General features: G+C 35.6%; 69 protein-coding genes (1 of these 69 running past the window's edge). 26 read left to right on the top strand and 43 right to left on the bottom strand.

Going from position 1 to position 115,343, the window contains the following annotated elements; translation table 11 throughout:
- On the top strand, positions 1-435 hold the 3' portion of the coding sequence (locus tag B2Z27_RS14990; protein ID WP_286814248.1) for a hypothetical protein. Its footprint begins 1,284 nt before the window's first position; the window shows 435 of its 1,719 coding nt (coding positions 1,285-1,719); its start codon lies beyond the left edge, outside the window; the stop codon is at positions 433-435.
- A gap of 72 nt (positions 436-507) precedes the next feature.
- Here the strand turns inward: B2Z27_RS14990 and acs are convergent, their stop codons facing one another.
- From acs to nagB, 9 genes are all read right to left on the bottom strand, one after another.
- Entirely contained in the window at positions 508-2,415 is a 1,908-nt protein-coding gene (acs, locus tag B2Z27_RS14985) for an acetate--CoA ligase (protein WP_071341778.1), read from the bottom strand.
- Between the two features lie 72 nt (positions 2,416-2,487).
- Complete coding sequence (locus B2Z27_RS14980; RefSeq protein WP_286814247.1) at positions 2,488-4,182, bottom strand: sodium:solute symporter family protein; 1,695 nt, start codon at positions 4,180-4,182, stop codon at positions 2,488-2,490.
- Positions 4,183-4,205: 23 nt separating this feature from the next.
- Entirely contained in the window at positions 4,206-4,466 is a 261-nt protein-coding gene (locus tag B2Z27_RS14975) for a DUF4212 domain-containing protein (protein ID WP_071341780.1), read from the bottom strand.
- Between the two features lie 132 nt (positions 4,467-4,598).
- On the bottom strand, positions 4,599-5,675 hold the full coding sequence (locus tag B2Z27_RS14970; RefSeq protein ID WP_286814246.1) for an anhydro-N-acetylmuramic acid kinase: 1,077 nt from the start codon (positions 5,673-5,675) through the stop codon (positions 4,599-4,601).
- The gene (locus B2Z27_RS14965; protein ID WP_286814244.1) at positions 5,662-6,513 is read right to left on the bottom strand and encodes a CPBP family intramembrane glutamic endopeptidase; all 852 of its coding nucleotides are present in this window, start codon (positions 6,511-6,513) and stop codon (positions 5,662-5,664) included. Before B2Z27_RS14965 ends, B2Z27_RS14970 begins: the two co-directional genes overlap by 14 nt.
- Before the next feature lie 6 nt (positions 6,514-6,519).
- A complete protein-coding gene (locus B2Z27_RS14960; RefSeq protein ID WP_286814243.1) occupies positions 6,520-8,076 on the bottom strand; it encodes a glycoside hydrolase family 3 protein in 1,557 nt (518 codons plus the stop codon).
- Positions 8,069-9,343, bottom strand: a complete 1,275-nt coding sequence (locus B2Z27_RS14955) for an MFS transporter (protein WP_286814242.1) — start codon at positions 9,341-9,343, stop codon at positions 8,069-8,071. Before B2Z27_RS14955 ends, B2Z27_RS14960 begins: the two co-directional genes overlap by 8 nt.
- A gap of 1 nt (position 9,344) precedes the next feature.
- Positions 9,345-10,862, bottom strand: a complete 1,518-nt coding sequence (locus B2Z27_RS14950; RefSeq protein WP_286814241.1) for a glycoside hydrolase family 10 protein — start codon at positions 10,860-10,862, stop codon at positions 9,345-9,347.
- An 82-nt stretch (positions 10,863-10,944) separates the two neighbouring features.
- The gene (gene nagB, locus B2Z27_RS14945) at positions 10,945-12,873 is read right to left on the bottom strand and encodes a glucosamine-6-phosphate deaminase (protein ID WP_286814240.1); all 1,929 of its coding nucleotides are present in this window, start codon (positions 12,871-12,873) and stop codon (positions 10,945-10,947) included.
- A 200-nt stretch (positions 12,874-13,073) separates the two neighbouring features.
- On the opposite strand from nagB, the gene B2Z27_RS14940 reads away from it, so the two are divergent.
- Both B2Z27_RS14940 and murQ read left to right on the top strand, forming a co-directional pair.
- A complete protein-coding gene (locus B2Z27_RS14940; protein WP_058103306.1) occupies positions 13,074-13,823 on the top strand; it encodes a DeoR/GlpR family DNA-binding transcription regulator in 750 nt (249 codons plus the stop codon).
- Positions 13,824-13,827: 4 nt separating this feature from the next.
- Complete coding sequence (gene murQ / locus B2Z27_RS14935) at positions 13,828-14,640, top strand: N-acetylmuramic acid 6-phosphate etherase (protein WP_286814239.1); 813 nt, start codon at positions 13,828-13,830, stop codon at positions 14,638-14,640.
- Between the two features lie 70 nt (positions 14,641-14,710).
- On the opposite strand, the gene B2Z27_RS14930 is transcribed toward murQ, so the two are convergent.
- Positions 14,711-15,832, bottom strand: coding sequence for a PQQ-dependent sugar dehydrogenase (locus tag B2Z27_RS14930; protein WP_286814238.1), 1,122 nt, complete (start codon positions 15,830-15,832; stop codon positions 14,711-14,713).
- A 126-nt stretch (positions 15,833-15,958) separates the two neighbouring features.
- On the opposite strand from B2Z27_RS14930, the gene B2Z27_RS14925 reads away from it, so the two are divergent.
- From B2Z27_RS14925 to B2Z27_RS14915, 3 genes are all read left to right on the top strand, one after another.
- A complete protein-coding gene (locus B2Z27_RS14925) occupies positions 15,959-24,544 on the top strand; it encodes a T9SS type B sorting domain-containing protein (RefSeq protein WP_286814237.1) in 8,586 nt (2,861 codons plus the stop codon).
- Positions 24,545-24,723: 179 nt separating this feature from the next.
- A complete protein-coding gene (locus B2Z27_RS14920) occupies positions 24,724-25,440 on the top strand; it encodes a prolyl oligopeptidase family serine peptidase (protein ID WP_058103302.1) in 717 nt (238 codons plus the stop codon).
- 15 nt (positions 25,441-25,455) lie between these two features.
- Positions 25,456-26,658, top strand: coding sequence for a multiheme c-type cytochrome (locus B2Z27_RS14915; RefSeq protein ID WP_286814236.1), 1,203 nt, complete (start codon positions 25,456-25,458; stop codon positions 26,656-26,658).
- A 92-nt stretch (positions 26,659-26,750) separates the two neighbouring features.
- On the opposite strand, the gene B2Z27_RS14910 is transcribed toward B2Z27_RS14915, so the two are convergent.
- The 8 genes from B2Z27_RS14910 to B2Z27_RS14875 all read right to left on the bottom strand — a co-directional run bounded on the left by B2Z27_RS14910 (position 26,751) and on the right by B2Z27_RS14875 (position 44,057).
- Positions 26,751-28,508, bottom strand: coding sequence for a RagB/SusD family nutrient uptake outer membrane protein (locus B2Z27_RS14910; protein ID WP_236973371.1), 1,758 nt, complete (start codon positions 28,506-28,508; stop codon positions 26,751-26,753).
- A 52-nt stretch (positions 28,509-28,560) separates the two neighbouring features.
- Complete coding sequence (locus B2Z27_RS14905; protein WP_286814235.1) at positions 28,561-31,851, bottom strand: SusC/RagA family TonB-linked outer membrane protein; 3,291 nt, start codon at positions 31,849-31,851, stop codon at positions 28,561-28,563.
- 378 nt (positions 31,852-32,229) lie between these two features.
- Positions 32,230-35,562 carry a VCBS repeat-containing protein gene (locus tag B2Z27_RS14900; protein WP_286814234.1) on the bottom strand — a complete coding sequence of 1,111 codons (3,333 nt, stop codon included), beginning with the start codon at positions 35,560-35,562 and terminating at the stop codon, positions 32,230-32,232.
- A gap of 294 nt (positions 35,563-35,856) precedes the next feature.
- The gene (locus B2Z27_RS14895) at positions 35,857-37,551 is read right to left on the bottom strand and encodes a RagB/SusD family nutrient uptake outer membrane protein (RefSeq protein ID WP_286814233.1); all 1,695 of its coding nucleotides are present in this window, start codon (positions 37,549-37,551) and stop codon (positions 35,857-35,859) included.
- Positions 37,552-37,555: 4 nt separating this feature from the next.
- The gene (locus B2Z27_RS14890; protein ID WP_286814232.1) at positions 37,556-40,726 is read right to left on the bottom strand and encodes a SusC/RagA family TonB-linked outer membrane protein; all 3,171 of its coding nucleotides are present in this window, start codon (positions 40,724-40,726) and stop codon (positions 37,556-37,558) included.
- 394 nt (positions 40,727-41,120) lie between these two features.
- Entirely contained in the window at positions 41,121-42,299 is a 1,179-nt protein-coding gene (locus B2Z27_RS14885; RefSeq protein WP_286814231.1) for a THUMP-like domain-containing protein, read from the bottom strand.
- Between the two features lie 6 nt (positions 42,300-42,305).
- Positions 42,306-43,403 (bottom strand): AI-2E family transporter, encoded by a 1,098-nt coding sequence (locus B2Z27_RS14880; protein WP_071341796.1) that lies wholly within the window; start codon positions 43,401-43,403, stop codon positions 42,306-42,308.
- Between the two features lie 3 nt (positions 43,404-43,406).
- Entirely contained in the window at positions 43,407-44,057 is a 651-nt protein-coding gene (locus B2Z27_RS14875; RefSeq protein WP_058103295.1) for a DUF4159 domain-containing protein, read from the bottom strand.
- A 34-nt stretch (positions 44,058-44,091) separates the two neighbouring features.
- On the opposite strand from B2Z27_RS14875, the gene B2Z27_RS14870 reads away from it, so the two are divergent.
- Positions 44,092-44,886, top strand: a complete 795-nt coding sequence (locus B2Z27_RS14870; RefSeq protein ID WP_286814230.1) for a DUF1223 domain-containing protein — start codon at positions 44,092-44,094, stop codon at positions 44,884-44,886.
- Here the strand turns inward: B2Z27_RS14870 and B2Z27_RS14865 are convergent.
- Positions 44,883-45,590 carry a 16S rRNA (uracil(1498)-N(3))-methyltransferase gene (locus B2Z27_RS14865; RefSeq protein WP_286814229.1) on the bottom strand — a complete coding sequence of 236 codons (708 nt, stop codon included), beginning with the start codon at positions 45,588-45,590 and terminating at the stop codon, positions 44,883-44,885. The genes B2Z27_RS14870 and B2Z27_RS14865 overlap by 4 nt on opposite strands.
- 17 nt (positions 45,591-45,607) lie before the next feature.
- Positions 45,608-46,636 carry a tRNA (adenosine(37)-N6)-threonylcarbamoyltransferase complex transferase subunit TsaD gene (tsaD, locus tag B2Z27_RS14860; protein WP_286814228.1) on the bottom strand — a complete coding sequence of 343 codons (1,029 nt, stop codon included), beginning with the start codon at positions 46,634-46,636 and terminating at the stop codon, positions 45,608-45,610.
- Between the two features lie 86 nt (positions 46,637-46,722).
- Here tsaD and B2Z27_RS14855 point away from each other — a divergent pair, with 86 nt between their 5' ends.
- The 4 genes from B2Z27_RS14855 (at position 46,723) to B2Z27_RS14840 (ending at position 54,263) form a co-directional block, all read left to right on the top strand.
- The gene (locus tag B2Z27_RS14855; RefSeq protein ID WP_414673606.1) at positions 46,723-51,153 is read left to right on the top strand and encodes a translocation/assembly module TamB domain-containing protein; all 4,431 of its coding nucleotides are present in this window, start codon (positions 46,723-46,725) and stop codon (positions 51,151-51,153) included.
- A gap of 158 nt (positions 51,154-51,311) precedes the next feature.
- Positions 51,312-52,298 (top strand): 6-phosphofructokinase, encoded by a 987-nt coding sequence (gene pfkA / locus B2Z27_RS14850; RefSeq protein WP_058103291.1) that lies wholly within the window; start codon positions 51,312-51,314, stop codon positions 52,296-52,298.
- 23 nt (positions 52,299-52,321) lie between these two features.
- Positions 52,322-53,323 carry a type I glyceraldehyde-3-phosphate dehydrogenase gene (gene gap, locus B2Z27_RS14845; RefSeq protein ID WP_058103290.1) on the top strand — a complete coding sequence of 334 codons (1,002 nt, stop codon included), beginning with the start codon at positions 52,322-52,324 and terminating at the stop codon, positions 53,321-53,323.
- Between the two features lie 88 nt (positions 53,324-53,411).
- Positions 53,412-54,263, top strand: coding sequence for an N-acetylglucosamine kinase (locus B2Z27_RS14840; RefSeq protein ID WP_058103289.1), 852 nt, complete (start codon positions 53,412-53,414; stop codon positions 54,261-54,263).
- Between the two features lie 4 nt (positions 54,264-54,267).
- On the opposite strand, the gene B2Z27_RS14835 is transcribed toward B2Z27_RS14840, so the two are convergent.
- Entirely contained in the window at positions 54,268-54,648 is a 381-nt protein-coding gene (locus B2Z27_RS14835; protein ID WP_286814227.1) for a RidA family protein, read from the bottom strand.
- A 19-nt stretch (positions 54,649-54,667) separates the two neighbouring features.
- A complete protein-coding gene (locus tag B2Z27_RS14830) occupies positions 54,668-57,355 on the bottom strand; it encodes a putative LPS assembly protein LptD (protein WP_286814226.1) in 2,688 nt (895 codons plus the stop codon).
- Positions 57,356-57,534: 179 nt separating this feature from the next.
- Here B2Z27_RS14830 and B2Z27_RS14825 point away from each other — a divergent pair, with 179 nt between their 5' ends.
- From B2Z27_RS14825 to B2Z27_RS14785, 9 genes are all read left to right on the top strand, one after another.
- A complete protein-coding gene (locus B2Z27_RS14825) occupies positions 57,535-58,863 on the top strand; it encodes an N-acetylmuramoyl-L-alanine amidase family protein (protein ID WP_286814225.1) in 1,329 nt (442 codons plus the stop codon).
- A gap of 47 nt (positions 58,864-58,910) precedes the next feature.
- Entirely contained in the window at positions 58,911-59,876 is a 966-nt protein-coding gene (locus B2Z27_RS14820) for an MlaD family protein (protein ID WP_058103285.1), read from the top strand.
- 15 nt (positions 59,877-59,891) lie between these two features.
- Entirely contained in the window at positions 59,892-61,217 is a 1,326-nt protein-coding gene (locus B2Z27_RS14815; RefSeq protein ID WP_286814224.1) for a (Fe-S)-binding protein, read from the top strand.
- An 8-nt stretch (positions 61,218-61,225) separates the two neighbouring features.
- The gene (locus tag B2Z27_RS14810; protein ID WP_058103283.1) at positions 61,226-62,017 is read left to right on the top strand and encodes a (Fe-S)-binding protein; all 792 of its coding nucleotides are present in this window, start codon (positions 61,226-61,228) and stop codon (positions 62,015-62,017) included.
- 17 nt (positions 62,018-62,034) lie between these two features.
- Entirely contained in the window at positions 62,035-62,517 is a 483-nt protein-coding gene (locus B2Z27_RS14805) for an ABC transporter ATPase (protein ID WP_071341805.1), read from the top strand.
- 94 nt (positions 62,518-62,611) lie between these two features.
- The gene (locus B2Z27_RS14800; protein WP_286814223.1) at positions 62,612-65,521 is read left to right on the top strand and encodes a glycoside hydrolase family 3 N-terminal domain-containing protein; all 2,910 of its coding nucleotides are present in this window, start codon (positions 62,612-62,614) and stop codon (positions 65,519-65,521) included.
- Between the two features lie 19 nt (positions 65,522-65,540).
- Complete coding sequence (gene bshA / locus B2Z27_RS14795; protein ID WP_058103280.1) at positions 65,541-66,680, top strand: N-acetyl-alpha-D-glucosaminyl L-malate synthase BshA; 1,140 nt, start codon at positions 65,541-65,543, stop codon at positions 66,678-66,680.
- Positions 66,673-67,119 carry a hypothetical protein gene (locus B2Z27_RS14790; RefSeq protein WP_286814222.1) on the top strand — a complete coding sequence of 149 codons (447 nt, stop codon included), beginning with the start codon at positions 66,673-66,675 and terminating at the stop codon, positions 67,117-67,119. The genes bshA and B2Z27_RS14790 overlap by 8 nt, the downstream gene beginning before the upstream one ends.
- Before the next feature lie 119 nt (positions 67,120-67,238).
- Positions 67,239-68,420 carry an OmpA family protein gene (locus B2Z27_RS14785; RefSeq protein ID WP_286814220.1) on the top strand — a complete coding sequence of 394 codons (1,182 nt, stop codon included), beginning with the start codon at positions 67,239-67,241 and terminating at the stop codon, positions 68,418-68,420.
- A gap of 93 nt (positions 68,421-68,513) precedes the next feature.
- Here B2Z27_RS14785 and B2Z27_RS14780 read toward each other — a convergent pair whose 3' ends face one another.
- The 16 genes from B2Z27_RS14780 to B2Z27_RS14705 form a co-directional block, all read right to left on the bottom strand.
- Entirely contained in the window at positions 68,514-69,191 is a 678-nt protein-coding gene (locus tag B2Z27_RS14780) for a hypothetical protein (protein WP_286814219.1), read from the bottom strand.
- Entirely contained in the window at positions 69,188-72,562 is a 3,375-nt protein-coding gene (locus tag B2Z27_RS14775; RefSeq protein ID WP_286814218.1) for a PQQ-dependent sugar dehydrogenase, read from the bottom strand. Before B2Z27_RS14775 ends, B2Z27_RS14780 begins: the two co-directional genes overlap by 4 nt.
- Positions 72,563-72,759: 197 nt before the next feature.
- Positions 72,760-73,737: a UDP-GlcNAc--UDP-phosphate GlcNAc-1-phosphate transferase gene (locus B2Z27_RS14770; protein ID WP_286814217.1), complete on the bottom strand. Its 978-nt coding sequence runs from the start codon at positions 73,735-73,737 to the stop codon at positions 72,760-72,762.
- Between the two features lie 22 nt (positions 73,738-73,759).
- Complete coding sequence (locus B2Z27_RS14765) at positions 73,760-75,475, bottom strand: carbamoyltransferase family protein (protein WP_286814216.1); 1,716 nt, start codon at positions 75,473-75,475, stop codon at positions 73,760-73,762.
- Between the two features lie 26 nt (positions 75,476-75,501).
- Positions 75,502-76,413 carry an NAD-dependent epimerase/dehydratase family protein gene (locus tag B2Z27_RS14760; protein WP_286814215.1) on the bottom strand — a complete coding sequence of 304 codons (912 nt, stop codon included), beginning with the start codon at positions 76,411-76,413 and terminating at the stop codon, positions 75,502-75,504.
- A complete protein-coding gene (locus B2Z27_RS14755) occupies positions 76,410-77,183 on the bottom strand; it encodes a glycosyltransferase family 2 protein (protein WP_286814214.1) in 774 nt (257 codons plus the stop codon). The genes B2Z27_RS14760 and B2Z27_RS14755 overlap by 4 nt, the downstream gene beginning before the upstream one ends.
- A gap of 16 nt (positions 77,184-77,199) precedes the next feature.
- The gene (locus B2Z27_RS14750) at positions 77,200-78,279 is read right to left on the bottom strand and encodes a glycosyltransferase family 4 protein (protein WP_286814213.1); all 1,080 of its coding nucleotides are present in this window, start codon (positions 78,277-78,279) and stop codon (positions 77,200-77,202) included.
- Positions 78,280-78,358: 79 nt separating this feature from the next.
- Complete coding sequence (locus B2Z27_RS14745; protein ID WP_286814212.1) at positions 78,359-79,582, bottom strand: glycosyltransferase; 1,224 nt, start codon at positions 79,580-79,582, stop codon at positions 78,359-78,361.
- 5 nt (positions 79,583-79,587) lie between these two features.
- Entirely contained in the window at positions 79,588-80,619 is a 1,032-nt protein-coding gene (locus B2Z27_RS14740) for a hypothetical protein (protein ID WP_286814211.1), read from the bottom strand.
- Positions 80,620-80,818: 199 nt separating this feature from the next.
- On the bottom strand, positions 80,819-81,688 hold the full coding sequence (locus B2Z27_RS14735) for a glycosyltransferase family 2 protein (protein WP_286814210.1): 870 nt from the start codon (positions 81,686-81,688) through the stop codon (positions 80,819-80,821).
- Between the two features lie 40 nt (positions 81,689-81,728).
- Positions 81,729-82,919: an O-antigen ligase family protein gene (locus B2Z27_RS14730; RefSeq protein ID WP_286814209.1), complete on the bottom strand. Its 1,191-nt coding sequence runs from the start codon at positions 82,917-82,919 to the stop codon at positions 81,729-81,731.
- 21 nt (positions 82,920-82,940) lie between these two features.
- Positions 82,941-83,648: a CatB-related O-acetyltransferase gene (locus tag B2Z27_RS14725; protein ID WP_286814208.1), complete on the bottom strand. Its 708-nt coding sequence runs from the start codon at positions 83,646-83,648 to the stop codon at positions 82,941-82,943.
- Between the two features lie 2 nt (positions 83,649-83,650).
- Positions 83,651-84,778 carry a glycosyltransferase gene (locus tag B2Z27_RS14720; protein ID WP_286814207.1) on the bottom strand — a complete coding sequence of 376 codons (1,128 nt, stop codon included), beginning with the start codon at positions 84,776-84,778 and terminating at the stop codon, positions 83,651-83,653.
- Positions 84,766-86,217 carry a lipopolysaccharide biosynthesis protein gene (locus B2Z27_RS14715; RefSeq protein WP_286814206.1) on the bottom strand — a complete coding sequence of 484 codons (1,452 nt, stop codon included), beginning with the start codon at positions 86,215-86,217 and terminating at the stop codon, positions 84,766-84,768. The genes B2Z27_RS14720 and B2Z27_RS14715 overlap by 13 nt, the downstream gene beginning before the upstream one ends.
- 222 nt (positions 86,218-86,439) lie before the next feature.
- A complete protein-coding gene (gene gmd, locus B2Z27_RS14710; protein ID WP_286814205.1) occupies positions 86,440-87,555 on the bottom strand; it encodes a GDP-mannose 4,6-dehydratase in 1,116 nt (371 codons plus the stop codon).
- Between the two features lie 175 nt (positions 87,556-87,730).
- Entirely contained in the window at positions 87,731-89,605 is a 1,875-nt protein-coding gene (locus B2Z27_RS14705; RefSeq protein ID WP_286814204.1) for an Ig-like domain-containing protein, read from the bottom strand.
- A gap of 298 nt (positions 89,606-89,903) precedes the next feature.
- On the opposite strand from B2Z27_RS14705, the gene B2Z27_RS14700 reads away from it, so the two are divergent.
- Both B2Z27_RS14700 and B2Z27_RS14695 read left to right on the top strand, forming a co-directional pair.
- Positions 89,904-90,797: a polysaccharide deacetylase family protein gene (locus B2Z27_RS14700; RefSeq protein WP_286814203.1), complete on the top strand. Its 894-nt coding sequence runs from the start codon at positions 89,904-89,906 to the stop codon at positions 90,795-90,797.
- A gap of 7 nt (positions 90,798-90,804) precedes the next feature.
- Entirely contained in the window at positions 90,805-91,743 is a 939-nt protein-coding gene (locus B2Z27_RS14695; protein WP_286814202.1) for a nucleotide-diphospho-sugar transferase, read from the top strand.
- 77 nt (positions 91,744-91,820) lie between these two features.
- Here B2Z27_RS14695 and B2Z27_RS14690 read toward each other — a convergent pair whose 3' ends face one another.
- From B2Z27_RS14690 to B2Z27_RS14670, 5 genes are all read right to left on the bottom strand, one after another.
- Positions 91,821-97,451, bottom strand: a complete 5,631-nt coding sequence (locus tag B2Z27_RS14690) for a T9SS type B sorting domain-containing protein (protein ID WP_286814201.1) — start codon at positions 97,449-97,451, stop codon at positions 91,821-91,823.
- Between the two features lie 215 nt (positions 97,452-97,666).
- Complete coding sequence (locus B2Z27_RS14685) at positions 97,667-98,992, bottom strand: UDP-glucose dehydrogenase family protein (protein ID WP_286814200.1); 1,326 nt, start codon at positions 98,990-98,992, stop codon at positions 97,667-97,669.
- 20 nt (positions 98,993-99,012) lie between these two features.
- On the bottom strand, positions 99,013-100,290 hold the full coding sequence (locus tag B2Z27_RS14680) for a nucleotide sugar dehydrogenase (protein WP_286814199.1): 1,278 nt from the start codon (positions 100,288-100,290) through the stop codon (positions 99,013-99,015).
- Between the two features lie 99 nt (positions 100,291-100,389).
- Complete coding sequence (locus tag B2Z27_RS14675; RefSeq protein ID WP_286814198.1) at positions 100,390-101,409, bottom strand: NAD-dependent epimerase/dehydratase family protein; 1,020 nt, start codon at positions 101,407-101,409, stop codon at positions 100,390-100,392.
- Between the two features lie 90 nt (positions 101,410-101,499).
- The gene (locus B2Z27_RS14670; RefSeq protein ID WP_286814197.1) at positions 101,500-106,851 is read right to left on the bottom strand and encodes a PKD domain-containing protein; all 5,352 of its coding nucleotides are present in this window, start codon (positions 106,849-106,851) and stop codon (positions 101,500-101,502) included.
- Between the two features lie 394 nt (positions 106,852-107,245).
- Here B2Z27_RS14670 and B2Z27_RS14665 point away from each other — a divergent pair, with 394 nt between their 5' ends.
- The 4 genes from B2Z27_RS14665 to B2Z27_RS14650 form a co-directional block, all read left to right on the top strand.
- Complete coding sequence (locus B2Z27_RS14665; protein ID WP_286814196.1) at positions 107,246-109,186, top strand: polysaccharide biosynthesis protein; 1,941 nt, start codon at positions 107,246-107,248, stop codon at positions 109,184-109,186.
- 37 nt (positions 109,187-109,223) lie between these two features.
- Positions 109,224-109,997, top strand: coding sequence for a polysaccharide biosynthesis/export family protein (locus B2Z27_RS14660; protein ID WP_286814195.1), 774 nt, complete (start codon positions 109,224-109,226; stop codon positions 109,995-109,997).
- Between the two features lie 18 nt (positions 109,998-110,015).
- Positions 110,016-112,394: a GumC family protein gene (locus B2Z27_RS14655; protein ID WP_286814194.1), complete on the top strand. Its 2,379-nt coding sequence runs from the start codon at positions 110,016-110,018 to the stop codon at positions 112,392-112,394.
- Positions 112,395-112,577: 183 nt separating this feature from the next.
- The coding region (locus B2Z27_RS14650; protein ID WP_286814193.1) for a galactose oxidase-like domain-containing protein at positions 112,578-115,343 on the top strand (2,766 nt) is incomplete at its 3' end.

Raw genomic sequence — 115,343 nt, 5'->3', positions numbered from 1 at the left:
TTTGCGAAAGATGAAAGTTTAAAAGAAATAACCATTTGGGATATTAATACCGTTTCGGTATTGGTTCAAATTGCCAGAAATGTTTTAAAAGCTGAGATTTTGGCAAAGGAATTTAAATATTCTGAAAGTATATCATTGTTACGCGAAGCGATTGAAGTAGAAGATGGATTAAATTATAATGAACCGCCAGATTGGTTTTTTTCAGTAAGACATCACCTTGGAGCAATTCAAATAGAAGCTGGGTTGTACAATGATGCAGTAAGTACGTACAAAGAAGATTTGCTGAGGCTACCTAAAAACGGATGGGCGCTACACGGTTTAAAACTGGCTTACGAAAACTTAAACAATCAGGATATGGTGAAAGAGGTTGAACTGCTAAGAAAGCAAAGTTGGGAAAATGCCGATATTGTTTTGACCACCTCTCGTGTAAAATAAAATTCGCCAAACCCATTTTTTCAATGAGCTTGACGAACTTGGTTTAAATAAAGTATGTGTTGTAATTGTAAACTATAGTGCATTGTCCATAATTTCTTGAACAACTTCTGGGTTTAAAAGTGTACTGGTATCTCCTAAATTACTAGTGTCGTTGCTGGCGATTTTGCGTAAAATTCTTCGCATAATTTTACCACTTCGAGTTTTTGGCAGACCAGATACAAATTGAATTTTATCCAATTTGGCAATAGGACCTACATGTTCTGTAATTTGCTGGTTGATCTCTTTTCTTAAATTTTCACGATCTCTACTTTCACCAGTTTCCTTAAGAATAACATAGCCATAAAGTGCATTTCCTTTAACATCATGTGGGAAACCTACAATAGCGGATTCCGCAACAGCAGGATGTTCGTTAATAGAATCCTCAATAGGAGCGGTACCCAAATTGTGACCAGAGACAATGATTACATCATCTACACGACCTGTAATTCTGTAATACCCAACGGCATCTCTCAACGCGCCATCACCTGTGAAATACATGTTTTCAAAGGCAGAAAAATAGGTGTCCCTGTAACGGTCATGATTGCCCCATACCGTTCTTGCAATAGACGGCCATGGGAATTTAATGCACAGTCTACCATCAACTTGATTGCCTTTTATTTCTTTACCATTTTCATCCATTAGTGCCGGTTGAATGCCAATAAAAGGTAAAGTCGCGTATGTAGGCGTAGTTGGAGTTACGTACGGTATTGGTGTAATCATTATTCCGCCTGTCTCCGTTTGCCACCAAGTATCCACTATAGGGCTATTTTTTTTGCCAACATTGTTGTTGTACCAATGCCATGCTTCCTCATTTATGGGTTCACCTACTGAGCCTAACACTTTAAGGCTAGATAAGTCATGTTTTTCAACGAAATCTAAATTTTCTTTTGCCAAAGCTCTAATGGCCGTTGGCGCGGTATAAAACTGATTAACTTTATGTTTTTCTACAACCTCCCAAAAACGTCCGTAATCTGGGTAGGAAGGAACTCCCTCAAACATTAAAGTAGTGGCTCCGTTGGCAAGTGGACCGTACACTATATACGAGTGCCCGGTTATCCAGCCTATATCAGCAGTACACCAGTAGACATCATTTTCTCTGTATTGAAATACGTTTTTAAATGTATAGGCGGTATATACCATATAACCTGCCGTGGTATGTACCATTCCTTTGGGGGTACCGGTTGATCCGGAGGTGTACAGTATGAATAATGGATCTTCGGCATCCATGATTTCTGCAACACAATCTGCATAAGCTTCGTCCAATAAGGGTTGTAGCCATTTGTCCCTACCATCTAGCATGTCTATTTTGGTTCCTGTGCGTTTGGTCACTAAAACATTGGCTACACCAGGGCATCCTTCCAATGCTTTGTCGACAATTCCTTTTAGGTCGATAGATTTACTACCTCGAAAAGAACCATCCGCAGTTATGACAACCTTACAATCAGAATCATTGATCCGTGTTGCTAGGGCATTTGAAGAAAATCCTGCAAATACTACGGAATGTATGGCGCCAATACGTGCACATGCCAATAATGCGACAGATAGCTCAGGAATCATTGGAAGATATATACAGACACGGTCTCCTTTTTTTACGCCATGGTCCAATAATACATTTGCCATGCGGCAAACTCTCTCGTGCAATTGCCTGTAGGTGATATGAAGAGCTTCTTCTTTAGGATTGTTAGGTTCAAATATGATGGCGGTTTTGTCACCTCTTGTGGGTAAATGCCTGTCTAAACAATTTTCAGTGATGTTAAGTTTTGCACCTTCAAACCATTTTATTTCGGGCTTTTTAAAATCCCAGCTCAATACATTGTCCCAGCGCTTGCGCCAGACAAAATGCTCCTCTGCAATCTCTTCCCAAAATGCTTCGGGATTTCTGATCGATTTTCTATAGACTTGATAGTATTCCTCAAGATGTTTAATGTGGTAATTACTCATGGTATGCGTTAATTAATATGCAAAGGTTGTTGAGGCCTTTGGTCGTTGTTGTTTCTAATTGATTTATGTTGTTTAATGTCCCGTAGCTTCACCTGCACCACTGGGTATTCTAATATTTTCTACAATTTCTTGAACATCTTCTGGAGGTTCAGGAGTAAATTGCAGTATAATGATGGCTACTATAAAATTAGCGATCATTGCAATGCTACCAAAACCTTCTGGTGAAATTCCAAACCACCAATCGTTTGATGTTCCGCCCCCAAACCAACCGAATTTAAATTTGGTCATATAGAAGAGCATAAGTAAGATGCCGACGACCATGCCGCCAATGGCGCCTTCTTTGTTCATTTTTTTGTAAAATATACCAAGTACGATTGCCGGAAAAAAAGATGCGGCAGCAAGACCAAATGCCAGGGCGACAACTGCAGCTACAAAACCTGGCGGATTTATACCAAAGTACCCTGCAATTATTACGGCAATGGTGGCCGATCCCCTTGCGACCCATAATTCTGCCTTATCCGAGATGTTAGGTTTAAAGACTTTTTTGACCAAATCATGTGATACCGAGGCAGATATAACAAGCAATAGCCCTGCTGCCGTTGATAGGGCAGCCGCCAGACCGCCAGCGGCAACCAAAGCAATCACCCAAGCCGGTAGATCCGCAATTTCGGGGTTTGCCAATACCATAATATCATTGTCAATAGTCAATTCATTCTTTGACATATCAGCTACATATTGAATTTTGCCATCTTCATTTTTATCATCAAAAGATAATAGTCCGGTTTCTTCCCAATTTTTGAACCAAACAGGCATGTTTGAATATTCTTCATTACTGACCGTGTTGATGAGATTAGTTTTTGCAAATACGGAAACAGCTGGGGCCGTGGTGTATAAAATAGCGATTAGTAATAAGGCGAGTCCAGCAGATTTACGAGCATCTTTTACTTTTTTCACCGTAAAGAAGCGAACAATGACATGAGGTAAGCCTGCAGTGCCTACCATGAGAGCGAAGGTTATGGCAAAAATATCGGTGATAGATTTAGATCCATCGGTATATTCGTTGAAACCTAGTTCTGTAGATAATCCGTCTAGTTTATCCAATAAAAAAGTTCCAGACCCATCATTTAAGGTGGAGCCCATTCCTAATTGAGGTATAGGATTTCCTGTCATTTGTATGGATATGAAAATTGCGGGAACCATAAAGGCGAAAATCAGTACACAGTATTGTGCTACTTGGGTATAGGTAATACCTTTCATTCCACCTAACACGGCATAGAATAATACGATGATCATTCCTATAATCACCCCCGTATTGATATCTACTTGAAGAAATCTTGAGAATACTACACCTACACCGCGCATTTGTCCTGCCACATAAGTAAACGATACGATCAGTGCACAGATCACAGCTACAATTCTAGCCGTTTTTGAGTAGTAGCGGTCACCAATAAAATCCGAAACGGTAAATTTTCCGAACTTTCTAAGATAAGGGGCAAGTAATAGGGCTAAAAGCACATATCCGCCTGTCCATCCCATTAAATATACAGAACCATCATAGCCAGCAAAAGAGATGATGCCTGCCATAGAGATAAATGAAGCTGCCGACATCCAATCTGCTGCGGTGGCCATACCATTGGCTAATGGAGAAACACCGCCACCCGCAACATAAAAATCTTTTGTAGAACCTGCGCGAGACCATATAGCTATACCTATGTATAGAGCAAAGGTGAGTCCTACTAAAATATATGTCCAGGTCTGTACACTCATTTTGTTAGTTTTGGTTGGTGTGATTAATCGTTGTATCCGTATTTTTTATCCAATTTGTTCATGAGTCTTACATAAACAAAAATTAGGATGACAAAGATGTAAATAGACCCTTGTTGCGCAAACCAGAAACCTAATTTGAATCCGCCGATCTTAATAGTGTCCAATGCTTCCTTAAATAAAATGCCAGCTCCAAATGATACAGCAAACCAAATGGCCAGCAAGATGAATAAATAACGTACATTTTCTTTCCAATAAGCGGTAGCTTTCTTTTGTTTTTCAGACATGTTATATGCTATTTTAATGAGTGAATACGCTTAGAGTGCACTAAAGCCGTATTCGTTTAAAACTTGTACCATGACAGGGCAAAGGTTCTATTATTTTAAATCTCGATTATCAAGTAAATTAGGCATAAAAGTTTAATTAGGTATGAACAATACTCCACTTGATGAATCTTTTTTTGCTCCAGTTACAGAGGAAAGTACATTTGTTAGTTGCTCAACTCTTAAAACGCCCATTAAAGCAAATACCAAAGCTTCTTTAAACTCTATAATTATTTTTTCGGGCACCACTACATTTGTGGTTTCGCCCAATTTAGCTTGTAATGTTTCGGTTAGAAAGGAATTTAAAGCTCCGCCACCGGTTACCAATAATTCTTGGTTGTTGTGTTTAAAATTCAATTGAATCTGTTGTGCCACTTTATCGCAGATATGATGAACGCTGGTGTGTAACAAGTTCTCTAAGGTATCTTTGGTATCTTCAACAATGGGCACTACCTCGGCTAAAAACCACTCATACCCAATAGATTTTGGGTGTGGTAATAAATAGTACTCTAGACCATTTAACCTTTCTAACATGGTTTTGTTTATTTTGCCCTTGCGGGCTAGTTTACCGTCTTCGTCGTATTCTAGATCCACCTTTCTGGTAATATGGTTGAGAATCATATTTGCTAAACCAATATCATAAGCTATTCGCTTTCCTTTTACATCAAAAGATATATTACTGATGCCACCTAAATTTAAACAGAAATCATATTGACTAAAGAAAATACTATCTCCAATAGGTACTAAAGGAGCTCCTTGACCACCTAATGCCAAATCATTTGTTCTAAAATCACAGATGACTTTTATGCCGCAAGCATTTGCCACATGCTGTCCTGAGCCAACTTGAAAAGTAAGCCCCATCTCTGGTCTATGGTGAGTGGTATGACCATGACTGGCAATATAATCTACTACCAACGAATAGTCGTTAACAAAGGTCAAAACCTGTTCTCCTAGCCAAGTGCCATAGGTGTTATGTAATTCTATAAGTTTTTCTGCAGATAAATCAATGGCATTTTTTAAGGTGTTCAACATTTCAGTTGAATATTTAATGCTCTTGGTTTCTTTGATTTCAAATTGCCAAGTTCCTTTTTTCTCCCAAATGTGACAGTAGGCTAAATCAAGGCCATCTAATGATGTGCCTGACATGAGACCGATAATTCTATATGTTTTCATTTCTGATGGTTTGCCGTTTTTTTACTTGATAATAATAAATGATTAGTGCTACCAGTGTTAGTTCTGTTATTAATGAAAAAATAGAGCCTTCAAAACCGAATTGCCCTCCGTTCATCATATTATTTTCTGGAACAGTGAACTCTATGATACTATAGATATCTTGTCCGCTTACATTAAAGCCGAACAAGGATTGAAATAGATTCCAACTAAAATGGAAGGCTATAGGGTACCATAAATTTTTTGTGTAGATGTATGAGACCCCCAGTGCAATTCCTGCTAAAAAAAGCCCTGTTAAACTGAAAAGACTAATATTTGGATTTGCACCATGAGCTATAGCGAACACTATAGAAGAAATTATAAGTGCGATATATTTGTTAAAGGATAGCATAAGGTTCTTTAGAATATACCCTCTAAAAAGAACTTCTTCTAAAATGGCTACAAGTAAGAACAGTAATGTGGTATAAATTAACTCTAATACATCAAAGTTAAATTCACTATAGATAATTTCTTCGGCAGCCCATAAACTAACATAGGCCAATCCCATTATGACCAACCCAAATAGAGTACCTATTATAATATCGTTTTTTCTGTTTTTAATCTGAAGCCCAACGTCCATAAAATTTTGCTTGTCCATATATTTCATGAAAATCCAGACTAAAATTAGCGTTCCTAAAAACGAGAAAAATGTCATGATCAGTTGTTGAAGAGAGGTTTCTTGAAAATCGTTATCACCAAATGGAATACCGGCAACGAAAGCACCGGCAAGTTGAAATAGACCAACTATTATAAAATATGGAAATATCAATGCAATTACTCTAGCCCACCCACTATGATTCATAAGACTTTAATTTAGTTTTACAGGTAATTTTCCTTTTGCCTCTAATGTACCCATAAAATGTGCTGTGGCAACGTCTTGAAACTCTTTGAAATTCTGATATGCAATTACGGTAGCCATTGTTTTATCCGTTTTAAAAGATTGTAGAGCATATGGGTTTCCAAAATGATACAGGACCACTTTTTTGGTAGTGATTAAATCATTTAAAAAATCTATTTCCTCTTGAAGAAAACCAAAATTATTGGTTGGTTTTATTTGAGGAGGAGTTAGCAGCAAAAGAATCTCGGTTTCATTTTCAACTTCTTTTCGCATTGCCATAACATTTTTAACAATATCTTGGTTCGTTTGATCTGTGGTAAACCTTTTAAGTGTCAATGTGCAGAAATTGGTTGTTCTAAAATGTTCAATACCTTGCGCAGTGCCATTATGTAGGGTGATTGATCGCTCTGCTATTTGTTTGTTCAGAGCACTTGGGTCTGTTAATTCTAGAGTGGAATCAACTTCTGATATTGCCTTTGCTTTCAGTTTCCAAATACGTTCTATACTCTTGTTAATTTGTGCTTCCGATGCATTTTTTAAAATACATTGAATGCCTTCTTCTATATGCTCGGCAAAACATAAAACGTCATTACCTGCATTAAAGGCCAACCATTCCAATTCTCCTTTGGTTGGGTAGTTTTTAGATACTGCATGCATGTTCAAGGCATCTGAAATGACTACTCCGTCAAAGCCCATTTCATGCCTTAATACACCGGTTATTATATCTTTATTAATGCTAGATGGTAATTCTGGGCTAGTGGTTAGTGCAGGCACGGATAAATGACCTACCATCACAGAATCTACACCTTCATCAATTAATTTTTGAAAAGGGTAGAGCTCAGTCTCCAATAACTCGGCTTTTGTTTTCTCTATAACAGGAAGCCCCAAATGTGAATCTGTAGCCGTGTCTCCATGTCCGGGAAAATGCTTAATGCTTGTAAGTACACCTTCGGACTGGGTTCCTTTTACAAATGTTTTTGCCAATGTAATTACTTGTTCTTTGTCATCACCAAAGGATCTATACCCAATTACAGGGTTGTTAGGGTTTACGTTGACATCTACTACAGGAGAAAGATTCCAATGTATTCCTGCGGCTTTACAATCTTTGGCAATGTTCTGGCCTATTTTAAATACTAAGTCTTTATTGTCCTTATTAGCTCCTAAGGTAATGGCGTACGGATATTGGGGGGTGTTTTCTATGCGCATGGCCAAGCCCCATTCCGCATCAATGGAAATCAATAGGGGGTAAGTAGCCGCTTTTTGATATCTTTTGATGAGGTATTTTAAAGTTTCAAAACTATTTTCATTGACAACAATTTTCTTTTTGCCTTCAAAGTTAGTTGCCGCACTTGCCCGAGAATGAAAAAAACAAAGCCCGCCAACATGGTGTTCAGAAATTAATTTTTCTAGCTGCTGTATTTCTTCTTCGGTATCATTTATAAAAGCTGCGGGCATAAATAATTGACCAACTTTTTCTGAAAGTGAAAGTTGCTTTAAGGCTTTATCCGTAGGTAGTAATCTATTCATTGGTAACCGTTGTTTTTTTGCCGAAATCTGCTGGGTAGGTAATAAATTTTAGAAGTAAGAGTGCTGGTAGGGCCGCAATGACTACCCATACAAAAAAGCCGTCATACCCCAGCCATTGCTGCATGTAACCGCTGATCATACCGGGTAGCATCATCCCTAAGGCCATAAAACCGGTGGCAATGGCGTAGTGAGATGTTTTAGATTTGCCCTCGGCAATGTAAATGAGGTACATTAAAAAGGCAGCAAAACCGAAACCATATCCAAATTTTTCAAAAACCACTGTTGCCGTAACGGCATAGATACTTGTAGTATTGGTCATGGCCAAAACGGCATAAAGAATATTAGGCAGGTTCAATGAAAGTACCATGGGTAACATCCATTTTTTTAAACCATCTCGTGAAATTAAGATACCACCCAATATACCGCCAACGGAAAGAAAAATAACTCCTACGGTACCGAAAATAGTTCCTAATTGTTCCGTAGAATATCCTAATCCGCCTTTATCAGGTGAGTCCAATAAAAAAGGGGACGCCATTTTTACCAATTGTGATTCACCTAAACGGTACGTAAGAATAAAAGCTAACGCAATACCTATGCCCGGTTTTTTAAAAAATGATGCAAATACCTCTAAAAAGCCTGCTGGTTTTTCTTTATCCTCTGTATTTTCAGATTCATATTTTGGTGTAACAAAGAAGTTGGCAACAGTCATGATCAACATTAAAAAAGCGGCAGCTGACATGGTTATGCTCCAAGCTTTGGTGTTGTCGCCATATTTGTTTTCTAAGAAACCGGCAAGTACAACTATTAAACCTTCGCCCGTTACCATGGCAAGTCTATAGAAAGTACTTCTCATGCCAACAAAGAACGATTGTTTTTTTTCTGTTAAGCCAAGCATGTAATATCCATCTGAAGCAATGTCATTGGTGGCAGAGGCAAATGCAGCCATCCAGAAACAAGCCAAAGATGAAATGAAAAACATATTGGTTGGTAGGGTAAGTCCAACGCCTAGTAGCGCAATGGCGATTAAAAGCTGCATGCTCAAAAACCATTTACGCTTGGTGCTTTTTAAATCAACGAACGGACTCCATAATGGTTTAAGTACCCATGGTAAATAGAGAATGCTGGTGTATAGGCCTATGTCTTCATTGCTGACCCCTAATTTTTTGTACATGATTACGGAAACCGTAACTACCAATACATAGGGCAAACCTTGTGTGAAATAAAGCACAGGTACCCATGCCCAAGCTCCTTTGTCTTTTTGTACCATACTACTTATTCACTTGTTTTAAATTAATAATTATTGGAGTGGTCTCTTTACCGTAAACATCTATGAAACTAATGGCGTTGTACTTTTTCTTCAACTGGTCAAGTGGTATGTTTAGGCTTGTGTTATTGTTCTCAACATAAATTTTCGATCTTAATTTCTTTATGTCATAGGTGTCTTTTACCCTTATGCCAGATGAGTAGACTAAAGCAAATCTTATATTTTTCAAGTCATTGAACTCTAGTGATAATTCAGTATCGTTTTTACTTGCACTTACCAATTTTGGTGTTTTTACCGTGTGGTTTTTGGCTAAGCCAGAAATAGGATTCAATGCTGGTCTCTTATAGTATTTTTTGTGAATATATTCTACCACATCATCCTTGTCAGTCATTAATGATTTGGCACTGAACATGATATTGCCTTGTATTTGTGGCGTGTTACGCGCCAACTCTAATTGCATGGGCAATTCTTTTTTTTCTTCCCAAGCTTTATCGCTGTTATTTCTAATCTTATAAGGTCCGTTACCAACATATAGATTAGTGTTATTGTTGTTCTTTGCCCACCAATCAACAATTTTTCTGTGCGATGCTACAGGTAGATCCATGCTCCAGTATACTTGGGGTGCTAAATAATCTATCCAACCTTTTTCTATCCAAAGTAATGGGTCGGCATACAAATCTTCATAAGTAGTTTGTCCTGCTTTGGTGTCAGAACCTTTTGGATCTGTACTATTATTTTTCCAAACCCCAAACGGACTTATACCAAACTGAACCCAAGGTTTAATTGATTTTATGGTTTCGTGAGACTGTCTTACTAAAGAGTCAATATTACTACGTCTCCAATCATCTAATTTTTGATGCTCTTGTGCGTACATTTTAAAGGCGACCGAGTCATCAAAAACTTCATTTAAAACCTTGTAAGGATAAAAATAATCATCAAAATGGATGGCATCTACATCATAATTAGTCACCAACTCCGTTATAATATTTGAAAAATGGTTGCGAACTTCTGGCAAACCTGGGTTGTAATAATTTTTCTTGCCGTAATGTACGATCCATTCCGGATGGGTACAGTAGTCGTGGGTTTCTGATAATACTTCGAAATTTTCATCGAAAGTTGCCCTGTACGGATTTAACCACGCATGGAACTCCATGCCTCTTTCGTGGGTTTCGTTGATCATCCATTCTAGGACGTCTGTATTCCATTTAGGGGCTGTACCTTCTTCTCCTGTTAAAAATCGTGAATATGGCACATAATCAGATTGGTAAAAAGCATCGCCGGCTGCACGTACTTGAACTATAACGGCATTATAATTCTCTCTTTCATAAAAATCTAAAATCTTTAAAAAATCGGTTTTTTGTTTTTCTGCTGAATCATTGCCATTCTTTGGCCAATCTATATTGACCACAGTAGCTACCCAAACCCCTCTAAATTCTCTTTTAGGGTATTTTTCATATGACTTAAAAATGCCACATGAATTAAGAATAAGTAGTAAAGCAAATAGTGTTAGCTGTTTTATCATAAAGTAGAAGCCGATTAGATGACTTTTAACAAAAAAGGCCCATTTTAATTTTAAAAATAGGCCTTTTAATTCAATTCAGTTGTTAGTTGAATTTATGTCTTACAAAGGCTTCCATTGCTGCATATGATGATAAGCCCATTGCTTTGTATTTATTAGCGGTATCTCGATTTCTTTCTTCGGCGCGCATCCAGAATTCTCTTGAATCATCTCCTTGGAACATGACACCATCTTTTTGGGATTGGTGACAGAAAATAGCATTACGCTTTTTCAAAACCTGACCCGGACTCATTGGTACTGCCATTTCAATTTCATTGATGTCCCACTCATGCCAAGCACCTCTATAAAGCCATAACCAACAATCTTTCATAAAGTCTTCGGTCTTTAGTTTTTCGCAGGCTGCAAACACTGCATCTAAACAAACTTTGTGCGTGCCGTGTGGATCGGCAAGATCACCAGCTGCATATATTTGATGGGGTTTTATATCACTTATAATATTGGCGACAATGGTAATGTCTTCATCAGAGAGATTTTTCTTTTTTATGGTGCCCGTTTCATAGAATGGCAGATCTAAAAAATGCACATTTTCATCTTGTAACCCCATGTATCTTGTTGCTGCATAAGATTCTCCTCTTCTTATCTTGCCCTTTAAATTTCGAACTTCTGGCGAGTCTATACGGGTTTCATTCTTTTCCGAAAGAGATTTGATGATTTTATTAGCTTCGTCTGACGGACTGATATGTAAAGCTATTTCTGCATATTTCCTGGCGTCTGTATCAGAAACCGCTATGTTACCAGAGGTTTGATATACAATGTGCACCTCATGACCTTGTTCTACAAGCCTGTCAAACGTACCGCCCATTGATATGACATCATCATCTGGGTGCGGACTAAATATTATCACTCTCTTTTTTGCAGGAGTGGCACGTTCTGGGCGGTGAGTGTCATCTGCGTTAGGTTTTCCGCCGGGCCAACCTGTTATGGTATGTTGCAGTTTGTTGAACATTTCAATGTTCAGGTTATAAGCATCATTTAGAGCCAGTAAGTCTGCCATACCGTTATCGTTGTAATCTTTATCGGTTAAACTTAAAATCGTTTTTCCGGTAGTCTCACAAAGCCAAACGATAGCTTTAGCTTTCAATTCTTCTGTCCACTCACAGGCATCTACCAGCCAAGGAGTTTTGTTTTTTGTCAACTCGCTTCCGGCACCCGTATCAAGAACAAAGGTGCAATTGTCATGCTCTTGCAAATATGTGGCCGGTACGTGTGAAGATATTTCCCCTTCAATTGTTTTCTTAATAATGTTCGCCTTGTTTTGCCCCCAACCTAATAAAACAATACGTTTAGCTTTTCTTACCGTTGAAATACCCATGGTAATGGCTTTTCTAGGTACATTGTCTATGCCTAAAAAAGAAGGTGCGGCATCTACACGTGTAATATGATCTAATGTAATTACCCGAGTGCCGGAATTAAAGTGAGATCCAGGTTCGTTAAAACCAATATGCCCTGTTCTACCAATACCTAAAAGTTGAAAATCCAGCCCTCCATGTTCTTTAATTTTACGCTCATAGCTTAAGCAGTAAGCCGTAGTTTCTTCATTGCTTACCGTGCCATCTGGAATGTGAATATTCTTTTCAGGTATATCTACATGATTAAATAGATGTTCGTGCATGAAGTAGAAATAACTTTGAATATTATTTGGCTCCATGGGTAAATATTCGTCTAAGTTAAAAGTGATTACATTTTTAAAACTTAGACCTTCTTCCTTATGCATGCGAACCAACTCTTCATAGACCCTGATCGGTGACGATCCTGTGGCTAAACCCAAAACGCAATTTCTTTTTTGCCCTTGTCTCTTTTTTATTAAAGCTGCAATTTCATGAGCAATTTGAATAGAAGCTTCGTTTGAATCTTGAAAGATTACATTATGAATTTTTTCAAACCTGGTTTCTTCGAATTGTCCAATGGGTTTATGACTAATGTCAATTTTGGAATCTATTACGGCGTTTTTCATTTGATATTGATGGGTTTTTGGATTTTTAAATCATGCAAATATATGCGTTATTTTTATTAACTGCAGTTTTTTGCAATAAATTTTGCGACTTTTTGCGGTTAATTTATCCTTAACTACACTTTACAATATATTAACGTCATAAAACGGCATCTGATAAAATTCGCTATATTTGCCATGTTTATTAGAAAATTGCCGTTAATATGTTAAAAGAGGAACGCCAACAGACCATTTTAAATGAGGTGGATCTGCACAATAGAATTCTTATTACAGATATTGCCGAGGCGTTAGATGTATCTATTGATACCATTAGGCGAGATGTAAAAGAGCTTGATGCGGAAAATAAGCTCAGAAAAGTACATGGTGGTGCCATTTCTATGGGGTATATGACCAATAGTGCAAGAAATACTAATATTTATAAATTAGAGGATAAGGTTACTATTGCCACCAAGGCAGTTGCCATGTTGCGAGATGGTGCGGTTATTTTTTTGGACGGAGGAACCACATGTATGGAATTGGCGCGAATAATACCTGAAAACTTAAATCTTACCTGTTTTACCATAAGTCTGCCCGTGGCCATGGAACTTTCTCATAAAGCCAATATTAATGTGATTTCTATTGGTGGTCAAATTTCAAAAGAAGCACAGATCGCTATTGGTGCAAATGCCATTCACCATATTTCTGAAATTAGGTTCGATTATAGTTTTATAGGAACGGGATATGTAGATGCTACCTTTGGCTTAACAGAATTTGATTGGGATATCGTGCAAATAAAAAAAGCGATTATAAAAGCCTCTAAAAAAACTGTATTATTGTCTATTTCAGAAAAATTAAATTCTCAACATCGATATAAAACTTGTGATATTAGTTCTATTAATACTATGATTACTGAATTGAACCCCAGTGATCTGTTATTGAAAGCCTTTAAAAATCACGATATAAAAATTATATAATTAAATGGATTATAAAAAAATCACCGAAACTCCTTCTAATCATAATAATTTGGAGTTAATGGATACCCAGACCATTCTTCAGAAAATAAACGAAGAGGATAAGAAAGTGGCATTGGCGGTAGAGAAAACTATTCCACAGGTTACTAAGCTTGTAGATGCTTTGGCAGAACGTTTTGCAAAAGGAGGTAGGCTATTTTATATTGGGGCAGGAACCAGTGGGCGTTTAGGTATTCTTGACGCTTCTGAAATACCCCCAACTTTTGGTATGCCACATGAACGCGTAGTTGGTTTGATCGCAGGCGGAGATACGGCTATAAGAAAAGCTGTAGAAAATGCTGAAGACGCCACACAGCAGGCATGGGTAGATTTAATGATGCATGATATCAATGATACCGATGTTGTAGTCGGTATAGCGGCATCTGGTAGTACTCCTTATGTGATTGGAGGATTGGAAGATGCAAAGAAAAATGGAATTTTAACGGCTGCAATTACCAACAATCCTGGCGCTCCTATTGCAAAAATTGCGGATATTCCCATTGAAATTAATGTGGGACCTGAATTTCTGACCGGGAGCACTAGAATGAAAAGCGGTACATCTCAAAAATTAGTATTAAATATGATATCCACTGCCTTAATGATTAAAATAGGTAGGGTGAAGGGGAACAAGATGGTAAACATGCAATTGAGCAATGATAAGCTTGTTGATCGTGGTACTCGTTATATTATGGAAGGTCTTGATATTGATTATACCGAAGCTGCTGCCTTATTGAAAAAGCATGGGTCTGTTAAACTGGCTATAGATGCTGGTAAACAATAAAGGCGATGCTTACTTCTAGCTAAACAGAAAGCCTGAATATTTAAATTTCTATTCAGGCTTTTTTTATGCTTTAGCTTTTCGGTATCAATTTATAGATTCCTTTTCCTTCAATAGCTACATAAATTAATCCGTCCGGACCTTCATGTACGGCACGAACTCTTCCCATACCGTCCATTAATTTTTCCCTAGCAATTACTTTGTTACCATCCAAAATCAATCGTTCTAAATATTGGAAGGCCAAAGATCCTACTAATATACTCCCTTTCCAGTTTTTGTAGGTATCACTGGTAACATAAGTCATGCCGCTAGGTGCAATAGAGGGTACCCAATAATGAATAGGTTGTTCCATACCTTTCATTTCGGTTTTATCTGTAATAGGTGTTCCGCCGTAATTAATGCCATAAGTAACTAATGGCCAACCATAATTTGCACCTTTTTTAATGATATTGATTTCATCGCCACCTCGCGGTCCGTGTTCATGGACCCAAATTTCTCCTGTTACGGGGTGCATGATCAAGCCTTGGGGATTTCGGTGTCCATAACTATAAATAGCTGTTTTGGCACCTTTGACATCCTGAAAGGGATTGTCTGCTGGTATACGTCCATCATCGTGCAAACGGTAAATTTTGCCCCCATCTCTTTTTATGTCTTGCGGGTTGGTATCCCTGTCGCCACGTTCACCTATAGAAAAGTATAGAAAACCGTTTTTGTCAAAGGCAATTCTAGATCCAAAATGTTGTCCTTTGGTAGTGTTAGGTGTTGCTTTGTACAATACTTGCTGTTCAGTCAATGAGTTGTCCTTTAATTTTGCTCTCATTAGGGCAGTGTGCCCTCCTTTTTCCTTTCCTTCTACAGAAGCATAGGTTAAATAGATCCAACCATTTTCTTTGTATTTTGGGTGCAATGCAATATCTAAAAGTCCGCCCTGACCTCTATTATAAACTTCAGGAACATTACCGATTATCGATTTTTTGCCCTTGTTAAAATGTATCAATTTCCCTTCTTTTTCAGTGATTAATAAACTATTGTCGGGAAGGAATGTAAAGCCCCATGGAATCTGTAGCTCATCGACGAACAGCTCAGGGGTAAAAAACATCTCTTTTGGGGTATTTACTTTATTTTCAGGGTTTTGTGCGCAAGAAAAATTAAGCGTTACAACGAATAAAAGCGGGATGATAATACTATTTTTCATATTGAGGCGTTAGAAATATATTAAAGAACACGTGATTAAATTAAAGACAAAATATAAGTAAAAAATTACACCAAAGAACTATAAAGATCCCAAATCGAAATTGTTCTTAAAAACGAAACTTAACCTATGCTCCCAAAACAACAGCGGTATACGCTGTATGTACTGTTTCTGATTGTTATTTCAGTAATTGGTACTACGGCTCTGGCCAACTCCAAAGTAAGTACTTTGTATGCAGAGGTGGCCCATGTAATCGAAAAGGCTGTTTCGATTTCTACCACAAATCAACCCATAAAAGAAAATAAAGAAGCGCTTACGCAAAAAGCTAGCTTGGCAGCTCCTGCAATGTTCAATACAGTTATTGTAGGTGCAGATGCTACCGAAACGTGTAACGATAACGGATTTACAATTGCCCGCTTTAACTTATGTGGTGATTATGATGATCGTATTATTAGTTTATCAGGTGGTCCATATAGTAGTGTCATATGGCAAGAATTGGGAGGTTCTTGTTCACCTGATGTTAATACTGAATGTCCTAATACCACCGCTTCTTGTTATTCAAATGTTGCAACTGGTCAACAAACCTTTACTCTTGATGCGAGCTCTGTACCCTCTACTTCTGGAGCTGAGTATAGGGTTTTAGTAGACGGACAACCTTATTACTTTAAGGTTAAAAAAAGTACCATTACCCAAACTTATGTAAAACAAGACTATATATGTGGGGTTGATGGTAGAATTCAAATAACAAATCTTTCTAGTGCCTATGAATTTGCTATTGATAGTGGTAGCGGATTTGGAGCTTGGCAAGGAGCTATTTTCTCAAATTTGGCACCTGGTACATATAATGTAAAAGCTAGATTGAGAAATACGGCAAATACTTGCGAATACCCATATGAGCCTATAGTTATAGAAGAAAAGGAAATTGAGATTTCGGCAACGTTTACAGATGCCCTTTGTAGTGGTGATACCGGTAGTATTACCGTAACCGCCTCAAACGTTCCTGGTCCATATAAATATACCTTGCTTAATTCTAGTGGCGTTGCCCAAGAGTTTACCGCTTTTGTTTCTACAAATCCCTACACTTTTTCTGCTGTAGGTTTTGGAACTTATACGGTACAGGTAGAAACACAGCAATGTACCGGTGATCCGTTAAATGGAATTGATCCACCTAGGCAAAGTGTTGATGTCAATGGTAATCCATTAACTATTGGTGCCGGTGCTTCTGCTTTAGATGCATCTACAGAGGTAAACAGTAGTTTTGGGTGTTCTGATATCTCAAGTGTAGATATTACCTTAAATACTTCTGGTGGTTCCGCTCCCTATACGTTTACGGTTAACGGTGGTCCTGTGCAACCTTCATTTGGAAATGCTGCTACCGATTCTGGTACTACAACTTATACGGTAACTGCAGCAGGAACTTATGATTTTGTAATTACTGATAGCAACGGCTGTATTATAAATGCATCATCTGATGTAGAAGATCTGTTACCACCAGATGTAACTGTAGCAGGTATAGATGGTACATGTAGCAACGGTGGTGCAAAATTGGAGTTCACCATTAATAATGGTAGAGGTTATAATATTTCATATAGGGAAAGTGCAGCTGATCCTTGGGTAAGTACGCCACAGATTTCTGTTGCGGCAGGTACCTATAATGATATAGAGGTAAGATACCAACAAGGAGGTTTTGAGTGTACTTTAGATTTGCCATCTGTAACCGTAGATACTGTGGGTTCATTGACCGGAAGCGCTACTAAAGTGGCAGATGTAACCTGTTCTGGAGCTGGAACGGTAGGTGGTCAAATTGATTTTGTTGGTCCATTTTCAGGAGGCTCGGGTAGTGGTTATGAGTTTAGTATTGATGGTGTAAACTTCTCAACTGTTACTTCGTACACAGATTTGGCGGCAGGAACTTATACACCGATCATTCGTGATGCTGGCGGTTGTAGATTAGAACTTACTGCTATTGATATTTTAGATGTTGATCCACCTACGGATTTAGATTTTGCACAAAGTAATACAAGTTGTGCAGCAGGTACTACAGATGTTCAGTTGACACCTACTAGTAATGCAGCAATAAATAGATATGAAATAATTAGTCCGGCGTATGTGGACAATGGTACTAATGATACGTTTACGGGTTTAATGACCTCACAAGCGTATATCTTTCAAATAACCGACGTTAACGGATGTTCATATACTGAAGGTTTTAGACCGGTTGAAATTAGTTCTATCAGGGTACGAGTAAAATCTGGTGGCGACTTAAGGGTATGTAACGGTGCAACCGATGGTACGGGATCCTTTGTTGTAGATGGTTTTGCTAACAATTATACCTATGACATTAATGGTGGATTATTCACTGGAGGACCTCAAAATAATAATGAAGCAGCACTTCCTTTATCAGGTGCAGGTACCTATACCATTACAGTAACCGATGCCGATACCGGTTGTACGGATACTACCTCTTTTGATATTGAAGAGGCTCCTGTTTTAGATTTATCTACGAGTACGGTTACGGCAATGAGCTGTGCCAATGGTAATTTAGGAAGTGTAAGAGCAAATGCAACCGGTGGTTGGGGAACATATAGATATACCTTGACTCCTCCGGTAGGACCACAAATAGGTCCAAGATCTGGAAGAACCTTTAGTAATCTTTCTGCAGCGGGAACATACACATTATCTGTAGAAGATGCTGAAGGTTGTACAGATACCTTCACTTTTGACTTAACCCCAATTGATGCGCCAACTATTGCATTAGATGGACCGTCTTCAGATTTTTGTTTTGTAGCCGGTGTAGGAGCTACGGTTGCCGTAACCTCCACTGCTGGTACTGCAGTAGTAGGTACGCACCAATATAGAATTAATGGTGGTACTTTACAGGCGAGCGCTTCTTTCTCTGGCCTATCTCCTGGTAACTATACTATTGAGGTGGTAGATGGTAATGACTGCTCGGATAGCTTACCTATAACCATTGAGCCCCAATTAAGGGTAAACACCAGTATTGAAACTGAAATACCTTGTGGAGGAGCTCCTGGTCAAATTAGAGTTCAGGTGAACGGTGGCTATACTGCAGGCCCTGGGGCTAAACAATATGAAGTTAGTTCTGATAACGGGGTAACTTTTGGTGCGGCAATACCATTGACTTCCAACAACTTTTTATACGATACTGCTACCCCAGGCGATTATGTCTTTAGAATTACGGATAACAATACTACAAGTAGTGGTTGTGTTGCCGAATCGGTTGCAATAACGTTGAACCCGCCGCAAAATATTGCGGCAGCCCATATTACCACTAGACTGGTTAGCTGTAGCTCAACTAATAATGGAGCAGTAACAATAACACCCGATGCAACAAGTGGGGTGCCACCATATGAAGTTAATTTTAACGGAAATGGTTGGGGTTCAGAAACTGTATTTTCAAATTTGACCGTTGGAACGTATTCTTATTTGGTTAGAGATGCTAGAGGTTGTGAAACCGTTGCAGATACTTTTGATATTACTTTAGACAGTACGCCACCACCTGCAACTACGGTTTCAGAAGTTCAGGCAGTTTGTAGTGGTAGTGGTCCAGTTAGTGGAGGTATAAGTATTGATGCAGTTACAGATGGTACGCCTAGTTTTGATTTTATTATAGAGGATAATACAGGTGTAGAAATTACTCGTGTAGAGGATCAAAGTACTTTTCCTATCCAAATTTTAGATCCATCATTGGTAACTGGAGATTATACTATTATTACGATCGATGCCAATGGTTGTACCGATATTGATACGGTTACCATTACATCAAATGAAGTGGTAATTACACCAATTCCGCAACCAGCACCTGCTGATTGTGATGATACTGCTTTCACCTATGCTGTTAATGTTAGTGGAGGTTCAGGGTCTTATCAGATAAGATTGTTGGATCAGCCATCATTCTATAATCTAAATAATACACCAGGGGTCAATGACCATACTTTTAGCAACGCTACAGACGGTATTCAATATGGTGTAGCGTATACTGTTGTAGTATTGGATGTGGGTACTGGTTGTACCTATGAGCAAGAAATACCACCAGTTGAGGGTCCGTCTTCTTTGGATGTTACGGCATCTTCCACACCTGGTGCCTGTGATATCAATAGAAATGGTGAAATAGCCTATGAAATTACTGGTTATACTATTGGTGATCAGTTAAGAATAGTATTGATCAATAACGAAGATGGATCAGAAACGGAGTTAGAAGCTGCTTTGACAACTACAGGTTTACCTTATAACGGTACCTACGCGGAATTGCCTGGTGATTATCAAATTTTGGTTGAAAATTTAACTGATACTTGTACAGATGCTGCATCCGTGACTATTGATCAGAATTTACCGGATATTGATATTTTACAGGAAGTTCCTGCAAATTGTAATGCCTTTGGTCAAGTTACCGTTCAAGGAAGAGGTGGTTCTGGCGGACCATATGAATTCGCCTTTATGAACAATGGTGATGTGCCTACTGGTACTGATTGGACAACAGATACCACATTTACAGCTCCTGATGGTGATTATGACGTATATGTTAGAGATGCTAGCGGATGTACATCTTTTGATATTGCTACCATTATTTCTTTAGATCCAGATTTACCGGCTCCTACTTTTACCGTTGTTAATCAATGTGATCCTACCTCAACGGCATTTGATATTACAGTTACCGTACCAAATTCTTTGAATACACCGAGATTTACTCTGGGTGGTGATGAACAATTACCTACGGATGATGGTACAAATTGGACTTACACTTACACGGTAAGTAGTCCAGGTGATTATGTAGTAGATGTAGTTGATGCCAATGGATGTACAAGTCAAGGTACTGCCACGGTGTATGATTTCTTGTCTGCAACAGGTGACTTTACTACTGATAGTACTTGTAATGATGCTGATGGAGAAATTACAATAACTACCAATGGCGGAAGTGGAGATTTCGATTATGAATTAACAGGTATAGATTATAATTCAAATGCGGTAGCACCGGTCTTACAAACCAATGATGCAGTATTCACAGGCTTAGAACCTGGTAATTACCAAGTTGTAATCACTGACCGTGTTGTAAATGATGGAACTGGTTTTTGTGAAACTACGGTATCTAACATTATTCTTAATCAGGCTGCTCAACCAGTAATTGTTGCTCAAGATGCTGATGATATTAGCTGTAGAGATGAGAACGATGGTTTTATAGAAGTAATAGTTGGTCCTGCAAATGCAATGGTTCCTTTTACTTCGCAAGATACTCCGTTAACCTATATCCTAAATGATGTTACATCTGGTACAACGGAAGTTACAAGGAATAATACGGGAGCCTTTTCAGGTTTGCCTGCGGGAGATTACCAAGTGCAAGTAGTTACTGCACGTAACTGTGAGGTGTTGTCTTCGGTACATACCATAAATAACCCCGATGATTTTAGTATTACTGCCAGCGCAGCGGATTTTTCCTGTGAACCAGGTGCTAATAGATATAGTTCTACCATTATTACCGTGAACGTTGTTGATGCCGGTACTATAGGTTCTGGTTATCAATATAGTATTACCGGGTTCGAGAACTATCAAACAGGTAATACATTTGAAATCATTGATAATGGTTCTGCTCAGAATATTACGGTTTATGCTATAGATGGCAATGGTTGTCAAACTACATTTGATGTGCCTACGATCAATCCGCCAACAGATGTTGTACCCACAATCATAGATATTGATATTTTAAATTGTAGAGATGATGAACGTGTACGTATAGAAGTTGCGGGTACAACTGACTTTACTGTAAATACAGTTTCGGTTACAGCAGTTGCTCCAGTAACAAATTCAACCGGAAATAATTATGTAGACGTATTTTTACCGGATGTTGGTGATTATTTATTTGAAATTGTTGATAATACAGTAGGTTGTACCTATCCAATGCCTGTGCACACGGTTAACACGCCAATTGCACCAACAGTATTAATAAGTGAGGCTAAACCGGTTAGCTGTGCGGTACCTGGTAACGATGGAGCATTGTTCATTACCGTAGGTGATTATAATGGTGTATATGATTATATCGTTTATGAGGCTACTGATGATGCTAGAACAACTCCTTTGGCTTCAGGAACTTTTGATACCAATAATTTCCCTGATGTTAATGGTGATGAAGCCCGTATAGATAATTTACCTGGTGGTAATTTAATTGTAGATGTGGTTTCTGTGGGTAATCCATATTGTGCAGGTATCAGTAATGTTGCCAATATTAGAACACCTAACGGTCCGCTACAAGTTACGGCAGAGTCTATAGGAAATGTTAGCTGTACCAATGACACAGGTGAAATTGTTGCAACAGGTACTGGTGGTTGGGACACTACTCCTTATGAGTATAGATTATTAATGAGCACGGATAATGGTGCTACTTATACCACTGAAATTGCTGCATTTTCCAATGATAATGAATTTACCGGCTTGTCATTCGGTTTCTATGAGATAGAAATTAGGGATGTAGAAGGGTGTACAAATACAGTGGAGATAGAATTAGAAGAAGTACCGCAAATAGTTGCCGGTATTAGAGAACCACAGAGTTTAGATTGTCCCAATGGTAATAATGCGGTTTTAGAAGCTTATGATATTACGTCTGGTGATGCTATTACTGCAACAGCAGGAGCAAGTGGTGGTTTTCCTGGTGCGGGTTACAATTATACATTATTATATTTAAGTGGTGATGATAATACGGCTGTAGTATCTGAAAGTGGTTTGCAGAATACACCAACCTTTATTGGAGATAGTGGAGGGTATATTAGTGCTGGATGGTACGCAATAGAAGTTTCGTCTAGTTTTGGATGTTCTTTTGTTACCGAAGCTTATTATGTAGATCCACCACCACCAATTCAGCCGGTATTGGTACAGACAAGAGTGCCTGGTTGTGGAGGGGATGGCGAAATGAGAATGACCGTTGAAAACCCTGATCCTTTGTTTACTTATGAATATTTAAGGGTAGAAAACGGTGTTACCATTGGTACCTATCAACCAATGACAGGGAATTCTGTTACCATATCTGGAGTACAGGGTATTACTTATCAATTTGATGTGAGAAAGGTAAATGCCGCAGGTGCTTGCCCCGCAATTAGATCAAATGGTATTACCATGACCGATGCTACGGGAATAACGTTATTGCCTAACTTACCAGATGATATTTCTTGTGCATCTGAATTGGATGGTAGAATAGAATCTTTTGTGAACGGCGGTGTAGGTGAAGATGTGTTCTATTTATACGAAGGTGATCCTGTTGATGCTTTTAATCCGGCAGCTACTGCAACATTGGTAAGAGGTCCCCAAGATAACGGTACATTTGAAGGTTTAGCTGAAGGAACCGAATACTATATAGCGGTAACTAGTGGAGCTACTTGTAGTGATATTGCTGGTCCGTTCGCTATAGTTAGACCTGATCCTATAATTTTTGACGCCGTGCCTACAAATGTTTCGTGTAACGGTGAAGAGGATGGTACCATAACCGTATCTGTTAGCGCCGGTGGTGAAGGGTTAATACAGTTTGCGATTGCTCCTAATTTTAATGAGTTCTTTAGTGATTCGGATAACCCTGGTACATATACTTTTGATGAGTTGGCGGCAGGTACTTATGAGATTTTGATCAAGGATGATAATGGCTGTTTTGAAAAGGATTTTATTACTATTGAAGAGCCTGATCAAATAGAGGTGATCAATATAGATACTACACCCGAGTTGTGTATAGGTGCAAATAATGGTACTGTGATATTTGATGTCATTGGAGGTACTCCTTTCAATAATCCTTTAGTAAGTGCTACACCATATTTTGAATATAAAATAGAAATGATCGATCCGGTAGATGAATCGGGTACCGCCACGTTTGCACCCTATACTGGTGAAATAATAGAAGACTTACAGGGTGGAGCATCTTATGTTATCTATATACAAGATGTAAACCAATGTACGGCTTCGGAATTATTTACTATAGATATTGGAGTAGATTTAACCGCAGCAGCTCAGGTGCAGTATGGTTGTGAAGGTATATTCCCTACCAGTACAACCACTATTCAACTGGAAAATGATAATCTTTTGCCGGAACTAATGTTTGCTTTGGATCCAATAGATCCTACAGATGCTATTACGGCTAATGCTACGGATGAGTATGTATGGGGAGATTTACCTGCCGGTGATCACATTGTATATATTTATCATGAAAATGGTTGTACCAATAGTGTTGAGTTCAGTATTGATGGTTATGAGCCATTAAGTTTGGTAGTTGATAAAACTGGTCCCAATGAAGTTCAAGCTTCTGCCGCTGGTGGTTATGGTGAGTATGAATTCTTTTTCAACGGACAATCTTTTGGAGATGAGACCGTATTTACGACCAATGAAAGCGGAATAGTAAATGTTCGTGTTAGAGATGCAAGAGGTTGTGAACTGGAGCTTAGCGTACCTTTTGAATTCACCGGAATGTTAGAATTTCCTAATTTCTTTACACCTGATGGTGATAACTTGAATGATATTTGGTCTCCAAATAATAGAGAGCTATTTGATGGTGTAGTGGTTAAAATTTACGATCGTTACGGTAGGGTAGTTGCTGTATTGGATGAGGTCAGTGGCTGGGACGGAACCTATGAAGGTAAAGAGGTACCTACGGGTGATTATTGGTATGTTGTAAATGCAAATAGTGATGCCATCAAATATGTAGGTCACTTTACATTGTATAGGTAATAACTTTAAAATAATATGATTTTAAGAGAAGGAGATGCTAAGAGCATCTCCTTCTTTGTTTAGGGGTGATTGTATATAACTTAGTTTTGGTAAATAGCATTTGAAATCCAAATTGATCTAATGATACTTTAACTTTAATACAACTTGTTTTTAGGTACATTTGAGCGTAAATTGTTTTTATGATGAGGATTGTTCCGTATATAGTTCTATTGATTATTTTTCAAAGTTGTGCATCTCAAGAAAAGCCTAGTCTAATAGACGCTGAGATGGAGACCAATGTAAAAGAGAAACTATCTTATTATTTGTACTATCCTGAGGATTATGAGGACGAACCTGATAAAGAGTTTCCGATCTTATTGTTTTTGCACGGCGGAGGTGAATCTGGTGATAGCCTGGTCACGGTGAAGAGAAATGGTCCTCCAAAATTGATAGTTCAAGGAAAAAAGTTCCCATTTTTGATTTTGGCGCCACAGAACCCCAACGCCAAGAAATGGTGGAATACAAGGGCTGTTAAACAGTTGTTAGATTCTATTGTGGATAATAATAGAATAGACAAAAAACGGATTTATATAACCGGATTAAGTAGGGGTGGTGGCGCTGCATGGGAAATGGCGGTACAATATCCCAATACATTTGCTGCAATGGCAGTAGTTTGTGGTATGGCACCATTGCCCTATGCTTCATGGATCAATAGGGAAATGCCCATATGGGTCTTTCATGGTGAGAAAGATAAATCCATTCCATTCTCAGAGTCTGAAAATATGGTTGCTAAATTAAAGGAAATGGGATATGAGGTAATTTTTACAAGATATCCTAACGTAGGCCATAGTGCATGGATAAAAGCTTATGAGACCGATGCACTTTATGATTGGTTTATGAACCAGGAATTAAAGTAGATCTTAAAAACTACAATGAAAAGCAAGCATACAAAATACATTTTATGTTCAATTGTTCTTGTATTGCTCTTTTATATCTTATGGTATCTAAAAAACACTGTTACAATCTCGGATTATTTAGAGCCGGAAATCGTAGCTACACATTATAATGGCAAAAACTTTGTAGCTCAGGATACCTGCATAGAATGCCATGAAGATATTTTTAAGAGTCATGTAAAAACAGCTCATTACAACACGTCAGCGATTGCCAATGAAGAACACATTAAAGGTAAACTTGCCGAAGGCTCCAATGAGCTGAATCTAAAAGGGGTGCGTTTAAAATTAATAAAAGAAAACGATGGGATTTATCAATTGATCAAACCAAAGTTTGACGATACTGCCTTGGTGAAATCTAAGCTGGATATTACTATTGGTTCTGGAGTAAAAGGGCAAAGTTATCTGAGCTGGGAAGATGATAAGCTATATCAATTACAACTATCCTATTTTGAGCCTGCCAATACTTGGGTCAATAGTCCCAATTTTCCCAAATACTCTTTCAATAGACCTGTAGATGATAATTGTTTAAAATGTCATGTGACCTTTGCCGAAAATAAAAATGAAACTGGTAACGGAAATATTTATAAACGCAATAAATTGTTGCTAGGTATTGATTGCCAAAGGTGTCATGGACCTTTAGAAGAACACGTAGTTTACCATAGGACCAAACCTAATGAAAAAGTAGGTGTACATGTAGATAATTATGGTAAGTACACCCAACAACAGCGCTTAGATGCCTGTGCCGTATGTCACTCTGGGTTACAAGCACAACAGGTAAAAGGTAATCCGTTCTCCTTTATTGCTGGCGATACATTATCGGCCTACTCCAAAAATTATCAGAATAACAATAGAAATCTCAAATTAGATGTTCATGGAAATCAAATGGGGCTTCTCAGTGAAAGCAAGTGTTTTGTGAATTCTTCAAAAATGGATTGCATTACTTGTCATAGTCCACATGAAAATGAACGAGGTGAACAAGATGTTTTCAATGCAAAGTGTTTGTCTTGCCATAATATTACAGCTATTAACAGTAGCGTCGAGGTAAATAAACATATTGAAACTCAAAATTGTATTTCCTGCCATATGCCCTTGGTACCTTCTGAAGTAATGAAATTAAAATTAGACGATGGTCTCAACGAAATACCGGTCTATATTAGAACTCATTTAATAGGTGTATATTAATCGTTTAACCAAGTAGTTTTAAATTAATAAAGAGTGGCCAAAAAAATAATTTGACCACTCTTTATGCAACTAACAATTAACAATAATTTTAATTAGTAAGCTGGATCTTGTGTCAATGTTGGTTGACCATCAACTGCAGATCTATCAATTGCTTGACTTGGTATAGGGAAATATTCATTTTTTCCTTCCGTAAAAGATTTTCCTACTAAGTATGTTCTATGTTGAGACTCACTGGCTATGTAGTTGTTTAAGGTTTCAGCGGCAATTCCCCAACGGACCAGATCCCAGTAACGGTGACCTTCCATGGCAAATTCCAATCTTGTTTCAAAACGTACGGCATCCCTGGCGGCAGCTTTGTCCGTCCATGGTGCATCATACGTTGCAATATCATAATTTGCTGCAGCTTCGCCCTCTACAATGCTGAAATCATTTCTGTCCGTTCCTTGTGTGGCCAAAGGTACAAATCCATCAGGATTAGCGGCTCTTGTTCTAATTTCATTTACAAGTTCACGAGCTCTTTCTAAACTTCCTACTTCCACTTCTGCTTCTGCCAACCATAATAGAATCATGCCATAGCGCATATATCGGTAATTGTTTGCTGATAGATTTCCCCATCCGCCAACACCAAAACCTTCTGGCTCTGCAACATGCTTCTTAGAGAAGAAAGGACCTGCATATGACAAATCTCTAACAAAATCGGTTTGATAGATTTTGAAACCTTTGTAAAGTATTCCAGGTCTTCCTAAAGTATGATCTATTCTAGGGTCTAAAGTAGCCGTTTCAGCACTAGTACCGTCTTCATTGGTATCTATACTGATGTCCTCAGCATCAAAATTATCGATCAAAGGTAAACCGGCTTCGGTTCTATAGGCATTTACCAAGTTCTGTGATACCTGATAAAATCCGCAACAGCCCCAAGGGTCTGTATATGGGTGGGCAAGACCCATACCTCTACTAGAGGCTTGATCTGCAGCACTACTTACGGCATATTGAATTTCAAATATAGACTCTGGGTTATTTCTTGTGGCTACCAAAAAATTATCTTCAAATTTAGTGGCAAGGCTAAATACACCTGAGTTCACAATTTCATCTAGTAAAGTTTTGGCCTCACCAAGTTTTGCGGTATTAGGCGTTCCATTCTCGTCCCAACCCTGGTACATTTTTGATTTGGCCAAAAAAGCTTTAGCTGCCCAACTAGTAGGTCTACCTACTTGACTTTGTGTTGTGGGTAAACTTGCCGCTGCAGCTTCAAAATCAGCTTCAATAAACGGCCATATTTCACGATCATTAGGCACTTTGGTGCTTTCAACATCATCTAAAATGTAATCTTCCTCGCCAATGTAAGGTGGCATTCTCCACATTTTGCGTGCTTCCATATGAAAAATACCTCTTAAGAATCGCGCTTCAGCAATTACTTGGGTTCTCTTTTCATCAGAAAGATCTTCTAAACTATTGGCGGCGTTAATGGCATTGTTCGCTCTAGCTACACCTTTGAACAGTGATCTCCATCTATTTGTAATATGACCATTGAAAGATTGATAGTCATAGGCTTCAATAAAAGACTGTTCTGGTTGGTCACCCGCATCGGTACCCTTAAGTGCATCATCCGAAGCTATGTTAAATGCCCAGTTTTCTACCGTAACGTTCCAATCTGCAGTGCCATCTAAACCAGCACCGTCAATCATGGCATAGGCACCCAATAGAATGCCATCTAAACCATCTTCCGTTTCAAGACTATTTGTACCAAATTGCCCCTCTGGAGTTCGTGTTAAAAATTCATCGCTACAACCAACCGTAAAGATGGCCATACAGATAAATACCATTAATATTATATTTTTTCTTTTCATCATTAAAATTTTATATGTTTCATTAAATGATAGCTTTTTTAAGCAATTAGATTTTTTAGTTAAGGGTTAATCTTAGACCTAATGTATAGGTACGCGATACCGGCATGTAACCGCCATCAAAGCCTAATGTAGCGTCATCTCTATTACCTGCTTGTATTTCAGGGTTTAAACCTGTGTACTTTGTCCATGTAGCTAAGTTTTGACCCTGTACATATATCTGTCCTCTTGAAATACCTATTTTTTCCATTAAATCTGAAGGGAAGGAATAGGTCAACTGAACATTTTTAAGTCTAAAATAACTACCATCTTCAATGAAATAAGATGAAGGTCTACTACTAATTTGATCGTTAGCATCCATTATCGGTACAGTGGCATTTGGATTAGCCGCTACCCATTCGCTAACGGGAGCAGAAGGGTTGGCAGGTTGCCATGCATCATAAAGCGCTCTTTTTGATCTGTTTCCTTGAAAGGTGTTAAAATCTGCAAAATACCTTACGTAGTTGTAAATGTCATTTCCTTCAGAACCATTACCGAATATGTTCAAGGCCAGGTTTTTGTAACTAACATCTATATTGACACCATAGGTGAAATCTGGGTGCGGACTTCCAATGATCGTTCTATCATCATCATCTATCTGCCCATCATTATTCACATCTGTTACCTTCAATTTACCAGGTGCATTGTAGCTGCCATATGTAGGCCAAGCATCTGCCTCTGCCTGAGACTGGAAAATTCCTTCGGTTTTAAAGCCATAGAAGGATGATATTGGTTCGCCAACTTCTGTAATGGTTAAAGAAGGAACTCTAGAAGCATCACCAAACAAAACGGTACCGTCATCTGTTTCACTTAATTTATTAACCTCGTTTTTGTAAGCAGAAAGGTTGAAGCTAACACCGTAACCCCAGTCGCCTTTTTTATCGTCCCAAGATATTTGTAAGTCTACACCTTTATTGGTCATTTCACCAACATTGAAGAACGGTGCTTGTGCATCACCTGCGGTATACGTGATTTGTCTTCTAAACAACATGTCTGTCGTTATCCTGTCCCATAAATCAAGACCTATATTAAATCTTCTATCGAACATTGAAAGGTCAACACCAATGTTGTTTGATGTAGTAGTTTCCCATTTAGCATTTGGGTTACCATAACTTTGAACGTCAAAACCTAAAGTTGGTGCACCCGTTGCTCCATCAATTGGATATCCTGCGTTGAAAATATTGGAACGGTAAGTAGTATAAGAATTGTAATCTCCAATTTCTTGGTTACCCGTTTTACCCCAACCATATCTAAGTTTAAGTTCATCTACCTTTTCTAGATTTTGCATAAAGGCCTCGTCTGATACTCTCCAACCTAAACTAAAAGCAGGGAATATTGCACTCCTAGAAGCAGATTGAAACCTAGATGAAGCATCATTTCTTAATATAAACTGAGCTAAATATTTTCCATCGTAGTTATAATTCAGCTTTCCAAATTCAGAAAATAGCGTATAATCTCTAAATGCATACCCGTAGTTACTCGCCGTGGTAGCATCACCTAAATCTAAATAGCGTTGAATGTCAAGCGTTTCAAAAGCATAGCCATTTCTACTGGCCCCAAATTCTTCACCATAAGCCTCAATACCCTCAACCCCTACATAAGCATCAAAATTATGGACTTCATTCCAAGTTTTAGCATAGGTCAATACCGTATTCCATTGCCATTGATATTCATACCTGTTAGTTGAAGTTGAGCCGCTGATGAAGTTTCCTTCTACATACTCTGGGTTTTGTCTTCTTAAATATCTACCTCTTTCACCTGTAGCATCTACACCAAAACTAGTTTTCACCTGCAAGTCGTCCGTAATGTCATAGGAGGCAAAAACGTTACCGAATACACGTAAACGATATGTTCTGTTGTCTTGCTCTCTGTATAAAGTTGCATATGGGTTAAAGTTGTTACCTAGGTTAGCACCTCTACTACCTGCAAAGTTACCGGCAATATCATAGATCGGTAAAAGTGGATGATGTTTATACGAACCCGAAACTGCATTTTGTTCCTCATCATTTCCAAAACCACCTTTTCTATTGTCAAAGTTTACAGAAAGGTTTTCACCAACAGTTAACTTTTTATTTAATGCTTTAAATTCTGTATTTGCACGAATGGATGTTCTATTGTAGCCTACAAATTTAGTTATCGCATCTTGAGCAAAGTAACCTAGTGTAAAGGCGTATCTTGCATTTTCAGTTGCGCCAGAGGCTGATATTTGATGGTTTAAAATTGGCGCGGTTCTAGTTACTTCATTCCACCAATTGGTATCGGCGGCGCGCACAATAGCATAAATATTACCTTCTTCCAATGCATACAAATCGGGGTCTGTACCGGGATCACCTTCCATGGCGCCACTTGGGAAAACATAGTCAGGTATTCCTATTTCTCCATTTGGGCCAAAAGAATATTGACCATGACTAGGATCCTTGCCAGCATATAGATCGGCTAAATAAAGGTATTCACCTAACTCCGCAGCATTTAAGGCTTCTACTTCTCCTAATCCCGACTGTAAACCGTAATAGGTATCATAAGTGATGACCGGTTTACCCATTTTACCTTTTTTGGTGGTGATAATTATTACACCATTTGCAGCTCTTGAACCGTAAATTGATGCTGCAGATGCATCTTTAAGAACCTGTAAAGATTCTATGTCATTTGGGTTAAGGTTTGCTTGTGATCTTGAAGGTACCCCATCAATAACGTATAGAGGGTCATTGTTGCCAATGGTACCAAAACCTCTAATTCTTACCGTAGCCTCACCACCGGGAGTTGCATCATTTACAATACCAATACCGGCAGCCCTACCTTGTAGTTGTTGTGCAAAAGTAGTAGCAGGCACGGCATTTAGCTCTTCAACATCTACTGTTGAAACTGAACCCGTTACATCCCTTTTAGACTGAGAACCATATCCTGTTACCACAACCTCATCCAAAGCAGCGGCATCTTCGGTTAAGGTTACTGAAATAGGAGAGGAGCTAGCAGCTATTTCAACAGTTTTAAAACCTACGTAACTCACTACTAAGGTTGCAGATGCCGCTACGTCTATGGTAAAATTACCATCAAAGTCGGTTTGGGTACCATTCGTGGTACCTTTTTCGATGATACTGGCACCAGGTAACGGAGTGCCTAGGTCATCTAATACCGTACCGGTCACAGTTGTTTGAACCTTGAGGGGTTCATTGTACTTAATTTCGTTTGGCTTTTCATTAGCGCTAAGGCCATTAAAGCATAAAGACGCTAAAATCAATAAAAATCCGCTTCTTAAGACCGACTGTCTTTTTTTGGATTTTAATGATTTAAAATCTTGTTTTTGATTCATAATTAGTTGTTGTTTGATTAATTGTTGATTTATTAACTAATCTTAATTTTAGTTAAGATTAACGTAATATTATTATAATATTAGTTAATAATTTATCAAAAAACCAATTTTAACTATTAAATTTTATGAATAGTTTATTTGTGGTTTCAGTGGTGTTGTTAGTCGATTATTAGATGTCGTTCAGGTATGATTTTGTAGGGTAATAAATACAAGATAAGTGAGGTGTCAAGCAAAAAAAAGGGTGAAATAATCTGCAACATTACAGATTATTTCACCCTTTTTTTATTTTAAGTAGCTAACAAAAGTTGGATATTCTCTTGAGATGTTTAAATATCTTCTATTTAATTAAGTTTGCTCAAATTAATGAATTTATGCGAACTAGTTTTTTTGAAAAATTCTTATAGAATCTCTGTTTTGTGTAACAATATAATAGGGTAGTGCGTTCTTACTATTTTTAACGGTAGTGATACTTTTTGCATCACCAGGTACAAAAAAGCCACTTTTGCTAGTTGATACCGATTTAAAATTACCATTACCATCATTTTGCAATAGCAGACCGTTCAGGGCATCATTACGACCTACAAAAACTTCATTACCAAAATTATTGCCAATTAATAAGATGTCATTATAACCGTCTTCATTAAAATCTACCGTTATTGAACCGTTAACAGGGGCTACTTGTGCATCAATAGGTAAAGGTATATGTGAAAATTTACCATCACCTTCATTTAGCAGCACTATGCTTTTGTCGTAATTAGCTGTTAATTTAGTTGAATTTTGTAATTCTTCATTAGAAAACAAATTTGTGATTGTTGCCCTTGAATAGGCTTTAAAAGAATTGTACTTGGCTCTAAAAATAGGACTTTGACCATTTAAATCTCCCCAAAAGTTTACAGGGAATGATTTGTAGGTAGGGTTTTCAAAGCTTTCTTTAAAGTAAGCGAACATTACTGGGTCTAAAGTACCATTGTTATCAAAATCTTTGGCAATCAGATTAACAGGTCTTTCGGTTGTAGGATTGTAAAAGTTGTTCATTCCTAAATTACCTATTATAAAATCTATATCACCATCATTGTCAACATCTGTTTTTGTTATACTCTCCCACCAGCCAAATAAACTGTCAACCCCGGTATTTTCAATTTTCGAAAAACGTGTAAGGTTATTTTTATAAATGGTAATGGGCATAAATTCACCCACAATAACTAGATCTTCATTTCCATCCAAATCAACGTCTGCCCATACAGCATCGGTTACCATTCCTATCTGACGAAGGTCTTGAGCTATATTGTCCGTAACATCTTTTAAAATACCTTTTTCGTTCTTTAAGATAAGACTTTTGTCAGGATTGGGGAATTTAGAAAAAGGAGTTCTGCCACCAACAAAAAGATCAACATATCCGTCATGGTCGTAATCGGTAATGGCTACTATAGAACCACTTGTTTTAACCAATGGCATTTTATCTGTAGTAAGTATGAAATTTCCGTTACCATCGTTTGTTAGTAACCTATGATTGTAATAATTGCTATCCAATTCAAACTCGTTACTGCCAGAAACGAGATACATGTCTAGATCGCCGTCATTATCTAAATCAAACAAAGCAATACTTTCTTCTTCATATTTTTTATTTTCCTCATCGGTGAACAAAGGTTTTTGCGTAAAATGACCCTGTGCATTTTGGAAAAATAATTGTGGCGACATACCGGCAGAACTGGCAACTATAAAATCTTGATGACCATCACCGTTTAAGTCTCCGGCAGTGGTAAATGGACCATTTTGTGTTAGTTTGTGCGGTAATGTACGTTGTATGTTATAATCGATAATATCTTTTTCTTCATGTAAAAACGTTACCCCAATATCTTTTGAAACTTCTCTAAAAATTGGTTTTTCCTGTTTGGGGACGTATGGAAAAACAAGGCTGTTATTTTTTACTGTCTTTGCATTTTTGGCCTCTAATATTATACGTTGGTTACTTTCAATGTCGGTCAATTTTTGGTATTTATTATCTGGCCATAAAACTTCGATAGATTTAACTTTTGTTGCATCACCAAGACCGAAATGAAATATATCTTCAACGGTAGACATGTAGCCCCTATAGGTGTGATATTCTTTATACTGAAATGTGCCATCATTTAGCCGAACAACAATTTTAGCACCATCCTTTAAGGTATTGGAGGAGGTGTTATTTAAAGCTATGCTCAAATAATTATGTTTTTCATCACTTGTGTCTGTAGTATTTTCAAATATGGATGCTTCATCATTAATATTGTTTATGATATAGTCTAAATCCCCGTCATTGTCAAGATCGGCAAATGCAGCACCGTTAGAAAATGATGGTATGCCAATGCCCCATTCATTACTTACATCAGTAAAACCATTGTTACGATTATTTTTATAGGCATAGTTTGGAATCTTAATTTTAGGAATTGAATCTAAAATTTGTGCAGGACTAAGATATCTACTAACATTAAATTTAAAATCGCCAAAATCCAAATCGGTAATATCTCTAGGAAAGCCATTTGTAATCATTAAGTCTTGGTAGCCATCATTGTCCATATCCGCAAAAAGTGGTGACCAACTCCAATCTGTTTTTGACACGCCAGCCAATAAACCTATTTCGCTGTAAGGTATGTTGTTGCCATTGCCTTTTTGAAGCATGTTTCTAGTGTGTTGGTTTTCATAACCAAATCTTTCGTTCAAAATATATTCAGTGTATTTATGCCCAGATAAGGTAGTTTTTAACCTTCTGTTGGTTTCGCCAAGCATATCCAAGGTTACAATATCCAAATAACCATCATTGTTAAAGTCAGATATATCATTACCCATAGAAAATTTGCTTTGGTGCTTTATACGAGATGCAATTTGATTGGAAAATGTTCCGTCTTGGTTATTGATATAAAGAAGGTCATTGGTCAAATAGTCATTACTTACATAAATATCTGGCCAGCCGTCATAGTTAAGGTCAGATATAGAGAGCCCTAAACCAAAACCTTCAATAGTTATACCTGCTTCAACGGTAGCATTTGTAAAAGTGCCGTCGCCATTGTTCTTGTATAATTTATCATTGCTTAATGCAGTTCCATCGGTAATTTTCTTTCTATAGTTGGTAGGTAAAATATGAATATCTACATTATTAAGTACATATAGGTCAAGTAAGCCATCTTTATTGTAGTCAAAAAAGGTAGCGCCCATACTGTTGCCAGATTCTTCTATACCATATTGTTTTGCTAAATTTTTAAAAATTGGAACGCCATTTTCATTTAGACCTTGATGAACAAATAGTATGTTTTTTTTGGCCTCGTCACTATTCAACATTGCAGAACATACATACATGTCTAAATTACCGTCATTATTGATGTCAGCAAGTGCAACTCCAGTATTCCATTGGGCAATAGCTTCTATGCCAGATTCTTTTGAAACATCCTTGAACTTAAAATCACCAAGATTTAGGTATAATTTATTATTTACTTGATTACCGCTAAAAAAAATATCCGGTAGCTCATCATTGTTAAAATCACCTATGGCAACACCGCCACCATTAAAAATGTATTCGCTAGTTAGAATATTAAAGCTATCCGTTTCTATTATTTTATTGTTGAAGGTAATTCCAGATTCATTACTAGGAACCATTTGAAATAATGTTGATTTTTGTTTAGTACATGAAAAGATACTAATGGCGATCAGTATTATTGAAGAGTAAGAAATAATACGCATATCAGTTAGTTTTTGTTGTGTTGTTTGTTGTAAGTTATTGTTTAAGTATTGTTCTTATCAGATAATTGAGTTTAGACAAGTGTTGAGAAGTACTATTTGAATGAATGGTCTATTTGTTTCTACTATGCAAAATAGTGTTTTACAATGAATTTATGAAAGTTAAATAGATGGCATTATAGGCTTAAATTATTTAAAATTTAACCAGGGTAATTCTAAATAAGGATAGGTTTTTTAGGATATAAAAAAAGCAGGACATCAATTAGATGTCCTGCTTATTACAAAGAATTTATAGACTTAAAAACCTGGGTTTTGCTCTAAAACACCTCCACTTAAGTCAATTGCACTTAAAGGTATAGGCAATAAATCATGTTTAGCTTCGAATGCGTTTGCTTTTGTACCAAAATTTTCAATAGTACGGCTTTCATTAGCTATGTACTCATTGATAACTTCAACTCCGTTGCCCCATCTTCTTAGGTCAAACAAACGGTGACCTTCCATTCCAAGTTCTAAACGGCGCTCATGACGAACTGCTTTTCTTGCAAATGCTTGATCTGCAAAACTTGTGTAAGGTTCAATTACATAATTGGCTGCATCTGCATCACCAGCTTCATTTTGTACATAAGACATGCTTTTTGCTCTGTTTCTAACCATGTTTACCCAAGTTAATGCTGATGCTAAGTCGTTTAATTCAACTGCAGCTTCTGCACCCATTAAAAGAACATCTGCAAAACGTATAATGTTATAGTTTATGCCAGAGTGTTGCTGACCCCATGCACCTGTACCTTGGTTGTCGGTATCACCAGATTGATAAACGTTTTTGGCTGGTAAATATGGCCCTGATATATCGGCAAATGTTGCACGGATCCAAGAATGCCCTGGGAAGGTGCCATAACCATTATAATCAATACCTCTTCTACCAACAGTATAATCTAATCTAGGATCTAAAGGTCCAGTATGAGGTGTAAAGGCATCTTCATCTTCAATGCCGTAATCATTGGCTACATCATTACCAGCAGCATTAAAGGTATCTAATAATGGTAATCCGTCCTCATCAGTTTGGAAAGCGTTTACCAAATCTTGAGAAGGTTGGTAAAAGCCACAACATGAACCAAATGGACCTGGATTAGGGAAGTTTAGTACTCCACCAATATTACCGTTAAAAGATTGTCCGGTATCTGCAGTGAACTGAATAGCGAAAACAGATTCTGAACTATTCTCACCTGAGCTAATGAAATTGTCCAAGAATTCAGCATTTAAACTGTATGGACCATTGTTGATTACATCTTCTAATAAATCAAATGCAGCTGCCCAATCTGATTGCTGTAAGTGTACTTTTCCTAAATAAGTCTGGGCTGCCCAAGATGTAGGTCTACCGGATTGCTCTTGTGTAGCAGGTAGATTATCCATTGCGAACTGAAAATCAGCTTCAATCTGATCCCAAATAGGACCTGGATTTGGTTGGTTAAACTCTGTATTTGCATAATTTTCTTCAGAAATGTAAGGAACATTTCCGTAGATTCTTTGCAACTCAAAATTAAAATGACCTCTTAAAAAACGGGCCTCGGCAAGTTTACCTGTTAAATCTGCATCTTCAATTGAAGAAATAAGAGATATAACGGCATTTGCTCTGTTTACACCTGCAAAAATTGACGACCATTTACCTAAAACGTATGGGTTACCTGTGGTCCAGTTGTAAACTTCCATTTCAAAAAGATCAGCTTGGTCACCATCTGTACTTCCTTTGTGGGCATCATCTGCGATAACATCAAACCACCAGTTGTCACCACTAGCGGCAAAACCGTTACCTGATAAATTGTTTCTAATTCCATCTAAGGTTGAATATGCACCAATTAAAAGTAGTTCTACACCGTCTTCATTTTGAACGGCAGCATCACTTAGCGCACCTATAGCGGGTTGCTCTGTAAATTCATCGCTACATGCACTTATAGCGGCGAATAATGTGAATAAATAAATTAATTTCTTTTTCATTTTTTTACAATTTTAAATTAAATCCAAGTGTAAGAATTCTAGATTGTGGTACAACCTGGTTGTCTACACCCAATGTTAAGTTATTACCGGTAACAGATGATATAATTTCTGGGTCAAAGCCATCATATCCTGTAATAGTAAACAAGTTTGTTCCTTGAATGTATACTCTCAACATATCAAGACCAATTTTACTTGTCACTTTTTCAGGGAAAGCATACCCTAATTGTATATTCTTTAAACGCAAGTAAGAGCCATCCTCTACAAAGTAAGAATTAGGTTGCGTTTCGCTGTTTTGTATTGAATTACTTAATGCTGGTAAAGTAGCATTAGTATTTGATGGTGTCCAAGAATCTAATACTCTGACACTTCTATTTCCATCAACAAAAGTTGGGAAATCTGTAAATATCTTAACGTAGTTGTATACATCGTTTCCTTGAGAACCTTGTAAGAATAATGATAGGTCAAAAGCTTTATAACCTAGGTTAAAGTTAAAGCCATATGTAAAGTCTGGATGCGGAGATCCAATAAATGTTCTATCACTATCGTCTATAGTATTATTACCATCTATATCTCTATATTCAAATCTACCTTCATCTGTAAAACCTATTACTTCTCTACCAAAGAAAGACGAAATTGGTTGACCTACTTGAGTTCTAGATACTGCTCCACCACGGAAGCTATCATCACCTGTTTGGAATTCACTGATCCAATCTGTTACTTCATTCTTGTAATGAGAGAAATTTACATCAAACCCATATTTCCAACCAGATGTAGTTTCATCTTTGTATCTAAGATTAATGTCAAAACCTGTGTTTTCTACATTACCTGAGTTTACGTATGGTGCCGCAGCATCAATGGCTGTAGTACTGATCAAACTGTTATCTTGAGTAATCAAATCTTTTGTAGTGATCTTAAACCATTCAAAATCAACATTGAACTTGTCATTGAAAAAGCCTAATTCTACACCTGCATTAATAGCTTCACTAGTTTCCCAGCGTAAATTTGGGTTACCAACAGAAGATAATATTGCTCCAGTAGCAATTGCATTACCGTCAATAGCATAGTTACCTAAACTCTCATTAAGTGAAGAAATATTTATAGTAGGGTTACTTGCAGGTAAAGATTGATTACCTAATTGACCCCATGAACCTTTTAATTTGAACCAGCTCAAAGCTGAATCAGAAGAAATAAAATCTTCTTTGCTAACTACCCAACCTGCACTAATAGAAGGGAACGTATCACTCTTGTTATCCCCTGAAAAACGAGAGGAGGTATCATTACGTAAGGTACCCGTTATAAAATATTTGTCAGCATAAGAATACGTTGCAGAACCAAATAAAGAATAAAGAGACGTAGCCGAATCAAAAGCATTGTCGATGTTTGGTGTTCCGCTACCATTGTTCAACAAATAAAAATCTGGAGTTTCAAATAAGAAACCTGTTCGGCTAACTTGTTTTCCTTTAATTCCATCTTCTACAGACTCTATACCTACTAAGGCATCTATTTTGCTGTTTTCAAAGGTTTTCTTGTAATTTAAGGTGTTAGTAAAAGTCCAAGAATAGCCATCTTGATTTATTTCTGTTAGTGTGTTAGTTCCTAACGGCTCACTATGTTCTGGATCTAAAGCTTGGAAACTACGGGTGTTGAATGAATTGATCGTTCCACCAATAGTAGTTTTAAAAGTAAGGCCATCCATTAGCTCCGCTGATAAGTATACATCTCCAAGAAGTCTTAAGGTCTTATTAAAGTTGTCACTTTGTCTACTTAATTGAGCTAATGGGCTTCTTGAGTTACCTGTACCTTGAGCACCGGTACCCGCAAAATTGCCGTTGTCATCATATAAAGGAATTAACGGGCTGCTTCTTACCGCTTCTTCATATCTTGCTCCAGCTCCACCTTGGTTACCATTGGAATAGGCAGCACTAAAATGCTCTCCAATTCTTACTTTGTCTCCAAGTTTAAATTCAGAATTTAAACGTATTTGACCAATTTTGTAAAATGTATCTACAAGGTTACTTGGGTTGTTTAAATAATTTGCTGAAAGAGAGTATTTACTATTTTCCTCACCATTTGCAACAGAAAAGGCAACACTTTGTATTACCGAAGTTCTTGTAATGGCATCTAACCAATCAGTACCGTTAGGGTTAACAGTAGCCGAAGCGTCACCTCTTACAATTGGGTCATAAGAAACAACTCTGGTATAACCATTTAAGGTAGAAGGAACAATTGCTGAAGAACCATTTCCGTATTGTGGGTGGTCAAAAGCTGTACCATCGTTAGCTGCACTTTGAAATAGGACATCTCCTAATTGTTGTGCGTTCAAAAAATCTGGTGTATTCGCTATTGAAGAGAAACCAGTATAAGTATCAATAGATACTATTGGTTTTTCCATATTGTAACCACCACCTTTGGTTGTAATAATCACTACCCCGTTAGATGCTCTTGCACCGTAAATTGCCGCTGCACCATCTTTTAAAACGTTCATTTGGGCAATATCGTTAGGGTTTATACTATTTAGTACAAATGGATCATCTGTCTGTAGACCATCTATAATAAATAATGGGTTGGTGTTATTACTAGTACCAAATCCACGAATATTGATTTTTGGTGGACTACCTGGTGTAGCATTCTGTACTACGGTAACACCACTAACACGTCCTTGTAATGCTGAGGCAGCATTTACAACTGGTGCCTTGGTTGCTTCAGAAACATCTACAGAAGCTACAGACCCCGTAAGGTCACCTCTTGTTTGTTGAGAATATCCTAAAACAATAACTTCGTCAAGTGCAGCTGCATCCTCGGCTAGGGTAGCGTTTACATTTGACTGGCCGTTTACGGCAACTTCGGTGCTTTTAAATCCTATATAGCTAAATACCAACGTAGCACCGGCAGATACATTTAAGCTATAATTACCATCAAAATCTGTTTGTGTACCGTTAGTAGTACCTTTCTCTACGACGTTTGCACCAGGTAAAGGTTGACCTGTGTCATCTAGAACGGTTCCGGTAACAGTAGTTTGAACTGCTCCTACTTCAACTTTGTTTGAAGTACTTGTGTTTTCATTTGCCTGCACTAATTGTGTGCTTAGGCAAACAAGCATTGACAATACCCCAGATTTAATAAAGGAAGACCTTTTACTGGAGCTCATCAACGTGTAATCACGTTTTTGACTCATAATTGTTGTTTGTTAGTTTAAATTAATTGTGTAGAAATTGACTTTTTAAAATTTATAGTTGCGGAATTAAATGTTAAAAAAATCAAAATCCGGTATAATAATAGCAATTTTCCTTTAATAATTGATGATTCGATAACGTTAATTTGCAAGTGTCAAAATTTTAAATTTCGTTGTTTTGATTATGAAAATCGTTTTAGAAGACCGTAAATATTAAGATATCAATAATTTGTGAGTTGAAAAGAACATGTTTTTGGTGTTAAAATTTTAACAACTTATATCAATTATGTATCTAAAAATAAGGTTAAAAGATAATATACAACGTTGTAGTTTGCGAAGTTTCTTGTTTAAGTTGATGTGATTTTTGAACGTTTTTTATATCGAAATTCAGAACATTTTAGTGACGAAAACAAGAAATTAAAATTAGTTTTCCTTCTAAATCAGTTGTAGCAAAAACATAGTTTTCACCACCGTCTTTTAGACCTAGTTTTCTTCTAATTTCAGACACTGAATCAGGAAAATTTCTCGTAGTAATATTGGCTTTTTTGATACCGGATTTTTTAAAAGATTTTTTAGAATATTCATAGATACTTTCAATTTTGAATACTCTACCAGGAAACTTGATTAACTCTGTTGAAGTAAAGAGATGTGAGTTTGGATGTAATTTATTTAGTTTGAAGAATGCTCCAATAAATTGAAAAGACCCTGATTTTAAGATAGCTGCATTTGGTTCGTAAAGGTAATTTTGTGGTTTGGAAAAGTTGGAGATTGCATTTTCTTCATCACTAGGTTTAAAACTGAACTCTTGTTTTATGCTATTTTTAAAATTGATTGTTTTTATAATAGGTTCTTGATTGTACTCTTTATCCATTAACCATAATACCTCTTTTACATCGTTATTTATCGCAACAATATGTATTTCTTTTACATTGCTCAATTCTGTTAGTCCAATTTTTAAATCTAATAACGGACCTGTTTTAACCAATACGTTATTGGCTTTTGTAAATAAAAAAGATGCCTGGTTGACTATATTTGGCTCACAATCAGCTAAATAGTATACTTTTTTATTGTTTTCGTCTCTTCTGGAAGGATCTATATATAACCAGTTATAAGTGGTTGTTGAGGCTTTTAAAAACTCTAATCCCTCAGACGCGATACAGTTAATGTTAGTAGCGCCCATTTGCTCAAAATTATGTTGCGCTATGTTAGACAAGGCACTATTTTTTTCAACATGGGTTACTTGTTCAAATTTTTGTGAAAATGAATAAGCGTCTACCCCAAAACCACCTGTAATGTCAACAATACTCTTGCCATTGATTAATGAAGCCTTGTATTGCGCCGTAACTTCAGATGAAGTTTGTGATAGGTTCAGTTTATTTGGGTAGTATATATTTTTCGTTGAAAACCAAGAAGGTAATTTTGCTTTGGCTTTTGTTTTAGATTCAATTTGCTCTACCAATTCTTTGGAGGAAACTTCTGTGAACCTCGGTTTTGATAAAAGTATTTTATGCACATCTGTGCCCAGTTTATCCGTAATATATTGTTGTACCTCGTCTGTAACTATTTCTGAATTCACCTCTACCTAAAGATTATGCGTCAATGATTTAACAATTTGGTTATCGGATAAAAATTCTTTTAATATAACTTTTATTGCTGTGTAACCCGGTACGGCTACAATCATACCTACAACACCAAATAGTAGCCCCGCAATAATAATGACCAGGAAAATTTCTAACGGATGGGATTTTACACTATTTGAGAATATGAATGGTTGTGAGAAGAAGTTATCTACCAATTGGCCAAAGAGTAACCCTAAGAATACATAACCTGTTTTTGGAAGTATGACTTCGCTAAAATCCGATCCTAAATTACTGGTCATGGTAAGGGTCAACATTATTACACCGCCAATTATAGGACCTATATATGGTATTATATTGAACAATGCACATAGAAAAGCAATTACTACAGCATTCTCAATACCAACGATTAAAAGTACTATGGTGTAAATGACGAAAAGAATAAAAATTTGAAGTAACAATCCCACAAAATATCTTGATAACAAGCCATTTATTTTTCCGATGGAATTCGTTGTGCCTTTCTTTTTATCAATTGGAACGAAAATCAACAATCCATTTTCAAATAATTTGCTGTCTTTTAAAAAGAAAAAAGAAATAAAAAGCACTGAAAATAAGCCAATGCTTGCAGAGCTTAATACATTTAAAAATGAATTAAGAAAATTGGGAATGAACCCAATATCCAAACCTTGTAAAATATTTTTTTCTAAACCGGCATCATCTATAACGTCTTCTACGATATGTGATGATAGGCCAAGGTGATTGGTGATTTGATGGTATAAGGTGTTTAAACTGGTTTGTAATTCATCAATATCCAATAAGGACAAGTTCTTTCCTTGTTCAGAAAGTAATGGTATAAACAAGGCTATGATACCGGCTAGAACACCTACCATTAAAAGCATGGTTAGTATTACTGCTAAAATATTGGGTAACTTAATTTTTCTAAAAAAACGTACTAGAGGGCTGCCTATAAGCGCTACTACAGCGGCAATGGCCAAGTAGGCCAAAACAGATTGTATAGTATAAAGAAAGTATAGCAAAATGGCGATACCTACCAATACGCCAATAGCTCTTAATATGCCCTGTGAGATTGTTTTTGATGTCATAGCTTAGTTTTTAAAGGCGTAGGTAATAATATTGGCTCCCATTTCAAGTGCTTTTTGTCTTACTTCTGGAGCGTCGTTATGAACTGTTGGGTCTTCCCAGCCATCACCTAAATCAGACTCTGAGGTAAATAATAATAGAATCCTATTATCCTGTAAAATTGCAAAAGCTTGTGGTCGTTGCCCGTCATGCTCATGTATTTTAGGTAGTCCCTTTGCAAAAGAATATGAATTATTGAAAATGGGGTGATCAGCTCCCAATTCTTCTAAATTTTTGTTGGGGAATAGTTTTTTTATTTCCCTTGTGATGTATGGTTTCATGCCGTAATTATCATCAATATGTAAAAAACCACCTGACATTAAATAGCTTTTTAAGTTTTCAATTTCCTCATCTGAAAAAACCACATTACCATGTCCTGTCATATGTAAATACGGGTATTGAAAAATTGTGCTGCTACCTACTTCTACAGTTTCGGGTTTGTTTTGTATTGTTGTTCCAATATTGTCATTACAGAATTTTATAAGATTTGGTAATGCCGTAGGGTTGGCATACCAATCACCGCCACCTTGATATTTTAGAATTGCAATCTCCTGTGCTCTTAAGTTAAGGCATGTAAACGCCATTATAAGAAAAAGATATATAGTAAGGTTTTTCATTTTATTTCGAATAATAAAGTATAATCACATTATTATGATTGATAAAAAAAATTATGTTTTCTTATTTTCTATAGTAGGCCTTCTGTTAACCACCATTATTTGGTCTCAATCCAGTAAAGATAATAAAGTTGATGATGCTTTGTTTTCTGAACATTCGGAAAAATTATCTAAGGGTAGTGTGGTGCTTGAACTTTTTACTTCGCAAGGGTGTTCTAGTTGTCCACCGGCGGATGCACTTTTAGAAACTATTAAGGATTCATATCCAGATAATGTTTTTGTTTTGAGCTATCATGTGGATTATTGGAATTATATAGGTTGGAAAGACCCTTTCAGTAATCAGAAATTTACCGTGAAACAAAGTGTCTACAATACAAAATTCAGGTATCGCAGTAATTATACGCCAGAATTGGTCGTTAACGGCAAAGAGCATATGGTGGGGTCAAATAGGGCGGATGTTATTAGGGCTGTTGAGAAATTTAGCAATTTACAGTCTCAAAATGTTATTGGTATATCTAATATTACAAGAGATGGTGATAAAGCAACTTTTGAATATAACGTTAATGGTAAAATTGAAGATAAAACTATTAGGGCGGTCTTAGTGCTTAATGAAAGAACCACAGAGGTTAAAAGGGGAGAAAATCGTCATAGAACTTTAAAGAATACCAATATTGTAGTAGCCGAAAAATATTTAAATGATGTAAAACCAAAAGGCTTTGGTTCTATTGAAATTCCAAACCTTGTAGGCAAAAATGAAGCTTTAACTTTGATGTTATTGGTAGAGAATGAAAAGGTGGATATTACTAGTGCTGCAAAGGTTGCTATTTACTAGCCATTGTTGATAGATGCTACAATGGTACAAGCAACAATAGCCGCAGTCTCAGTTCTTAATCTTGTTTTACCCATAGCTACCGGGGCATACCCTTTTTCCAATGCACTTTTAATTTCTTGATTTGAAAAATCACCTTCAGGGCCTATAAGTATAGTAATGTCTTTGTCAGCGGCAACACGCCTTTTTAGTTCATGTCTTTCGGTTTCTTCGCAATGTGCTATAAACGGTAACCCTGTTATTGGTTTTTCTAAAAACTCAACTAAGGAAATTGGTTCGTTAAGTTTAGGTAGATAGGTTTGTAATGATTGTTTCATTGCAGATTCCAATACCCTTTTCATTCGTTCTAATTTTAGAATCTTACGTTCTGATCGATCACAAATAATAGGAGTGATTTCATCAACGCCAATTTCTGTGGCTTTTTCTAAAAACCATTCAAAACGATCGTTCATTTTTGTGGGTGCAACAGCCATATGTAACCAATGAGATTTGGCATGTGATTTTTTAGATGAGTTGATCTCTACCTCACATTTTTTTATGGCATCATCAATTATTGTAGCTTCAAATAAGTATCCGGCTCCATTCGTAATCCATAATTTGTCCCCATTCTTTTTTCTGAGTACTTTGATGATGTGTTTGCTTTCATTACTGTCAAAAGTAAAGGTGTTGGCAGTAGGGTCTAGTTCAGGATTAAAGAAAAGTTGCATGTGGTTTTTGTTTTAATCTATGAAATAACATATCTGGCCTTTGCCGTAACGTATTGATCCGAAAATTTTTCATTTTTATATTTCAGATAACCTACTATACCGATCATTGCGGCATTATCTGTACAAAATTCAAATTTTGGGATGTAGGTATTCCATCCATATTTGGTTTGTGCTTCGGTTAAAATATTGCGTATTCCAGAATTTGCAGATACCCCTCCACCAATAGCTATTTCCTTTATACCGGTCTGTTTCACTGCTTTTTTTAATTTTTTCATTAAAATAGTAATGATGGTATATTGAATAGACGCACAAATGTCTTCAAGGTTGTTTTTAATAAAATCTGGGTCTGCCTTGGTCTGCTTTTGTATAAAATAAAGAATATTTGTTTTTAATCCACTAAAACTAAAATCCAAGTCTTTTACATTTGGTATGGGGAAATCAAATTTATGTGGGTCGCCAGTAGCTGCATATTTATCTATTAACGGACCGCCAGGGTAGGGTAGCCCTAATATTTTTGCACTTTTGTCAAAAGCCTCTCCTACGGCGTCATCAAGTGTTTGTCCAATGATTTTCATGTCAAAAAAATCATTTACCTGAACAATTTGTGTATGGCCACCACTTATGGTCAATGCTAAAAAGGGAAATGAAGGTGCTTTCATGGATTCCTCTTTTATAAAATGGGCCAATATGTGGGCTTTCATGTGGTTAACTTCGATCAAAGGAATCTGTAAACCAAGTGATAACGATTTGGCAAATGAAGTACCTACCAATAATGAACCCATTAAGCCAGGTCCGCGTGTAAATGCTATGGCTGATAATTGTTTTTTATCGATATTTGCTTTGGCTAATGCTTGGTGAACAACTGGCACTATATTTTGTTGATGGGCTCTTGAAGCAAGTTCAGGTACAACCCCTCCATATTCTTTGTGAATTGCTTGGGTGGCAACAACATTACTGAGCACTTTATCGTTCATTAAAACTGCCGCAGAAGTGTCGTCACAGGAAGATTCAATAGCAAGTATATAAATTGTTTTGTGCTCCAGCATATTTGGAATAAATTTTGAATAACAAAGGTAAAACATAAAGACCTATCAAAAAACTGAGAAAAATATTGGTTAGAACATTATTGGTGATTTTACTGATATGTGTTTTAGGTACCATCGTTTTTTCACTGCCAGTGGTACAGACCTTATTGGCACAGTTTGCTACGAAAAAAATCAACGATCAATATGGAACGCACATCAATATTGAGCGGTTAAAGGTTTCGTTGATTTCTTGGAATACAGGTTTGGAAGGTGTCTATATTGAAGATTATCAGCAGGATACACTTTTTTATGTAAATGAACTTAAAACCTCTATTCTAAGTTTAGGTAATCTTGCTCAAGGTAATTTGGAATTTGGTGATATCGCTGTTGATCAACTGAACTTTAAACTTAAAACATATTTTGGCGAGAGAAATACCAACTTAGAAGTGTTTGTAGATAAGTTAGATGATGGCAAGCCAAGGACAGAGGGTACGCCCCCTTTTAAATTATCTTCATCTAATGTTGATATTGCGCATAGTAGCTTTAAATATATTGATGAGAATTTACAAAATACTACAGTTTTAAATTTTGATAGCCTAAACATAAATGCGGGCGACTTTTTAATTTTAGGCCCAGAGGTTTCTGCGGATATTAAAGAAATGTCATTCTTTAGCAATAGAGGGTTAAAAGTAGATCGTTTGGCTACCAATTTTAAATATACCAAGCAGCAAATGCGTTTTGATTCTCTAAGCATTAATACACCATTATCTGCTTTAGAAGGTAATTTGGTTTTTAATTATAACCGAGAAGATTTTGCCGATTTTTTGAACAAGGTTAATGTAGTTGCGGAGTTTAAGGAGTCTAAAGTGGCTTTTGATGAAGTCAACTTACTTTATGATGAATTTGGAAAAGGTAAAGAAGTAACCTTCAATGCAAATGTGAATGGAGTATTGAACGATTTGAACACTGATGACCTTTTCTTGTTTTCAGATGATACCGGTATTCGTGGTAATTTTAATTTTAAAAATCTCTTTAATAAACAGAAAGCATTTAGTTTAAATGCCGAAATGAGGAATGTAACAAGCAGTTATTATCAATTAAATGCATTATTGCCCAATTTAATTGGTAACTCTTTGCCGTCGTCATTTAGCAAATTAGGGCAATTTACAATTCGTGGTAATGCCTTTATTACCAATTCTTCTATTGATGCTAAAGTGAACTTAAATACTGCCGTGGGTAGTAGTTATGCAGATATTGTACTAAGCGATTTTAATAATATTGACAATGCAACTTATAAAGGTTTTATTTCTTTGATAGATTTTGATTTAGGTGATTTTGCCGAAAATAAAAACTTGGGAAAAACAACCTTGGATTTTAATGTGGAGGGTAAAGGTTTCGTAAAAGAAAAATTGAACACCGAGGTAATTGGTCAAATTTATTCTTTGGAGTTTAATAAGTACAACTATCAAGACATTAGAGTGTCGGGGATTATAAAAGATCAATTGTTTGATGGTTCTTTGGTAAGCAATGACGAGAATTTTAAGTTCGATTTTAAGGGTCTTGCAAATGTTGCCGAGACAAGGAACAATTTTAATTTTATCGCTTCGGTCGATTATGCCGATTTAAAGAAACTGAATATTATAAATGATAGCGTTTCTGTATTTAAAGGAAATGTAAGTATGGATATTACGGGCACCACGCTTGATAATATTGTTGGTGATATCAATTTTACACAAACTAGCTATCAAAATAAAAATGATACTTACTATTTTGATGATTTTGCGGTTACCTCTAGTTTTGATCAAGAGAGGGAACGAACCATAAATATAAATTCTCCAGATATTATTACCGGATTTATGAAAGGTAATTTTAAGGTAAGAGAATTGGGTAAACTTGTGCAGAACTCCTTGGGTAGTATTTATACAAACTATAGGCCTTTTCAAATTTCAGATGGTCAAAATCTCTCCTTTAATTTTAAGATTTATAATAAAATCGTAGATGTGTTCTTTCCGGAAGTTCGCTTTGATCCCAATACGTTTATTAAAGGTAATATAGTAGCAGATGAGGGTGATTTCAAATTAAATTTTGAGTCCCCAAGTATAGAGGCCTTTGGTACGGCAGCCGATAAAATTGAAGTGCGTATAGATAATAAAAACCCATTATTCAATACATATGTATCTGTTGGTGAGTTGGATACCCCGTATTATAATTTTAAGGATTTTAACCTGATAAATACTACCTTAAAGGATACTTTGTTCTTTAGGTCAGAGTTTAAAGGCGGTAGTGAGTTCAATGATTCTTACAACCTAAACTTTTACCATACATTCAATAAGGAAAATAAATCTGTAATTGGTCTTAAAACCTCTGATGTTAATTTTAAGGGGAATAAGTGGGTTTTAAACAAAGAGGGAAATACAAAGAATAAGGTTATTCTAAGTAGGTCTTTAGATAGTATTACAATTCAAGAAATTGTAATGAACAATGAAGAGAAAGAGCAGATAAGGTTAAAAGGACAATTGGCAGATTCTACTTACAAAGACCTACAGTTGCAATTTAAAATTGTTTCCTTAGATAAGATAACCCCGGTAATAGATAGTTTGAAATTACAGGGAGAGGTCAATGGAACCTTAAACGTTTTACAGAAAGATGGTGTTTATTTACCATCATCAAATCTAAATATTGATAAATTCGGTATTAATGATATTCCTTTAGGTGATTTAGCTATAAATATCATTGGCAATAGAGATTTGACAGAATTTCAAGTGAATTCCCAACTGTCAGATAATGGCTTGGAAAAATTTAGCGTAGTTGGTAGTGTAGAGAATAGGGGAGATATACCAAGGGCAGATTTAATTGCGAATTTCAGCAATTTTAATTTAGAACCTTTTAGCCCTTTGGGTGAAGGGGTTATTGATCATATTAGGGGAGATATAGACGGTAGGGTGGTTATAAAGGGAGATGTTGATAATCCAAACTTTGACGGGCTTCTTACTTTGGACAATGCTGGTATTGCAGTGCCGTACCTGAATGTAGATTATGAATTTGCACCCCGGTCTAGAGTTGTTCTAAGTAATCAAACATTTGATTTTGAAAATATAGCATTAAAAGATGTTGCTAAGGGTACTACGGCAAATTTAGATGGTACCATTACTCATAGTTTCTTTAAGGATTGGGTTCTGGACTTGAATGTTGATACCAAGAATGATAGGTTCTTGATTTTAAATACAGAATTTAAAGAGGGTGAGTTATATTATGGTACTGGTTATTTGAATGGAACAGGACGAATCTATGGTCCTACTACTGCTTTGAATATTACGGTTGATGGTACTACCGCAAAAGGTACTTCTTTAAAAATTCCGCTTAGTGATGTTGCTAGTGTTGGGGATTATTCTTTTATCAATTTTATTGAAAAGAACGATAAAAAGAGAATAGAGAGTCAGCGACAATTAAAGGATTATCAAGGTCTTGAACTTGAATTTAACTTAGATGTAACGCCTGATGCCGAAGTTGAAATAGTAACGGATACAAAAACCGGTAGTTCCCTAAAAGGAACAGGGGTAGGTATTATTTTAATACAGATCAATACCAATGGTAAATTTGAAATGTATGGTGATTATGTTGTGGTAACAGGTGAATTCAATTATAAGTTTGGTGGTATTATAGATAAGAAATTTACGGTTGAACCCGGGGGTACCATTAATTGGGATCAAAAACCATTAGAAGCCATTTTGAATATGGAGGCGATATATTCATTAAATGCGAATCCTGCTCCATTATTAGATGATGCCGGTTTTACCCGTAGAATTCCTACTGACGTAATTATAAGTTTAACCGGGCAGCTTCAAAAGCCAGATATTGATTTTGGTATTGATTTTCCGGGTACTAATTCTATTGTAAAATCAGAATTGGAATACAGACTGCAAGATCCCACGGTAGAGGAGAAAAATGCGATATTCCTATTGGCTCAAGGTACTTTTGTAAATTCTCAAAGTGGTATTAACCAACAAGCAATTACAGGTAATTTGGTTCAAAGCGCATCTAGCATTTTGAATTCAATTCTTAGTGGTGGTAATGATAAGTTCAACCTTGGTCTATCCTATGAGCAAGGTATTTTAGACCGTTCTGCGGATATTGAGACAGACGATAGAATTGGTGTTACGGTATCAACACAAATATCGGATAGAATTCTATTTAACGGTAAAGTAGGGGTTCCGGTGGGTGCATCTAGTGAAACCTTGGTCGCAGGTGATTTTGAAATACAGGTTTTGCTAAATGAAGAAGGTACGTTAAGTGCAAATTTTTTCAGTAGACAAAGTGAAATACAGGCATATTTGTCGGATCAACAGGGGTCTACCCAAGGGGCGGGAATTTCGTATGAAGTTGATTTCAATAATTTTAAGGAGCTTTTTCAAAAAATACTGGCTACCAAACCAAAAGAAAAAGAGGTACCTGGAAAAGAGATTGAAACACCATCATCTGTCATGGGAAATGATAGCCTTATTCGTTTTTACAATAAGCCAAAATCATTAAATCAATAACTAAACGCTACATAATTGTTAAGTATTTAAATATTTTAAGAATTTAAGCATCAATATGTTACAACGAAATCCTTTTCGTTGATTTTTTCTTAAAATGCGATGGAAGTTAGTTCCTTTTTTGATGAAGATTTGTTACTTTCGTTGGCTTAAATTTTTCAATGTTATCACAAATTAAAAAAATAGCAGTGCTGACTTCAGGAGGCGATTCTCCTGGTATGAATGCAGCAATTAGATCGGTTGTTCGTACGTGTGCCTATATGAAGGTAGATTGTGTTGCAGTCTACAGGGGGTACCAAGGTATGATTGAGGGAGATTTTAAACCAATGGATGCCCGTAGTGTAAATAATATTATCAATAAAGGGGGGACTATTTTAAAATCGGCAAGATGTAATGACTTTAGAACTCCAGAAGGAAGAAAAACAGCTCATGATCAGTTAGTAAAGGCAGGTATAGATGCGTTTGTCGTTATTGGAGGAGATGGTAGTTTTACCGGTGCCATGATTTTTAATAGAGAGTATAACTTTCCGGTAATTGGAATTCCCGGTACTATTGATAATGATATTTTTGGTACTACGTTTACATTAGGTTTTGACACAGCTTTGAATACTGTGGTAGAGTGTATAGATAAAATTAGAGATACTGCTAGTTCCCATAACAGATTGTTCTTCGTTGAGGTTATGGGTAGAGATGTTGGGCATATTGCCCTTAACGCCGGTGTAGGAGCAGGTGCGGAAGAGATTTTGATTCCTGAGGAAAACTTAGGTTTAGACAGGTTGTTAGAATCTTTGAAAAGAAGTAAAGAGTCTGGTAAATCATCTAGTATAGTTATTGTTGCCGAAGGTGACAAATCTGGTAAAAACGTATTTGAACTTAAGGAATATGTTGAAGAACATTTGCCTATATATGATGTGCGTGTATCTGTTTTAGGGCATATGCAAAGGGGTGGTGCGCCATCTTGTTTTGATCGTGTGCTTGCAAGTAGAATGGGCGTAAAGGCGGTTGAGGCATTATTAGAAGGCAAAACGAACCTTATGGTGGGTATACAGGATAATCAACTTACTTTAACGCCAATTAACAAGGCGATAAAAGGACATACAAAAATTGATAAGGAACTTATACGAGTTTCAGAAATAATGACTACATAATTTAAATATTAAAAAGAGAGAAAATGTCAAATTTGAAAATAGGAATTAACGGATTCGGTAGAATAGGAAGATTAGTCTTCAGAACAACAATCAAGCGTGGAGATGTTGATGTAGTAGCTATCAATGACTTGTTAGATGTTGAGCACTTGGCTTACTTGTTAAAATATGATTCGGTACATGGTAAATTCGATGGTACTGTTGATGTAAAAGATGGTCAATTGATCGTAAATGGTAAGACTGTTCGTATTACTGCGGAAAGAGACCCTAAAAATTGTAAGTGGGATGAGGTTGGTGCAGATACCGTTGCTGAATGTACAGGTATTTTTACAACATTAGAAACTGCTCAATATCATATAGATGGTGGTGCTAAAAAGGTTGTTATTTCTGCGCCTTCTAAAGATGCTCCAATGTTTGTAATGGGAGTTAACCATACAGAGGTTACTGCTGACAACACAATTGTTTCAAACGCATCATGTACTACAAACTGTTTAGCTCCAATGGCTAAGGTATTAAATGATAAATTTGGTATTGAAGAGGCTTTAATGACCACTGTTCATGCAACAACGGCTACTCAAATGACTGTTGATGGTCCTTCTAAGAAAGACTGGAGAGGTGGTAGAAGTGCAATGTTGAACATTATACCGGCTTCTACGGGTGCTGCTGTAGCGGTTACCAAGGTAATACCTGCATTGAAAGGTAAGCTTACAGGAATGGCTTTTAGAGTTCCTACTGCAGATGTATCTGTTGTAGATTTAACTGTTCGTCTTGAAAAGGAAACTTCATACGAAGAAATTAAAAAAGCATTTAAATCTGCTTCTGAAGGAGAGTTAAAAGGTGTTTTAGGATATACGGAGGAGTCTGTAGTTTCTCAAGATTTCATAGGTGAGTCTCATACAAGTGTATTTGATGCTGGTGCAGGTATCGAGTTGAATTCTAAATTCTTCAAGTTGATCTGCTGGTATGATAACGAGGCTGGTTTCTCCAATAAAATGGTAGACCTAATTCAGCACGTTAATACGTTGTAAGCATCATTTTAGTATAACAATAATATATCCTGAAAATGAGGCTTTTGCGTCTTGTTTTCAGGTTTATTTTTTTAAAGACATTCGGTATATGATTTTAATAGTAGATAGTGGTGCAACCAAGTCAGATTGGATTGCTTTAGATGAAAATGGCGAACAGCTTTTTTTAACGCAAACATTGGGTTTAAGCCCAGAAGTGTTGACAAAAGATGTCATAGAAGATCGCTTAGCGAATAATTTTGAACTTTCTAAGAACAGGGAGAAAGTCAGTCATTTGTACTTTTATGGTGCCGGTTGTGGTACCGATCGTATGAAAGTCTTTTTAAAAGGTATATTCAAAGACTTTTTTCCAAATGCAAAAGCAGATGTAAAGGAAGATACATATGCGGCAATTTTTGCTACTACCAAAGTTGGTCACCAAGGTATCGTTTGTATTTTAGGTACGGGGTCTAATTGTAGCTATTATGACGGTAACCAATTATTTCAAAAAGTAACATCATTGGGGTATATACCTATGGATGATGGTAGTGGGAATTTCTTTGGACGTAAGTTGATACGTGATTACTATTTTCATAAAATGCCATCTGATCTAGCGCATAAGTTTGCGGCTTCGCATGATTTAGATGCCGATGTAATTAAAGAAAACTTATATAAGCAGCCTAACCCAAATACGTATTTGGCAACCTTTGCAAGGTTTTTAATTGAAAATAAAGACCACCCGTACTCTAAAGGGGTTATAGATAAAGGTTTTCAGCAATTTATAAATAACTACGTAATGCAATTTGAATTGGCTACAAAGGTGCCGATCAATTTTGTAGGTAGTATTGCGCATTACCTAAGAGATGAATTAACATCTGTACTGCTTAGAAATGATTTGATCGTTGGTGTTATTAGGCAAAGACCCATTGAAGGGCTTGTAGAATTTCACAGATCAAATATGTAAAACGTTATTTTACGGCAATCATTGAAATTTCAACATTTACGAACTTAGGTAAATTTGCTACTTCAACGGTTTCTCTTGCAGGTGCAGTTTCTGCATTAAAGTAAGTAGCATAAACTTCGTTTACTTCGGTGAATTGATTCATGTCACTGAGAAATATTGATGATTTAACAACATGTTCAAAGGTCATTTCAGCTTCGGTTAAAATGGCCTTTAAATTTTCCATAGACTGTTTAGTTTCCAATTTAATATCACCTGAAACTAATACGCCACTTTTTGGATTAATTGGAATTTGCCCAGAGATATATAAAGTGCCATTACTTAAAATTGCTTGGTTATATGGGCCAATTGGTGCTGGGGCATTTTCTGTATTTATAATTTTTTTCATCGTAGCTAATGTTTAATTTTTAATTCTGACTCCTATTTTCCCACTTAAGGTCTTTTAAGATAGAAGAATCTATACCAATAAAGAAATACCATCTTTTATAGGTCCCAAAAGGTGTCCAGTTAAAACGCATGGTGAAACTTTTAAGGTCTCGTTGAAAACGCAATTGGGTTAAGGTGAAACCTTGATTTTTGAAATCATAACCAGATGAACCTCCTATAGACCACCTTGGCGCAAGTTCTATGTCACCAGAAAACATTAAAGAGTGACTACTAAATTCATTTTGCCTTGCTGTGTTGCTATAGTTTGCGGAATAGGCCAACCTAAAATTCCATGGTATTTTGGTTCCATATACTGGGTTTTCAACATCGGCATTTTTGTCGTCCTTCCTAATGGGGTTTGAATTGAAATCATCGGCTCTTCCAAAAAGGTCGTCATCTCTACCACCACTTTGCGCTACGTAATCAAAAGGATCTTCATCTTCTTCTTCCTTCCTTCCTTTGTCATCTTTTTTATTGAACATATCACTACTAATAGAATAGGATACATTGGCATTAGCTCTAGTAAGTCTAAATAAGCTACCGCCATTGTCAATATTCCATGTGTCTATTCTTCTACCATTATTATCTATGGCATAAGGGTCTAAACCGGCAGAAAAGTTAATGGACATTTTGTTGTCCAAAATGTTGGTTCCACCATTAATGCTCAGTGGATTCAATCTAAGGGAATCAGATTCGAAATTATATCCGGTGGAGACATTAAAATTGCTTAAAAGAGATATTTTTTTAGGTTCCAGTTTTGTGGAATCTTTATCCTTTACCTTAGCTTCTAAAGTGTTGGCCAATGAAAAACTTAAGCTGTTAGACTGCCCTAATGAAGGTGCTCCGTTTAATGTTCCCGTAAAACGACTGTATTGTACTTCTACACCGTCTTCACCTAAATATTCGTCATAAAATTGCTCAAATGAGGGTGCATAGCCATAACTAAGAGAAGGTCTAACCGTGTGTCTAATAGCCTGAATTTTTTTGTCCTCACCAAAATTAAAAGTACCATACAAGGTAGTTCCAATACTTGCGCTTAAATTATAGGTATTGTAACGGTCAAAACCACTAACCGTATCTATAACAACTTCCTCGGCAACATCGTCATAGCTTCTGTTGTAAGTTTCCAATGTCCAAACATCTTCATAGTTACCACCCAAACTAACGCTGAAAAATTTAGCAACCTTAAAGTTCGTTGCAACAGGAATACTATGGCTGGCACCTACACGGGCATTGTCAAACATCCTAGCCGTGAAAAAATCCTCATCATTTGTTGTTAGCCTATTTTGTGCGTTTACGCTGTACTGAAAGTTGATGTTGTCTATGATTCCTTTCTTTACACCGTCTTGCTTTACAAACGGATAAATACGCTCTACACTTGCTTGAAATGTAGGCAAGGTCATATTGATATTGTCATCATCGTCATCATCATCTGTAGCTACCGATGTCAGTTGTGAGTGGGTAGCGGTCAAACTCATGTTCACAGAAGGGTAATTTGGAAATGTTTTAGAGTATGAAATTGATGATGATAGGGTGTTGTTCTGGGTATTTGGTAAGTTTCTTTGTTGTAAGGAATTTTGGTAATAATCGCTACTTCCTAAATTTACCGATGCTGAAAATCGTGAGTTGGGACTTGCCTTGGTATCTTGTGTGTGAGAAAATTGAATATTATAGTTTCTAGAAAGACTGTAATCACTAAAACCTTTTTGGCTATTAACTATATTTTCAAATCTTAGGTTTACATTACCACGATACTTGTACCTTTTAGTATAAATAGATGCTGTTCTAAATGCATAACTTCCGTTCGTATAAAAGTCTCCGGATAAAGTAATGTCGGCATAATCACCTAATGGTACATAATACCCCATATCTTGCAAAAAGTAACCGGCATCTGGGTCGTTACCGAAAGAAGGCATTAAAACACCTGCTGATCGGCCAACACTCAGTGGAAAATAAGCAAATGGCATTGCTATTGGGGTTGGTACGTCTGCAATATATAAATTGCTGAAACCGGCAATTACTTTTTTTTTGGGAACAAATTTTGCTTTTCTAACCCTTATATAATAATCTGGGTTAATAGTGTCCGTTGAGGTGGTCAATTTTCCTTCGCTTAGAAAGTAAACGGAATCATTCTCTTTTTTGGTAATCTCGGCATAAACCTTCATGGCATCACTACCTAAAGCACCGGCTGCCGCTTGTTGTTCTGTTCGTGAGTTCCAAATTAGTGCCTTTTGCGTATCAAAATTAAAACGGATAGAATCTGGAATAACAATGTTCGATCCCTGTTTAAAATAGGGTAGCTGGCTGTAATTGCCAAGTGAGTCAACCATTCTACCGGCATACACCTCATTTTTAATGTAATCCATAATAATGATACCAGCTTTTAACTCCGTATCTTGATAATAGATTTCAGCTTCGTTATAGAGGTAAATTTTATTTTCTTTTTGGCTTAATTTCACATAATCTTTAGCCTTATAAGTGATTTTATCTAAAAGTAAAGGAGGCTTTTGATTAAGGGAATCTGTAGTCAAAGAATCATTGGCTATAGAGTCTTTTATTGCGGTTGGCGGAAATAGTGGTGCAATAATTGAATCTCTCTCTGCTTTGATATTGAGCGGAGTGATTTTTCCTTCTTGACCGATGGCAAAAAAACCACAGACAACAACCATGAATAGGAAAAGTAAGTATTGTTTGTTTGATTGCAAGGCTATATATCCTATTTTTGTAAAGGTTTGGCGGTCAAATGAGCCGTTATTTGAGATGTCAAACTTACATATATTTTTTAATCCCCATGTAGGGTCTTACAATAAATTTAACCATAATAAGGGCGATATAATCCCCAATACATATGAAAATAAAATTCTTAAGCATTTCATTGGTTTTAGTTACAGCCATATTTCTACTGTCTTTTACTGTTGATAAACAAGAAGTTGAATCTGATGATCCATTTATTGTTGTTTTAGATGCCGGTCATGGTGGTCATGATCCAGGAAACCTGGGAAATGGGTATTTGGAGAAAAAAATCGCTTTGAACATTGTTTTAAAAGTCGGTGAAATTCTTGAAAAGAATAAGGATATTAAAGTTATCTACACGCGTAAGGATGATACGTTCATTGATTTGTACGTTAGGGGCGAGGTTGCCAATAAAGCCAATGCAGATTTGTTTGTGTCGGTTCATTGTGATTCCCACACCTCAGATGCGCATGGGGCAGGAACCTTTGTATTAGGGTTGCATGCCAATAAGCAAAATTTCGAAATTGCGAAAAAGGAAAACTCTGTAATTTATTTAGAGGACAACTATGAAAATAGGTATGCGGATTATGATATTAATTCGCCGGAATCGGTAATAGGTTTGACCATTATGCAAGAGGAGTTTTTGGATCAGAGCGTTGCTTTGGCCACAATGATACAGGAAAATTTTTCTAGGCAACTTAAAAGGACAGATAGAAAAGTAAAACAAGCCGGTTTTATAGTCTTGCACCAAACTTTTATGCCAAGTGTTCTTGTTGAGACCGGTTTTCTTACCAATAAGAATGAAGGTGCTTATTTAAATTCTGCTAAAGGGCAGAATGAAATGGGAGATGCCATTGCGAAAGCCATATTGAATTATAAAGAAGGCGTACAACCTACTGTAAAGAATGTAGAAACTACGGTTTCTAAACCTAATGTGCCGCCAATTAAAGAAGAAGTGGTGGCCAAAGCTGATGAAAAAAAGGAACTGGCTGTTAAAGAAATAGCTGAGATTGAAGAGAAAAAAAATGTAGCAAAAGAAACGGTTGCAGAAAAAGTTTCTGAGGTTGAAAAAACGGAACCTATTAATACACCGGCGGTTGCTGTAAAGAAAGAAGAGGTTGCTCCCAATGTGCAGGTAAAAGAATCGATCAATGCCAATGAAGTAGCTAAATCCATTGTCTTTAAAATTCAGTTAATGGCAAGCAGTAAGAACGTAGCACTTAACCCTGGTAATTTTAAGGGACTTTCAAACCTTTCACAAGAACCTTATAAGAACTTATATAGGTATATGTATGGTGAAACAAGGTCATATAGAGAAGCTAAAATGATGCAAGGTCAGGCACAGGGTAAAGGGTATAAATCGGCATATATTGTAGCTTACAAGCTTGGAGAAAGAATTCCTATTCAAGAGGCTATAGACGAGGTTTCTCAATTTAATCCATAAAGTGTAAATATTATTCATAATTTTGAGTGTAATAAAAATACAGTTGCTTGAAACTATCTAGAGAATTAAAAACGGGAATTATTGTAATTGGTGGCATACTACTGTTCATCATGGGATTCAGTTATTTAAAGTCCACTCCAATTTTTGATAATAGCAAAACCTTTTTTGCAGTTTACCCTAATGTTGGCGGACTCCAATCTGGTACTACTGTTTCTATTAATGGTTTTAGTGTTGGTAAGGTTAATGATATTAGGTTTTTAGATGAAAGGGGAAATCTATTGGTAACTTTTACGGTTGGTAATGATTTTAAATTTTCTAAAAATAGTACGGTAGAATTATATGATACAGGTATTATTGGTGGTAAGGGTTTACAGATAAAACCTATTTTTGATGGTGCACCCGCGCAGTCTGGAGATACTTTAAAAACTGAAACAAGGCCCGGTATTACCGATCTAGCACAGCAAAAACTAAATCCATTGGTACGTAAAGTTGAATCTGCAATTTCTGGAGCAGATTCTGTATTGGTGAATGTGAATTCTGTCTTGGATGAAAACACCAAGAAAGAGCTGAAAGAAGTTATAGGTGGTTTAAACGAACTGATCACTAGCCTAAACGGAAGTGCATCAACACTTAATACCGTTTTGGCCGGAAATGAAGAAAAACTAAATACTTCATTTGAAAATTTTGAAAAGCTTACGGCTAATTTTGCGAAACTATCAGATTCTTTAAACGCTGCCGGTCTTGGCCGTACCTTGGCCAGTTTAGAATCTACCATGGCAAATCTAGATCAGCTAACAGCCAAAATTGAAAATGGCGATGGTTCTATGGGCTTACTTATGAATGATAAGGAGCTTTATTCAAATCTAAACAATGCTTCTAGAGAGCTAGACTTATTGCTGCAAGATTTTCGTTTAAACCCTAAAAGGTATGTAAACGTTTCGGTTTTTGGTAAGAAACAAAAAGATTATGAATTACCAGAAGATGATCCTGCCGCAAATTCTATAGAGAATTAAAGAAGACTTAATTATATGCAATATCTCCCTAATGTAATTTTTGTAATCCTACTTGTTGTAGGTGTTGGTTTTTTTGTCAAGAATATTAGCAAGTTAAAAAGAAATATATTCCTTGGTAAAGAAGCTTCTTTGAATGATAATAAACCACAGCGTTGGAAAAACATGGCTAAAATTGCCCTTGGGCAAACTAAGATGGTCGTAAGGCCAATTGCCGGTATGCTGCATATCATTGTTTATGTTGGTTTTATCATTATTAATATTGAGGTACTTGAAATTATTTTGGACGGTATTTTTGGTACCCATAGAATGTTCGCCGTTCTAGGGCCTGTTTATGATTTTTTAATTGGCTCTTTTGAAGTTCTTGCGTTATTGGTAATAGTGTCTGTGGTAATCTTTTGGATAAGAAGAAATATCATAAGATTAAAGCGTTTTCTTAAGCCTGAAATGGAAGGATGGCCAAAAAACGATGGTAACTTAATACTTTATATTGAAGTGGTTTTGATGGTGCTATTCTTGACCATGAATGGGGCTGATTATCAATTGCAGCAAATGGGGGCAGACCACTATGCGGCTGCAGGTTCTTTTCCAATAAGTAGCATGCTTTCACCAATTTTTGAGAATATGTCAATTCCTACACTTGTACTTATTGAGCGTATAGCTTGGTGGTTACATATTGCCGGAATATTGTTTTTCCTTAATTACTTATATTATTCAAAACATTTACATATTCTTCTTGCCTTTCCAAATACATATTATGGTAAGCTTACTCCTAAAGGGCAATTTAAGAACCTACAGTCGGTAACAGATGAAGTGCGTATGATGATGGACCCAGATGCGGATCCGTATGCAGAACCTGCTGAAGATGCTGCTGTGCCAGATAAGTTTGGAGCATCTGATGTGCAAGATTTAAGTTGGGTACAATTGTTAAACGCTTACACTTGTACAGAATGTGGTCGTTGTACAAGTGAGTGTCCGGCCAATCAAACCGGAAAAAAACTATCGCCTCGTAAAATCATGATGGATACTCGTGATAGACTTGAAGAGGTAGGTAAGAATATCGATCAAAATAAGGGTGAATTTAAAGATGACGGTAAGCAATTACTGAACGATTATATTACGCCAGAAGAGTTATGGGCATGTACATCCTGCAATGCTTGTGTTCAGGCCTGCCCAATTAGTATTGATCCACTATCTATCATTATGGATATGAGACAGTATTTGGTCATGGAACAATCTGCCGCTCCAACAGATTTGAATAATATGATGGGTAATATTGAAAATAATGGAGCACCTTGGCCATTTAATCAAATGGACCGTTTAAATTGGAGTAAAGAATCTTAAAGAGAGATATGGCAAGTGAATTAAAAGTGCCTACAATGGCAGAGTTTTTTGCAGCTGGAACAGTTCCCGAAGTATTATTTTGGGTTGGTTGTGCCGGTAGTTTTGATGATAGGGCAAAGAAAATAACGAAGGCTTTCGTTAAGATTTTGAATAAGGCGAATGTTTCATTTGCTGTACTTGGTACAGAAGAAAGTTGTACCGGTGACCCGGCAAAACGCGCTGGTAATGAGTTTTTGTTTCAAATGCAAGCAGTTACCAATATAGAGGTGCTAAATGCCTACGAGATTAAAAAAATAGTTACGGCATGTCCGCATTGTTTTAATACGATAAAAAATGAATACCCTGGTCTAGGTGGTAATTATGAAGTTGTACATCATACTCAATTTCTTAAAGACCTGTTGAATGATGGTAGAATAGCTATGGAAGGAGGCTCTTTTAAGGGTAAACGAATTACCTTTCATGATCCCTGCTATTTGGGTAGAGCTAACGGAGTTTATGAAGCACCAAGAGACTTGATCAGAAAGTTGGATGCTGAACTTATAGAAATGAAAAGCTGTAAGCAAAGAGGTTTATGCTGTGGTGCAGGTGGAGCGCAAATGTTTAAAGAACCTGAAAAGGGGGATAAAGATGTAAACATTGAGCGTACGGAGCAAGCTTTGGAAACCAAGCCGGAAATAATTGCTGCAGGTTGTCCGTTTTGTAACACCATGATGACCGATGGTGTTAAGAACAAGGAAAAAGAAGGTGCTGTTGCGGTAATGGATATTGCCGAATTAATTGCTACCGCAGAAGATTTATAAATATAAAAGTATAGAAATTGCTAGTAGACTTTAAAACATTACCGGAAACTTCCAGAGTTTGGATTTATCAGTGCAACCGTTCATTTTCTGATGTGGAAATAACTGAAATCAGTTCAGATTTAGATGCTTTTCTAACTTCTTGGACTGCGCATGGTAATGATTTAAATGCCGGCTATGAAATAAAGTATAAACGCTTTATTATCATTGCACTTGATCAATCTACACAAGGTGCTACAGGGTGTTCAATAGATGCATCTGTGCGTTTTATTCAAGAATTGGAAAGAAAGTACAATGTTATGCTTTTGGATAAAATGAATGTTTCTTATAAGCAGGGAGAATTCGTAGCCTATAAAAGTCTTTTGGATTTTAAGGCAATGGCGAAACAAAAAGCCATTTCTAAAAATACTATTGTATTTAACAATCTGGTTGCCAATAAAGGAGAGTATTTAGAGCATTGGGAAGTACCTGCTTCCGAAAGTTGGCATGCTCGTTTTCTTTAACATAATTTCTTCTTAAGTATTAGAATTTATTGGGTTTTATCGATGAAATGCAATAATTTCAACCTGTATTAGTTATCTCAGTACATATTATTTTATGCGCCATATTTTTATTATTATTTGTGGGTTGTTTTGCTATTCGGTACTATCAGCCCAAAATCCGTTAGTTACCAGTGACAGTTTAGGACAACAAGCGTGGGTGAATAGCCAATATGCTCAAATGAGCTTGGATGAAAAACTGGGGCAATTATTTATGGTCAGTGTAGCATCTAACCAAAGCAAACAGGCTACCGATAAAATTAAAAACCTGATTGTTCAGGAGCACTTGGGCGGTGTTATTTTTTCCAAGGGCGGGCCGGTACGTCAAGCAAAACTTACCAATAATTATCAAGCCGTATCTAAAATCCCTTTATTGATCGGGATGGATGCCGAGTGGGGACTTTCCATGAGATTGGATTCTACTTATGCTTTTCCGTGGAATATGACACTAGGTGCTATACAAGATAGTTCCATTGTTGAAAGAGTAGGTTATCAAATAGGTAAACATGCCAAACGTTTAGGGGTGCATATAAATTTTGCTCCAGATTTAGATATTAATACCAACCCAAAGAATCCTATTATAGGAAATCGTTCTTTTGGTGAAAACAGGGATAATGTAGTTCAAAAAGGAATTGCTTTTATAAAAGGAATGGAAAGGGCTGGTGTGTTGGCCAATGGGAAGCATTTTCCCGGTCACGGAGATACCGAGGTAGATTCTCATCATAATTTACCCATAATTCCTTTTTCCAGAAAAAGGTTGGATAGTCTAGAATTGTATCCGTTTAAAAAAATAATAGGTTCAGGTTTAAGCAGTATTATGGTTGCCCATTTAGAGGTGCCAGCTCTTGAAATGAAGAAAGAACTGCCTTCTTCAATCTCAGAACAAATAATTACAGGAATTTTAAAAGAGGAGTTAGGGTATAATGGCTTGATTTTTACAGATGCCCTTAATATGAAAGGAGTATCCACAACCGGTAAAGAGGGTAGTGTAGAACTTGCTGCTTTTATGGCAGGTAATGATATGCTATTAATGCCAGAGAATATTGTAAGTGCCAAAGAGAAATTGACTAAGGCTTATGAAAAAGGTAAATTGACAGAGGATCGTTTAGCCTATTCGGTTAAGAAAATTCTAATGGCAAAATACAAGGCAGGTTTACATCATTACAAACCCATTAAGCTTGAAAACTTATATAACGATTTAAATGGTCTTGAAGATGATATTGTTTATGAGCAAGCTATAGAAAATGCTATTACCGTAGTTAAGAATAAACTGGATCTTCTATCCATTAAGAACTTGGACAATAAAAAAATTGCCTATGTTAAAATGGGGAATTCGGACAACGAGGCATTTGTCCAAGGGTTAAAGAATTATGCGGAAGTTACCGTAATTGAGGCAAGTGATATTACTACTTTAAAAACAAGACTAAAAGAATTCAATTTGATAATTGTTGGTCATCATATGAATAATGAGAGTCCTTGGAAGTCTTACAAGTTCTCGAATTCCGAATTGGAATGGCTGCAGGAAATTGCTAATGAGCGTACTTCTAATCTTATATTATGTGTATTTGCAAAACCATACGCACTATCGGATATCGATTCGTTCAATAATATAGATGCTGTGGTAATGGCATATCAAAATAGTGATATCGCCCAAGAAAAAACTGCAGAAATACTATTTGGTGCTGTAGGTGCTACAGGTAAATTGCCCGTTACGGCGCATGAAGAGTTTCCTGTGCATACCGGAGTAGAAGTTAAGTCTTTAAGTAGATTGGGCTATAGTATACCAGAACGTGTGGGTATGAGTTCTCAAGGACTAAAACGAATTGATGAATTAATGCACGACGGCCTTGATAGTTTAATGTTTCCTGGAGCGCAAGTGCTAGTGGCTAGAAAAGGTAAAGTAATCTATCAAAAAGGATTTGGTAAACCTACCTATGATTCTAAAGAGAACATTACTAACGATTATATTTATGATTTAGCTTCCCTTACCAAAATATTGGCAACATTGCCTATGGTCATGAAGATGGAGGAAGAGGGTAGAATTGGGCTTAATAATACCTTTGAGGAGTTGGTTCCTAATTACTCCAATACAGAAATTAAGAACGTAACAGTGCTTAAAGCATTGTCCCATTACGGGCGTTTGCCGGCATGGATTCCTTTTTATATTAGAACATTGGATGATAACAAAAAGCCTTCAAGTGAATTTTATAGAAATTCACCTTTGCCAGGTTTCTCTACCAAAGTTTATGATAATCTGTATTTAACAGATGCCTACCAAGATTCGATTTACAACAGAATAGGGAGGCAAGATTTAAAATCTAACAGGTATCGGTACAGTGATGTTCCTTATTATGTAATGAAAAAAGTAATTGAGGATAGCTATGGACAAAGGTTAGATCATTTAAGCAATAAGTTTTTATACCAAAGAATAGGAGCAAACCATACAACTTACAATCCTTTAGAGAAATTTGATAAGAATAGTATAGTGCCTTCAGAAGAGGATGATTATTATAGGTATGGTACGGTTCAAGGTTATGTTCATGATATGGGTGCGGCTATGCAAGCGGGTGTTGGTGGTCATGCAGGTTTGTTCAGCAATGCCAATGATATTGCAAAAATTATGCAGATGTACCTTCAAGATGGCTATTACGGCGGCACAAAATTTTTTGATTCTAGAACGGTTAAGAAATTCAACACTTGTTATTTCTGTGAAAACAATGTAAGAAGAGGAGTAGGCTTTGATAAGCCTCAATTACAGCACAGCGGACCAACATGTGGTTGTGTTTCTCGAAAAAGTTTTGGGCATAGTGGTTTTACGGGAACTTATACGTGGGCAGATCCTGAAGAGGAAATTGTATATGTATTTTTATCTAACAGAACTTATCCGTCCGCATCTAATACACTTTTAGTTAAATCTGGGTTAAGAACTAGAATTCAACAAGCTATTTACGATTCAATTCTGAATTAAAAAAGGTAATTTTGTTGTAATGAAAATAGCAATAGTATGTTACCCTACCTTTGGAGGTAGTGGTGTAGTAGCAACGGAATTAGGTATAGCATTGGCCAATAGAGGTCATGAAATTCATTTTATTACATATAAGCAACCAGTTCGTTTGGAGTTGCTGAGCAATAAAATTTTCTTTCATGAAGTGCATGTTCCAGAGTATCCGTTATTTCATTACCAACCATATGAACTTGCCTTATCCAGTAAATTGGTTGACACCATTAAGCTTCATAAAATAGACCTTTTACATGTGCATTATGCCATACCACATGCCTATGCTGGCTATATGGCTAAGAAAATGTTAGAGGAAGAAGGTATCTATGTGCCCATGATAACAACATTACATGGAACAGATATAACCTTGGTGGGTAAACACCCCTTTTATAAGCCTGCCGTAACGTTCTCAATAAACCAATCTGACGTAGTTACTTCAGTGTCGGAAAGTTTAAAACAAGGAACTTTAGAAACTTTTGATATACAAGGTGACATCGAAGTTATTCCTAATTTTATAGATGCAAAAAAGTATAGTACCTCTTTTACAGACTGCCAAAGGTCTAACATGGCAACAGAGGAGGAACGTATTGTAACCCATATTAGTAATTTTAGAAAGGTAAAACGTATACCGGACGTAATTAAAATTTTCAGTAAAATTCAGTTAGAAATTCCTTCTAAATTGATTATGGTTGGTGAAGGACCAGAAAAAGCTGGTGCAGAACGTTTATGTGAAGAACTGGGTATTTCCGATAAAGTTATATTTCTAGGTAATAGTAATGAGATTGATAAAATTCTGTGTTTTTCAGATTTGTTTCTTTTGCCATCGCAATCGGAGAGCTTTGGTCTTGCGGCACTTGAGGCTATGATCAATAAGGTGCCTGTTATTTCTAGTAATGCGGGTGGTATACCAGAGGTCAACACAGAAGGTGTTAGTGGGTTTTTAAGTGATGTGGGAGATATTAATGATATGGCTTCTAAAGCAATTACCATTTTGAAAAATGATAATGTTCTGGAAAGATTTAAGTTGAATGCACTTAAGGAAGCCCAGCGTTTTGATATTCAGAAAGTGGTGCCGCTATACGAAGAAGTTTATGTGCGAGCTTATAATGGAAGATTGAAAAATGTTTAAATATTCTATTTGTTTACTATTGGTCGCCATAATTCAATTAAATTCTTGTAAAAGTACAGCTCAAAGTAATTTGCAAGAATCTGATGATGTTGGTATGGAACTTATTTTAAATGAGAATTATAGCGGATTTGAACAAGAGGAGTATTTTTTGATAAAAAATGAAAAAGAATTAAGTGCTTTTTACGGAAAAATAAATAGAACCAGAAAGCCGGGGTTGACTCCGCCAATAATAGACTTTGATACAGAAATGATTTTGGTTTGGTGTGGCGATAGTTCAGCAACAAACTATGCTAATTTCGAGTTGAATGAAAAGGATAAATTTATAGAGCTTCATAAACTTAAAAGCAAAACTTTTAAAGAAGAAAGTAAATTGGTGGTAAGCCCTTTTAGTATGTATAAATTACCATTAAGCCCAAAAAGTCTAAAAATTAGAAAGTAATTAATCGATAATAATTCTACATTCAACTATCAAACGATTTTAACTGCTGTATACAGTTATTATTTTTTAACGACCTCATTTACAATTATTTTTACATTTTATAACCCAAATTATTAATTATGAAAACTACTAAAATTTTTAGTTTTATATTTCTGCTCATGCTATCGTCTGTCACATTTGCTCAAGATGAGCTTCAGATAACGGCTAAAGATAGTATTGTGAAAAGTTCATGGATTTTTGGAGTAGGCTTAAATGCCGTTGATGATTCTGGAAATGTTTTCGACGGACTTTTTAATTTCGGAGATGAATGGAATTTTGTTCCTTACCCTTCAAGAATTAGCATTGGACGTTATTTTAAAAATGGTCTAGGTCTTGAAGCAATTGGAACCTATAACCAATATAAAAATGGTAAAAATATTGATGGGGAAATTATAACTGAAAATATCAGTTATTACGGTGTAGATGGTAGAATAACGTATGATTTAAATAGAATAATTGGAGAAACCGCTTGGTTCGATCCTTATGTAGGTATTGGTGCAGGCTATACTGATGCCAATAATAGAGGTAGAGGAACTTATAATGCCGTTGTAGGCTTCAGAACCTGGTTTTCCGATAGATGGGGATTAGATTTTAATGCTACAGGTAAATGGGCCATGAGCGAAGGAGAAGGCGTTTCTAATCACATTCAATATGGTGCTGGTGCCGTGTACCAATTTGGAATTGAAAAAGGGCTTTCCAAAAAAGGGGAAGAGAAATTAGAACTGTTAGCTGCAATTGAAAAGGAAAAACAACGTCAGCAAGATTCGATCAATGAAGTAAATCGTTTAAAAGATGAAGCCTTATTGGCAGAAAGGCTTAAGAAGCAACAAGAGGCAGATGCATTGGCAGCTGCTGAAAAGGCTAAAATAGATGCGTTAAATAATAAAAAGGAAGAAATTAAATCACGAATAGAAAGCTTGGGTAATGTTTATTTTGCCTTAAATTCTTCCGTGGTAAATACTAGTTCTAAGAAAGTTTTAGATTCTTTGGCAAATGTACTAGAGGAAATACCAACATTAAAATTAAAGATTACTTCTCATACAGATTCAAGGGGAACCTCTAAATATAATGATTGGTTATCTCAACGTAGAGTGGATAAAACAAAGGCTTATTTAATTTCTAAAGGTATAGCTGAAGATAAACTGGTTACAGAAGCTTACGGAGAAACTATGTTATTAAACGAATGTGATGATAATACATATTGTCCAGAAGATAAACATGCTGTGAACAGACGTTCTGAGTTTGTTATTCTAGAGTTTTAAATAAAGTTATATCATAAGAAAGCCGATAAATAAAGAAATATTTATCGGCTTTTTATTTTCAATCCATTAATTTAGATTAGTGTACTTTAATACCTAACCAACACTAAAATTAAATACTTCAGATGTAGATTCATTTCCAATACTATCTTTAGTTATTATTTTCCAATAGTAAATTTTATTAGCTTCTACAGGTATATCATTAAACCTGGTGTCCGTTAGGTCTGTGCCATAAAGTGCTGGGTCTTTAGCTTCTCCAAAATATAAGTCATATGAAATGATGTCATTGTCAGGGTCTTCTGATTTCCAAATTAAATTTACAGTAGTACTGGTTTGTGAAATTGATGCGCCAGATACAGGTGAAATAGCTGATGCTGGGTATGGAATAGAAGATTCTAAGCCTGGTCCTTCATTGTAAAAACTCCAAACTTCACTGCTGCTGTTTGTTTTTCCTGTCACATACCAAGAATACGCAACACTGCGGTCTAGTATGATGGCAACCTCTGCAGTATCGCTTAGTATTAATTCGGTTTGTGAACTTAAGAGATTTGTTAAGTGAACAGTATATGGACTGTTATTGAATTCATCTTCCCATCTAAATACCAGTTCACTTTGGGAGTCTGATACAATGATACCTTCGGTGCATTCAGAATCATTTTCAGGAAAAATAAGCATAATGCTTATTTCGTCATTGGCATATCCCAGAACATCTGAATCTACACCGCATGACTGTAATATTAAAAATAGAAAAACTAAAAATCCGCTTTTTTTCACTGTTTTAATAGTTTGAAGGATTTGTTAAAACTACCATTCTTTAATCTTACAAAATAAATGCCCGAAATTAAAAAGCTGGTATTTATTTCAATTATGGATCGTTCAACTTCAAGATTGTTAGAATATAGTAAAACTCCCGCTTCGGTAAAAATAGCTATTTCAAGCTTATCTATTATAAGAGATTTTAAATCAATTGACAGTATGTTGCCCACAGGGTTGGGATAGATTATAGCCGTATTTCCTAAATATATGGTTTCTTCATATTTGCCTTGACAAAGTTGATCTGTACTGATGCTAATATTATTTACATTTTCAATGAGCGGTAGGGTAATTTGAGATTCTTTAGTTTGAAAACTTTTACCATTAACTAGAACGGTATATTCCTCTGCACCACTCATGTTAATATTCGCCTCATTGGTTAGAGCATTAAAATCTAAAAATACGCTCAAGGGTACAGGCTCGGTTATGACTATTTTAGAACATGTTTGATAATTTGAAGAATTGATAGGGGATATGCATAAATTATAATCCCCGTTCGCTAAATCTTTTATAGATAGCGTTTCGGTGAAGGGTATTGTACTATTTACGCCCTCACCGGTAATAGTTGCCAAAAATTCTTCAGTAGTAATGGATTCTATTGAAACTGAGCCGTTTTCCGAACCAATACAAGAAGTACCAGTTGAAGTTATCTTAAACTGATTGGTAGGGTATGAAGTTGTTATGCAACCATTTTCATCCACCATTTCTCCGCTCGGTGTATTAGGGCAAAAATCATCAGAATTCAACACTCCGTCGCCGTCAACATCACCATCATCGATATCAATTGAATCTATGATCAATGTAAAATTTCTGGTACATCCTTCTATCGTAGTAAAGGTGTAAATGCCAGACTGCGCTTGGCTAGCGTTTTCTATTAAATAATCATTTTCAACGATATCACCTCCAGGAAGGGTAATTGAAAAAGGGGTATTATTGGGTAAAATACTTAAGGTTATATCCTCACCTTCAGTAATCGTTAAGTTGTCACTGCCACTATTCCAACTACCATTTATGAAATATTCTGGAATTACGTTTTCATCAGTACAAAAAGCTTCTGCCCATATAGCAATATTGTTGGCGTTCACATTTCCCGCTACATCAAAGTTACCACCAACTAATAGCTGGGTTTCATCCTTTATAAATTGTAAGGTGTTTACTCTGGTATTTACACCTACATTGGTACCTGTTCCTAAAGCTTCCCAACCACTTTGTTCGCTCCATCGGGCAATATTGTTCATTACTTTATCTATAGATCCATTATCACTTGCAGTATCAAATGTACCTCCTACATAAATGTATGGGCTATTATGGGTAATAGCATTTATGTTTCCACTGACCCCTGTTCCCATAGCTTGCCATGTGCTACTGTTTTTATCATATCTGGCTATTCTATTTACTGTTTTGTCCCCGGCAATGGCAAAGTTGCCTCCAACATATAAATAATTACCTATAGATTCTATTGCTTGTACAAATCCGCTGGTGCCAGAACCCAGGGAAGACCAATTAGTACCGTTCCATAGAGCAATTCTATTTGCGGCAATACCACCTGCCGTGTCAAAATTCCCGCCCACATAAACTTGACCATTGTCTTCTATATGAATGGATCTTACCTCATTATTGGTTCCTGAAATATTTGTTGAAGCGTCTGTAAGCAAGCTCCAGTTTTCATTTTCCCATTTTGCTATATTATTGGCATTTAAGCCACCAGCAGTAGTAAATACACCGCCAACGAACAAAACTCCATCTTCATTAAAGTCTATTGTAGAAACTTGACCGTTGGTGCCGGAATTCAAAGATGACCAAGTGCTACCGTTCCATTTTGCAATATTGTTGGCTTCAATACCATTTACTGTTGTAAAATCCCCGGCTATGTATAATGTTCCGTCCGTTGCCAATGCAGTAGTTAATATAGTTCCTTCTACAACGACACCCAATGTGGCCCATTGTTCGTTTGTACTTAAAGTTGCTAAATTGGAAACATTTATTCCCCCGGCACTAGAGAATGAACCTGCTATGTAACTTAAGTCATTTGTAGAAGTTGTAATAGCTTCTACAATTCCATTTGTTCCTAAGGATAGTGATTTCCATTCTCCAGTTCCATTTACCGGTGTTGTCACGGGACCGGTTACAGTTTCCGTAATTTTAAAAATTTTTGCATTTTCTCCGTAATCGGAGAAATATAACTCACCAGTTTCATCTTCACCAAATGAGGAAATGAACTCACCATTTGTTTTAAAAAGTAGTTCATTTGATGTGGCACCGTTCAATGGATTATATTCAAGAGCCCACACACGTCCTGAAACATAATCGCCATAGATGTATTTGTCTTTTAAACTGTTGCTCGTCAACGAACCGTTGTAGGTATATCCACCGGTTATGGAAAGGTCAGATGCATTGTGGTTATAGAAGAAAATAGGCTTAATATCAGGTGATGTAGCAAGTAAGGTTTCACTTCCATAGCTAGGCTCTGTATTAGCTTCAAACTTGTTCCAGCCATAGTTGCCGCCTTTGGTAATGATATTAATTTCCTCATAGGAATTTTGTCCTACATCCGCGCCCCACAGGTTACCGGTAGGGTCAAAAGAAAATTTCCATGTATTTCTAATTCCCCAAGCATAAATTTCATCTAATCCTGACAAGCCCACTCTTGGGTTGTCGCTTGGTATTTCATAATTGCCATCAGGTAATTCAGTGTTTGTTTCTAAAGGATTGTTGCCGTCTAAATCTACATCTATTCGAAGCATACTTCCAAAAACAGTATTCAAATTTTGTCCATTTCCTTGCGGGTCGCCGCCGCCGCCGCCATCACCAATAGAAATATATAAATAGCCATCAGGACCAAAAGCAATTTTGCCGCCATTATGGTTGGAGTCTGATTGATTTTTCGTGTATTGCGCAATAATTGTTCTAGATGAAGAATCGATCAAATTAGGATTGGAACTATCTACGGTATAACGCGCAATATTAATTCTGTAATTACTTGGTTGATCAATATAATAAACAAAAATATGGCCATTATTTCTAAAGTTTGGATGAAAGGCTAAACCTAAAAGTCCAATTTCTTGGCCGGCGCTATACGCTATATTAGAGGAAATATCTAAAAATGTAACCAGTTCTTGTGTGGTAACATCTTCTTTGTTTGGAAAAACTTTTATGAAACCTGGCTGCTCAACGACGAACATACGATCCGTACCGTCTACACTAGCTTGGATTTCAGTAGGAAAATTGAATGTAATGTTCGGGTAAGCCTCTTTATAAGATAGTTCTTGGCTATAAGCGAACAAGAATAACAAAGAGAAAAGGAAGAATAAAAAAAACTTGTTATTAACCATGAAATATTTGGGGAATTGATATTAAAATCACTAAATGAAACTGCAGCTTAGTTTATGATGATCAATAAACTAAGCGAAAGTAATAAATAATTGAATTTAAAGAATCAATTTAACCGATGCGGTTAAAAAAAACTGAAATAGAAAACTAGAGAAGTATTCTTATACATAGAGGAGTTCTGGTAGTTACGACTTATAAGTTATGTGTTTTGTTCTTTAATATTAAGTTTCATCTTTTTATTTAAAAAAATGTGAACGCTAATTAGCAGTAAAATTAATGGTACGGCTGTAAGTAATTGTAAACTTAAATTTTCGTGTATTACCAATAGCACAATGGTGTTAACTAAAATCTGTGTTATAGCGTAACCACCAGCAACGGTCAAGTGATTAACAGATTTTATATGTACTAGATTTTGATAAAGATGACTTTTGTGTGGTTTAAGAATATTCTCCTTTTTTAATAATCTAGAAATAATGGTAACACCTCCATCAACCAAATAAACGGTAATAAACATAAATGGTAGGGGAGTATTCAAAATAAAAGAGAATAGTAATAGTAAGAAAGTGATAAAAACTCCAATAGAAATACTACCAATATCACCGGCAAAAAAAATGGCTTGTTTCCTGAAATTGAAGAAACCAAATACCACGATTCCTAAAATTCCAAAAACTAAAATTTGATAGTCAATAAGATTAAATGAATAGTTCAATACCAATATAGAAAGTAAAACAACTAAAGAATAAAAGCCTGTAATACCGTTTATGCCATCCATGAAATTATAGATGTTTATAATTCCAAGACAGAAAATTAGTAACGGCAGTATCCAGAAAATAGCATTATCAAAAAGATTTAATTGATAGAAAACTAGAATAACAGCAATTATCTGTGTCCCCAATCTGCTTAGTGTACCAAGTGATTTTAGATCATCTACAAAACTGACAAAGGCTACTAAAAATATTGCAGCAAATAAAAAGGGTAGTGGTAGAGACTGCTTAAAAAAATAAATGAATAAGGATATTACGAATAGTATACCGCCCCCTCTAATAGTATTTAGCGTATGTGAACTTCTATGATTTGGCACATCTTCAATCCCAAATTTTTGCGCTATTTTAATATATGAATAGGCGCAAAAAAATAGAAATAAGAATGTGATTGCAAAAAGAGTAATTGAACTCATTTATCTTCCTTGTGGTTGAATATTATCTTTCTACAACGATATTTTCCATGACCAAAACATCCATAGCCGTTCTTTCAAAACAAGCATAGGCTTCAGCTGGCGTGTTCACTATTGGTTCATTTTCGTTGAATGATGTATTAAGAAGAATAGGAACACCTGTCTTCTGTCTAAAGGCTTCTATTAAGTTGTAATACCTTGGTGAAACCACTTTATCTACACTTTGTAATCTACCTGTACCATCAACGTGTGTAACAGCAGGTATTTCTTTATGTTTTTCTTTTTTGATAGGAAAAACTTTTTCCATGAACGGCACATTTGAATCATATTCAAAATACTCTCCCACATATTCCTTTAAAATGGACGGAGCAAAAGGTCTAAAACTCTCTCTACGTTTTATTTTAAGATTCAATAATTCTTTAGCTTTCTCATTTCGCGGATCGGCAATAATAGATCTATTACCTAATGCTCTTGGACCAAATTCAGCCCTACCTTGATACCAACCTACTACAGAAGGTACAATTAGCTTATCTGAAATGTAATCATACAATTCCGCATCTTCCATTTTTTTATACGAAACACCTTTGCTCTTTAAATATGCTTCTATTTCATCATTATTAAAATGAGAACCAGTTGAAGCAGATTTTTGCTCTCCGGCTCTTGGAAAGTCTAAAGTTTGATTGTAGTGGTATAGTGCCGATCCCATTGATATACCGGCATCATGACCTGCTGAAGGTATATATAGGTTATCAAAATCCGTATTTGCAATTATTTTTCCGTTTGCAACAGAGTTTTGGGCAACCCCACCTGCAATACAAATATTTTTACTGCCCGTAGCTTTTTGCAAATGGTTTGCCATATGAAAAATTACATCTTCAGTGGCTGTTTGAACGGACTTTGCCAAATCTTTATGATACTGCGTTAACTCTTCTTTTGCACCTCTAGGTGTTCCAAAAAGCTCTTCGAATTTTTTAGTGAAGAATGGCTCAACTATAGGTTGATTGTTTTCATATAACGCTTTAATCTCTCCAAAATATTGTTTTTTCCAAGTCCAAAGACCTTTCTCTTTGAATTTGATCAATTTCTTTACCTTGTCTACATATTTTGGTTCTCCATATGGAGCGAGACCCATTACTTTATATTCGTCTCCATAATGAGGGAAACCTAAAAAATGAGTGAATGCCGTATATAAAAAACCTAATGAAACCGGATAATCTATAGAATCTAATACTTCAATTTTATTGCCTTTTCCATAAGCGAACATTGTAGTTGTAAAATCACCTGATCCATCAATTGATATAATGGCAGACTCTTCATACGGGCTAGCAAAAAATGCCGATGCTAAATGGGCCCTATGATGCTCAACGTTAACTAATTTGGCATTGATAATATCTTGAGGAATATTAAAAGCATTTTCAAATTGTTCGGCCATAGAAGAAATATCCTTTCTATTTTCCCAACGATTTTTTAATAATGATGTTCCGGTCTTTAAATTAGTAAGGGCATATAAGGCCTTCTTGTCAATTTTAGCTTTAGGGTCTCTACCTAAGGTGATATAATCTACCTCTTCTAAGGTAGTATTGGCCTCTTTTAAACAAAACTTAATGGCCTCGGCAGGAAAGCCGGCCCAATGTTTTATTCTTGTAAAACGCTCTTCTTCTGTAGCGGCAATTAATTTACCATCAACAAATATAGCTGCTGAAGAATCTGCGTGATGTGTGTTTAATCCTAAAATTATCATTATTTATAGTTTAAAATGGTCTTATTTTAATTTATCCAAAACTCAACGTTCGTCACTACCTTTTTCGGTCGCCAACCAACTGTAGTAGCCTTATTTGAACTGAACGTTAAATCAGTTGTCATTTGTTTTAATTTTTTTGTTGAAAAAGGAGCCTCTTTTTTTAATATCATTTCAATGAAATCTCCAGTTTTCGCAATTCCTTTGGCTAACCAAAGAGGCATATTTTTTACTTTTTGTTTGTTCTTGGTTTTTGAAATCACATCTGATAATTGATGAAAACTTGCATTAAAACCATCAGTTAAATTATATACGCCACCAATAGTAATAAGCTCTGTTGAAAATTCAGCTAAATCTTCCGCTAAAACTACGGATCGTTTTGCTTTTCCGTTATCAATATTAAAATATCGTCCCTTTTCAATTCCGGTAATCATCTTACCTAAATTTCCAGGAGCATTTTTTCCTACAATTAAAGGAGGTCTTATAATAGAAACAGTAATCTTCTGCTCAAAGCCCCATTCAGTAATAATTTTCTCAGCTTCAATTTTTGTTTTTCCGTAACTATCCGTGGCTTTTAATTCGTTTTTTTCTGTAATGTCTGATCCGTCTTTAGCACCGTAAACTGCAACACTGCTAATGAACATAAATCCTTTTATTCGTTTATTCTCTAAACCTTTAAGAAGATTAGCTGTTCCATTTACATTTACTTTATAAAAATCTTCTTCATCGGCCTTCGTTTTGGGTATACTATGCGCTTTACCGGCAATATGAATAACATAATCTAAATCTTCATCAATTTCAGGTACCTCTTCTTTAATGTCACATCTTATATCACTATTGTCGCCTCTGCCCAAGGTTAATACATCATGCCCTTTGCCGTTCCAATGTTTAACAAAATACCTGCCTAAAAACCCGTTACCACCTGTTATTAAAACTTTCATTTGAGAAATTGTTTTAATTTAGGTAGCAATCTATATATCGGGTATGCAGCTGAGACTTTCAAGTCATTAGCTTTAAATGCTTCAACGCACTCTTTATTTCCTTGTAAAATATTTTTTAAACTTTTATTGGTAGCACCACCAAGTCTCATTCTAACCATTGGTGAAGGTATGTATTCACCTTTTATCTTATTACCTTCTAAAAAGCGAAGCATTAATTCAAAATCGGCTGCAAGACCAAAATTTAGGTTAAAATATCCTAATTTCTTGTAAACAGAATTTCTTACAAAAAAAGATGGATGTGCAGGATGCCAACCTTTTTTAAATGCATTTTCTTTGTAAGGTCCAGTTATCCAATTTCTAACAACTTTGTCTGTATTTAATTGCTCTACATATACTAGGTCGCCATAAACACAATCTATACTAGGATCTTCAAAGGCTTTGACTACACTTTGTATTACTTCATTAGAATTATAAAAATCATCAGAGTTTAAAATGCCTACTATTTCACCATCCGCTAATTTTAATCCTTTATTCATAGCATCATAAATGCCATCATCTTTTTCTGAAATGATTTTAGAAACTCTATTCGGCATATCTTCAATTATAGAAACCGTATTGTCCTTAGAGTTGCCATCTATTATGATGTGCTCAATATTTTTATAGGTTTGGTTATCTATACTTTTTACACAGTCACTAATAAATCTAGAACTGTTATAAGTACCGGTTACAATGCTTACCAATGGTTTTATATCTTGCTTTTCTGTGTTCATTACAAAATTTATAAACTTATTGGTTTATTAATTCTTTATAAAAGTCAAATGTTTTTTGAAATGTATTTTTCCACGTAAACCTTTTGACATTTTTTAGACCTTTTTCAACTAAATTATTTCTGTAGTCATTATCCAGTAACAATTTTATTTGACCTGCTATTAATTCTGGGGACTCCTCTTCAAGTAAAATACCGCTATCTTCTACAACTTCTGGTATAGATGAGGTATTCATAGCAATTATTGGACAACCTGCGCTTTGAGCTTCTAATAACGGAAGTCCAAAACCTTCATAGGATGAAGGGTATACTAAACAAAGTGCTCTATTATAAAACTCGTTCAGTTCTTCATTCGAAACACCGCTAAAATGTACGTAATCATCAACTTGCAATTTAGAATTAATGAAAACTTGTTCTTTATCTGTTAAAGGGCTACCACCAATAATGGCCAAAGGTAAGCCACTTAATTTACTGGCCCTAACCGTAAGGTTAAAATTCTTGTATATAGCTTTTCGGTCTCCTACATATAAAATAAAGGGTCTGCCGTTAAAATAATCTTTGCTACTTAACTCTTTTTTCTCAATTTGATAAAAATGTTTTCCAACACCGTGCGGAATAACTACTGTCTTCTTTTCAGCTAACTCTGGAAAGAAGTGGAGCATATCTCTTTTAGTATTTTCGGATACGCAAATTATACCATCTGAATGTGCTAAAGCTTTTCTTTTTTGATTGGTATGAGCATATAATTGAATGCCAGTGAAAAAATGTTCATAGGTAAAATCATGAACAGTGGTGACATTCAAATGTTTAGAATTCTTTGAGTATCTATAATAGCTAGAATGAAATATAGCTTGTTTGTTTAATTGAGCAAGTTTAGGATTAGTATATCTACCAACCAAGCCAGGACTTTTTCCTAATTGTCTAAAGTTAGAAAGATTCAATTCTTGCCTAAAAATGTTGGAAGATTTTTCTGAATCATCAAATAAATATATGTTTAAGTCCTCTTCTTCTTTGATTCGTTTTAAGATTTGATACCAATAATTTGATATACCCCCTGCATCTTGTAAAGAAAATATAATGTTATCTAAAATTAAGTTCATTAAAGGACTTTTTCAATTTTCAATTATTGATTTTGAAAATATTAGTTTTTATTATAAGGCTAATACGTAATGTCTAACGTTAATTTAAAAGAGATTGGTATAGTTCGTCGTACTTTTTTAACTGAAAATTTTTGTCGAACTTCTTAATTGCATTATTTCTAATGGTTTCCGAATGCTCTTTTTTAAATGTAGCGCCCATTTTGTTGAATACTTTATATGCTTCTAAATAATTTCCTTGTTCTATTATAGCGCCATTGTAGTCTGTTATTTCTTCTACACTACCTCCTGTATTATAGGTAATTACCGGTGTGCCACAACAAAATGCTTCTAAGTTTGTGGTAGGGTAGGTATCCGCATATGTTAAGTTCATAAATACATCCGCCAATGAGTATAACTGAATCAATTCTTCTTTAGAATCGGTTCTTTCTATTCCAATAATATTTTCAGGTAATACCTCTATCTGTTGTTTTGAAAGACCTACAAGTATAATTTTTTCGTCTTCTTTTAAATGGGTTGCAATTTTTATAAAATCTTCCCATCCCTTGGTTTTGTCCCAAACACTTGCAACACCTAGTATAATTTTAAAATTGTTCCAACCTTTTTCAATTTTATGAGCTGTAGTGTTTTTAGGCTCAAAAGTAGAAACGTCTATACCATTTGTTATGGTATGAATAGGGTAGTGGCGTAAAAAGGATTGTTCTACCTTAGTGCCCAACCATTTAGAAACCGGTACCAACGTTAAGTTTTTTACTCCCGTAAAAGATGCTTTCTTTTGTGCGAAATTTTTTGAAGAACGATCTACCAACCAACTTTTAGGATACGTATACGTTAGTGGACATTTGGTACAGGCCGTCTTATATTTTTCACAATCAATATATTCAAAATGGGTACAGTGCCCAGTAAATGACCAACAATCATGTAAGGTCCATACTACTGGTATATTTGTTTCTTTTATAAATTCAAATAATAATTCATAATTAATATAATATCCGTGAATATTATGCAGGTGAATTAAATCTGGTTTTAAAACTTTCAGCTTATTTAAAAAATGCTTTGTAGCTTTTTTAGAACCAAGGCCATGTTTGTCAAAAAATCGGGTATTTAATATGTGCAGATAGTAGTCCAGCTTTGTTCCTATTTGGTAGGTGCTGTTATTGGTATCTCTATGTATAGGACCATGTGCAATATGAGGTTCATTTTCATGAGACGCTAGATAATCGCTAATGTTCACACAAATTTTACCGGTAGAACCAAAATTAGATTCTACATTTATTTGAACTATATTTTTTTTGCGTAATGCCAAACGTTCTATTTAGTTTTTAGACCCACCATCATTAAAAACTTTGATCCAAAATCTTTGAACATGGCAATATAGTCTTTCTTGTAGTTAGATTTTCTTAATAATGCATCGTGTACCGTTTTCAAGTATTCATCTTCTGGTAACAAAGTAAAATCATTTCCCTTGGTAAGCATACCAAATAATTTATCTAAACCGGTATTCTTTTCATTTGGCAGGTGCCAAATGGCAAGGTTAACGTCATTTGGCTGTACATTTCTAAAATAGTTTCTGTTCGTCCACAAACGTTTTATGTACTTATCCATACCGGCCATTAATGCTTTGTGTTTGTAAAAGTAATAACTAAGTACGTGGGCTTCTTCATTAAATTTTATTCTTCCTTCTTTGTGTCGCTTTAACATGTTGTCAAAAAGTTGAGGAAAATCGTTTGAAACATTTTTGATAAAGGCTCCTTTGGCAAATAGAAGCTCACCGCCGCTATAATATGGATTTTGGTCTACCACCACGCCAAAGTCCTTGAAAATCTCTTTCATGTTATCACCGCTGACCCCATGGATCATATATTCTGTTTCATGGTCTACTACGTAGGTAATAGCCATTTCTTCTGCCTCTAGTTCTTTAAAGGCATTATCCATTGGTTGGGTGAAAATACAATCGGAGTCCAATAGTAGAAAGCCATCCTCATCTTGCATACGGGTAGCCATGTGATCAATAATGGAGAATTCAAAATATTGGTTTCTAAATTTACCAAAGTAGTTATTCGGTAATGGATATTTATTACTTAATGTAATAACCTCAATACTATTTTCTTTAAAAAAGATGCTTAAATCCATACCGTCAATGGTAGGTATAACAGCAGTATTCGTAAATAATAAATGAGTAGCATTTTTATTGAACCGCAAAGAAGTTTTAAAAAATAGAACTATACAGCGCCAATAAACCGCTTGAAACTCTGGTGTAGTAGAATCTCCTTTATTGTTTGGATATTTTGACTTTTCAGATGATGAATCTAAATAAACCCAGGTGGCTATATATTTTGTCATGCTTTTATTTTGAGACAAATTTTAGATAAAAAAGACGAATACTAAGTATTAATCGGTATATAGAATATTTAATAGATGTAAAGCTTTTATAATGTCTGTAGATTAATTTTCTTACAATAAAAATGAAATCTATAGCCTAAATTAATTTGCTTATTCTAAAGCTATTAAGTTTTAAAAAATAGTTTTCACCAATGGTTGTTTATCTATTTATTCTTAACCCCTTAACGTAAATTGAGGGCATAAATAATTTTAAACCTGCACTAAATAAAACAAAAGGAACACGTAAAGGAAAGTGCCGTAGCATTAAATTAAAATTAGATGTAAAGTCAAGTGCTAAAGGACTTTTTAATAGAGCAAGTCGTTCAGAAAATGTCTTTTCTGGAAAGGTCATATATATATCACTGTGATCATCTGTGCAGGTACCTGAATAGTTAGGTGTAATCAACACAGGGATATTTTTTTGGATAGCTTTTAGGGTGTAGTCATAATCGGCGACACCGTGTATATAACCTTCAGAGAGTATGCCTATTTCATTAACGACCTCTTTAGGTACTAACATAATATTAGCATTGCCCAACTCACAATTTTGAAATTTTCCGTTTGGTGTAAGAAAGTGATACTTGAACATAAATTTGTTAGTGAGTTTAGCTCCACCATAGCTTATTTCTTTAGTATTTTCATCATAGGTAGAACCTAAATAAATACCTTGGCGACCAAATTGTTTAAGACTATATTCATGAGCGCTTAAAAGCTCTTGAAATACGTTTTCAAAGACATTGGTGTCATCATTTAAAAGTAAATAGGCATCAAAATTACCTTTTAAGGCTTCTCTCCATGAATTACGCATACCACCTGCCCAATATAGATTTCCATTACCTTGAAGTATAATTGCTTCTGGATATTTTGCTCTTACTGCTTCCCCTGTACCATCCGTAGAGCCATCATCGGTTAGATAAATTTTAAGACTTATTTGATCAGTAAAGGTATTATAGGCAAGCATCAGTCTATGAAGTGCTTTTAACGTCTTTTCTTTTCTGTTGAAACAAGTAAGAAGAACTGCAATTGTCATAAATTAATTTTGTGAATATTTAAATTAACCCAAAAGCTAATTATTTATTGTTTTGACCTGTTAAACTAAAAGACAATAAGTTTTGATTTATCAAACCTTGAAAAAAGCAAAAGAAAATAAATAATTGTAAAGATCCTTCTAAAATTGGTTCAACAAAAAATTGAAGATAGAATGCTAGTGATAGCACCATTACTATTTTTTTGTATGGAAGAAATGAAATGTGCTTGTTAGATATGCTATTTTTTGTATTTAATAATGAACGTAAACTAAACAGCACTAATATTATGAATGCTATTACTGTTCCTGATCTAGCAACATCTAGCCATAAATTATGTGAATATCCAAAATCACTAATTTCCCAACCTAAGGGCTTATCTATTAAATTATCTAATGATTTTGTCCATCTTTCGGTTCTTCCTCCTGCAGTACTTGCGCCATATTTTTTACTGTCCATTCTATCTGCATACGCAGATAGAAAATCAGATTTTTTATTTATGGTTAAGTATGTAAAGGATATAAATGTTAATGAAACAATGGTAATGATAGATATTACTTTTTTAACAACATTTTGCTTAGAAATAGAGAATAAAATGGATATAAATAAAGTTAGTAATGAAATACCTATTTGAGTCCTACTACCTAGTCTTAATACAGCCAAAAGAGATAGAATATAAACTATTATTAAAATAATGTTTTCCCTCAATAATTCTTTCTTAAAATTAAATACTAATAAAGCCGGAATACACATATTAGCAAATAAATATGCAGCCATTCCTGTTGCGGTAACTGGTTCATTTGACCAAATCATTGAAACATCTCTATTGATTTGAACAAATCCGTTTTGAATTATATTTAAATGAATAGATACAAGAGCAATAATGGAATAAATTATAGAAATTATAATTAAAAATTTATATGACTCTTCTATATTATCTATTTTTTTGCAAATATGTTTTCCCAGTAAATAAAACGTGGGAGGAAATAGAAGATATATAAATATAAATTGAGAGCCTCTTATAGGGTCAAAGCTATAAAAGATGGCATATACCGTAGAAAATAAAGTAAGTAATAATACATCTGTATCTAGTAGTGATTTTAAAACATCCCCAGATAGGAAAAAGTAAATAAAAATTAAATACCCGAATAAAAAACCATAATAAAAAGGATCGATTAGATATATCACTAAAAGAAAAAATGGTACTAGCCCTATTTTATTAATAATTTTAAACATATTAATTTTAGTTAATGATAATTAGTTGTTCTTTTGTTTAATGAATTGTTTAATATCTGTAAATTTATCTGAATTTTCTTCAATCCAATTTAGTGATTTATTCCACCATTTAAACTTTAATAAGAAATCAATTTCATCTTTTTCAAACCTTGTTTTTATTGGTTTTGCAGGGACTCCTCCAACAATTGTATAAGGCTCCACATCCTTATTAACTAAGCTATTTGATGCTATGATTGCACCGTCTCCAATTTTTACTCCATCTAAAATTGTTACGTTTGCTGAAATCCAGACATCATTTCCAACGTTAATAGAATATTCATTTGAATTGGATACATTCTTAGAAAATTCTTGAAATTTATTTTTTGAAACATAACTTAAATTCACTTGTTTTCTAGTCGAGAAAAATGCAGGGTGGGTGCTAACAAATTTAGATGTAGGGTGGTTGCCATAGATACATTTTAAATTTGGTCCAATAGAACAAAATTTACCAATTTTAATATCTTGAAGAAATGAATTTTCAGAGATATATGTACCAAAACCAATATAAGATGAATATAATTCAGAATTTGAATAAAAGGTATTGGTTCCTTCAAATATTGAAGATTTTGAAACTATAACACCCCAATTAAATTCAAGATTTTTTTCTTTTTTTAACCGTGAAAGATATAGAAAAGTCCATATTTTTAAAACAAAAGGACTTTTTGCAATTTGGTTTTTTATTTTTCTCAAAATTAAGAATTAAATGTTTTTACGAAAATTTTTAGCTGATTAATGGGATTCCATTTTTCTTCAATTAATCTAAATGCATAATCTTTAGTTGCAGTTTTTTTGGAATCACCTATATTAATCCAAATTCTTATTTTTTCAATTAAATCTGTCAAATCATTCTCTTTAAAGAAACTACCAGTTAAATTATTTTCTATAACTTCAAATTCTGGTCCATGTTTTACAAAATTATCATGAGTAATAACAGGACAGCCATATGTTAAAGAATGAATGGCGGATAACCCAATGTCACCTGGAGTGACATTTACATTAGAATTGTAAAAAAGTTCAGCAAGTAACTTTTCTTCGTAGCAGGGTCCATAAAACCAAACATGCTTATTTATTTCTAGTTCATCTACTAATTTTGGAATACTTTGGTCGTCGACTTCTGGGCCAACGATAACTAAATTAACTTTTGTACCTTTTTTAATCAAACTATTAGTGGCTTCAACCAATAAATTTAATTTTTTAGAATATAAAATTCGACCTACATATATTATAATTGGATAATCATTATTAAAATAAGATGTGAATATATCGGTGCTATTTAAATGTTTTCTAATTTCTAATTGTTCAGTATAATTTAGCGAATTATAAATTGGAATTATTTTATCCTTTTCGTAATTTAAACTTATCATATTCTGTTTTGCTCTATCCCCGTAAACAAAAATTTTATATGGCAGTCTATGAAATAATCTTTCGAACCAATAATACTTATTTTTATTTAAATCCTTAATTCCGTGCCCCCAAATAAATACTTTTTTATTTAAAAATTTAGCTATAATCAGTATTAACCAATTGGATAAAATAGAGGGTTCACCAATTAAAAGGTAATAATCAAATTTTTTGAAAATCAAGCTTACAACTCCATTATTCCACATAAATGTTGTTCCCAATATCCATTTATTCGAAAAGACTTTCTTAAAACCTTTTAGGTTATTATAATTCATTTGTTTAACGGGACTAATTACTTTATCCCCGATGTAAAATGAGCAAATAAATTCATTGTCTAACATTGTAAAAATAGAATCTCTGTAATGAGGTGCGTGATTAAGAATACAACAAAGAGTTTTTTTAGAAATTATTTTTTCCATATAGCTTGTTTAACTTTTTTTGACAACCTGTCTATCTCATTATTTCCGAATAATTTAGAAATAGTATAATATATAATTGTAAAAAGAATTGTTGAGGATAATATTTTTAAAATGTTATTGTCCATTATACTAAATAGTATTAATGAAATAATGGCTAAAAAAGCACTTATTAGTATTGGTACTTTTGAGTCGTTAATTTGTTTAAAAGCTCCATACTCCATAATCTTACCAGGATAATAAGTGTTTATGAAAAAATGAACTATTGTAGCTAATAATTCAGCAATTGCTATCCAAACAATGCCAAATTTTAAAGAAATTAATAAGAATACAATTCTTATTAATAATTTAAAATATTGTTGTTTTAAGACTAAGTCACTTCGTCCTATAGCATATAATAAATTAATGTTTACCCCTGAAATAATTGTGATTGCTCTAGCTATACAGATAATGCCCATAATTGGTGCAGCTTCAATCCATTTATCAGTAAGTAATAAAATGATAATAGGCTTGGAGTTTACTGCTAAAAATATAAAAAAGGGAAAAATTAGTACAGATGAAACTTTTATAATATTTCTAGTTTGAGATACAAGTAATTCTTTGTTGTTTTGAATTGATGATAAGCTTGGCAGTAAAACACTGTTATATATTGAATATATAGATCCAAAAATCATATCTGAAAATTGACTTCCTCTTGTATAATAACCTAAAGATTTTACTGAAAGGTATTTTCCTATAAATAATGAGGTAATGTTATTAACTATGTTATTTAATAGAGAAGATATTAACAATTTAGACCCAAATGAGAACAAACTATTAAAAGAATCTTTAACAAATTTAAAGTTAGGTCTCCATTTTACAAAGGACCAAATTATTATAGCAATAAAAAATGTTTTTAAGATTGTTTGCCATATAATAGCCATTTCTCCATAATCATTATAAGCAAGATAAATTGCGATAATTCCGCTTAGTACAGTAGCAATAATGTTAATTTTTGCTAAAGACTTAAAATTCATTTCTATAGTTAGAAGTGTTTGTGGTATTAAGCCAATTGCTTGGAAAAATAAAGTAATAGATAATATGCGTACAAATTTTGTTAACTCTTCAATTTCATAATATTCTGATATGAATGGGGCGAATAGCCATATAATTACAAAACAAAATATGGCGACCAGAAAGTTAAAAGTAAAGACGGTATTAATATCGTTTTCTGTTCTATCTTGTTTTTGAATTAACGCAGCACCAAAACCACTATCAATGAAAACCTGAGAAAATGATATAAAAACTAATAATAAACCTACGGTTCCATATTCTTTAGGCGTAAGTAGTCTAGCTAAAATGATTCCTATGACAAAAGAAACACCTTGTACGGAGAACTTTTCCAAAGTACTCCAAAGCATTCCTCCTAATATTTTAGAATTAAAACTGGCTTTTTGACTCAAATTTATTCTTTATGAGGGTGCTTGTTAATTAATTTTGCAAGAATATTAAAATCTTTTTCAATTTAGCAGTCTAAACTATATTTTAATTTTGAATTAGACTTGTATTTTTTTATAATACAATTTATTTCAATATTCAAAAAAACCCCTAAGTGTTAGAATCAATGTTGAAATTCAACTACTAGCTTAGGGGCTATAATTTTAATATGTATTGCTTAAATATTCTTATTCGAAGTAATTCAAGATACGGTATCCGCCATCCTTAAGATATTGATCTTTTTGCATTAGTTTTACATCACTTTGCATCATGTCTTTAACCAAATCTTTTAGCTCATATTCTGTATCCCAGCCTAATTTAGTTTTTGCTTTAGAGGGATCTCCAATTAATAGGTCTACTTCAGTAGGTCTAAAGTATTTAGGATCCACACCTAAAACTTCTTTTCCAATTTCTAACTGAAATTCTGGGTTGCCGCAAGCTTTTATGTATCCTTTTTCGTTAACGCCTTCGCCTTTAAACTCTAATTCAATACCAACTTCTTGAAAACTCATTCTTACAAATTCTCTAACTGGAGTAGTTTTACCGGTGGCAATTACCCAATCTTCCGCTTCATCAGCCTGTAGAATCATCCACATCATACGTACATAATCCTTTGCATGGCCCCAATCACGTTGTGCATCTAGGTTACCCAGGTAAATTTTGTCCTGTAAACCTAAAGCAATTCTTGCAGTTGCTCTCGTGATTTTTCTTGTAACAAAAGTTTCCCCTCTAATTGGTGATTCATGATTAAATAAAATTCCGTTACATGCATACATGCCATAAGCTTCTCTATAGTTTACTGTAATCCAATAGGCATACATTTTAGCTACGGCGTAAGGGCTTCTTGGATAAAATGGAGTAGTTTCTGATTGTGGTACCTCTTGAACTTTACCGTATAATTCAGAAGTGGAAGCTTGATAAATTCTGGTCTTTTCAGATAATCCCAACATTCTTACAGCATCCAAAATTCGTAACGTACCAATCCCATCTGCATTAGCAGTGTATTCAGGTACTTCAAAAGATACATGAACATGACTCATAGCGGCAAGATTATAAATCTCGTCTGGTTGAACTTCTTGTATTATTCTAATCAAGTTGGTACTATCGGTCATATCCCCATAGTGTAAAATGAAGTTTCTATGTTCTACATGTGGATCTTGATATAAATGATCTATTCGATCCGTATTAAAAAGTGAAGATCTTCTTTTTAGACCATGTACAATATATCCTTTTTTTAAAAGAAACTCACTTAAATAGGCACCGTCTTGTCCTGTAACTCCAGTTATTAATGCAACTTTATTCATGTATAATACTTTTAAACTTTTAGTTTAATTAACAAACGATAGTTTTTGGAAAAAATTCTGTTGTGTGAAAAATTAAATTTTAATTGATATTATGAATGAATCTAATACGACTTTAAAAAAAAAAGGACAATTTCAAGAAACTGTCCTTTTTTAGTTGATTAAATTATATTTATTGTTAAGGAAGTGAAAATCCTACATTGATTAAATTTGAATTTTCGAAAACTGTATTACTATTTAAAGAGTAACCATAAGAAGGTGAGCTAGCCCAAAAATTAGAAGTATTTTCAATAGTGCAATTAATTAATTTATTGTTTGAATTATTTCTATTTACCATAAATAAATAAGAGATGTTTTTAAAAGTACAATTTTCAAAAACGTTATCATTAGCAACACCTGTAGTTCTTGAGAATTCATCAAAATGTATCGCGTTTCTGGAGTTGGTAACTTGAATATTATTAAAATAATTATTGTTGCCAGCGTTTACTAAATTGTTAGAGTCTGAACCTTCTTCCCAATCTCTAAAACGAATAGCTCCCCATACATTGTCAATACTAATATTGCTAAAAGTATTATGATGTGCACCATTTGCAACTTCTATAGATCCCGCGGTATCACTATTGTCACTAAAAGTGCCAGTTACATTTATATTAGTAATATGATTATAACTAACATTACCGAATGATAATTCTACGGTAGTATTAATAGCATTACTATTTTTAACAATATTATTATATGCACCAGCCTTAAGTACTAAGCCGTGACCAAAATGGTTTAAACCAGTTTTCCTTCTGACTGTGCTATTTTCCACGGTTGTATTTTCAGTACCACCCGTTAATAATAGATAATAGTCTGTTGCATTAACATTGTTATCTGATGCTACTTCAACATAATCTACTAGGCAATTATCACAATTATTTAAAACTAGGCCTTCAGCTCCGGAATTCAAAACAATTGAATTTTTTACAGAATTATTATTTCCGATAATTCTCATACCTACACCATTGTAATCTTGAAATCCTGATAAACCAGCTCTGAAATCACCAACATCTGATACCACAATATTATCAAAATTTAGATTATTACCTTGTGCAATTAGACCAATTGAATATCCTCTAATTTGAATATTTGAAAAATTTACAAACTCAGACCTAGAAAATATAGCTATGTCTGTACCTAATGAGTTAGCATTATAACCATTAATTAATGGCATTTCAATTAAATTTATATCATCTCCGTAAGTAAAAGTTGATCCATTTGAAGAAATAATATCTCCGGGGGTATTTTTGTATCCAACAAAATTTATAGGATTATTGCCAGTTCCATTATTTGATTGTTCTAGTTTTAAATTACCATAATTTCCTGCTTTTATATGTACAATATTTCCCGCAGTTGCCATATTTAAAGCGTGTTGTAGACTCCAAGCAGAATTTTCTGATTTTCCATCGTTGTTTGAATTTCCACTTGTGGTTACGTAGTAAACATTTTCACCTGATGTTGCTAAAGTTGAATTTGTAACGATTACTGTTACTGTAGCTTCTTCTGTTGTTGTGGTGTTGTCTTCAGGGTTTGTAACTTCTGTTGTATACGTAAAGGTATCTTCAACAGGTTCTTCCGTACTTGTTTCCGGTTCAGGAGTAGGTTCCGGCTCAGGAGTTGTTTCCGGCTCAGGAGTTGTTTCAGGTTCTGGCTCTGGAGTAGGTGTCTGATCAGAACTTGAAGTATCTTCTGTATTTATAAAACCATCAGGTATGTAGGTAACGGTTTTGTTATCATTTAAAATAACCTGGCCATTATTAGGAGATGATACGCTAATAATTTTTACGTTTTCCCAATTAGGAAAATCATCATTAGACAATACATCAATAACTATACTTTGGTTTGGCTGAGTGGTGACAAAATCATTTCGAATTAAAATACCGATCTCTGAATATTGGTCAGTATCGTTGATAACATATTCTGAAAGTAAATCAGCATCTTTAGAACATGAGGTCAAAATAATCGAAAGTAAAAGGGCCGTAGACAATTTGGGAAATCTAAGGTTTAAACTCATAATTTAAGTAGGTAAAAGAGGTTAATGTTTATTTGTTTCAAAAATTCAACTTTTAATTGAATTTGTCGATTAAAAACTATTTTATTCGATGAAATGCACAAAAAAAATATCTTTTAGGATTAAACGTTCTAAAATATGATTTGGATGTCTTCAACTGCAATTTTTCGTTCAACTGCGTTCTTTTTAACATTTTTATAATATTTGAGCATAGCATACAATTTTAAAAACGATAACTAGTTTATAAATAAGATTCAGAGAAAATTTTTAAATCTATCTTTGGAAAATGAAATTATTTTAAATGAAAGATTCGGTAATTATTGATACTTATGCCCTTGTAAAAAATAACCAAGGAGGTAAGTTAAGATCATTAATAAGGTCGTCGGTATTAGATGTACTTAGTTTAAAGCATAGTATCTTAGGAAATGATGAATTTTTAAAAAAGCCTAGAATTCAATTTTTATATTTTCATCATATATTTAAAGATGAGGTAAAGAACTTTGAGAAACTGTTAGCCTACCTTTCTAAAGATCATTCTTTTATTAGTCATTCCGAAGGTGTTGATAGATTGCTTACAGATAGAATAGACAAGCCCTACATTGCCTGGAGTTCTGACGATGGTATTCAAAATAATATGTTGGCGGCAAAAGTACTTAATAATTATGGTGCCAGTTGCTGTTTTTATATTAATCCAGCTAGTATAGGATTGACCGAATTTACTCAAATTAAAAGTTTTAGTAATGATAAATTGGATATGCCGCCAGTAGCATTTTTAAATTGGAAAGAAGTAGAATTACTGCAAAGTCAAGGTCATGAAATCGGTAACCATACCTATAAGCATGATATGGTTACTCAATTGACGCAAGAAGAATTTGAAGAAGACTTTTTAAAGGCCGATGAAATTTTAACTCAAAAATGTGGTCCTATAAAACACTTTGCATACACTTATGGTAAGTTTGAAAATTTTACCAAACCTGCTTTTGAATTTGTGATGAAAAATGGATATGAGTCTTGTATATCGGCTTCTAGAGGCTGCCATACAAATGGGAAAGGGCAACTTGATAAAAATTCCGTATTCCTGAGGAGAGACCAGATTATTGCGGATTGGAAACTTTCACATATAAAACACTTTTTAATTAAAGGGGCTCAAGAACTGGATTATAACACTAATTTTTTACCTAATTCGCTAGCTTAAAATTCCAATGATGTTAAATACACCAATACTTTTTATAATTTTTAATAGAACAGAGGTTGCCTTGAAATCTTTGGAGGCTATTAAAAAAAGTAAACCTACTAAAATGTATATTTCTGGAGATGGACCTAGAAATACAGTACCTCAAGATGAGGAAAAGGTTAGAAAAACAAGAGAGGCCGTTATAAAGGCTATTGATTGGGATTGTGAAGTAAAAACGTTATTTCAAGATGAAAACCTTGGTTGCGGTCCAGGTGTTTATACTGCAATCAATTGGTTTTTTGATCATGAAGAGCAGGGAATTATTTTAGAGGATGATTGTGTTGCAAGTGATAGTTTTTTTCCATTTTGCCAAACATTGTTAGAACACTATAAAGACGATCAACGTATTGGTCTAATTTCCGGGTTTAATCAAGTAGGAACTATACCTGTAAATGATTCTTATTGCTTTTCTAAATATGCTGTATGTTGGGGCTGGGCTACTTGGCGTAGGGCATGGGAAAATATGGATTATGATATGGTCTGGAAATCTGGTAACTATGAAGAATCTATCTTGTCTAACTGTGGTTATTTAGGGAAAGATTATACCTATTGGAAACGAAGAATTAAAGCTGTTGAAACAGGTCTAGTTAGTGCTTGGGATTTTCAATGGTGCTATAGTGTAGCGGCTCAAAATCAATTAGGTATTTTTCCAGAAGTAAATCTTATAAGTAACATTGGATATGGTGAAGATGCCACGCATAGTTCTAAAAGCCCTTTTATGAATTATGATAAGAGAGAGGAGTTGTCTTTTCCTTTACGCCATCCTAAATATGTTTTGCCTCAAATAGAATTTGACAAGTCGTTTTATGAAGAAAGAAATACGTTAATTAATTCTCTTGCATGGTTTTTTCCTAAACCTATTAAAGATGCCGTTAAAAATATATTGGCTGTTTTTTATAACAAGTAAATGGCAATAGTATAAATTGAAAAAGCGTCAGAGATTGTATGATCCCTGACGACTTTTTTTTATTCAATTTTTAATTCTTATCGTATTAAACTAAAGTGGCCTTTAAATTGAATACTTCTATTATTATCAGTGGCATCGGTATATCTAATTACAAACCAATAGTCAGATTCTGGCAATCTCACACCATTATAGGTGCCGTCCCAACCTGGACCAAAAGGATCAAGGAAATGTACGAGTTTACCATGGCGGTCATAAATTTCCGCAACTACATTATTTGTTAAATTCGGGTCTGCCAAACCTAATGGAAACCAAGTATCATTTGATCCATCTCCATTAGGGGAAAAATAGGTAGGGTAATTTACGATCAAGAATGGGGCACTTTCCAAAGTGCTACCACAACCTCCAATAGATCTTACAAAAATTGTATGCAAACCACCAACAACATTTTGAAAAAAGTTGTCTGTTTGGTAGGGACCATCAGGATCATCCAAACTATACTCAAAGTTGGTATAGGCAAAAATGTCATTATTTATAATGGCTCTTACTCTATTGCCAGAATTTAATTCAAAACCTTCACTGGTAATTTCAACTTCAATATCTTGTGGCAATGGAGCCTCGGTAACATTTACGATATGCTCTAAACTACCACCACAGTTAATAGTATTGCCAATGGTATAAATTCTTAAGCTATATTCACCAGCTTGGGTGACATTAAATATTGCTTCTTCAATTCCATCACCATTGGTGTCGTTATTTGGGGTCCAATCATAAATGTAATCAGGACCCAAGTCAACTCCTATTGGTGTAGAAGTAACTATACCGCTTTCATTACTACACATAGATACTTCGTACGGCAAATCAATAATTGGTTCTTCTAATATAGTTACTTCAAATTGCGATTCAGAAGAACAATCTTGATTGTTAGCAGATTGTGCAAATATGTATATCGTTTGGTCTTGACTCACTTGGCTACCTGCTGCAAGAAGTTGACCTGTACCATTTGCACCTGTGTAATAATTATTATTGTTGCTCAAATTTGGCAAGACAAAAAATTCGCAACCTCCAACATCATTTAAAGTGTCTGCCACCGGTATCGGTTCTATGGTCAAGGTTACTGCAATTCTATTATCGCTTATACAACCTGTAATAGTATCACTTGCTTCTGCATAATAAGTATAGGTGCCAATGGCGGAATCGGCAGGGGTAAAGGAAAGTCCACTTGCTATACTGGTACCTCCTGCAGCGGAGGTGTACCAATTAATAGTATCTCCATTAGTACCTAAAGAAACTTGTAAAGTTCCGTTGGGATTACCTTCGCATGTATTAACGTTTATTGGATTGGCCGCATCATCAATAATAGGGCAGGAGCAGTCTGGGGCCAATGTAGTCGATGTTGCTATACAGCCATTGTTATCCGCAGTAATAGTTACGGAACCTATATTTGATGGAATATCAATAATACTATTACCACTAATAGTTCCCGCAGATGTTGTTAAAACAGCAGTAGGTATATTGTTCGAAAATTCAACAGAGTAGGTGTTTAAGTCAGCGCTACAGGTTGGAACCATCAAAGTCAATTGTGGTGTTTCATTAATAGTTACTATAAAACTGGTTTCATCAAAACAGTTTGGCGTGGTACCAGATTCTGCGTAAATATATACGGTTTGAGTAGTAGTAATATCAGAGCCTTCCAAAAGATTAGTTCCTGACCCGTTAGGGGCAGTGTAATAAAAGTTATCGGCAGATAAAACGGGTAGGGTGTAGGGACCACATTGATCAATGTCCATACTTGTATCTACAACTGGCATTGAATTAATAGTTAAGGTTACCGGAATTCTATTACTTGTACAGCCAGAAACTGTTTCAATAGCTTCTGCATAATATGTATAAGTGCCAACTGCCGTTTCTCCAGAAGAATACGTGGTTCCAGTACCTAATAGGGTACCTGCCGTACTAGCGTCATACCAATTTATGGCATCGCCATTGGTTCCTAAATCTACGGATAGATCAGGAGTGGCGGTACCAAAACATATAGACGGATTATTTGCGTTTACAGGGATGTCAATTACAGGGCAAGAACAATCTGGTGCGGTTATGTTCAGGTCTCTAATACAACCATTGTTATCTACCGTAATTGTAATGTCATTGCCTGCGGTTATACCTGTAATGGTATTACCTGTTAATACTCCTTCACTTGTATTTGTAATGTTGCCTGCGTTTACTACCACATCAACATCATAGGTCGCCAAATCTGCAGAACAGGTGGCGGTAGTAGCTGGGTCTAAGGTAGGGATGGTGTTGACGGTTACCGTAGCGGAGGTTACGGGTACTAAATTTAATATACATGTACCACTTTCTATACTGCTAATTTCCATAGTAATATCTGCTGTAGTAGAAGTTTCGGTTATTGTTTCTATACCTGTGGCATCTAAAGTTACCGAAACAGGTGTAGTTCCTCCATCCAATGAGTATGTTATGATATCTCCGGGAGTACCGGTTATAGTAAACTCGGCATCTTCGCCTTCGCAAATGTTTGCCGCAGTGGCTACAGGGGTAATTGCTGTTGGGCCTGCCGTTACATTAAGTGTGGCAATAGATTCCTCGTAACAAAGATTGTCATCTCCCATGACACGAACACCAAATATTCTTCCATCATCAGCAGTTGTTACAGCTGCAATAGTAAGTTGATTAGTTGTTGCCCCTGTAATTATTGCATCATCAACAAGTAAGGTGTATGTTGTTCCTGTATTGGTTATCTCATACCATTCGTATACAATGTTGGTATTTGGAGCTGGTCTGGATGCAACTACCGTAAATATAGCATCTTCTCCTTCACAAACTACGGTTGGATCTGTGAGACCAGTGTCTATTACTGCGGGTTCTGAAATCATACGAACTCCAGCATTTAAAGGAAATGTTGTGTAACCAACTTCACTAGTAACTAAGCCGTTTCCATCAGTGGTAGCGACACCAGTTCCTATGACTCCATCTCTATCATCATCTATATATCCATTTTCAATACTATCTGGACAGCCGTCGTTGTCTGAATCGGTATCTTGACAATCAGGGATAAAATCTCCAGTACCCATTAAGCCATCTGTATTTCTTTGAATTCTTATATGGTCGTAATTTCCTGATTGTTGATTTAATGCAACATTACTTTGGTGTTCAATGCGAATACTTAAATGTTGCCCAATAGCGGGTGAACCTGCTGGAATCTCGTAATTAATAGAAAAATCTGTCCATGTTCCATTTGGAGTATCCTCTGGATTAATTATAAGAACGTAAGGTAGAGCAAAGAAATTTAAACCACCATCGGTTAAATCGGTATCATAACCAATTGTAATGATACTAGTGCCGTCATTTCGATAACGGTCTACGTAGTCTAAAGCATCCCCTACAGCTATTGTAAGCATGTAAACACCTTCTTCTAAAATTAATCTAGATCCTGTTTGAGTTATTGTAATGTCATCATTAAGAGCTAAATATGCATCGTTTTGATAATCAGGGTCTGCAAGATCGGGAACTAAAGATCCATCAGTTCTATAGTTTGGTGATGGTGTTACAAAAATTCCACTACCCAAAGGGTATTCTTCATAAGTATAATTATCTGCATTAACCAAATTGGCATAGGCTTCACCAGATCCTGCAACGTTATACCAATAATCCATAGGATTACTAAATGGAGAACTATTACCTCCTAAAATAAAATTATTTTCAGGATTTTCAAAATCAAAAGGTTGTCTTAAAAAAATCGAATTTAATAAGTTACAGTCTTCCTGTTCATCGGTAATACCATCATTATCATCATCTTCATCAATATTTGTTTGTAATATATTTCCAGCGTCATATCGATAATAATTTCCATCTTCAATGCCGTCACTATCAGTGTCTAAAGGATTACATGCTGAATTTAAAATATTGTTCCATTGTTCAGGTCTAGGTCCGGTGTATCCTTCTCCATTATTTACAAGTCCATTGGCATCTACCGTGTTGCCTAACAATCCACCACCGAAATCAATATGACCGGCCTCAACGACATCAAAACATCCGTCATTATCTGAATCCAATTCTTTACAATCGGAAATTCCATCGGCATCAGAATCACGGAATAACTGAATATTGTCATAATTACCTTGCCATTGAAGTAAATCAAAATTCCAGTTATGGGTAATTCTTATGGAAATAGCTTGGCCTAAAGCCGCGTCTGTAGCGATAACAGTTCCTGTTACGGAAAATCTAGACCATGTGCCATTTGGTGTTTGCCAGCCTTCGATTACCCTAGTACCTCCTGTAATGGGAGTGAAGTTATTGTAATCTCCATCATGGTAACCTATTTCTAAGGTAGTTTGACCATCATTACGGTATCGATTATCTTGGCTAAATCCATCGCCAATCATTAATTCCATTGTGTAGCTACCTTCCTCAAAAGTCCCGTATACCTCATTTGATGTAATGCTTCCATTGCCGTTTATATAGGCGTATGTTATTCCATCTGCTGCAGAGTTATAATTTGTTCCATCACCTATGTTTACTGGGTCTTCTAAACCAGCATTTGTGTCCAAACTTCCATTTATGTTTGTAAATCTCCAATATTCAATAAAATTCTCCGGAATGCTAAAACCTTCGAAGCTACTATTAGGAATAGGTATTTGACATTCAAAAATATCTGATATTCCATCATTATCATCATCCTGATCTACATTATCTAAAACTCCATCACCATCGTTATCATAATAAAATGGGTCACAAACAATAAGTGAACTATCTACGACTTCTTGAGAACTGCCAGAATAACCAGTTCCAACGTGTATAACAGTTCCGTCAGCATTTGTTCCCGAATTATCTAACTCACCTATAGCATTTGCAATATGTCCTGCTTCTACAGCATCAAAACAACCATCATTGTCTGAATCTACTTCTAAACAATCTGAAATTCCGTCGCCATCTGTGTCTCTAACTAATCTTAAATTATCATAATTACCCGCAAGGGCACCAGGCTGTCTTTCATGTGTTATTCTAATTAATATACCTTGTCCCACTGCGGGGTCTCCAATATTTATATCTGTGCTAAAAGAAAAAACATTAAAGGTGCCATCAGGAGTATTGCTTCCATCTTCAATTAAGGAATTGATAGGAGTAAACGAGGCCGGATCATTTCCATATCCTAATTCTATAGTTGATATGCCATCATTCCTATAAGGATTGGTAGGGCTTAAACCGTCACCAATATTTATAGAAAGAATATAACTTCCTGGTGAATAAATACCTATGTGTGTACTTAGAGTAATAGATACTATAGGGTCAGTACCGTCTGAGTTAATATAGAGGAATTGATTTTGTTCTGGTGCTATAGGGTAATTGTTTGCTGGCTCTATATTATGGGTGCCTGCTAAACCTTCTCCTGTAGTATACAAAGTAGGTGAATAATCCCAATTATCTGGAAAATCATTAGCTATAGGGCTTTCAAAACTGTAATTAGGTATCTCAATTTCACAATCATATAAGTCTAATATGCCATCATTATCATCGTCTAAATCACAAACATCCCCTATACCATCACCATCAGTATCCGTATTTGATGGGTCGGGTATATTTGGGCATAAGTCAACAGCGTCCAATACACCATCAAAATCAACATCTTGAGCATTGGATATTAATGAAAATGTTAAACATAAAAGTGCTAAGTATAATGTTCTATGTTGCATAATGGTTATTTGTAATTAGTAAATAACACTTAGGTTTCAATGTTATTTAAACGTGGTAAAAATAGTCAGCATAGTAGCTAATTTTTGTATTAATCGCTGAATCGCAAAATTACTAGATAAGAGCAAACTTATTTCTTTAATTTTTAAATGATTATCAACAAAAAAGGTCAAGAACAACGTTCTTGACCTTCAACTACTTCTTATGTAAAAAGTTGTTATTTCTTACCAATTTGGTAATATGTAAACCCTTTTTCGGGCATATTTAATGCTGTATATTGGTTTCTACCATCAAAAATAATTGGTTGGTTCAACCTTATTTTTAATTCTTCAAAATCTGGTGATCTAAATTCTTTCCACTCCGTTAATAGTAACATTGCGTCCGCGTCTTTCAACGTATCATATTTAGAATCGAAATAAGTTACATTTTCTACATCTTTAAGGTAGAAACTCTTTGCTTCATGCATGGCCTTAGGGTCATATGCATTTACGGTAGCACCTCTTTTTACCAATTCTTTTATGATATAAATAGCCGGGGCTTCTCGCATGTCATCTGTTTCCGGTTTAAATGCAAGACCCCAAATAGCAAAAGTCTTCCCGGTAAGGTCTTCGCCAAAATGACCGACTAATTTGTTGGCTATAACAAATTTTTGGTCATTGTTCACTTTTTCAACGGCATCAATTAACCTTGGTGTATAACCGTGCTGCTGTGCGGAACGTTTTAACGCCTTTACGTCTTTTGGAAAGCATGATCCACCGTAACCACTACCAGGGTAAATAAAACTATAACCTATTCTACTGTCCGATCCAATACCAACTCTAACTTTGTTTACATCTGCACCTACCAATTCACATATGTTGGCAACTTCGTTCATGAATGAAATTTTAGTGGCCAGCATGGCATTTGCCACGTATTTGGTCATTTCTGCAGAACGAACATCCATAGAAATCATTCTATTCTGTGTTCTAAAGAACGGAGCATATAGGGTTCTCATTTGTTCTTCAGCTTCGGGTGTTTCTACACCGATCACAACCCTATCCGGCTTCATAAAGTCATTGATGGCATCACCTTCTTTTAAGAATTCCGGGTTAGATACCACTTCAAAAGGAATGTTTACTCCGCGTAAGGTTAAACGTTCTTGAATTTTAGCCTTTACTTTGTCCGCTGTACCCACTGGTACCGTAGATTTATCCACAATGATCAGTTTTTGCTGCATGTGGTCACCTATGTCTGAAGCAACTTGTAATACATATTGTAAATCTGCTGCACCATCTTCACCCATTGGCGTACCAACTGCAATGAATGCTATATCACATTTTTTAAGGGTTTTGGCTAGGTCGGTACTAAAATGTAGTGTTTTGTTTTCAAAATTTCTCAACACCATTTGTGTAAGACCTGGTTCATATATAGGTATAATACCTTTCTCTAGGTTCGTGATCTTTTTTTCGTCTATATCTACGCAGGTAACCGTGTTTCCCATTTCAGCAAAACACGTTCCGCTTACTAGACCTACATATCCTGTCCCTATTACCGTTAAATTCATTTTCTAATTTCTAAAATTTATTATAGTCGAGCTGTATATCCTGAAACCAATTTTCCTTTTACATCATAGATTATAGTTTTATCGTGCTTATAGCTGTCCAAATTTTCGTTTAAGAATAATTCATGTGCTACTGCCATAACTATGACATCAAATTTTTCATTTGGCTTATTTTTCGTTGTTTTAATTCCGTACTCATGTTCTACTTCTTCTGGATTTGCCCAAGGATCGTAAATTGTAGTTTTAACCTTGTATTCACTTAAGCTATTCACTAAGTCTACAACCTTTGTATTTCTTACATCAGGACAATCCTCCTTGAAAGTAATACCTAAAACAAGTATTTTGGCATCCTTTACCATTAAATCATGCTTAAGCATTAATTTGATGATTTGTAGACTTACGTACTCGCCCATACCATCGTTAATTCTTCTACCAGCTAATATTAAATCGGGGTTGTACCCATTTTCTTGCGCTTTCTGGGCTAAATAATAAGGGTCAACACCGATGCAATGACCGCCGACTAAACCCGGTTTAAATGGTAAAAAATTCCATTTAGTACCAGCTGCAGCCAAAACATCATTTGTATCTATGTCTAATAGAGCAAAAATTTTGGCCAGTTCATTCATGAAAGCGATATTAATATCTCTCTGGGTATTCTCAATGACCTTGGAGGCTTCCGCAACTTTAATGGTAGGGGCAAGATGAGTACCTGCTGTAATAACTGATTTATATAATTCATCTACCTTTTTACCGATTTCCGGAGTAGAGCCCGACGTTACCTTTAAAATCTTCTCTACAGTGTGCTTTTTATCCCCCGGATTTATACGTTCTGGTGAATATCCGGCAAAGAAATCTTTATTGAATTTTAAGCCGCTAACTTTTTCTAATACTGGTATGCATATTTCTTCCGTAGCCCCAGGATATACTGTTGACTCATATATTACAATGTCACCTTCTTTTAATACTTTTCCTACTGTTTCGCTAGCTTTAATTAAGGGGGTAAAGACCGGTCTTTTAGTGTCATCTACAGGAGTAGGGACTGTAATTACATAATAATTACAATCTTCTATATCCTCTAATTGAGTACTGCATTGTAACCCCTTTTCTTCTGAATTAATGTTTTTTACCAGAACTTTTTCTAAATCCATACTGGTTAATTCAAGAGTGTTGTCTCGTCCGGACATTATCTCATCAACTCTTTTCGAATTAATGTCAAATCCAATTACTTTAAACTTTGTACCGAACAGAGCAGCTAGTGGAAGTCCAACATACCCAAGTCCTATGATGCCTATTTTAATCATTTATTTTAAATTTTGTAAATTAAATATGTCTTTTGTTTATTTTACTTTTTATAAAGTTTTAGAGATGTAAGTTAAACTAAAAAAAAAATAATAAATTGTTTAGTTATAATAATTAGTATACCACTTCACAAATTGATGAATTCCAAATTCAACATCTATTGCGGGTCGGTAATTGTAATTTTCTTTCAATTCCTCAATATCCGTCCAAGTTTTATAAACATCTCCATCTTGCATCGGTAGCATGTTAAAAGTTGCTTTTTTTTTCAATTCCTTTTCTAGAATAGCAATAAAATCCATTAGTTTAACCGGTTTGCCATTTCCAATATTGTATATGGCATTATTGCTGTTTTCTGAATTGCTTATAAAACCTTTTTCTACTATTTTATTGATTCCACCAATGATATCATCTATATAAGTGAAATCCCTTTCAAGCTGCCCATTGTTGAATACAGGGATACCTTCATTTTTTAAAATAGCTTTCGTAAATTTAAAGTAGGCCATGTCCGGTCTACCCCACGGTCCATATACGGTAAAAAACCGCAATCCGGTTGTCTTGAAGTCATATAAATGACTATATGTATGCGCCATTAGTTCATTGCTCTTTTTGGTAGCGGCGTATAAACTTACGGGACTATCCGTAATATCGGATGTTTTAAAAGGGGTGGTAGTGCTATTGCCATATACGCTGGAACTACTTGCGTAAATTAAATGCGGAACATTTGTTGACTTGCAACCCTCTAGAATATTAAAGAAACCTAAAATATTACTATTTATATATTTATCCGGATGTTCTAAACTGTAACGCACACCTGCTTGAGCAGCAAGATTGCAAACGATATCGAATGTATATTTCTGAAAAACCTTGTCAATATTCAATTTATCCTCAAGACTACATTTAATAAACTCAAAATTCTTAAACGAATTACTCTGAATAAATTTATAATTATGGTCTATCTCCTTTACGGAAATACCTAGTTCAGTTAATCTTGCAATTTTTAAATTAACATCGTAGTAGGAATTTAAATTATCTAAACCAATAACAGTATGGCCAGACCTTAGTAATGAAAGCGATAAGTGGAAGCCAATAAAGCCCGCAGCACCAGTTACAAGTATTTTCAAAATTTTTAAATTTTAGATATACAAATGTAACTATTGACCATTATAAATTACTTCAATAGGGATAGTTTATTAAAGGTTAAATCAATTTTATTATTTACCTTTTATAATCTTTTTGTAAGTAAATTCATTATTCTCTATTCTGGTAATTTCTATTAAGTACAAGCCATCGGATAAAAATGATACATCAATAGCAATTTCTTCCGGATGATCTTTTTGAATTACATTTTGAAATACCAGTTTTCCATAATAATCATAAACCCCAAGTGAGATAGATTCATTCATGAATTCTGATAAGTTGATATTTAGATTTTCATCCCCTACAGGATTTGGATAAATTTTAATGTCTTCTAATTCTGGGTTATTAAGAGTGCCGTTTTCTTCTGTGACCATTATTTCAATAGTGGTAGTATCCGAAAGTCCTTCCGAATCTGCCACGGTTAATGTAGCTGTAAAGGTGTTTACAGAGGTGTAAGTGTGTGACGGGTTTATTCCTGTTCCAGTGGTTCCATCACCGAAATCCCAAGAATATGAAGCTATTGCATCATCGTCAGAAGACCCCGAAGCATCGAATTCAACCAGTAAAGGAGCCTCTCCACTTATTGGCGTAGCCGTAGTCATGGCAATAGGAGGTGTGTTACCAGATGAAGGTTGCGTTACCGTGATATTGATGGTGGTAGTATCCGTAAGTCCTTCCGAATCTACCACTGTCAATGTAGCTGAGAAGGTATTTGCCGAAGTGTAAGTGTGTGAAGGATTTATACCCGATCCCGTTGTTCCATCACCGAAATCCCAAGAATAAGAGGCTATCATATCATCGTCAGAAGATCCCGAAGCATCGAATTCAACCAATAAAGGAACCTCTCCACCTATTGGCGTAGCCGTAATCATGGCAATAGGAGGTGTGTTGCCAGATGAAGGTTGCGTTACCGTGATATCAATAGAGGAAGTATCCGAAAGTCCTTCCGAGTCAATTACTGTCAATGTAACCGTAAAGGTATCTATTGAAGTATATGTGTGTGACGGGTTTATTCCCATTCCGGTGGTTCCATCACCGAAATCCCAGGAATAAGAGGCTATCGCATCATCGTCAGAAGACCCGGAAGCATCGAATTCAACCAGTAAAGGAGCCTCTCCACTTATTGGCGTAGCAGTAGTCATGGCAATAGGAGGTGTGTTACCAGATGAAGGTTGCGTTACCGTGATATCGATGGTGGTAGAATCCGTAAGTCCTTCCGAATCTACTACTGTCAATGTAGCTGAGAAGGTATTTACCGAAGTGTAAGTGTGTGAAGGATTTATACCCGATCCCGTTGTTCCATCACCGAAATCCCAAGAATATGAAGCTATTGCATCATCGTCAGAAGACCCCGAAGCATCGAATTCAACCAGTAAAGGTGCGCTACCCGTCATTGGGTTTGCTATTGCTGCGGCGGTTGGAGCTAAATTGGTTACAGCAGTTGGCGAAACTACAATTTCTATAGTTTCAGTATCCGATAATCCTTCGGCATCGGTAACAGTTAGGATAGCGTCATAAGTACCTTCATTGGTATAGGTGTGTGATATTACCGCACCGGTTTCAATTGCAGAACCGTCGCCAAAATTCCATGAATAAGAAAAAATTCCGTTATCGTCGGTCGATTCAGAACCATCGAAACTCACTTCTAGCGGTGCTTCGCCATTTTTTGGCGTTGCATTAGCAACCGCCGTTGGTCCACTGTTTAAGGGTACTTCTACCGTTATCAATATGTTATCCGTGTCTGTTAAACCTGCTGAATCTGTAATAGTAAGTACTGCCGTAAAATTACCAACTGCTGTATATGTATGTGTTGAGGTTATACCGTCACCAATAATGCCATCACCGTAATTCCAAGCATAAGAAACTATAGTGTTATCGCCAGAAGAACCAGATGCATCAAACGAAACATTTAAGGGCAGTTCTCCTATTTGAGGAGTTGCGACAATATTTGCAATAGGGGCACCGCTAGAAGTAATTTCAATTACTTCGGTATCCGTACCACCATCATTAGCTGTAATAGTTAAAACTACATTGTATGTTCCAGAATAGATAAAAGTTTTGTCAACATTTACACCTGTGGCAGATGTGCCATCTCCAAAGTCCCAATTATATGATGCTATCCCCGAATCATCAGCGGAATCAGAACCATCAAAATTAACTTCTAACGGAGCACTACCGTTAGTTGGTACCGCAGTAATAGCTGCGACCGGTGGAGTATTTCCGCCATTTTGTGATAAATTGATAACTGATAAATTATCGTAATAAACAGTTCCCGGGTTATTAGAGTTATAATTAGTATACAGCCAAATATTCAGTGTAGAAATGCCACTAGGTACAATAAAGGTTTCTTCATAATTTGTCCAGCCTGAACCGAACGTATGTTCCATAAGTGCGGAATTTGTTTGATTGTTTTGGTTTACTTCAATTCTGGGTATTCCGTCTGTACCATCTGCATCAAGAGAGACAAGTATTTCATTACCGGCAGCTATACCTAAAGTTGTTAAATCTAGCTCAATTTCATGTCTTACAAAAGGAGTATCGCTATCAATATTTACAAGTTTAAGTGAACAATCTGATCCGTTTGTGTTTTCCGCATTACCGACAGCAATTTCCAAATTGTTGGAGGTCCCCTTAGGTAATGTTATGGCACTATCTTCATTTACTAATTGATTTGGGCAACCGTCGGTTTCATCGATAACTGTCACTTTCAAATCGAAAACAGCTGTGCAACCTCCCGCTGTGGTCATTACAAATTGACCTTGATTAGTAATATCAACCAAGCCATTATTTCTTTCAGGATTTCCAAAAGGAAAAACATCAGTGTCTATTTGATATTCATAGCTGCCACTACCGCCTGAGTCAAAAGTAGGTCCATTTTCTTGTGGTGTGGTAATGTAATATTGATTACCTGCTGTTATTGCTCTAATGTAAATGTCGCCACCTTCTTGTACCGTTATAGAATTTCCAGTAAGCCAGGTGCCGTTTTCCCCTATCTTGTATTGCGCGGTTATATCTCCTGTAGAACAATTAACTACATCTGGATTACCTGTGTTTATTCCTTGTTGGTAATATTCATAGATTTCGGATTCTCCCAAAACTTTATTAAAAACTTTAAGCTCATCAATTTTACCGTTTATCTCATCAGTGATTCCACTACCGTTAGCATAACTAGGTAAGTTAGCGGCAGTTCTCTCATCATAGAAACCAGAGGAGGTAAAGTGCGATTGTAAGCTTCCATCATCCTTAAAGGGGATGGTGCCGCTAAGTTCTTTCCAAGAAATTAATTTTCCGTTAGCATAAAGTTTTGCTGTCTTACCATCATAAGTAGCCGCAATATGCACCCAAGTATCCATTGGCGCCCATCCGGCATAAAGATCTACTGGTCCGTTGTCCGTAACGAAAGCCCATTTGTAAAGTGTGTTGTGAAAACCGAAAAAGAGGGTACTCACGTAATCATGACTAAAGAGACCAACGTTTGCCACCTTGCCCGTCTCTGGAATGGTGCTTCCTGCGGAGTTTCTATACGCCCATGTCATTACCGTTATTTGGTCGTCCAGAGTTTGCAAGGATGGTGAACTTGGAATGTCCACTAGGGCATTGCTGTCATGTTCCAGTCCATTAAATTCTATGGCACCGCCTATAATTCCAGAAGTCCAATTGTAATTACCACCATTCGTGGTGATGTTGCCGTTGTCATCATGCTCAACAATATTAGCATTATTATTGTAAGAACTTGTGTCAGCTGCATTAGGACCACTGGTTTCGTCGAACTTCATGTCAACCACCAAATTCGTATTTGTTACTTGTAATTGTTGAGCAGTACCTATTCTTAGTGTTCTTGAAACACTAGGGGTGCCATTTGCGTTTAGAGCAAAGAGCATATAGTACCCCGGTGGTAAAAGGTTTCTGTCCGGTATGGTTAAGGTATGGCTAGTGCCAGAAGTAGTAGTTAAAGGAATTCTCCTTTGCTCATTATTTGTTGAGTGGGTTGCTGCTGAGAATCTTACTAAACTAAATGATTCCACTGAAACATCGGTATTTACTTGTAAAACATCCGTATAATCTACTAATAGATTGTTGTAAGGTCCTGTGCCTAATGTATTTCCCGTAACATTGGTTATAGTGGGTCTTGATGCTAAATTACCGGTACCATCAAAAAGATATGGTGGACTGTAAATTTCAGCGTTGAAGTGGTTTTCACAATTCAATGTGCCATCGCAAAGTCCACCGCCGCCTACAAATACCCTGCCATCGGTCATTAAGATGGCAACGCTGTGATATGTTCTTGCCTCTTGCATTGCCGCTACCGTTTCCCAAGTTCCTGGGCCTCCGCCTGATGATGGAGTGTAAAGCTCAGCTATATAGCGTGCACCAACATCAGTGAACACGGCGCCTCTGTCCAGCCCCCCCGTTACCAAAACCTGTCCATTGGGTAGGACTGTGCTGTTGTGCATGGTGCGACTCTCCATTAGGTTGCCTGCACTGGTTACTTGGGCTTGGTTTCCATAAGGGACATTTATATCGATAACAAATGAATTGTCCTTAGCCGGTGTTGTAGTTGTGGAGCTTTCTCCATAAGAGGTAGCACCGCCAACCTTTAATATTTTCCCAATATCAAACATTACTGTCGTGCCTTTCATGGAATAGGTGTCATTAGCCCTAAATCCGGCTGAGGTTATAGCACCGCCTGATACATCTGGGTCTATCCAATGCATCTCTTCGCTTGGTCCGGCATGAAAAAGTTTTCCATTAGGTGCAGGCCATAACCAAACGTGGTTGTCAACCCTGTACAAAGGATTTGTCTGTGTTTCAAGATTAAGGTCATTGGCAGTATAGATGTCCTCTCCTGAAATATTGGAAAGGTTGATCCAACCAGATTCCGGTGTCCATAGTTCGGCGTCTTTACCTCCATTATTTCCTGCTCCACCGCTCCATGACCCGCCAACGGTAAACACTGCGCCATTGGATAAGGTTACGTTTCCCTGATAACCCCTAGGGATGTTCATGTCCGCAGCGCGTGACCATATCCCTGTAATTGGGTCGTAAATACTTGTTCGCTCGCTAGTAGTGCCACCTGCGGATAGAATACGACCATCGGCAAGGTTATTAATTCCTGGGCAGAACATGTCATGATCCGTTTGTGTGACCGTTTCGCCAAGTGCGCCTCCAAGACCCCCGTTGAGGGTGGGGTCAAAAATCTCGGTATAAGTCATACCATCACCAATCTCAATAAAAGTATTACGAAATTGTGATGACCATGTAATCAATCTTCCATCAGGTAAGTTCGCAACAGCTACGGGAACAATACCGAATGGAATAGGGTCGCCCCATTCACCATCTTGAGTTCGAGATTGAGATTGAATATTGCTTGAGCAAAACAATAAAATAAGTATGATATATAAATTTAAAGAATTGATGTGTTTCATTTTCTACTGAGAATCAAAAAGTTTGCATTTTAAGGGAACTTTTCTAATAACAAAGATACTTTTGATTGAGTGAAATGCGCTAACAATACGCTGAAATCCATCAATTTGTCGATTAAGTACGTCAGCATTTTTTTGTCTGTCCAAGGAGAAAAAACTTACTTGTCCATTTTGTGAAATATTGTCGTAGAAACATCGTTTATAACATGGATTTAGTAAATTTGCCTGATAGTCAGTAAATAAACATGGTACATTGATGTAAATCCAGAAGTGATTTTTTAACTTAAATTCTTTTAGACGATCATAAATGCGAATTAAACGAATATAAATTAGTTTATTTTATTTTGAGATAATCCCAATTTATATTCGTATTCGACAAGTCCAAAAAATAAAAAAAATGACCTACTTTAACTTACCAAACAATATTAACCGTTTTGCATCTAAATGGATAGTTTTGGCTATAGATGTTATAATGGTTAGTGTATGTTTTATACTTTCTTATTGTATTAGATTCAATTTAACATTTGATTTTGATGTAAATAAACTTTTGGTACAGCTTCCTTTGGTTTGTTTGATTACTTCAATATCTTTTTTGATAATAGGTTCTTATAAAGGCGTAATCAGACATACTGGTGTGCGTGATGTCTATAATATTTTTAACACTATTTGTTTGTCAAGTATTTTGTTGATAATAATGGTGTTGATCAATAAGCAATTAGACGTTTTAGAGAATTTTACCATACCTCTTTCGATAATTATTATCTATAGTTTACTTTCTTTTATTGGATTAACGGCATCCCGTTTCGTATTTAAGTCCATGTATAATGCTATACTTAAAAAAGATATTAAATTTCATAAAAACGTTATTATATATGGTGCGGGTGAGTCTGGTATACTTACCCATAATGCTTTGACACAAAACACTCAAAATAAGATAAGGGTGTTAGGTTATATTGATAATGATAATAAAAAGGTAGGTAAACAAATTAATGGTATTGATGTTTTTAGTAGACGAATTTTAACAGAAGAATTTATTTTAAAAAACAACATATCTGAAATAATTTTTTCGATAAATAAAGATATCTCTCCTAAAAAATTAAGAATTCTTGTTGAAAGATTAGTGGATTATCCTGTTGAAGTGAAAATAGTACCACCTGTTGAAGATTGGATCAATGGTGAGCTTAAGGTTTCGCAAATTAAACAAGTACAGATAGAAGATTTGTTGGATCGGGCGCAAATCAATATTGATAATAGTAGAATTGCTAATGAATTAAATAATAAAACGGTATTGGTTACTGGTGGGGCTGGTTCAATTGGGAGTGAATTAGTAAGACAAATTTGCACATATAACTATAAGTCTCTGATTGTTATAGATCAAGCGGAGTCGGCTTTATACGATCTTCAACAGGAACTAAAACAAAATGGTTTCCATAACTTTATACCCATTGTTGGTGATGTTAGGGATAAAAATAGGTTGAATTCAATATTTGAAGAATATAAGCCAAATATGGTATTTCACGCAGCGGCCTATAAACATGTTCCTCTTATGGAATATAATTCTTATGAAGCAATTAAAATAAATATTGCTGGTACTAAAAATATATCAGATTTATCTATAATACATGGTGTAGAGAAATTTGTATTCGTTTCAACCGATAAAGCCGTTAACCCAACTAATGTTATGGGAGCTAGTAAAAGGATAGCGGAAATGTACATTAGCTGTATGCAACAAGAAGGTAAAACTAAATTTATAACTACTAGATTTGGAAATGTTCTTGGGTCAAATGGTTCAGTAATTCCACTTTTTAGAAGACAAATTGAAAAAGGAGGACCTATAACTTTGACACATAAAGATGTAACAAGATATTTTATGACCATTCCTGAAGCCTCACAATTGGTTTTAGAAGCTGGTTCAATGGGGCAAGGTGGAGAGATTTTTATCTTTGATATGGGTGAATCTGTAAAAATATTCGATTTGGCAAAGAATATGATTAAACTTTCCGGACTTAACTATCCTGATGATATTGACATTAAAATTACTGGTTTAAGACCAGGGGAAAAATTGTATGAAGAACTTTTGGCCAATGGTGAAAGTACCATGCCTACATATCATAAAAAAATAAAAATTAGTAAAGTCAGAGAATTAGATTACCCATTAATTAGAACCAGAATTGATGAATTGTGTATTACAAATATGTTCTTTGCTGGTGATCCAGTAGTGTTAATGAAAAAGATTGTACCCGAGTTTGTTTCCAATAATTCAGAATTATGTAAACTTGACGACTCTAAAGAGGTTAATCAAGATGCTTCACCATCTTTGAAAATTGTTAAATCCTAGAATAGTAAATCGACAACATTTATATTAAAATTAAATTATGATCAAAAAATCAACCGTTAAGCTTTATGCTCTATTTGTAATTAGTTCATTGATTTTTGCTTCTTGTGCGTCAAAAGCAGATGTAGTATATTTTCAAAATGCTGGAGAGTATGAAACTATTGTTTCGGATAATTCACATACTAATAAGTTTAAAATAGATGATGTCGTATCAATAAATGTTTCAACATTAGATCCTCAAGCAAGTATGCCTTTTAATTTATTTAAGGGTGCAGAAGAAGGAGGGATACGCGCTGAACAATTAGATTATATTATTGATAAGAATGGTGATATAGATTTTCCTGTTTTGGGTGCTGTGAAAATAGTAGGTTTGTCTCCTGAGGAAACAAAATTATTACTGAAAGATAAATTGAGTAATTATTTAAAAGATCCAATCATTAATATTCGTTTAAAAAACTTTACAGTATCGGTTTTGGGTGAAGTTTCCAGACCAGGGACATATCCGGTTAATGGAGAGCAAATAACTGTTTTGGAAGCAATAGGATTGGCTGGGGATTTGACTATAAAGGGTATACGTCAAAATGTGATGGTCATTAGAGATTTTAATGGGACCAAGGTTTATACACGTATTGATCTTACACAAAAAGAAGCATTAAATTCACCGGTTTATTATTTAACGCAGAATGATATTGTCTATGTTGAGCCTAATAAATCGGCCATTACTTCATCCGCTTTAGATAATCGTGCCTCAATTTGGGTATCTATAGCTTCTGTTTTAATTACATCTACAGTGTTAATACTTACAAGACAGTAAATAAGTTTTATATTTTTTATGGAAAAAAAGAAAAGAATTTCTCTTGGAGATAGTTCTGATTTATCCGATTTAGTCAAAGGATATTCTAAACACTGGAAATGGTTTGTAGTGTCTGCTATTTTCTTTCTAATGCTTGGTGTAATTTATTTAAGATATGCTACGCCTAAATACAAGGCGGCGGCAAAAATTCAAATTTTAGAAGATAAGTCTGCATCTTCAGAACTTTCTGTGTTTTCTGATTTGGATTTTTTGGGGAAGGGTCAAAATAATGTAGAGGATGAACTTGAAATTTTAGGATCTCGTTCTAATTTGGTTGAAGTTGTTGATAACTTAGATTTAAATGTTGTATTGGTTGAATTAGGCAATGTAAAAAACTCTGAGATTTATACAGAAAAGCCCATTAAGATAAATTTTTTGGCAAGTGATTCTATCGTTAATAATTCTAAAATGGAGTTTTATCTTGAGATATCCAATAATACGACGTTTGGATTTAGCCTAGATAGAGATGAGCCATCTAAAATATATTCTTATGGTAAAAACATTCCAACAGAAATAGGGGATATTGTAATAACACCAAACTTACCACATTTTAATAAATTTAAAGATAAGCAGATAAGGGTGTCTATTAAGCCTTTGTTTATTGTTGCTGAAAGTTATCAGGAAAAATTAGTAATGAATCCGGCAACGGAGTTTTCTAATATTCTTAATATTTCATTGGAAGACGCAAATCAAGAAAAAGCTAAGGATATTTTAAATAATTTAATTTTTACCTATAATAATAATGCGATTATAGATAAAAAAGCCATAGCGGATAAAACGTCAACTTTTATTGATGAAAGAATAAAAGAAATTTCAACCAACTTAACTTCAGTAGACCAAACGGCACAAGATTTTAAAACAACAAAAGGTGTGACTGATATTCAGGGCGAAGCTAATATAGCTTTGAATATTGGGGCTGCTAATAGACAAGAGTTAGAGAATGCCAAAACTCAATTGAATATAGCAAGTGGAATGAAAGATTATGTTAGCTCAGAAACCGGCTATGAGGTTTTGCCTTCCAATGTTGGTCTTTCTGATCCAACTATTGCCAATACCACTGCTAAATATAATGAATTGGTATTGGAAAGAAATAGGTTGCTTAAAAGTGCAGATGAGCAAAATCCTATGATTGTTAATTTAGATCAGCAATTGGATGGATTAAAACAAAGTATGCAGTCAAGTTTGTCAGGCATGGAAAGAAATTTGGGGCTTCAGGTAAATAATTTATCTAGTCAAATGTCCAGAATTAATTCTAAAATTTATTCTGCCCCAAAAAATGAAAGAGAATTTAGGGATATAACGAGGCAACAACAAACAACAGAGTCTCTTTATTTGTATTTATTGCAAAAGCGTGAAGAGTCACAGATAACCTTTGCTTCTAGTTCACCCAAATCGAAGGTTATAGACAATGCTTATCAAGTAGGAGATACACCGGTTTCTCCACAAAGACCAAAAATTTATTTAGCATTTTTAATGGTAGGTCTGTTATTGCCTTTTTCAATAATCTACGCCAATCAGCTTTTGGATAACAAAATCCATAACAAAGTATCGCTTGAGAAACTAATCAATGAAGTTCCGATTTTGGCAGAGCTGCCAAAAATGGGAAGAAATGAAGATATGTTGATCAGATCTGATGATCGCTCGGTTTTAAGTGAATCATTAAGAATACTGAGAACGAACTTAGATTATTTGATAAAATCAAAGAATGATAAAAAGAACAATATCATTTTTGTTACTTCTAGTGTTCCAGGTGAAGGTAAAACCTTTATTTCATCTAACCTTTCAATGATTTTTGCGAATACTAATAAAAAGGTATTGCTAATTGGTGGTGATGTTAGAAACCCTAAATTATATACCTATTTTGCTCAAAAAGATGTTGATAAAATTGGTAGTCGATCAAGGGGTAATGTGGATATAGGTCTATCTGAATATTTGCACGATCCTAAAATTCAATCAAAAGATATTATTAATTCAATGCTAGTACATTCTACTACGTTTGATGTTATTTATTCTGGTAAGATTCCACCAAATCCTGCTGAATTATTAATGGGTAATAGAATGGGGTCACTATTAGATGAAATGTCTGAAAAGTATGATTATGTTATCGTAGATACTGCTCCAATTATGGTTGTTACCGATACCATGTTAATCACTGATCTTGCAGACCATATTGTTTATGTTACTAGAGCAGGGGTCACAGAAACAAAAGTATTGGAGCATCCTGTAAATCTTTGGAATCAAGGAAAACTTAAAGGATTAACATTTGTAGTTAACGATGTTAAGGAATCTAATTTAGGTTATGGTGGTAAGTATGGTTATGGATACGGAAAATCAGTTAAAAAATGGTGGAAGTTTTAATCTTAAATAATTTGATTTAAGATTTAATTAAAGTTTATTAAAGATGTATTATCCTCGTGGTGTAACTACGAGGATTTTTTGTTTATCGGGTATTAGTGTAGTTCATCGATAATTTGCAATAAAAAAAGACTTTAATAAAATACTATGCTTTATTTTGTAATTCCCCTATTGTAAAAGAGCGTTATGTGTAAATGTCATATAAATTGGGGACGGTTTTCGGTTAGCTTTATTTTCTTATTTTTTATTTCTTCTAGTTATTCACAAGCTTTAAACGAAGTTGGTGAATGGGGGGGGGCAATTCCATTTGAGATTGTACCCGTAGCTGTGGCAAACCTTCCTGATGGTAGGTTGCTAACATGGTCTTCCCAGTTTCCTAATACTTTTGATGAAATAGGTGATGGCTATACATATACTGAGCTATTTGACCCTAACGGTAACAATGGATTAGGAAGAGCTTTAGGTATGACCTTGACAGATACGGATCATGATATGTTTTGTCCTGGTATTAATAATCTAGCGGATGGAAGTATACTATCTGCCGGAGGTACTACGAGCGAACGTACCAGTATTTACGATCCTAAAACCAATCTTTGGACACGTGCCGCGGATATGAACATTCCACGTGGTTACCAAGGTAATGTTACACTTTCTAATGGAGCGGTATTTACTGTAGGTGGTTCTTGGAGCAATGGCGCTGGTAATAATGGTGGCAAAGCAGCCGAAATTTGGTCTCCTGAATCTGGATGGATTAATCTTCCAGGAATTACCGGTGAAAGTATCTATAATTCTAACGATCTTAATCTAGAAAGTCAAACAAACCCTTTATATAGGGTAGATAATCATGTTTGGCTTTGGCCTGCTCCAAATGGAAAATTATTTCATGCAGGTCCAAGCGAAGAAATGCATTGGATAGATTTAGATGCGCCGGGCGGCTCTATAAGTTCTGCAGGATTTAGGGCAGATGATACATATTCAATGAAAGGGACTACCGTAATGTTCGACATTGGTAAAATTTTAAAAGTTGGTGGTGCCACTTCTTATGGTGAGAGTTACAATAGTACTACGCCAGCAAAAAATAATTCATATGTTATAGATATAAATGTACCTTATCCCCAATCACCAACGGTTATTAGTGCAGGCCATTTGTCTGAAAGTAGAACAATGCATAACAGTACGGTTTTGCCCAATGGTCAAGTTTTAGTTACCGGTGGTCTTGATAGGGGAGCGGTATTCACAGATGTGGGCGCTCGTCATGTAGCGGAACTCTACACACCGTCTTTAAATGGGGGTTCTGGTACTTGGAAAACCGTTGCAGAGATGCAGGAGGCTAGAACCTATCATAGCGTTGCCATTTTAATGACGGACGGTCGCGTTTTTGTTGGTGGTGGCGGTCTTTGTGATAATCTCCTAAATGGATGTAACAACCATTTTAGTGCCGAGATTTATAGCCCTCCTTATTTATTTGATTCTTCAGGCGATTTAGCTATAAGACCTATTATTTCCCATGCTCCAGAAAGTTCAGGTTATAATTCAAACATTACGGTTACGGCTAGTATAGGAATTACTGAGTTTAGTCTTGTTCGGTTTTCTGCTGCTACCCATTCAACAAATAACGAGCAAAGAAGAATTCCGGTTAGTTTTACGGGAAATGGTACTTACAATATAACTATTCCGAACCGAGAGCTTTTACCTCCAGGATACTACATGCTATTTGGCCTTGACAATAATGGTGTGCCAAGCAAAGCCGCTACCATTAAAATTGGTTCCGCCCTTCCATTGGAAATAGCCAATGAAAATTTAATTGTTGATATGCAGTTTGAGGATGCAAGTGGAAGCAATGCATTGGATAGTAGTATATATAGTAACGATGCATCTATTGTTGAATACGATGATCAAGGAAGCCCAGTAGCTAATGCTGGAAATTATAGTTGGACATCTGGCATTATTGGTGGCGCTATCGAATTCAATGGTCTTGAACACAGTAGTAATGCGTTGATCGATATTCCTAGTTCAGCATCTTTACAAACGTTGGATGAACAAATAACGGTTATGGCTTGGGCTTATAGAAATTCTGCCGGTAGTACTATACCCGAAACTGGAAAAGTAGCAAACGTAGGTCTTTTTAGCCATGATTATGTAAGTACCTTATTTTTTGGCTTTCATAACACATTGTATAAATGGGCCTTTGTAACCAATAATGGACCGGTAGATCTTTATGCTGGGCGTGCTCCAATGGATACTTGGGTACATATGGCGGCAACCTATGATGGTAACACCGCCAAACTTTATGCGAATGGTAAATTGATTGCATGGAAAGAATTAAGTGGTACCATTCCTTTTAAAGATGATGGAAGCTTACAATCGCATTTTACATCTTCTGGTTTTTATGATGAGAGAATTGCTGCTGAATTGCCAAGCTATGCTAATGGAAGTGGTATAACCGATGAAATAAACGGTAAAATTGATGAGCTTAAAGTCTTCAATAAAGTGTTAGGTGAATCTGAAATAAATGAATATTATCAACAAGGTATCAATACGGGTAATCCAGATGTTGTAATCTGTACTACTGAAGATATTATTGCTCAATATCGTATAGGCGTCAATGGTCATTGGCAAACAGGAAATGCATTAAGTATAGAAGAAGGTGTGGATATTTATCTTAGGGCTCAAACTCCAAACAATCAATATTATATTACTACTCCTCAAGAAAACGGACCTACATTCAATTCTGGAGGTAGTGAAAGCTATGTTTATAAAATAGATACGGGGGTATTTCAAGGGAGCAATCCAAAAAGAAATGATGGTTTAATTGATATTTCTAATCAAGGGCAATTTGTGATGACTACGGCGAATGGTTGTGCTACCGTTTTTGATTTGCAAGTAATTATAGTCGATGAAACAAATGGTTGTTCTAACCAATTGAAAAACGATTCGGCTGGTATCGTGCTG

The sequence above is a fragment of the Maribacter sp. UBA3344 genome, from assembly GCF_002362375.1.
Taxonomy (GTDB): Bacteria; Bacteroidota; Bacteroidia; order Flavobacteriales; family Flavobacteriaceae; genus Maribacter; species Maribacter dokdonensis.
This window is presented reverse-complemented; position numbering and strand designations above follow the sequence as displayed.

What these genes read in the sequence shown, in the direction of transcription:
- B2Z27_RS14960 (WP_286814243.1), bottom strand. Translation starts at nt 8,076, where the DNA reads ATGAATAGATTACTACCTACGGATAAAGCCTTAAAGCAACTTTCACTT.
- B2Z27_RS14690 (WP_286814201.1), bottom strand. Translation starts at nt 97,451, where the DNA reads ATGCAACATAGAACATTATACTTAGCACTTTTATGTTTAACATTTTCA.
- B2Z27_RS14925 (WP_286814237.1), top strand. Translation starts at nt 15,959, where the DNA reads ATGCTCCCAAAACAACAGCGGTATACGCTGTATGTACTGTTTCTGATT.
- B2Z27_RS14815 (WP_286814224.1), top strand. Translation starts at nt 59,892, where the DNA reads ATGCAATATCTCCCTAATGTAATTTTTGTAATCCTACTTGTTGTAGGT.
- B2Z27_RS14950 (WP_286814241.1), bottom strand. Translation starts at nt 10,862, where the DNA reads ATGATAAAACAGCTAACACTATTTGCTTTACTACTTATTCTTAATTCA.
- B2Z27_RS14790 (WP_286814222.1), top strand. Translation starts at nt 66,673, where the DNA reads ATGTTTAAATATTCTATTTGTTTACTATTGGTCGCCATAATTCAATTA.
- gap (WP_058103290.1), top strand. Translation starts at nt 52,322, where the DNA reads ATGTCAAATTTGAAAATAGGAATTAACGGATTCGGTAGAATAGGAAGA.
- B2Z27_RS14685 (WP_286814200.1), bottom strand. Translation starts at nt 98,992, where the DNA reads ATGAATTTAACGGTAATAGGGACAGGATATGTAGGTCTAGTAAGCGGA.
- B2Z27_RS14955 (WP_286814242.1), bottom strand. Translation starts at nt 9,343, where the DNA reads ATGGTACAAAAAGACAAAGGAGCTTGGGCATGGGTACCTGTGCTTTAT.
- B2Z27_RS14870 (WP_286814230.1), top strand. Translation starts at nt 44,092, where the DNA reads ATGATTGATAAAAAAAATTATGTTTTCTTATTTTCTATAGTAGGCCTT.
- B2Z27_RS14665 (WP_286814196.1), top strand. Translation starts at nt 107,246, where the DNA reads ATGACCTACTTTAACTTACCAAACAATATTAACCGTTTTGCATCTAAA.
- B2Z27_RS14890 (WP_286814232.1), bottom strand. Translation starts at nt 40,726, where the DNA reads ATGAGTCAAAAACGTGATTACACGTTGATGAGCTCCAGTAAAAGGTCT.
- B2Z27_RS14680 (WP_286814199.1), bottom strand. Translation starts at nt 100,290, where the DNA reads ATGATTAAAATAGGCATCATAGGACTTGGGTATGTTGGACTTCCACTA.
- B2Z27_RS14965 (WP_286814244.1), bottom strand. Translation starts at nt 6,513, where the DNA reads ATGAATCATAGTGGGTGGGCTAGAGTAATTGCATTGATATTTCCATAT.
- B2Z27_RS14700 (WP_286814203.1), top strand. Translation starts at nt 89,904, where the DNA reads ATGAAAGATTCGGTAATTATTGATACTTATGCCCTTGTAAAAAATAAC.
- tsaD (WP_286814228.1), bottom strand. Translation starts at nt 46,636, where the DNA reads ATGCTGGAGCACAAAACAATTTATATACTTGCTATTGAATCTTCCTGT.
- B2Z27_RS14980 (WP_286814247.1), bottom strand. Translation starts at nt 4,182, where the DNA reads ATGAGTGTACAGACCTGGACATATATTTTAGTAGGACTCACCTTTGCT.
- B2Z27_RS14930 (WP_286814238.1), bottom strand. Translation starts at nt 15,832, where the DNA reads ATGAAAAATAGTATTATCATCCCGCTTTTATTCGTTGTAACGCTTAAT.
- B2Z27_RS14785 (WP_286814220.1), top strand. Translation starts at nt 67,239, where the DNA reads ATGAAAACTACTAAAATTTTTAGTTTTATATTTCTGCTCATGCTATCG.
- nagB (WP_286814240.1), bottom strand. Translation starts at nt 12,873, where the DNA reads ATGAAAAACGCCGTAATAGATTCCAAAATTGACATTAGTCATAAACCC.
- B2Z27_RS14770 (WP_286814217.1), bottom strand. Translation starts at nt 73,737, where the DNA reads ATGAGTTCAATTACTCTTTTTGCAATCACATTCTTATTTCTATTTTTT.
- B2Z27_RS14910 (WP_236973371.1), bottom strand. Translation starts at nt 28,508, where the DNA reads ATGATGAAAAGAAAAAATATAATATTAATGGTATTTATCTGTATGGCC.
- B2Z27_RS14775 (WP_286814218.1), bottom strand. Translation starts at nt 72,562, where the DNA reads ATGGTTAATAACAAGTTTTTTTTATTCTTCCTTTTCTCTTTGTTATTC.
- B2Z27_RS14670 (WP_286814197.1), bottom strand. Translation starts at nt 106,851, where the DNA reads ATGAAACACATCAATTCTTTAAATTTATATATCATACTTATTTTATTG.
- B2Z27_RS14765 (WP_286814216.1), bottom strand. Translation starts at nt 75,475, where the DNA reads ATGATAATTTTAGGATTAAACACACATCACGCAGATTCTTCAGCAGCT.
- B2Z27_RS14970 (WP_286814246.1), bottom strand. Translation starts at nt 5,675, where the DNA reads ATGAAAACATATAGAATTATCGGTCTCATGTCAGGCACATCATTAGAT.
- B2Z27_RS14705 (WP_286814204.1), bottom strand. Translation starts at nt 89,605, where the DNA reads ATGAGTTTAAACCTTAGATTTCCCAAATTGTCTACGGCCCTTTTACTT.
- acs (WP_071341778.1), bottom strand. Translation starts at nt 2,415, where the DNA reads ATGAGTAATTACCACATTAAACATCTTGAGGAATACTATCAAGTCTAT.
- B2Z27_RS14660 (WP_286814195.1), top strand. Translation starts at nt 109,224, where the DNA reads ATGATCAAAAAATCAACCGTTAAGCTTTATGCTCTATTTGTAATTAGT.
- B2Z27_RS14810 (WP_058103283.1), top strand. Translation starts at nt 61,226, where the DNA reads ATGGCAAGTGAATTAAAAGTGCCTACAATGGCAGAGTTTTTTGCAGCT.
- B2Z27_RS14915 (WP_286814236.1), top strand. Translation starts at nt 25,456, where the DNA reads ATGAAAAGCAAGCATACAAAATACATTTTATGTTCAATTGTTCTTGTA.
- B2Z27_RS14875 (WP_058103295.1), bottom strand. Translation starts at nt 44,057, where the DNA reads ATGAAAAACCTTACTATATATCTTTTTCTTATAATGGCGTTTACATGC.
- B2Z27_RS14720 (WP_286814207.1), bottom strand. Translation starts at nt 84,778, where the DNA reads ATGGAAAAAATAATTTCTAAAAAAACTCTTTGTTGTATTCTTAATCAC.
- B2Z27_RS14760 (WP_286814215.1), bottom strand. Translation starts at nt 76,413, where the DNA reads ATGAAAGTTTTAATAACAGGTGGTAACGGGTTTTTAGGCAGGTATTTT.
- B2Z27_RS14835 (WP_286814227.1), bottom strand. Translation starts at nt 54,648, where the DNA reads ATGAAAAAAATTATAAATACAGAAAATGCCCCAGCACCAATTGGCCCA.
- B2Z27_RS14825 (WP_286814225.1), top strand. Translation starts at nt 57,535, where the DNA reads ATGAAAATAAAATTCTTAAGCATTTCATTGGTTTTAGTTACAGCCATA.
- B2Z27_RS14655 (WP_286814194.1), top strand. Translation starts at nt 110,016, where the DNA reads ATGGAAAAAAAGAAAAGAATTTCTCTTGGAGATAGTTCTGATTTATCC.
- B2Z27_RS14840 (WP_058103289.1), top strand. Translation starts at nt 53,412, where the DNA reads ATGATTTTAATAGTAGATAGTGGTGCAACCAAGTCAGATTGGATTGCT.
- B2Z27_RS14800 (WP_286814223.1), top strand. Translation starts at nt 62,612, where the DNA reads ATGCGCCATATTTTTATTATTATTTGTGGGTTGTTTTGCTATTCGGTA.
- B2Z27_RS14830 (WP_286814226.1), bottom strand. Translation starts at nt 57,355, where the DNA reads ATGGTTGTTGTCTGTGGTTTTTTTGCCATCGGTCAAGAAGGAAAAATC.
- B2Z27_RS14755 (WP_286814214.1), bottom strand. Translation starts at nt 77,183, where the DNA reads ATGAACACAGAAAAGCAAGATATAAAACCATTGGTAAGCATTGTAACC.
- B2Z27_RS14905 (WP_286814235.1), bottom strand. Translation starts at nt 31,851, where the DNA reads ATGAATCAAAAACAAGATTTTAAATCATTAAAATCCAAAAAAAGACAG.
- B2Z27_RS14730 (WP_286814209.1), bottom strand. Translation starts at nt 82,919, where the DNA reads ATGTTTAAAATTATTAATAAAATAGGGCTAGTACCATTTTTTCTTTTA.
- B2Z27_RS14695 (WP_286814202.1), top strand. Translation starts at nt 90,805, where the DNA reads ATGATGTTAAATACACCAATACTTTTTATAATTTTTAATAGAACAGAG.
- murQ (WP_286814239.1), top strand. Translation starts at nt 13,828, where the DNA reads ATGGATTATAAAAAAATCACCGAAACTCCTTCTAATCATAATAATTTG.
- B2Z27_RS14880 (WP_071341796.1), bottom strand. Translation starts at nt 43,403, where the DNA reads ATGACATCAAAAACAATCTCACAGGGCATATTAAGAGCTATTGGCGTA.
- pfkA (WP_058103291.1), top strand. Translation starts at nt 51,312, where the DNA reads ATGTTATCACAAATTAAAAAAATAGCAGTGCTGACTTCAGGAGGCGAT.
- gmd (WP_286814205.1), bottom strand. Translation starts at nt 87,555, where the DNA reads ATGAATAAAGTTGCATTAATAACTGGAGTTACAGGACAAGACGGTGCC.
- B2Z27_RS14740 (WP_286814211.1), bottom strand. Translation starts at nt 80,619, where the DNA reads ATGACAAAATATATAGCCACCTGGGTTTATTTAGATTCATCATCTGAA.
- bshA (WP_058103280.1), top strand. Translation starts at nt 65,541, where the DNA reads ATGAAAATAGCAATAGTATGTTACCCTACCTTTGGAGGTAGTGGTGTA.
- B2Z27_RS14750 (WP_286814213.1), bottom strand. Translation starts at nt 78,279, where the DNA reads ATGAACTTAATTTTAGATAACATTATATTTTCTTTACAAGATGCAGGG.
- B2Z27_RS14975 (WP_071341780.1), bottom strand. Translation starts at nt 4,466, where the DNA reads ATGTCTGAAAAACAAAAGAAAGCTACCGCTTATTGGAAAGAAAATGTA.
- B2Z27_RS14735 (WP_286814210.1), bottom strand. Translation starts at nt 81,688, where the DNA reads ATGACAATTGCAGTTCTTCTTACTTGTTTCAACAGAAAAGAAAAGACG.
- B2Z27_RS14895 (WP_286814233.1), bottom strand. Translation starts at nt 37,551, where the DNA reads ATGAAAAAGAAATTAATTTATTTATTCACATTATTCGCCGCTATAAGT.
- B2Z27_RS14940 (WP_058103306.1), top strand. Translation starts at nt 13,074, where the DNA reads ATGTTAAAAGAGGAACGCCAACAGACCATTTTAAATGAGGTGGATCTG.
- B2Z27_RS14900 (WP_286814234.1), bottom strand. Translation starts at nt 35,562, where the DNA reads ATGCGTATTATTTCTTACTCTTCAATAATACTGATCGCCATTAGTATC.
- B2Z27_RS14865 (WP_286814229.1), bottom strand. Translation starts at nt 45,590, where the DNA reads ATGCAACTTTTCTTTAATCCTGAACTAGACCCTACTGCCAACACCTTT.
- B2Z27_RS14920 (WP_058103302.1), top strand. Translation starts at nt 24,724, where the DNA reads ATGATGAGGATTGTTCCGTATATAGTTCTATTGATTATTTTTCAAAGT.